The sequence below is a fragment of the Snodgrassella alvi genome (genome assembly GCF_002777745.1).
Classification (GTDB): Bacteria; Pseudomonadota; Gammaproteobacteria; order Burkholderiales; family Neisseriaceae; genus Snodgrassella; species Snodgrassella alvi_D.
In genome coordinates this window covers 57,672-171,661 of record NZ_MEIO01000027.1, presented here as the reverse complement: position 1 = coordinate 171,661, position 113,990 = coordinate 57,672, and the positions used below count along the sequence as shown (strand labels likewise).

The following is a 113,990-nucleotide window of genomic DNA, read 5'->3' as shown; positions in this document are numbered from 1 at the left end:
CAATCATTTTTTACGATTAATGCACAGTAGTGGGGGTAAGTAGAATTTAATGGCGAAAAAGCATAGTTTGATAAAAATAAATGGCAAGATTTTCTGCCAGTGATGACTGCCAGTTTTTATTAAAAGCGGTAGTTTAGACACCTGCTTCCCAACAGACATAATCAGCAGGAATTTTTACACCTTCCCTGCCTGCTTCTTAATTAATGCGCCTTTATCCGTAACCACCCAGCTATCCAGTATGCCGGCTATATTTTTTTGGGTTTGCTGCCAGAGTTTCAAATACTGGCGGTTATAAGTTATGCGTATCAATAAGGGTAAATTATCAAGATAAAATCGATGCTTGCATTGCTGAACTTCGCCAACAAAATCACATTGAATATAGGTTTTAATCTCACCTTGCGCATTTTTGGACATCAAAATATCCGGCCCGGCAATATTATCCTGCCACGGCTGATTGGTGCTGGGATCAATCCCATTATTGGCTTTGAAATAAGTTAAGCCATATATTTTTTGTGGTTGTTCAAAATAGTCAAAGTGCCAGACTTTCTTGGTGGCTTGTAATTCGTCAGCCAGTGCTTTATTAAAATTAAGTGGCTGGTGTGGATCAACAATATTGTAAACAATGGTGTAGCCCCATGGAAACGGCTTCCCCTCTGGAATCAAAGTTCTGTTATCACGCAGATAATCCTCTTCTGTTTGCTCTCTATAGCTCATTACCGCGCCATCTGTCAGCCGGTACTGAAAATCAAAACCTTCAATAGGCAATTGGTAAGTAATCGGCGGGCGCTGATACTTTTGCGCTTGTTTGCTGGAGTCAAAATCGCCCGGGTCGCCGATATAGCGTACCCAGGTAAATACCACCCCGCCGGGGATACTTACCGGCTTACCGCCCAGATTACCAATAGAGTCATAGCGGCCAAATCTGTCCTGATGGGGCACTACAGGTGCCGGTTGCTGCTGCACCGCTTTATCACCAGCCTGCTTATCATCACAACCGGCCAGCAGTAGCAGGCAGCTTAAACAGATAAGCTTGAAATACGGTTTAAATATGCTCTTCATACTGATGTATCCTCTGTAGCAACGAGTATAGAAATTAGCACAGTTTTAATCTAAAATAAATAAGCAGTTATACAAAAATTAATCTATGTAATGAAATGGTAAGCTGAAAGCAACAATCATTTTTTACGATTAATGCACAGTAGTGGGGGTAAGTAGAATTTAATGGCGAAAAAGCATAGTTTGATAAAAATAAATGGCAAGATTTTCTGCCAGTGATGACTGCCAGTTTTTATTAAAAGCGGTAGTTTAGACACCTGCTTCCCAACAGACATAATCAGCAGGAATTTTTACACCTTCCCTGCCTGCTTCTTAATTAATGCGCCTTTATCCGTAACCACCCAGCTATCCAGTATGCCGGCTATATTTTTTTGGGTTTGCTGCCAGAGTTTCAAATACTGGCGGTTATAAGTTATGCTTATCAATATAGGTAAATTATCAAGATAAAATCGATGGTTGCATTGCAGAACTTCGCCAACAAAATCACACAGAATATAGGTTTTAATCTCACCTTGCGCATTTTTGGACATCAAAATATCCGGCCCGGCGATATTATCCTGCCATGGCTGATTGGTGCTGGGATCAATCCCATTATTGGCTTTGAAATAAGTTAAGCCATATACTTTTTGTGGTTGTTCAAAATAGTCAAAGTGCCAGACTTTCTTGGTGGCTTGTAATTCGTCAGCTAGTGCTTTATTAAAATTAAGTGGCTGGTGTGGATCAACAATATTGTAAACAATGGTATAGCCCCATGGAAACGGCTTCCCCTCTGGAATCAAAGTTCTGTTATCACGCAGATAATCCTCTTCCGTTTGCTCTCTTCTGGTTTTAACTGCACCATCTGTCAGCCGGTACTGAAAATCAATATCTTCAATAGGCAATTGGTAAGTAATCGGCGGGCGCTGATACTTTTGCGCTTGTTTGCTGGAATCAAAATCGCCCGGGTCGCCGATATAGCGTACCCAGGTAAACACTACCCCGCCGGGGATACTTACCGGCTTGCCGCCCAGATTACCAATAGAATCATAGCGGCCAAATCTGTCCTGATGACGTGCCAGCACCGGCTGCTGCTGCGCCGCTTTATCACCAGCCTGCTTATCATCACAACCGGCCAGCAGTAGCAGGCAGCTTAAACAGATAAGCTTGAAATACGGTTTAAATATGCTCTTCATACTGATGTATCCTCTGTAGCGACGAGTATAGAAATTAGCACAGTTTTAATCTAAAATAAATAAGCAGTTATACAAAAATTAATCTATGTAATGAAATGGTAAGCTGAAAGCAATAATTATTTTTTACTATAAGTGCACGGTGGGGGAATAAGTAGAATTTAATGGTGAAAAAGCATAGTTTGATAAAAATAAATGGCAACATCTATTGCTATTTTTTGCTGTTTGTTTTTGGATGTGAAGCTGACTTTTTTATTTTGCTGATATATGTCTGGTGTCAGATAAACGAATTTATAGATAAAAATATTATTAACGGGCATGCGCAATAAATTGATGTGGTTTTGAATAGGTTTAAAATTTTTGATTATCTGATATTGATTGTTTCTATACTGACATATTTTTTATTGGTTTATCAAGGTATTAAGTATCTATGTTTATATCCGGGTCGGAATCACTGATAATTATCTTAATTTCTGCCTGTTTTGATGTTGATGCGATTTTGCTATTGGGCTGGTTGTTTTTAGTTTGATACTCAATAATTTATGCAATATTTATAATCCTTTTTCAGCGTGTGGCTATTATTGTTCTAATAAAGTCTGTGTAAGTAAAGTATGCCATTCATGTTGCTGGTATATTGATGAAATTCTGAATTGTATGAGAAAAATTATGGTTTATATTTTATCTGCTATATTTGTGCTAATGTTTTTGTTTTTAGTATGGGTATATATTTTTTATAAGTATATGTTTAGTATCAATGTATTTATTTTTTTTGTTGAGTAATTTAATAAAAAGCAAATTTATCAATAAATTCTATAAATAATTATAATTTCTTTTATATTTTTTTATGTTATATATACAAGTATAAATATATAAAGATGAGGTGCGAGGTAATGGAGTTACAAAAATTCTTAAATAGTTATGTGGATAAAGCTTTTGAAGATAGTGGTTTATCTTCTTACGCTACTTTGCTGCGTCCTGCATCAAAACCTGAATTTGGCCACTATCAGATTAACGGCGCTATGGCGGCTGCAAAATCTTTAAAATTAAATCCTAGAGAGCTGGCTGAAAAAATTGTAAGTAATTTAGCCAGTTTAAAAGCAGAGGGGATTGCGGAGACTATTGAGGTATTAGGTTCTGGCTTTATTAACATTTTTTTATCAGGCAGCTTTCTTAGTCAGAGGGCATTAGAAAGTCTGGTTGATGATAGATTAGGTGTAAAAAAACAACCGAAACAGATTATACCTATCGATTATCCTTCTGCTAATTTAGCTAAGGAGATGCATGTTGGTCATTTGCGTGCCAGTATTATTGGTGATGCTTTAAACAGGGTATTGAGGTTTTTAGGGCATGATGCTTTCAGTCAAGACCATGTTGGCGATTGGGGAACGCAATTTGGTATGCTCATTACTTATATGGTTGAAACAGAAAATGTTGGGGAAGGTGATGTGGCGCTGGTGGATCTGGAAGCATTTTATCGGAATGCCAAAAAGAGATTTGAAGAGTCAGAAGAATTTGCAGAAACAGCCAGAAGCTATGTAGTGTTATTACAAAGCGGAGATGAAAAAGTTCTCGCTTTATGGCGTCGTTTTGTCCAAGTGTCCCAAAAACATTGCTTAGAAGTCTATAAGAAACTCGGATTATTGGTTAATGAAAGTAATTTCAAAGGTGAATCTACATATAATAATGATTTGCAACCAACTGTTGATGAGCTTGTTGCAAAAGGCATAGCGGTAGATAGTGAGGGCGCAAAGGTTGTATTTCTGGATGAGATTAAAGATAAGGATGGCAATCCTACGCCTTTTATTATTCAGAAGCGCGATGGTGGTTTTCTATATTCGACCACTGATTTAGCATGTATTCGATATCGTGTCAGACATTTAAAGGCAGATCGAATTCTGTACGTTGTTGATGTTCGCCAGAGTTTACATTTTAAAGAGCTTTTTGCAACTGTACATAAAGCGGGATTCGCTACTGAAAATGTTAAGCTGGAGCATATCGCTTTTGGTACTATGATGGGAAAAGATGGGAAACCATTTAAAACCCGGGATGGTAATACTGTTAAATTAATTGATCTTTTGAATGAAGCTGTTGAAAGGGCTTCAGATTTGGTACGCCAGAAAAATCCGGCGTTATCTGATGATGAAATTACTAAGATTTCAACTGCTGTTGGTATTTCTTCGATAAAGTATGCAGATTTATCTAAAAACAGAACGAGTGATTATATTTTTAACTGGGAAGGTATGTTGTCTTTCGAGGGGAATACTGCGCCTTATTTACAGTATGCTTATACACGTATTCAAAGTTTGCTGAATAAAAGTGGGCAATCAATTGAACCCATTGCAGATCATGTTATTACTGTATCTGAGCAGGATGAAAAAAACCTGTTATGTCTATTAATCCAGTTTGAGGATGTTGTTGTTTCTGTGGCTAAAGAATGTATGCCTCATTATCTTGCTAACTATTTATTTCAGCTTGCTTCTTCATTCTCTAAATTTTATGAGAAATATCCGATTCTGAAGGAAAAAGACGAAATCAGGAATAGTCGTTTACAGATCGCCAGATTAACGGGAAGAATCTTGAAACAAGGGATGGATCTTTTGGGATTAGATGTATTAGATAAAATGTGAGAAATAAAAAAGCCTGTAAATTCAGGCTTTTTTGTTTAGATATCTATTTCTGTTGTCCATTTGACAACTTGTAATGGTATCTCTGTTCTGATATTACAGACACCGGGTAATAATGATAAGGTATTTACTTGAAAGCTTCTGTACTCTTCTAAGTCTTTACACAATACTCGCAGTAAGAAGTCATTTTCTCCGGCCATCACGTAGCACTCTTGAATTTGTGACAATGATTTCACTTCATATATAAATCTTTCTATGGCGGCGGAGTTTGTGTTTGCGATATCTATCTTTATTCTGACATACACTATTAATTGCTTATTAATGGTTTTTTTATCCAGCAAGGCAACATATTGTTTGATAAATCCAGAATCTTCTAATATTTTAATACGACGCAGACATGGAGATGGGGATAATCCTACTTTTTTGGCAAGTTCGTTATTTTGAATATTGCCTTCTCGTTGAAGTATTCTAAGTATTCTTTTGTCTATATTATCCAATTTCATTATAAATACCTTATTGTTAGTACAGCAGTTACATAGAAGTTTATGTATTTATTTAAATTATTTATATTCTATCGGTATCATATGGCTTAATTCCTTATGAGGATGCTCTGAGCTATATATATCGTTAACCACTCTTTGTTACGCTTCTTGTATGCTGGAAGTTAGCAAGCAGATATGAATCGAATATTTGTGATCAATGTATTTGGTTTGATCGCTAAGTATTGTTGATTGAGTTTTGAATACACTTACTCCTGTGCTTTTAATCTCAGGATATGGGTTATCTGGTCATTTATACAAAATATGATCACTTCTTTTTTATTTGCAGCAAAATTCTTTGTCATGTATTCCAGCCTCAGCTTTTCGATATCGTTGCAATTTGAAGATCAACAATTTTTCACAATTCTCTTTTGTTCAATGATAGAGAATTTTAAACATTTTTGCAGAACTTTTTAAGGCAATAATGACAATTAAAATCGGATTCTATCAATCATGGATTATTTGAAATAAAATTTCAAAATATATCGCAATTTCATAATTTAAAAAATTTAATTTCAATACAAAAAAGCCATAATAGTTATGGATTCAGTATCTTCATGTTAAATAATGTATTGAGGAGCTTTTATAATGTCTGAAAATTTAGGTGTTAATTCAGAATGCGGTAAATTGCGAAGTGTAATGGTGTGTCGTCCTAATTTAGCCCATAATCGATTGACGCCATCCAATTGTCGTGAGCTTTTGTTTGATGATGTTATTTGGGTTGAAAAGGCTCAGCGTGATCATGATAACTTTGTGAATATAATGAAAGATCGCGGTGTTCATGTTATTGATGCAAATATCGCTTTAAGTGAAGTATTACAAAATAAAGAACATAGAAACTGGATTCTTGATCGTCTTTTTGTTCCTCAAAATATCGGGGTTCATATGCTAAGTGATGTGCGTACCTGGTTAAATGAACTTCCTGCTGAAGATCTGTCTGCATTTTTATTCGGCGGTATTACAAAATCAGATTTACCTTTTAAAACCAGTAGTGATCTGATGTTTAATTACATGGCTCAAGATGATTTTTTAATTGCTCCAACTCCAAATGCTCTTTTCCAACGTGATCCCAGTTGTTGGATTTATGGGGGTGTCAGTTTAAATCCGATGTATTGGCCTGCACGTCGTCCAGAAACTCTGATAATGCGAACAATATATAAGTTTAATCCTTATTTTGCTGGTAAAGCTAAGATCTGGTGGGGTGATACGGATGAGGATTTAGGAACATTGTCTATTGAGGGCGGGGATGTAATGCCGGTAGGTAACGGGGTTGTGTTGGTTGGTATGGGTGAACGTACTAATCCTCAAATGGTATCTCAATTGGCAAAAAGTATTTGTGGAAAAGTGGATGGTGCAACAAGGGTAATTGCATGTCAAATGCCAAAATCACGTGCTGCAATGCATCTGGATACTGTGTTTTCAATGCTGGATTATGATTTATTTTCAGTTTTCCCAGAAGTTGTCGATCAGATTAAATGTTATAGCTTATTTAGTAGCAGTACTGAAGAAAAAATTACTATTGAAGAGCATAAAGGTCAACATTTTGTTGATGTTGTTGCAGAGGCTATGGGTAAAGTAACTGGTGCGCAGGTTACCCGTATTCAAACTGGCGGGGACAATTTCCAGGCTCAGAGAGAGCAATGGGATGATGCCAATAATGTAATTATGTTAGATAGACGGGTTTGCATTGCTTATGACCGTGATACTTATACAAATAAGATTATGCGTGATCACGGGGTAGAGGTATTAGAGGTGGATGCGGGGGAATTAGGGCGTGGGCGTGGTGGTGGTCATTGTATGACTTGCCCGATTATTCGTGATTCAATCATTTAAATAAAAATAAAGGATATTTATTATGGCTTTCAATCTAAAAAATCGTAATTTGCTTAGTTTGGTTCATCATACTGAACGTGAAATTAATTATTTAATTGATCTGGCTCGTGATCTTAAAAGGGCTAAATATGCTGGAACTGAGCAGCAGTTATTAAAAGGCAAAAATATTGCTTTAATTTTTGAAAAAACATCAACTAGAACTCGCTGTGCTTTTGAGGTTGCGGCCCATGATCAGGGTGCAAATGTGACTTATATTGGTTCGAGTGGTTCTCAGATCGGGCATAAAGAAAGTATGAAAGATACGGCCCGTGTTTTAGGGCGTATGTATGATGGTATTGAATATCGCGGTTATAAGCAATCTGTTGTGCAAGAGCTTGCTGATTATGCAGGTGTTCCTGTGTGGAATGGTTTGACAGATGAATTTCATCCTACGCAGATGCTGGCTGATGTGTTAACAATGCTGGAGTATTCTAATGGCAAACCGCTAAATGAAATCAAGTACGCGTATGTAGGTGATGCACGCAATAATATGGGAAATTCATTATTGTTAATCGGTGCGAAACTAGGTATGGATGTGCGCATTTCTGGCCCTAAATCATTGTTACCTGAACCTGAGCTGGTGGCAATGTGTGAAAGATTTGCACAAGAAAGTGGCGCACGCATTACTGTGACTGATGATGTGCATAAGGCGGTGAAAGACGTTGATTTTATTCATACTGATGTTTGGGTTTCGATGGGTGAACCTATCGAATCATGGGGTGAGCGTGTTGATGCGTTAACTCCGTATCAGGTAAATAAGGAATTAATTGCGGCAACTGGCAATCCACGGGTTAAATTTATGCATTGTTTACCTGCATTTCATAATTCTGAAACTACGGTGGGCAGAGAGGTTGCGGAACAATATCCTCAATTTAAAAATGGTATTGAAGTTACTGAGGATGTATTTGAATCGCCTGTTAATATTGCATTCGAACAGGCAGAAAATAGAATGCATACCATTAAAGCAGTTATTGTATCCAGTTTAATTTAAAATAAAAACGATCGGAATTAGAATGAGAATTGTTATTGCTTTAGGTGGTAATGCGCTCTTGCGAAGAGGTGAACCTTTAACGGCTGAGAATCAACGTCAAAATACTAAGATTGCATGCCAACAAATCGCTAAGGTTTATCCGGGAAATGAATTGGTGATTGCGCATGGTAATGGTCCGCAAGTGGGGCTGATTGCGTTACAGTCTTTGTCATATACTGATGTTCCTTCATACCCTTTGGATGTGTTAGGGGCGGAGTCTATTGGGATGATTGGTTATATGATTATGCAGGAATTAGGTAATCTTCTTCCTTTAGAAACGCCATTGGCAACATTGTTATCTCAGGTGGAGGTTGATAAGAACGATCCTGCATTTAAGAATCCGACTAAGCCTATTGGTCCTGTTTATTCGAAGGAAGAGGCAGAGGAGCTGGCGAAAGAAAGAAATTGGAGTATTGCTCCTGATAATGACAAATACAGGCGTGTTGTTCCTAGCCCAATTCCCAAACGTATTTTTGAAATTCGGCCAGTTAAATGGTTATTAGAAAAGGGTACGGTGGTTATTTGTGCTGGCGGTGGTGGTATTCCAACATTTTACGATGATGATGGTACGTTAAAGGGAGTAGAAGCGGTAATTGATAAGGATCTTTGTTCTGCTGTTTTGGCAAAGCAGGTTGCGGCTGATATTTTTATAATTGCAACAGATGTATCTGCAGCTTTTGTTAATTGGGGGAAACCAAATCAGCAAGCCATTAAAGAAGCCCATCCGGATATGCTGGAGAAAATGGGATTTGCGGCTGGTTCTATGGGTCCGAAAGTGCAGGCAGCCATAAATTTTGCTCGGGATAATCCGGGAAAATCAGCGGTAATCGGTTCTTTGGCTGATATTGATGATATTGTTAAAGGTATTGCTGGTACGAAAATTAATACTTCTTTTTCTGCCGAGTTGACATACTACTAACTAAACCAAACAAGGTATCGTATTTAATAAATGCGATACTTTTTTTTTAGGATTCTTTATTATGCAAGCTGAAAAAAATACTCAACCAAAAGAAAAGAAATCCTTATCAGCATTTAGTATTTTATTTATTATTTTGACTTTGCTATGGATTATTTCTAAATTGCTATCGGGTCATTCATTTACTCCGGTAATGCTTCCTGAAAGTTCAGAAGTGGTCTCTACGGTTATTTCTCCATCGCTTAGTGATCTTGTGATGGCACCATTTAAATCTTTTCAGAATTCTATCAATATAGCTGTATTTATTCTTGTTTTAGGTGGATTTATAAATGTGGCGATGAAAACAAATTCTTTAGAGGCGGGTATTTCTGCGTTGGTTCAAAAGTTAAAGGGTAAAGAACTGGTGCTGATTCCTCTGTTAATGTTTTTGTTTTCTATAGGTGGAACTGTATATGGAATGGCTGAAGAAACTATTGCATTTTATGTTCTTATTACTGCCACGTTAGTTGCTGCCGGTTTTGATACCATAATAGCTGTAGCGGTTATTCTTTTGGGAGCAGGGGCCGGGGTTTTGGGTTCTACTGTTAACCCTTTCGCTACTGGTGTGGCTGGTGATGCTCTTAAGGGTGTTGGCTATAATACGAATCAGGGAACAATAATCACTGTAGGAACAGTCCTTTGGTTATCAACGCTCGCTTTTTTTATATGGTATGTTATGCGCTATGCCAAGAAGGTTAAAAAAGATAAAAGTATGACGTTGTTGTCAGAGCGTGAACAAACTGAAATGAATGTGAATTTTAATGCAGAAAATACAGAACATCTTAATTTTGGTCGTCGTGAAAAAAATATTCTGATTTTATTTGCATTTACTTTCGTTGTGATGATTATTTCATTAATACCCTGGGGCGAGTTTAAGGTAACTGTTTTTAATGGTTGGACGTCATTTCTGACTGGAAATAATTTCGGAGACTGGACTTTTGGTGATTTGGCAATGTGGTTTTTGTTGATGTCTGTAGTCATTGGTATTGCAGCGAAGATGTCGGAAAAAGAAATTATTAATAATTTTATAGCGGGAACTTGTGATATTTTATCAGTGGTTCTGATCATTGTTGTTGCACGTTCTATTTCTGTATTGATGGGTGAAACGCATTTAGATTTATTTATTTTGGATAAAGCCCAGAATCTGTTAACGGGATTATCGCCAGTTATTTTTGTTCCTGTAGCCTATTTTATTTATTTAGGTTTGTCTTTTTTAATTCCTTCAACATCTGCTCTGGCTTTTGTTTCTATACCTATTTTGGGGCCGCTAACTGCGAAATTGGGTATGGATCCTAATATTATGATTATGATTTTTGTAGCTGGTAGTGGTTTAGTCAATCTGATTACGCCAACTTCTGGTGTTGTGATGGGTGGCTTGCAGTTATCTAAAGTAAATTATAGTACTTGGCTGAAATTTATGGGACGGCCGATTGTTATTCTGTTGATTATGAATATAATTATTTTGACTGCATCTATGATGATATTGACAAAATAATTATTAAATTTGTGTTGTTTGGCTCCTCTCTCAATCTGCTGTAGATTTTAGGGAGGAGTGCTGAATTAAGAAGCAATGAGGCAAATTCCGGAGGCATCTTTTTATGCTTTGAATATATTGGATACGGGAATTTGGCTGTATCTGTTTATTTAAACCTGAATAAATCATGCACCTGTAGCTCAGTTGGATAGAGTATCTGGCTACGAACCAGAGGGTCGGGCGTTCGAATCGCTCCGGGTGCACCATTTTGATAAGTTATAATTGTTGGTGATATAACAATTTTGGAATGACAATGCTTATTTGAACTGCAAAATTAAGGGATATTTATTGGTTTTCCGTAGCAGACAATGAGTTTAACGGGGAATGTAATTTTTTTGTGCTGGTAGTAATAAGCGTGGGCAACTTGGTTGTTATAAGTTTTTTATTTTTTAATAAATTTGGTTTTAGTCATTTTAAATGCTGCTACTGCATTGTCTATGGATGTCATTCTTTACTCGGCAAGTGAATGTTTAGTGTGTTGAATATTGATCTGACAATTGAATATGAGGCTCTTTTCTTCTATGCCGATGTGATGAATTTAATTAAGGCTGTGATTGCTTAATGCAGACATTACTAAATCTATTTTATGCAGGCTAACAGCCATAGCTGGCAATTGGCTGATTAGATGGTCAAGTTATACAGGTTAATCATTTTTGCAATGATTAATACGATTATAGGTTAGTCTGTCGCTATAATTTGCTGTTAGTACTCGTATTCAATTGTCGTTGTAACTGTTTATTTGTTGCTACGCTATTGTTTGCTGTTTGGTATATCTGATAATGTTTAGTCGTATACTTTGAGGGTAATGCTAAAGCCTGCTTGCTGCAAACTAGAATAAATTTGCTGTGTTCTAAATGGTTGGTAGCTGTGGTTTCGTCAATATTTTATTGTGGTAATGCGTATTTTTGATGTTTTTTGCATGTGTTATGAGTGCAATATATTGATAGCGCTAGATAGTGATGTAGTACCGCTAAACCATAAAGATGTTAGTTTGCTGGATGTAGTCACTTTATCTCAGTGAGCTTTAATGCTACTTTTAATGAGGTAGGAAATGATTAAGGCCAATAATAGAGGAATACCAAAGATAACCCATAATCCGGCCGGATTGAATTCGCCGTCAGCTAATGCAATTCCTGTTGTATTAAGTAAATCGTCAATGAAAAATGATAATTTTTCGATGAGCAGCCAAACAGGATGGACGAAGAATACTATCGCTTGGCAAATTGTATAAATGATAATAAATAATGCAATAATATGTATGCGGCTATTTGACTTTGCAGTTTGCATAGTTTGTGTTCTCTTAATGATAACTTGTTCATGTGCTTCAATGCTATGAACAAAAAGAGGATTACTCATTGTTGAATTGCTATGTAGTCTAAACTATTCACTATGGTTTGTACCATTCATATAATCATTTATGAAAGTTTGTACACGGTTAGTAAACCTGCCTTATCTTTAGAGGCTCATTCTGTAATATTTGTTGCTGGGTTCACACCTGAGAAGACATTGAATGTCAGAATGTCCGAAGTATATTAATATACTATTATTAATTGTAATTTCAAAATTATAGATAGTTTCATTGTTTCTTTTTTATATATTATTTGTGTAGTTGTTGGGTATTGATATTCCTGTGTATGGATTTTTGTTTGTGCAGTTTTTACATTTTGTATGCTGATTTGATTAAGGGGAAATTTTCGGTTCTGGTCTGATGGTAATCTGACTTGATTTTTTTGGCAGGTGCGGCCATATTGGCTGATTATTTTGTCGGGATGGTAATGATGTCAGAAAATAAGATGGCTAAGGCAGATCAGTTAACGCGCTTTATGTTTGATGACTGTCCGGTACGTGGTCTGCATGTGAATTTGCAGCAGGTATGGCGGCATGTGGCGGAAAATAAGGTTTATCCGAAGGCGATTCATCAGGCTTTAGGCGAATTAACGGTAGCTGCGGTATTGCTGGCCAGTAATCTGAAGTTTGACGGTAATCTGATTGTGCAGGTGCAAGGTAAGGGGGTGTTGAAAATGCTGGTGGCAGAAGCTACCTCAGCAGCTACTTGCCGGGCAACTGCGCGCTGGGATGAGACTGCGGTAATTGATGAGAATATGAAGCTGGTGGATTTGCTGGGTGAGGGCGGCATGTTTGTGCTGACGTTGCAACCGGCGCAGGGTGAATCATGGCAGGGGGTAGTGGAGCTGGCTGGTGATAGTATTGCGCAGATGCTGATGAATTATATGGCGCGCTCGGAACAACTGGCGACTCATATTACGCTGGCGGCAGACGATAATCATGCTTGTGGGTTATTGCTGCAAAGGTTACCGGAGCAGGATGTTGATGAAGATAGCTGGACGGAATTGTCTGCTCTGGCTGGTACGGTTACTGCAAATGAGTTGTTGCAATTAGATGCTCAGACTTTGCTGTACCGATTGTTTCATGAGCATGAGGTAAGGCTGTTTACGCCACAGGATGTGGAATTTGCCTGTACCTGTTCCCGTACGAAGGTGGGGGATATGCTGCTGTTGCTGGGCGGACAGGAAGTAGGTGAGGCGGTAGCGGAGCAAGGCAGTATTGAGGTGAACTGTGATTTCTGTTATGCACGTTATGTGTTTGATGAGGCTGATGTGAATGCTTTGTTTGGCAGTGATGTTGTGACAACAGCACAGCAGGAGCTGGCAGCACGGCAGTTGAATCATTAGAAAAGATTTGAGACAGAAAGCAGCCAGCGGAATTCGTTGACTGCTTTTTTGTATGCTGATTTGGTAATTCTGTGGTTTTAATGCTGCATTAATGCTTCTATTTCTGTGATGGTTTTGGGTACGGAAGCGGTAAGGACTTCGTTGCCTGTTTCGGTAACGAGGACGTTGTCTTCTATGCGGATGCCGATGTTATGGAATGCGGATGGTATATCATCGGCAGCGCTGATGTACAAGCCGGGTTCGACTGTGGTTACCATACCAGGCTGTAACAGGATGGGCTGTTCTTTTTCATCAAAGCGGCCTCCAACATCATGAACATCCAAACCAAGCCAGTGGCCGAGGCCATGCATGTAAAAACGCCGGTAGGCTTGTGTTTCGATGTTCTGTTCCAGGCTGCCATGCAGGATACGCAAATCTATTAGCCCCTGAGTCAGCATGCTGATGGCTGTGGCGCTGATGGTTTGCCAGTTGGCCTGTTTGACGGTAGCGGCAATGCTGGCCTGATTAGCGGCCAGTACGATGTCGTAAATATCTTTTTGCGCGCTATTGAAGCGGCCGCTGATGGGGAAGGTACGGCTGATGTCACCTGCATACATCTGGTATTCGGCACCGGCATCTATCATGAGTAGTTCGTTGTGCTGAAGCTGGCAGTTATTGCTGACGTAATGCAGGCAGCAGGCATTTCTGCCACTGGCGACGATGCTGTTATATGAGGGATAGCGTGCTCCGCGCTGCATGAATTCGTGCAGGATTTCGGCTTCTATCTGATATTCATATTGTCCCGGGCGGGTGGTCTGCATGGCGCGGATATGTGCTTGTGCGCTGATTTCGGCTGCCGTGCGCATTAATGCCTGTTCATGCTGATCTTTGATGAGCCGCATTGGGTCGAGTATGGTGGCAAGATTGACCATGCTGTCTGGTGCGAGGGTGCTGCCATTGGCGCTGCGATAGTTGGCGATGCGGGCAACTTCGTACCATAATTCGATTAGTTTCGGGTCGTTTTCAGGATACAAACCCCATAGGGCAAAAAGGCGGCGATGGCCGGGCAGGGCATTTCTGAGATAAGTCGGCCATTGGCTGATGTCGTCGGTGGCATCGAAAGCAAATATTTCCCGTGCTGCTGTGTGGCCATAGCGAAAGCCATTCCAGATTTCTTGTTTGGGGTCTTTATTGCGGCACAGCAGGGTAGCGCTGTGTTCACGGCCATTCAGTATCAGTGCGGCACCGGTTTCGGGAAAGCCGGTCAGGTAATGAAAATAGCTGTCTTGCCGGAAAGGATATTCTGTATCGTTGCTGCGGCGCTGTTCCGGTGCAGCGAAAAGAATGGCAATGCCATCTTCGCCGATTTTTTCCAGCACTTTCTGACGACGTTGCTGGTAAATGGTGATGTCGATATCCATGGTTAGTATTTCTCCTTGCTGCTGTTGTGGCGAGCTGTTTGTATTTGTTGAGCCAGCCAGAGTGCCAGTGCTGCGCCGGTTAGGTTGGCGATTGCATCCATTATATCGCCTTCGCGGGTGGTGAATAGTGCCTGAATGGTTTCGCTGGCTGCTGCCCAGATGATTGCTGTGATGATGAACAGGCGCTGTGGTATGGTAATGCTGGCACTGAAGCAGGCTTTGGCCAGTAGCCAGAACTGTCCGAAAAATAAACCTAGGTGGCAGATTTTGTCGAATTGTGGAATGGGTACTGGATTGCCGCTGGATTTGAAAAACAGAAAGTAGATGCTGGCTATAAACCAGCAGATGGCTAGTAATAGCCATTTGTTTATATATGCTGCTTTCATGTTAAATCTGTTTCGTTTAGCCATTGCTGGCATAGGGAAGCCAGTCGGATAAATTTGTTGCCACGCTGCTGGAAGAGCTGCTGCCATTGCTGCACGGTATGTGCATCTGGTGCTTGATCAAGGCTGCATTCGTTTAACCAAAAATCGAGAACTTCGGCACATTCTCCGGCTGAAGCTGTTTGGAAAAGTTGGGTTGTGGCTTGCATGAATCTGAAGATGATGAGGGTTGTTAAGCTGTAAGTAATAAAAAACGGACTGGATTGCAGTCCGTTTGGTTTTATTCTGTTTCCAGTACGGCGGTGGTATACACGTTCTGGACATCATCCAGATCTTCAAGTGCATCCAGAAGCCGCTGCATTTTTTCTGCTTCGGTTCCTGCCAGTACGGTTTCGTTGACTGGGCGCATGGTTACTTCGCCATCTGCGGCATGAAAGCCGGCTGCTTCCAGTGCTTCTTTGACGCTGCTGTACTGATAAGGTTCGGTAATAACTTCTTTGGAACCGTCCTCTTGAATGATAACGTCTTCGGCGCCTGCTTCCAGTGCGGCTTCCATTAAGCTGTCTTCGTCTACATCCGGGCTGAAGAGCAGATAGCCCTGATGGGTAAACTGGAATGCTACGGAACCATCGGTGCCGAGATTGCCACCGTGTTTGGTAAATGCATGGCGTACGTCGGCAACGGTACGGGTTTTGTTGTCGGTGAGGCAGTCTACCATGACCGCTGCGCCGCCGATGCCATAGCCTTCGTAACGCAGTTCTACATATTCAACACCTTCGAGATTGCCTGTTCCTTTGTCTATTGCGCGCTGTATGTTGTCTTTGGGCATGTTGGCATCGGTGGCTTTATCCATCGCCAGACGCAGGCGTGGATTGGCGTTTGGATCTCCGCCACCGAGTCTGGCGGCAATGGTAATTTCTTTAATTAGACGGGTGAATATTTTGCCGCGTTTGGCGTCCTGACGTCCTTTACGATGCTGGATATTGGCCCACTTGCTGTGTCCTGCCATTTTTAAATCCTTTTTGTGATGATTTTATTGCGTTAAAACAAAGCCAAAGCTTGCGGCTTTGGCAGGTGTGAACGCCATCAAATAATTGAAATATGGTATTAATTTTACCATATTGCTTTTTTATTGAGTAGGCTGCTATCTGGTTTGTATAAATGGTGGGGTAATCTTAAGCTATTTTGTGCTGTTGCTTTGCCAGTGCTTTAGCCATGCGATGCAGCCGGCATGGATGATGGTGTAGGTTTCGTTAAAGTTGCCGCTGAAATAGGGGTCAGGTACGTAATCGTATTCGCTGTCTGGAAGTAAATCGGTAATTTTATAGACTTTGTCACGGCTACTGCTGCCAAAAATACGTGATAAATCCTGTAGATTTTTGTCATCCATGGCTATGATGTGATCGTAAATGGCGATATCTTCCGGTCTTACTTCGCTGCTTTGGAAACCATGAGTGTTGATGTTGTGCGCATGCAGGATGTTTTTGCTGCCTTGATGCATGTCTTCGCCGTTATGCCAGCCAGACGTACCGGCGCTGGCAATTTCAATCTGTTTACTAAGGCCTTTTTGGGTTACCAGATCACGCAGAACATATTCAGCCATGGGAGAGCGGCAGATGTTACCTAAACAGACAAATAATACTTTGGTTGCAGGCATATCAATGATTCCGTGGAAAAAGGGGATTGTGTCCTGCCATGTTGATGGACTGGGCATAATTGGGCAGTTCATTCTCTGTGCTGATGGGCTCGTGCAACAGGCGAATGTTTTCAACATGGCACTCGGCCAGTAAGTCGATGAAGTTTTGGATTATGCTGTCGATGTTATCAGCCTGAGTAAGTGGCCAGCAGAAAATTTGTGGCTGTAGTTCAAATGCGCTGTCGGTAGCGTTGAAGCCAAACAGGATGTTTCCGCCTTCCTGTGCTGCGATAACTACACCTACGCGCGGACTTTGCAGGCGTATTGCGCGGATGGCGTTGGTGGTAAATACGTCGCAGGCCATGCGTAAGCGCATGGCATTGCCTGAACGTAAGGCATTCAGGGGAGATTGCGGAGAAAGTGGGTTGGTGAACAGAGTAGCACCGGCGGTAGTAAGATGGGTCTGCCAGACTTGCATCAGGGGCAGGGCTGTATCTGCCAGATTGCTGTTTAAGGCAGGCTGGATGTCTGTGCTGGCAAAACCTAAGGCGTAAAAGGTCTGCACTGATTGCCCGCTTTCTACCAGCAGCGGTGAATATGGTAACTGGCTGAGGAAGTCGGCGGCAATTTGTGGGTTTTGTTTGGCTGCAAACCACTGGCTGGCTTTGATATGGCTCAGGGTTGTGTCATTGATGAGATGGGCAGCCCAGTGAATTTTATTCCAGACTTCAGATTGGGGCTGGTTTTTAAAGGTTTCGGCAATGGCTGCGGCGGGTATGGTTTCGGGCAGGCGGATATTTTCTTTGGCACCACCTACTACTATTACGGGTAGAGCCAGCCATTGTACTTCGGTCTGGTTTTGCGCCTGTAATACTGTTTCCATGGTGTTCCATAGGATATTGTAAATATCGCTGTTGGCAGCCATAGCCAGTGCTACTGAGAGGTTGGTGTAGTGATTTTGTGCCAGCATTCGAGTGATTTCTGTCTGCAGGCTTTCGCGGGCGAGGGTGGTTTGGGCTTTTGATGTAGATGTTACCAGACTGGCTGCATGAAGTAACAGTTCGTTTTTAACGTGGTCATCTGGAAATGCACGTGTATCTGGTAGGCAGTGATGTGTGTTCATGATGTTGGATCAATTTTAGTAGACTTGTGTAAAGGCGCTATTGTAGCAAATAAGCTTCAGCTGAAAAGAATATGCTGATCCGGCTGTATGTGTTTGTTTGCCGGTGTAAGTTGATTTGGGCGACAGGCTGGCTTGAAACTGGATTGTGCTGCCCTTATTTTGAATTTACAACAATCATTTTTGGGTACTTTGAGAAAGATTATGAAACAGACACACAGTTTCCAGACTGAAGTAAAACAGTTATTACAGTTGATGATTCATTCTTTATACAGTAATAAAGAAATTTTTTTGCGTGAGCTGATTTCTAATGCAGCGGATGCCTGCGACAAGTTGCGCTTTGAATCATTAAATGACGCTTCTTTGTTAGGGGATGATGCTGAATTCAGGATTACTGTTACTGCGGATGCAGAAGCTAAAACGGTTACGGTATCTGATAATGGTATTGGTATGAATGAAGCGGATGTGATTGAACATCTGGGTACGATTGCCAAATCCGGTACTAAAGCATTTCTGGAAAAGCTGACTGGTGATGATAAGAAAGATGCTAATCTGATTGGTCAGTTTGGGGTGGGCTTTTATTCTGCATTTATTGTAGCAGACAAGGTAACGGTTGAAAGTCGTAAGGCTGGTGTGGCTGAGAATGAGGCAGTGCGCTGGGTTAGCGCTGGTGACGGTGAGTTTACTGTTGAACCCATCAGTAAGGCTAAGCGTGGTACTGATATCATTCTGCATCTGAAGGAAGATGAGAAGGATTTGTTGTCTGACTGGACTTTACGCCGGATTGTGACTACATACAGTGACCATATTTCTGTGCCGATTTATATGAAGAAAGCGCCGGAATATGATGATGAAGGTAATGTAAAACATTCGGATGAGCTAGAGGTTGTAAATCAGGCTCAGGCTTTGTGGCAACGGCAGAAAAATGAAATTACTGATGAGCAGTATCAGACTTTTTATCGTCATGTATCGCATGATTATGATGATGCTCTGGCGTGGACGCATTTTCGTGTAGAGGGCAGGCATGAATATACTGGGTTGTTGTATGTGCCTAAACATGCGCCGTTTGATTTGTATGAGCGCGAGCCTAAGCATGGGGTGCAGTTGTATGTTAAACGTGTGTTTATTATGGATGATGCGAAAAAGCTGATGCCATCTTATCTGCGTTTTATCCGCGGGGTGATTGACAGCAGTGATTTGCCGCTGAATGTATCGCGTGAAATTTTGCAGGAAAGCCGTGATCTGGACGCTATTCGTTCAGGTAGTGTGAAAAAGGTATTGTCTTTACTGGAAGACCTGAAGAAAAACCAGCCGGAGAAATATGCTGAATTCTGGCAGGTATTCGGTAATACGCTAAAAGAAGGTATTGCTGAAGATTATAATAATAAAGATAAAATTGCTGGTTTGTGTCGTTTTGCCTCTACGCATAATGACAGCAATGAGCAGAATGTCACGCTGGCCGATTATATTAGCCGCATGAAGGAGGGGCAGGAAAAGATCTATTATATTACTGCCGATAGTTATGCTGCTGCCAAGAATAGCCCGCATCTGGAAATCTTCTTGAAAAAAGGTGTTGAGGTATTGCTGCTCACTGACCGTGTCGATGAATGGGTGGTAAACAGTCTGCCAGAATTTGATGGTAAGGCGTTGGTGAGTGTGGCCAAGGGTTCACTTGATTTGGGTAATCTGGCCGATGAGGAAGAAAAAGCGGCACAGGCTAAAACTGAAGAAGACAATAAGGACTTGGTTGAGCAGATTAAGGCTGCTTTGGGTGATAAAGTAGATGCTGTGCGAGCAACAGCACGTCTGACTGAAAGCCCTGCCTGTCTGGTGGTTGGTGAGCATGATATGAGCCAGCATCTGGCTCGTATGCTGGAAGCTTCTGGCGCAGCAGGACAGCTTCCGCACACCAAGCCTACGCTGGAAATTAATCCGGAACATCCGCTGATTAAGAAGATTGCAGCAGAACAGGACGAAACGCATCGTAATGAGCTGGCGGAGCTGGTGTATGATCAGGCGCTGCTGGCCGAAGGCGGCAAACTGGAAAATCCGGCTGCCTTTGTGAAACGCATGAATCATTTGTTGCTGACGTTAAACCAGTAAAGCTGTTTGTATGGTTTATAAAGGCTGTCTCATCTGAGGCAGCCTTTTTTATTGCTGTTTGAATAGTTGTTTTATTGACGGGGCTTATGGCAGGGTGGTATGGCATAAGGTAGATAAATTCAATTATTTATTTTGCTGTGATTATAATGTTTTTCTGAGAAGCGTAGCTTGATAATAAAGCTTTAATAAGTTCAAAAGTATGATTAGTGGTTATAAGATTGCATACTATTTTTATTGCTCAGATATGTTAGTTCAACACAGGTTTATAGTTTCAGAAGCTGTTTTATAAAATAAAATGTAAAGAAATTTTTGATTAAATTATTTTAATATATTTATATTAATAAAACAGGTTAAAATAATAAATTGCGTTAAAAATTTGTATTTTATTTCTAAAATTATTATTTTTTGTTAAATATAATATTAGGATTTTTTTTGAGTTGTATATTAAAAGGTCATTTATGGATAACGGTACTGAAAAGAATTTTGATTTCGCCAATTGGGGGCTTAGTAAGGCATGGCAGTTCAGATTCGAATTTTTTGAGGAGAATGGTTTACCAAAATTAAAATCAACTGCTCAATACAAAGAAAATTTTAAAGCTTTATCAGTTGGGCGGAGGATTACATTAAACTGTAATTTTTGGGCAGCTTTTTTCGGACCTTTTTATTTTTTATTTTTAGGTATGTGGCGTAAAGCAATAACGCTAGTGTTGTTCTTGTTTACTATTAAGCTGGTTTTAGTTATCAGTGGAGTAAATAACAATATTACCAGCTGTGCTTATGCTGCTTTGTCAATGACAATTGCTAATCCGGCCTATTATTTACATAGAGTAAAAAAATCCAAATCCTTTAATATATTTGAGGGATTGTTTTAATAGCTTGAGCAAGATGTTACTGATAACGGCTATCTGTCGTGTTCTTGGGAATGCCTTATTTAGCCGTTTTATTTATTGTCTATTTTGAAAAATATAAGTTTTGCTGATGATATTCATGGAGAACTCAGAGGGCTTGTACTGGAGAATGTGCAGCATAGGTGTAATTAATTAGATTACGTAAGTTGTATGCTGTAAATTTTAGTATATCTTTCAAGTTGTTGATTGAATTTCTGCTCTAATTTCAGACAATATTTGCCACTGCTAAATAAGCTGTTATTTATATTTGTTACGGTTAAATCCTGATATGGAAGTATGAAATAGCAGCTTCATGGTTGTTACTATTGAAGCTGCTATTATATACGATTAAGCATGGGCTTATTTATTTGCCTGTGCTTTTTTATGATATGCCTGAATAATATACACCAGAATTAGAAAAGCCAGAAAAGGGATACCAAATAATAATGTGGCATGGAATATCGGTGTAAACCAGGTAGTAATCATGATACTGATGATGGCAATCAAACCCGCCAGTGTAATGAATGGAAATCCTGGTACCCGGAATTTAGGTGTTTGCTGTTGCCGTTGCATACGCAGGCGAAAACACAGATGCGTCAGAAATACTGCACCCCAGCTGAACAGCGCCCCAAACATGGACAGGGCGATCATAATGGGGAAGGCGGTTTCTGGGTTAAATACATAAACCAGCGCAGCCACGGCAATGCCGGCAGAAGATAAAGCCAGTGCATTAAGCGGTACACCATTGTTTTTTACTTTACCGAATATTTGTGGTGCTTCGTTGGCACGAGACAGGCTGAACATCATGCGGGTGGCTATGTAAAGCATGCTGTTCATGGCTGAAAGTGCGGCCACAATGACAATAAAGTTAAGTATGCTGTCGGCAAAGGGTATGCCTACGTTTTGCATTACGGTTACAAACGGACTGGTGCTGCTTTCTTGAATCAGTTCGCGCCAAGGTACCAGCATGACAATCAGGCTGAGTGCCAGCAGGTAAAATATCAGCAGTCGTGCCAGTGTGCCTTTGAATGCAGTTTTTACGGCTTGTTCGGGATTGGTGGCTTCGCCTGCGGCTATGGCAATCATTTCGATACCCAGATAGCTGAATATGGAAATAATAACGCCAGTCCATATGCCGGAAAATCCATTTGGAGCAAAGCCGCCGCTAAAAAGATTTTGTTCAATCCTGCTGATATTGCCTTGTGACAGTAATACGCTTATCGCCAGCACGATAAATACCATGATGGCAAAAATCTTGATGGTAGAAAACCAGTACTCTACTGAACCGAATGCTTTAACACTATAGGCATTGACGCCAATCAGGCTACAGGAAAACAGTGCAATCCATATCCATGAATTCACTTGTGGAAACCAGAATTTCATGTATTCGGCAATAGCGGTTACTTCCGTGCCCACTGCCAGTACGATACATGCCCAGTAACTGTAACGTACCAGAAAGCCGGCCAGTGGGTGCAGATAAAATTCGGCATAGGCGCCAAAAGAGCCGGAAGTAGGGTGCTGGACAGTCATTTCAGCCAGACAACCCATCATCGCCAGTGCAATCAGCCCGCCTATGGCATAGCTGATAATTACGGCCGGCCCGGCAAAGCCTATGGCAAATTTGCTGCCCAGAAACAGCCCTGTACCTATCGCGCCACCAATGGCAATCATACTCATCTGGCTGGCCGACAGTTTTTTGTGTAACCCCGTTTCACGCGATTGGATACGCTCGAAATTACCCATCGTTTTTCCTTATGATGAGAAGCACAAGCCGAGCAGAATATTCACGCTCGGCCTGTAACTATCTGAGTTGAAAATGAAAATCAGGTTACTTGCCCGCGCGTATGAAACTGAGGCTGTGCCCATTCCTGATTGTGTAGTACTTGTTTCAAGTGTTGCACAGCTTGCCAGATATCGACATGGCTCAGGTACAGGGGAGTTACGCCAAGGCGAATGACCTCAGGTTCGCGATAATCACCAATCACTCCGCGGGCGATCAGTGCCTGAACTACGGCATAACCATGCGGATGACGCAGGCTGACATGGCTGCCACGGTGTGTATGTTCCCGTGGGGTAATTAGGGTCAGGTCAAAGCCTGCGCATTCCTGTTCGGTTAGTGCAATCAGTAAATCAGTTAGTTGCAGGGATTTGCGCCGCAGGGCGTGCATATCAGTCTGTAAAAAGATATCTACGCCACTTTCTATCAGACTCATGGAGACAATCGGCTGTGTACCGCATAAGTAGCGGCGTATGTTGTCAGCAGGCGTATAGTTGACGGCCATATCGAAAGGTTTTGCGTGTCCCCACCAGCCGGAAAGAGGCTGGCTGAATGCAGTCTGGTAACGCTGATGTACCCACAACATGGCTGGTGCACCGGGGCCGCCATTCAGGTATTTATAGGTGCAGCCAATGGCAAAATCGCTGTTGCTGCCATTTAAGTCAATGGGGACGGCGCCAATTGAGTGGCACAGATCCCAGATGAGTAATGCGCCATGGGCGTGTACCAGTTCATTGGTTGCAGCCATATCATGCAGGTAGCCGGTGCGGTAATTAACATGTGATAGCACGACAACGGCGGTATGCTGATTAATGCTGGTAGCCAGATCAGCAGGGGTGTCGATTAAATGAAGTTGATAACCCTGATTAATCAGAGCTATAAAACCTTCAATCATGTAAATATCGGTGGGAAAGGAGTCACGTTCGGCAATAATAATTTTACGGGTATTGTCATTATTCTGCTGAATGTGTACCGCAGCAGCCAGAACTTTGAACAGGTTCAGGCTGGTGGTATCGGTAACTACAGTTTCATTTTCCTGTGCACCAATCAGGCGGCTGATTTTGTTACCTAGCCGTACTGGTAAATCCCACCAGCCAGCCTTGTTCCAGCTATTAATTAAATCTGTACCCCATTGCTGATTAATCACAGCCTGAGCCCGTTCTGCTGCCTGTTTGGGTTTGGCACCGAGAGAATTACCATCCAGATAAATAACTCCTTGTGGTAATTCGAACTGATTTTTTAGTGACGCCAGAGTGTCGGCGGCATCCCATTGCTGACATTGTTCTAGTGTAATCATTTTGTGCAGGTAGAATTTGGAAAATGAATAGTGTACAGAATTGTTGCCAATCATGGAGAATAAATTTTAAATTAATTTATCAAAATGATTGTATTTATAAATCTGCGTAAATACAGTTATATAAAATGCTAATGGCGTTCTGATTAATACCATATGCCGGTTTTATTCTGCTGAAGTTCTGTTATTACCGAATTTTAATGCCTGTGCCAGTATGCCCATAACCAGAATGATGGCTGCTAGTATGCTGGTGTAAATTACTTCATGCTTATAGGTTCCCTCGATAATCATGGTGATGATGGAGGCGATAATTAGTCCGATAACCAGATAGGTCAGCCAAGGGAAGCACCACATTTTGAATGTGAGTGTCTGTCCCTCTTTTTCTAGTTTTTTACGTAAAAATAATTGTGAGAAGCTGATGGCCAGATAAACATACAGGGCAATGGTGCCGGTGGCAGTCAGTAGTACATCATAAACGTTCATTTTGGCAGTAGCAGTCAGGTAAACGGCAAACAGGGTAAAGATACAGGAAATGAGCACGCCGATTTGAGGGCTACCATTTTTCGAGATATAGGTCATTATCCGGTGTGCGTCGCCACGTTTGGCCAGTGAGTACAACATACGTGAGCAGGTATACAGAGCTGAGTTAAAGCAGCTCAGTACTGAGGTAAGTACAACAAAATTCACAATATGGCGAGCTTGCGGAATACCTAAAGAGGTTAATACTACACTGTATGTGCCCCATGTAGGGTCGCTCAGGTGTGGGTCATTGTAGGGAATCAGGCATACAGTAATGAAAATCGAACCAACGTAAAACAGGATAATACGCCAGACCACGGATTTAGTGGCTTTGCGAATTTCTGTAGCCGGATGGCTGGATTCTGCTGCGGCAACGGTAACTATTTCAGCTCCTATATAGGCGAACATTACCCCTAGTAGTGCGGTAATAACCGCAGATATGCCGTGAGGCATAAACCCTTGATTGCTTAAATGCGACCAACCTTTAGCATCGGCCTGTCCCCACGGCCATAGGTGCATAATGGCCAGACTGCCCACAATCAGAAACAGAACGATGGCTACTACTTTGATTAAGGCAAACCAGAATTCAAATTCACCGTAATTTTTGACATCCATCAGGTTAATGATAACTAATGCTATTGTTACTGCCAGCATGTAGCCCCAGATGGGTACCATCGGAAACCAGTTATTAAGAATTTTACCGGCTACATAAGCTTCCCAGCCCATGAGCAGTGCCCAGAAGTACCAGTATAACCAGCCAATGCTGAAACCTGCCCAGCGACCGATAGCGATATCGGCATAGGTAGAGAAAGAGCCGCTGTCTGGATGGGCAACAGCCATTTCACCGAGCATGCGCATAATCAGCATAACCAGTATGCCACCGGCGCCATAGGCAAGAATGGCGGCTGGTCCGGTATGGTAGATTACAGGTCCGGAGCCAATAAATAATGCGCCACCGATGACACCGGCGATGGATATCATGGTCAGATGGCGTGTTTTAAGTCCGTTTTTGAGTGTGGATGATGTACTCAAAGTGTTCTCCTCTGTGGTAGTAAAGGCCGGACTGGCAATCTGGAATGAGCAGATTGCAGTCGGCAGTCGGCACTCCTGATTTATGCAGGGCATTCAGGATTTTTTTTGCCGGTGCAGCATGGAATCTGAGCAGCACCGTATGTAGATGCTGCCACAGATTCTAGGTTTACTGGTCTATGCCAGCAAGAAGTACATATTTGATTTCAACGTAATCTTCAATGCCGTATTTGGAACCTTCACGTCCAAGACCAGATTGCTTAACTCCGCCAAACGGAGCTGCTTCATTTGAAAGCAGGCCGGTATTGATGGCCACCATGCCATAGTCCAGATTTTCGCTGACACGCACAATCCGGCCGATGTCACGGCTATAGAAATAGCTGGCCAATCCGAATTCGGTATCATTTGCCCAGTTAATTACTTCTTCTTCGGTTTCAAAGCGGAATACCGGTGCCAGCGGGCCGAAAGTTTCTTCGCGGGCAACTTTCATCTGTTGAGTAACGTTTTTCAGTAAGGTAGGCTGAAAGAACAGTTCACCATGATGATCTGCTGTCCCGCCGGTAACGATTTCTGCACCTTTGCCAACGGCATCAGTAATGTGTTCCTGAACTTTGTTGACTGCACTTGCGTCAATCAGTGGGCCAACAGTTACACCTTGTTCCAGCCCATTGCCGATTTTCAGTTTGGCAATAGCCTGTGCCAGTTTGGTAATAAACTGGTCGTATACTGCGCTTTGTACATATATGCGGTTGGCGCAGACACAGGTTTGACCGGCATTACGGAATTTGGAAATCATGGCACCTTCAACTGCTGCATCGATATCAGCATCATTAAAGACAATGAAAGGTGCATTACCGCCCAGCTCCATGGAGATTTTTTTTACGGTGCTGGCGCATTGGGCAATCAGTTTGCGACCTACTTCGGTGGAACCGGTGAAGCTGAATTTTTTAACCCGGTCGTCTTCGGTTAATACCTTGCCAATTTCACTTGAGCTGCCGGTAATCACATTTATCACACCTGCAGGAATACCGGCGCGCTGTGCCAGCTCGGCGATGGCCAGTGCTGATAGTGGTGTTTGTGAAGCAGGGCGAATAACAAAAGTACAGCCCGCTGCCAGAGCTGGTGCAATTTTGCGTGTTATCATTGCGTTTGGAAAGTTCCACGGGGTAATCGCTGCACATACGCCGATGGGCTGCTTTAATACCATGATCCGTTTGTCGTTTGCCGGAGCAGGAATGGTGTCACCATAAATGCGTTTGGCTTCTTCTGCATACCATTCCAGATAGGAAGCACCATAAGCAATTTCGCCTTTGGCTTCAGCCAGTGGCTTCCCCTGTTCTGAAGTCAGTATGATGCCCAGATCTTCCTGATGTTGCATCATCAGTTCAAACCAGCGGCGCAGCAGATTGCTGCGTTCTTTGGCTGATTTAGCCTGCCATGGTTTCAGTGCCTGATGAGCTGCTGCTACGGCACGTTCTGTTTCTGCTGCGCCCATTCGGGGCACATCTGCCAGATTGTCTCCATTAGCCGGATTAATCACAGAAATAACTGCGCCGTTATCGGCGTCCAGCCATTGACCATTTATATAGCACTGTGTTTTTAATAGTGCAGAATCATGCAATTGCATAGGTTTTTCCCAAAGTAACTGAAACAGACACAACAGGCTGCCAGTAAACCAGTTTGTATTGGCAGCCTCCAGACACTGGATATTATTGAGCTTGATACAGGGCGGCTTCAAGAATATTCAGTGCTTCATCAAACACGTTGTCTTCGATGGTTAACGGATACAGGCAGCGAATCACGTTGTAGTACTGGCCGCAGGTCAGAATCATCAGGCCGTTTTCTAGTGCCAGTTGCTGTACTTTTTTGGTCATTTCAGGGTTTGGTTCGGTACTACCCGGTTTGATTAGTTCCATGGCAACCATTGAACCGGGACCGCGTACTTCGGCAATAGCCGGAATGGATTGTTTCAGGCGGTTGAAGCGTTCCTTTAGCCGGTTACCCAGAATATTGGCGCGTTCACATAATTGTTCTTCTTCTATAACATCGATAACGGCATCGGCAGCAGCCAGTCCCAGTGGACTGCCGGCATAAGTACCTCCGAGACCACCAACTACAGGGGCGTTCATGATGGCCTCCTTGCCCACTACTCCAGACAAGGGAAAACCACCGGCCAGAGATTTGGCAATAGTCATCAAATCTGGCTGTACGCCGGTCAGTTCGGTGGCAAACAGTTTGCCGCAGCGGGCAAAGCCAGACTGGATTTCATCAAAAATGAGTACAATTCCATGTTCATCAGCCAACTGGCGTAAGGCGTGCAGGAATTCGTTTGGTGTGACATTAAAGCCGCCTTCACCCTGTACCACTTCGATAATGATTGCAGCAACATCACTGGCAGCCAGATGGCATTTGAAGATATTGTGCAGACCATGTAGCGCATCTTCTACACTAACGCCATGTAAGGCGTTGGGATAGGGAGCATGCACGATGTCGGCCGGAAATGGTCCGAAATCCACTTTATAAGGGGCAATTTTACCGGTTAAGGCCATAGTCAGATTGGTTCGCCCGTGAAAAGCACCATTAAATGCAATTACACCACGTCTTTTGGTATAGGCGCGTGCAATTTTAATGGCATTTTCAACTGCTTCAGCTCCGGAGGTCACAAACATGGTGCGTTTATCACCGGCAATGGGAGCGCGGGCATTGATTTTTTCTGCTACTTTGGCATACAGCTCATACGGCACGGTATTAAAGCAGGTATGTGAAAATTTCTGTAGCTGGGCAGCCACTGCCTGTTGCACTTTAGGATGTAGATGGCCGGTGTTCAGAACGCCAATTCCGCCGGCAAAATCGATATAACGCTTGCCTTCAGGAGTCCAGAACTCGGCATTTTTGGCATGGTCAATGTAAAAATCACACATAAAGCCGACACCACGAGGGGCGGCAGCAAGTTGACGTTGGCGGACGTTGTTTGTTTGATTCATAATTTCTCTCCAGAAAAATGTAGACCGGCATAAGCAGGTATAGTGTGCATACAATCGGTATGATGTGCGTTGTAACAATATAATCAGCTGGCTGAAATCAGTCAGTCAAGCAGGGGCAACAGCCTTATTCTGGCAAGTTACGGGATTAAATTTATGCTGTCAATCCGGCCAGAGAGAGTACTGTAGCATAGATTATAGGCAAAAATGTCATATCAATAAGATTAAATGATTTTGATGCCATGAGTATTGGCAACTTGTATTAATGATTGCTTATTTTATGCAGATATTCTTATAGATAGAGGATTATTTGTACCGATATTCTATCGGGCAACTGGCTTTGTCAGGAATATGGCTAAACCATGCCGGTTTAGCCTGAAAAGATATCAAACCGATATGCTGTTACGCTAAAAATTCAGATGAGGATAGAATTTCTTTGGTTAGCTGTTCTGTACCTTTACGCGGACAGGCTTGTCGATAATCAGACAAAACACAAAGGAAACAGATACCATTACCAGTGCAATCACATAAATCACATGATGGCCAAAATTGGCAGAAATTACTCCCTGTAGCATACCGGCAAGAATAATACTGCAAGACATACAGTTATTAAACAGCGTAGAGGCAACACCAGGGCGCCCGGGCAGTAAATCCTGAAAATAAATCAGACCGATACTGGCCACGATGCCAATAAAAAGACCATTGAACAATTGTAGTGCTATCAGCATTAATTCGTTCTGGGTAAAAATCATGCCGATATAAAATATGATGCCGCAAATAACAGCAAAGCAAATCAGATTTTTATTACCAAAACGCGGCACCTGCATACTGGCCACCAGCATGGCAGGAATTTCAATCGCTGCGGCAATACCCATTAGATGTCCGGGTAAAGAGGGTGAATCGGGCAGGATGCTGTCGATATACAAAGGCATGTCAATTATATATATCATATTGGCCGTACCCATGCTGATTGAGGCGATAAAAAGCAGAAGTACATTGCGATTACTGAAAATCTTTTCTTTCTGCTCTTGCTGTTTGCTCACAGGCGCAGGACGCCTGATGGCAGGAAAAAACAGAAAAACAATTAGCAAGGCTACAAAGAACATTGCTGCGGCACTCAGATACATGGTGGTAAAACCATAATTTACCGCCAGCGCAAATGACAAGGGAGGTCCGATTACCCACGCCAATGATAACTGTGCCCGTAAAATGCCATTGAATACCACAACATTGCGGCCAGTTTGATCGGTATATTCGCGTGCTGAGGCAAAAATCTGTGGCATGGCTGCCGAAGTGAGTGCGGAAAAAAAGATACCGACAGTGACCAATATCAGGTATTGGCGCGAGAATGCAAATGTAATACAGTTGCCAATGCCCATCAGGCAGCAGAATAAAATAATATTGCGTCGTATACCTTTATTATCCGAGTATTGTGCCAGCAAAAAGCTCACTACTATTCCGGCAATAGCATTGATTGAATAAAACAGCCCTACCTGATAGGGATTTACCTTAACATCCTCGGTCAGATAGCGGCTGAGAGTAGGCGCCTGTAAGGCACCGGCAATACCAATGATAAATGCCGCTACCAGAAAAGAACCCAAAATAATATAAGTCTTTTGTTTTATAGCAGTTTTCTCTTCCACGTTTAACTTTTCTATTCAGAAAATAAAGAGTTATATCACACCTGATGCTGATGGATAGCTAAAATTCTACCTGAATAAGCTGATGCTTAAAGCATGAATAAGATAAATTATTGTTAATCTGTTAATTAGGTTGATATCTGGCGTTAAATTTTTATTATTTATCTGATATGCGTATGCTTGAAGCCAGCATTTGAATGACGGTAAAAGTAAGCGACGATCGGAGAGATAATAGGTCGATTATTATAAATGCTTTTAAATAGGGATTATTTATTCAGACAAATCTTTTAAATCTTGATGGTATGTTATTTATGATTTTGGCTTAATTATTAATCTGGATTAAAGAGTGCAGGATTAAACATTGTTAAATTAAACGAATAATCCTGCGCTGACAAAATGGTTCAGAGCAGATGCTGTTGATGCAGTAAGTTTTCAATCTGTTCCTTGTTCCAGTGATTGCTTGCGGCCAGAGTCAGGATGGCCAGTGCAGTTTCCAGATTACATCTCCCGCCGTTAATAATGCCGGCTGTACGTAGTTCATGCCCTTGCGCATAAACCGCTGAGGTACAACCTTGCAAAACCTGACTGATATTCAGAACAGGTATTGATTGCTGGTCAAGGTGCCTGATTGCAGCCAGAAAACCGGCATCTGCTGGCGTATTACCATTGCCATAGCTTTGCAAAACCACGCCATCGGGCGGGTTATGGGTGAGGCTGGCAGTAATCATGTCGAGATTGGCACCCGGAGTAAGGGTAAAACAGTGAATTCTGGCAGATGAGCTAATGCTATAGCGCACAGGCGCAGCAGGTGGTGTGCCGACAGGCAAATTGGTATTAAACCAGCCATCTGTTGCCGACCACTGTGCCAGTGTGCCAAATTGTGGGTTGGCAAATGCCTCTGCTCGCTCCGTACTGATTTTACTGCTGCCAATAGCTGGCCAGAGCTGGCCGTTAAAGGCAATCGCTGTCTGGGTAAAACCAGACAGGCTGAAAGCAGCCAGCGCAGTGTGCAGATTCAGTGGCGCATCACTATTATCCGCAGCCAGTGGCAGCATGGCGCCGGTAAGAATGACAGGAATACTAAGTTGTGGCCGTGCCAGTGCAATGATATTGGCACTGTAAGCCATGGTATCGGTACCATGCAGGATCAGCAGACCATCATAATCGGCAGCCTTACTATCTATCCAATTGAGCCACGTCTGCCAGTTGTCCAGAGTAATGGCCGAAGAGTCGATTAATGGTTCGCAGATAAACCAGTCACACTGAAGCTGATGACTGTATTCCTGAAAGATGGGTGCAGCCAGACTGGCAAGATTGGCTGCTGGTGCCAGTCCGGCAGGGGTTTGCTGCATACCTATGGTGCCGCCGGTGTAGTAAACAGCGACATGTTTCGGCGTTGTCATGTATATCCGCCTTTCAGACAGTAGAAAGTATCAGTTGCAAGCATAGCACGAACGGGTTTTGTTTAGCGCTGCTTGCGCGTACAATAGCGGTTTTTCTGTGTCTGAATGGTTATCATGATACGTACTCGTTTTGCTCCTAGTCCTACCGGTTTTCTGCATATTGGCGGTGTGCGCACAGCTTTATTTTCATGGGCGTTTGCGCGTAAACATCAGGGTAAATTTGTGTTACGCATTGAGGACACAGATCTGGAACGTTCTACGGCCGAATCGGTGCAGGCAATTCTGGATGGTATGCACTGGGTAGGTTTAAACTATGATGAAGGTCCGTTTTACCAGACACAGCGCTTTGAACGCTATGCGGAGGTTCTGCGTGAATTGCTGGCATCCGGCCATGCCTATTATGATTATACCAGCCGTGAAGAACTGGAAGCGATGCGGCAGGAAGCTGAAGCACGTGGCGAGCATTTCTGGTACGATCGCCGCTGGCGTCCAGATGAGGGTAAAACCTTACCGCCTATACCTGATGGTGTGCAGCCGGTGGTGCGTTTTAAAATGCCGCTAACTGGTGAAACAGCGTGGGATGACTTGGTTAAAGGACATATCGCTATTGCTAATCAGGATTTGGATGATCTGATTATTGCACGTGCTGATGGTACGCCTACTTATAATTTCTGTGTTGTCGTAGATGATTATGATATGGGTATCACACAGGTAATCCGTGGTGATGATCATGTCAATAATACTCCCAAACAGATAAATATTCTGCGTGCCATGGGAGCCACACTGCCGCAATATGCTCATTTACCGATGATACTGAATGAAAAAGGCGCGAAAATGAGTAAGCGCCGAGATGCAGTGAGTGTGGTTGATTATGATAAACAAGGTATTTTACCGGAAGCCTTGCTGAATTATCTGGCTCGGCTGGGCTGGGGACATGGTGATGATGAATTCTTCACGATGGCACAATTTGTTGAATGGTTTGATTTAAAGGATGTCAGCCCGTCAGCCAGCCGGTTTGACCATGAGAAACTGTTGTGGCTGAATGCGCAGCATATTAAGGCTAGCGATGATGTCCGTCTGGCAGAACTGGTGCGCCCACGTTTGGCACTGTTGGGTATTGAGGCTACCGAACAACCGGCTTTAGCCGATGTATTGGCACTGGTTAAGGAGCGTGCTCAGGATTTAAATCAATTGGCTGAAGAATGCAGATATTTTTATGCGAAAGCCACTCCGGGTGAGAAAGAAGTAGCCAAACACTGGGATGCAGATGCTCCTGAGCGTATGCAGCGCTTTGCTACTGAACTTGAGCAGTTAACGCAATGGGATGCGGAAAGTATTCATGCGCTGTTTGCGCCATTTTGTGAAGCAGAAAACATTAAAATGGGTAAATTGGGTATGCCTTTGCGTTTGGCTGTATGTGGCACAGGTAAAACTCCTTCGATTGATCAGGTACTGGCGTTACTGGGACGTGATGAAGTATTGCGCCGTCTGCGCCAGAATTGAGTCTGATTTGCATTTGTACAGGCTGCCGGTGTTGTTATTGTTTGCCCATATGGGCAGATAATGCAATGCCAGCAGCCTGTGTTGTTTATTCTAGCGGTGTTTGCTAAATGTTTTAATATGTAAGCAATATACTTGTTATTGCTTAGTATTGTTCATTTATGCTAACAGAAAGTTAGTTTGATGCAGGATTGGTTATGCCGGTAGGTTGTGGCTATGTTCCGGCTATGGCACAATCTGCGCCGGTTTTGGATGGATTTAAATGAATACAAAAGCAAATTTATCGCAACGTATTGTTGTTGGTATGTCCGGTGGTGTGGATTCATCGGTTACTGCTTGGCTGCTCAGACAGGGCGGTTATGATGTGCGCGGTGTTTTCATGCAAAACTGGGAAGACGATAACGATGACGAGTATTGCTCCATCAAGCAGGATTCACTTGATGCGGTAGCAGTGGCCGATCTGATTGGTATGGATATCGATATTGTTAATTTTGCCGGACAGTATAAAGACAATGTTTTTGCATATTTTTTGCAGGAATATAAGGCTGGGCGTACACCTAATCCAGACGTGCTGTGTAATGCTGAAATTAAATTCAAGTGCTTTCTTGAACATGCTCTTGCCGGTGGCGCTGATTTAATTGCTACCGGACATTATGCGCGTAAGGATGTGCGTGATGGTGTGCACTACCTGCTTAAAGGGCTGGATCAGAATAAAGACCAGAGCTATTTTTTGTATCGTCTACAGCCCTATCAGTTACAACGTGCTCTGTTTCCGCTGGGTGACCTGGAAAAATCTCAGGTACGCCTGCTGGCTGAACAGGCACAATTGCCGACAGCAAAGAAAAAAGACAGCACAGGCATATGCTTCATTGGTGAGCGGCCGTTCAGACAGTTTTTACAACGTTATCTGCCTACCAATCCGGGTGCGATGAAGACACCGGAAGGCAGGGTGGTGGGCGAACATGAAGGTCTGATGTATTACACACTGGGACAGCGTAAAGGCCTGGGTATCGGCGGTGATGGTGAACCTTGGTTTGTAGCTGGTAAAAACCTGCCGCGTAATGAGCTTCTGGTTGTGCAGGGGCACGATCACCCGCTGTTATTTAGCCACAGTCTGATTATGCATGATTTGAGTTTTACTACTCCAGAGCGTCCGGCCGAAGGTCGTTACGGGGTAAAAACCCGCTACCGGATGCCGGATGCACAAGCTACTTTGCGTTATCTGGATGATGATTGCGTCGAGCTGGTGTTTGATGCACCGCAATGGGCAGTGACTCCCGGGCAGTCTGCGGTACTATATGCTGGCGATATTTGTCTGGGTGGTGGTATCATCAAGGATACCGATAGCCACAGTATTTATAATAATTAGTTTGATTTCAACAGACTGTCTGGATACAGGCAGTCATCTTGCTAGCAATGATGCCAAAGTTCTGGTTTGATGTTTTCTTCGCAGTTGGTTTCATCTGAAATTTCTTTACTTCGCTTTAAATCAGCCGCATCGTTGCAAAGGATAAAAGATAATGGAAAAAATCTGGTTACAAAGTTATCAGGAAGGGGTGCGGGCAGAGGTGGATGTGCGTGCTTATTCATCGATTATTGATGTGCTGCACACCAGCGTGAAGAAGTTTAGCTCGCAGCCAAGCTTTTCCAATATGGGCACAACGCTTACTTATACGCAAACTGCTACTTATGTGAATCAGTTTACTTCTTATTTGCAGAATGTACTGAAGCTGCAAAAAGGTGAGCGGGTGGCAATTATGATGCCTAATGTATTGCAATATCCGATTGCTGTGTTTGGTGTATTGCAGGCTGGTGGCGTGGTGGTAAATGTCAATCCTCTGTATACACCACGCGAGCTGGAACATCAACTGATTGATTCGGGCGCTACTACCATTATTGTGCTGGAAAATTTTGCGCATACAGTGGCTGATGTTTTGGCGAAAACAGCAATCAAACAGGTTATTGTCGCCAGTATGGGTGATATGCTTGGCTGGCTGAAAGGCACCATAGTCAATTTCGTGCTGCGCAAAGTTAAAAAAATGGTGAAGCCATTTCATATTCCTCAGTCAATTACTTTTCTGCAAGCATTGGCATTGGGGAAAAAACAGCGCTTTACTCCGGTACCACTGGCACTGGAGGATTTGGCTTTATTGCAGTATACCGGTGGCACGACAGGTATTTCTAAAGGGGCAATGCTGACGCATGGCAATATTGTGGCTAATATGCAACAGGCATCAGAATGGATTAAAGCCAACCTGACGCCGGGGCAGGAAGTGGTGGTAACTCCATTACCTCTGTATCATATTTTTTCACTTACAGTGAATATCATGATTTTTGCTAATGCTGGCTCCAAAAATATTTTGATTACCAATCCGCGTGATATCAATGCTTTGGTTAAAGTATTGAAAAATAATCGGGTAACGGTGATGAGTGGGGTCAATACTCTGTTTAATGCCTTGATCCACAATGAAGAATTCAAAAATATTGATTTTTCATCGTGGAAGCTGGTTCTGGGTGGCGGGATGGCAACTCAGAAAGCGGTAGCGCAGGAATGGAAAGCCATTACCGGTGTACCGATTATCGATGCTTATGGTCTAACTGAAGCCAGTCCGGGCGTATGTGCCAATCCATTGAACAATCCAGAATACACGGGTACGGCAGGTTTGCCGGTATCAAATACGGATATAGAAATCCGTGATGATAATGGTAAGGTGCTGGGTATTGGTGAAGTAGGTGAATTATGGGTGCAGGGGCCGCAAGTTATGAAGGGCTACTGGAACCGGCCGGAAGAAACTGCCAAAGTACTGGATAGTCGTGGTTTTGTGGCTACTGGCGATATGGCTGAAATTGATGCCAAAGGCTTTGTGCGACTGGTTGATCGGAAGAAAGATATGATTCTGGTATCAGGATTTAATGTCTATCCGAATGAAGTGGAAGAAATAGTAGCCGCTATGCCCGAAGTATTGGAAGTAGCCTGTATTGGTGTACCCAATGAGAAAAGCGGTGAGGCGATTAAATTATTTGTGGTAAAACGCGACCCGAATCTGACACGTGAACAGATTATTGCCTATTGTCGCCAGAATCTGACTGGCTACAAAGTACCAAAAGATATTGAGTTCTGCACTGAGTTACCCAAATCTGCGGTAGGGAAGATTTTGCGTAAGGACTTACGTACCGAAAAATAACTCTTTATGATGCATTGAAAACGGTTACTGCGATTATGTGGTAACCGTTTTTATTCTATGCGGGTGTATTATCTACAGATAGGATAATAGTTGGTTCTGTTACAATGAAATGCTAATAGCTATAGCATAAAATGTGAATAAAAATGATTATGCTGATAAGTTTTGTAATCAGCTATTAGTCAGCTTAATTTGTGATATTTAGCTATGATTAAACTTTACTCAAATCTAATTTATATTTTTAGGTAATGAAATTAGTTTATATATTAACTAATTTGTCTATGAGTATTTTAATTAACCATTGTTCATGTTTATAATGGTTTTTAGAATTTTAAAGAAAATAATTTCTTTTAAGTATTTGAAAAATAGATTCTGTACTAATCGATGTGGCTTCGCAAGTAGCAATAATGTTTATTTCTATGTAACAAAGTTATTGGTGAAAATGGAAAATTAAATATTATGTATATAGCTAAGCGTTTAAAGACAAGCAATAAATTCACATATCAATATGGCTGATCTGTTTGTTATTTGATAAGAAATTGCTGTTGTATATGTCATTATTCTTTTAAATTTATTATGCATAGGCTGTTTTAGTCAGGTTATTTAATTTTAAAACCATTGGTGAATTTGCAATTAATAAGGATTAGTGGCAGTAAACGATAGATGGTTAAACTTAGGCTAGATTTTTTGTAGGCGCTTGGTTCCACATATGGCATAAAAGACCAGAAATTTATATTGAATCTAAAATTTGAAAATTTATTTCATTCAATGAGAAAACCATTAAGTTTAATAATATATTCGACAGATTTTAGGTTTTTAATTTTATTGTCATCGTCATATTTTTATATTAACTTTTAGATTAACTGATCAATAAAAGTTAATTGTTTATCTGAACTTATTCCAAGGCTGATTGCAATATAAACCAACTGTTCATCCTGATTCCAAACAATACCTTGCGTAAAATGGAGTATTTGTACACCGTTTTTATTAAATGATGGCTGACTGTTGTATGTATTATTACGATTCCATTATTTTAATAGATGGTTATTTATTGTTTACATGGAACATTCTTTAAATATTCAATAATAGCTATCTTCTACTAAACTGTATTAACTAAATCTTAATAATATGTTTTATCGCTTGTATCTTATCTGATGAGCTTTGATTTAGAAGGCGGATATTCTCTTTGGCTAATTAATATATTTATACTTCTGTGTTTTATTAAATATATTCATTTTGTGCTGTTGTTTTGCAATAGTTTGGCAACATAGCCGCAGATAGGTACCGGTGTGATACCTAATCTGAATGAGGAGGGTGTATGTGTTATGGTAACAGTAATATTAAGAGTGTTATCTGAATAAAAGGCTTGTAGTAGCAATCTTGAATTCTGTTCAGAATGGTCTGTTATTCAGAAGATAACTACAGAAGTTATGGCAATCAGGCTGGCTGGCTAGGTAGATTCATATCCAGTACGCTTTGTTTCTGATTTTCGCGAAAATCGGCCAGTTTTTGCGCTAGCTGGGGATTGTCATTGGCCAGCAGGGAAGTGGCAAACAGAGCAGCGTTGGCTGCACCAGCCTCACCAATAGCGAATGTGGCTACGGGCACTCCTTTAGGCATTTGCACAATAGACAGTAATGAATCTTCACCACGCAGATATTTACTCGGAACAGGTACACCCAGAACTGGAACAGTGGTTTTGGCGGCTACCATGCCGGGTAGGTGAGCTGCGCCTCCGGCACCGGCAATAATCGCTTTTAAACCACGCGCACGCGCACTTTCAGCATATTCAAACATTAAATCCGGGGTACGATGGGCGGAAACGATACGTATCTCATATGGAATATTGAACTGTTGCAAAAACTGTTCTGCCTGCTGCATCACGGGATAATCACTGTTACTGCCCATGATGATGCCGATTAATGGAGTATTCATGCTGTACCTTATTTGCTGATAGAGGGTTATTTTTTTAAATGACGTCTGGCTTTGATGGCTGCACTGCTGTTGGGATAAGTGTTGATAATATGCTGATAGGTGGTAAGGGCAATATCCTGTTGCTGTAAATGTATTTGACATTGCGCCACCAGAGACAGGGCATTGGGACTTTGGCTGTTCTGCGGAAACAGACTGGCAAAGCGTGTGCCAATATTGATAACCGATTCGCAATTATTTAATCGGGCATGACTTTGCAGGAGTAACCACATGCGTTCTTGTGCCAGAGTATCACCATCACCACCACTGTCAGCATGTTTAAGCAGTCGAATACTTTGTGCATAAAGCCCTGCATTGTATAAATGGCGTGCGTCGCTGGTATTATCGTTAGCAGCGGGATCTCTGGTTGTGCTGACTCCACTGACCGGAATATGTATATTCATATAGCGCGACAGGGTTGTCTGTTGCTGGCGAATATCGTTCACCTGATTTTGCAGATCATTCATCTGGATTTGCAGGTTAGCCAATTGTGCCTGAACTTGGCTGAACTGGTCAGCAGTCTGCGTGGAGTCAGAAGGTGGTTCACTTGCCGCAACGGTAACTGTTGTGTCCGAGAAAGGAGGTAGGGTATTACATGCGCTGATGGTGAGAATAGCCAGCAGCGCCAAGCTGAAATACCGATAGTTTAAAAGTGGCATGAAGTGCTTTTCTCCTCTAAGTAGTTGTTATTATTTTTTCTGAATAAGTGTTAGGCCATCGCCGAGCGGTATAGTGAGCGGATGTATACGCTGATCGTGTATCAGGCCGGCGTTAAACTGGCGCATGATGCGGACACTTTCAGATTCACTGCCATGAATTGCCTGAGCAACACGGCCATGCAATAGTACATTATCGATGGCAATTATGCCGCCGGGGCGAACCAGTTGCAGGCAGCGTTCAAAATAATGTGGGGTAGGTGTTTTGTCGGCGTCTATCAGGGCGATGTCGTAATGGTTGATCTGATTTCTGGAAATCAGTTGATCCAAGGTGATTAATGCCGGTTGCAGGTGTAGCTGTATTTTGTGGCTAACATTAGCCTGCTGCCAGTAACGGCGGGCAATATCCGTATAGGTAACATTGATGTCGCAGGCTGTAATTTGCCCATCTTCGGGCAGTGCCAGTGCCATTGCCGTGCTACTGTAACCGGTAAAAACCCCTATTTCTAGATAGTTGCGCGCCTGAATCAGTTGTGCCAGCCATACCATTAATTTTGCCTGTTCCTGTGCAATACTCATGGCACCCTTGCGATGCCGTGCAGTTTCAGCACGCAACTGTGCCAGCAATGGTTCTTCTGCAGGATTAATTCCAGCCAGATATTGTTCCAGTGCGGGAGTATTCAGGCAAGCGTGTTGGCTCATGAAAAGTAGGCCGGTAATTACTCAGTCAGATAGGGATAGCCTTTTTTCGGCAGTTTGGCTGCAGCGAAGTTGGCTTCATCTTCCGGATTGAGCTGAACATCCCATAGCATGCTGCGATGTTTTAGCTGAACCTGCGCTTCTTCCGGATGTTTAGCCAGAAATTCATTCAGAAATTGGGTAGTGTCAGACTGATAATTGTACATAGTTGGTTTCTTCTTGCATGTTTTATTCAGAAACGAAGGTATTATTATATACAAATTAGACTGTATTGGTGTAGATGCTGGCCTGATTGTACTGGTTTTAGCAGCAGGATAATGATGAGAGGCGAACAGATAGGTTATACTATGCCGATTTTGTCGGTCGTGTTTGCTGCGGCACACGAGTATTTTTTCATAAATTTTTGTATTATTTATGCTAACAAAGTGGTTACACAGGGTTTTGCCGCGAAAGACTGCCCGTGGCGGCAGAAAACGGGAAATACCATTGGCACAACATCATATTCAGGCAGATGAACTTAGTTTTGCTGCGGAGAAAGTAATTTCCCGCTTGCAGAAAGAAGGATATCAGGCCTATGTGGTGGGCGGGGCTGTGCGTGATTTATTGCTTGGTGTGACACCTAAAGATTTTGATGTGGCGACTGATGCAACGCCGGAGCAGGTACGTAAACTGTTCCGGCGCAGCCGCATTATTGGCCGCCGTTTTCCGATTGTGCATGTTATGGTTGGCCCGGAAACGATTGAAGTTACGACTTTCCGGGGTGGAGTTGTCGATAGCCACAATGAGCTGGGCAGGATTATGAAAGATGTCAGTTTCGGCACCCTTGAACAGGATGCAATGCGCCGGGACTTTACCGCCAATGCATTGTACTATGATCCGAAACGTCAGGTTATTCTGGATTTCCATCATGGTGTTGAAGATATCCGTAACCGGCGTCTGGTAATGATTGGCAATCCACTGGAGCGCTATCAGGAAGACCCTGTACGGATGTTGCGTGCGGCCAGACTGTCAGGCAAACTTGATTTTACTGTAGATAAGCATACATCTAAGCCGATTGCTGAATGTGCGCAACTGCTTCAGCGCGAGCCGCCGGCACGGTTATTTGACGAAGTACTGAAAATTTTATTCAGTGGTTATGCTCAGGCATGCTTGCGCCAGATGGATGCTCTTGGCTTGAAAAATATTCATCCATTGCTGGATGCGCTGATGTTAGGCGGCGCAAGCAATGATAATATTGCTGCACTGGCTTTGCATAATACGGATGAGCGCCTGCGGGCAGATAAATCAGTTTCGATGGGCTTTGTGCTTGCAGCAGTGTTATGGCCGCACATTAGGGATGCATGGCAGCGTGAACAGGCCGCTGGCATGCGTAGTAATGCAGCTATGAATGCAGCAATTGCATCGGAACGCCATTATGTGGACAAGAGCTGGGGTGTACCACAGCGGTATAGTGTTACCATGCGCGAAATCTGGTCTTTGCAACCCCAGTTTGAAATTATGCGCGGAGCGCGGCCTTATCGTTTACTTGGTCAGCCGCGGTTTCGCGCTGCTTTTGATTTTATGTGTCTGCGTGCAAATCTGGGCGAGTTATCTCAGGAAACCGTGCAATGGTGGCAAGCCTTTCAGCAAGGCTCGGATATGGAGCGTGAGCAATTGATTTGTGCTGCCATGCAAACGGACAAAACATCAACAAAACAAAAAAGATATCGAAACAGACGAACCAGAAAAAACAAGCAGGAGGAAGTATGAATACAGTAACAGCGGTTATTGCTTTGGGGTCTAATCTGGAAAATCCGCGCCAGCAGGTTGAAACAGCCATGGCTGCTTTAAATCAAATTAAAGGAGTACGAGTCAAAGCCATTTCACCACTTTATACAACTAAACCGGTAGGGCTGACAGACCAGCCTGATTTTGTTAATGCGGTGGTATTGGTTCATACCTCGCTAAGTGCACCGGAGCTGTTAGGCGCTTTGCAGGAGCTGGAAAACCAGCGGGGTCGGATACGCGATGTCCCTAATGGTCCGCGTATTATTGATTTGGATCTGATTGACTATCATCATCAGACTATTAATGAGGCTGATCTGGTACTGCCTCATCCGCGCGCGCATGAGCGTGCTTTTGTAATGGTGCCGCTGGCGGCAATTGCCCCATATTATGTGATTGGCACATATGGCAGCGCTTCAGCTTTAGCAGCAAAATTATTGAAGGCAGAGCCAGACGCGGTAACGATTATTGCTGATGTTCAGGACTAAAGCAGGAGAAAAGTATGGATTATCGCTACATTGTCGTAGAAGGGTCTATTGGCAGTGGGAAATCAGCTTTAAGCCGCCGTCTGGCGAAGCATTTTGATGCTTTGCTGCTGTCGGAGATACCGGAAAGCAATCCGTTTCTGGAAAAATTCTATCTGAATGCTACTAATCACGGGCTAGCTACTGAAATGCATTTTCTGATGCGTCGTTGCGAGGCAATCAATGTGATTTATGCTGAAGATGAGCGTCGTTCTCGGACTATTGCGGATTTTCTGCTGGAAAAGGATCAGATATATGTGCCGGTAATTTTGCGTGAGGATGAACAGACACTGTACTGGCAAATCAAGCAGAAAGTGATGCCGAAGTTTCCGGTACCCGATCTGGTGATTTATCTGGAAGCAGATGACGAATTATTGGACAAGCGCCTGCGTCAGCGGGATGATAAGATGATAAATTTATTTCCTGCGGGTTATTTACAGCAGATTCATGCGGAATATCGCCGTTTTTTCCATTTATACCAACATGCTCCTCTGTTAATTGCCAATACCAATGAACTGGATTTTCTTGGTAATGACGATCATTTTGCGCTATTACTTAATACCATTGCCAATATGCAGGGTAGTCGCAACTATCTGAATCTGAGTGAGTAACAGGCTGGGATGGCTTATAAAAAAGCTGTTGAAGCCTGTTGGTGGTAGTGGTTTTTATTGCATGGGTCTGTCGTAAATCTGCTAATTGTGCTGATTTCGCTGTTTAATCAATGTAAATAAATATAAATTAAATTATGCTATTTATCTGATTATTATCAGATATGTTTGCAAATAATCACAGTTATAAACTGTACTTTTCTATGGAAAGGTACAGTTTTTGTATATAAGTTTACAGAAACAGTACTCTGGCGGCAGCAAAGTTCAGATGCAGATAAAACTAAAGTCTGGCGATATGACTATGCTGCTGGCTTTAGTCGTAAAGACTGAATATTTTGCCTGAACTGAATTAACTGATAGTCATTATCTATTGGGTTGATGGAAATACGACTGATAGCAAAATGTTTGTTAATCTGCTCTGGTATGGCAGGTGTCTGTGGTATTTTGCCGGTCATTAATACAGGCTGGATACTATTTGCGCTAACTTTTGCAGTTTTAGTTTATCAATGTGAGCTGATTCTACGCAAATTTGCGGTAGTTGCTGGCAGGATGTTCTCAATAAACATAATTAACGGATTTATCTGTTTATGCATACAATTCATACTTTAAGAAAAATGAAAGCGGCTGGCGAAAAAATCGTTATGCTTACTTGTTATGATGCCAGTTTTGCTCGTCTGATGAGTGATGCAGGCGTTGATGTACTGCTGATTGGTGATTCTCTCGGCATGACAGTACAGGGGCAAACTTCTACCATACCGGTTAGTGTTGAGGATATTTGCTACCACACGGCTGCTGTAGCACGTGGCAATAAGCAGGCATTAATTCTGGCCGATTTGCCATTTGGTGCCTATCAGCAAAGTAAGGAGCAGGCTTTTGCCGCTGCGGTGCGCCTGATGGTGGCGGGTGCGCATATGGTTAAACTGGAAGGTGGTGCTTGGATAGCAGAAACCACGCAGTTCCTACAGCAGCGCGGTATTCCGGTTTGTGCGCATATTGGTCTTACTCCGCAATCCGTTCATACATTGGGAGGCTATAAAGTACAGGGTCGTGGTGAGGCAGCAGCTCAATTGCTGGCCGATGCTCAGGCACATGCTCAGGCAGGGGCTGATATGGTTTTGATGGAGTGTGTACCCAGACAACTGGCTGCACAGGTTACCGCTTCAGTAAGCTGTCCTACTATCGGCATCGGTGCAGGTGTGGATTGTGACGGACAGGTATTGGTGATGCACGATATGCTGGGTATTTACCCGGGTAAAACAGCAAAATTTGTTAAAAATTTTATGCAAGGAAATGAAAGTATTCAGGCCGCAGTGAGTACTTATGTAAATCAGGTGAAAACAGGAATTTTTCCGGGTGAGGAGCACAGTTTTACTGATTAATGGATTAAATTAAAGTTCTGTTTATATTTGAAAATGTTCTATCTCTGCCCGCTATTGTCTTTACAAACGGGCAGATCGGCTATCTTGCAGATATCTGTGTGGGCTTGTTTTTTTTACAGGAAGTATATATAAGTTAATTTGTTGACTAATAAAAATATTTAGGGAGATGCTTATGGCGCTGGCCAAGCCTTACCCTCGTGCTATGACTATTGCCGGTTCTGATTCCAGTGGCGGTGCTGGCATTCAGGCGGATTTAAAAACTTTTGCTGCGCTTGGCGCATATGGTGCCAGTGTCATTACAGCCATTACTGCACAAAACACTTTTGGTGTACAGCAGGTTATGGTTGTACCTCCAAATATGATTGAGGCACAGTGTGCTGCTGTGATGTCGGATATTCGGATTGATGCAGTTAAAATCGGTATGCTTGCCGATATTGACAGTATTCGTACAGTATCGGAAGTACTACAGCAGTATCATCTGCCTTTTACTGTGCTGGATCCGGTGATGGTGGCTACCTCTGGTTCGGCATTGTCGATAGAAAATACTGTACAGACAATGAAGCAACTGCTGATGCCACTGGCTGATATCCTTACACCTAACCTGTTTGAGCTGTCTGTACTAACACAGAAACCGATTGCCACTACAGATCAGGAAATGCTGGAACAGGGACAGATATTGCTGGATGAAGGGTGTCAGGCTGTACTGATTAAGGGGGGGCACCGCAATGATGATAAAGAAGCTACTGACTGGCTAATGGAGCTGGATTGTGAGCCGGTATGTTTCAGAGGTATACGGATTAATACTTCTCATACTCATGGTACAGGCTGCACACTTTCGGCTGCAATTGCTGCATTGCGTTCGCAGCATGAAAGTCTGGCCAATACAGTTGCAGCTGCTAAAAGCTATGTACATGGTGCGATTGATGCTGGCCGGCATTGGCATCTTGGTCATGGCTATGGCCCCTTAGCCCATTTCTGGCGCATAAAGCGTGATTAATAGTTTTATCTGTATGTTAAAATTGGCGACTTAACAGCTAATCAGGGTAAGGCAGGAATTACTCTTATTCAGACAGGGGAAATGCTAATGCAGACATGGCATCAGGCAATCGGTGCAGAGAAACAGCAACCATATTTTCAGCGTATTCTTGAAGTGGTACGTGCGGAAAGACTAGCGGGCAAGGTCATCTTTCCGCCTGCTCAGGATGTGTTCAATGCGTTCAAGGCAACTGAGTTTGCTCAGGTTAAGGTGGTGATTCTTGGTCAGGATCCTTATCATGGCCCGCAGCAGGCACATGGCTTATCTTTTTCTGTACGGCAGGGTATTGCCATTCCACCATCATTAGTTAATATTTATAAAGAGCTGGCGGATGATATTCCCGGTTTTCGCATTCCGCAGCATGGTTATTTGCAGCATTGGGCGGAACAGGGTGTGCTGTTGCTCAACACTGTTTTAACTGTACGCGCCGGACAGGCACATTCTCATGCGGAGTTGGGCTGGGAAACTTTTACCGATAAGGTAATTGCAGTATTGAATGCCGAACGTGAGCATATAGTATTTATGCTTTGGGGCAGCCATGCGCAGAAAAAAGGTGCCATGATTGATCGGCATAAACATTTGGTGCTGACTGCGCCACATCCTTCGCCATTATCTGCTTATCGCGGCTTTTTTGGCTGCAAGCACTTTTCCAGGGCCAATGCATATTTGCAAGAGCATGGAATGACGCCGATTGACTGGCAGTTATAAAGCATGCTGCCTGTTATCAGGTAAACTGGTGCTGTGGTTATCAGTTCATCAGGCAGATAAATTTTTTTGCCTTGCCAGAAAGCATCATTAAAACCATGTTAAATTTGAATCCGCAACAACATGAAGCTATTCATTATCTTGATGGGCCGCTGTTGGTACTGGCTGGTGCAGGCAGTGGCAAAACACGTGTTATTACGGAGAAAATTGCCTATCTGATTACTCAGGCAAATTATCCGGCACAGCAGATTGCCGCCATTACTTTTACCAATAAAGCAGCACGGGAAATGCAGGAACGGGTAGGACATTTATTGCGCAAACCACAAACACGCGGTTTGACTATATGTACCTTTCATTCACTGGGTATGCGGTTTCTGCGCGAAGAAGCGGCTGCCGCCGGATATAAAAAACAGTTTTCCATTCTGGACAGTGCCGATGCTGGTAAAATTATCGGTGAATTGCTTGGCAGTAGCGGGCGGGAAATGGTATTCAAGGCACAACACCAGATTTCGCTGTGGAAAAATAGCCTGCTTTCACCTGAGGCAATTATTCAGCAGGCAGAAGATCCGTGGACTCATCAGATCGGGCAGTTATACGCTTCTTATCAGGATACTCTGACCAGCTATCAGGCTGTGGATTTTGATGATTTAATCCGCATACCGGTTGAGCTGTTACAAGCTGAAGCAGAGATTCGCTGTAAATGGCAAGCACGTCTGCGTTATTTGCTGGTAGATGAATGTCAGGATACCAATACCTGCCAGTATGCTTTGATGCGCCTGCTTACTGGCGCGGAGGGAAAATTTACGGCAGTAGGCGACGATGACCAGAGTATATATGCGTGGCGTGGCGCCAATATGGAAAATCTGCGACTGTTACAGCAGGATTATGCGGATTTGAAAATTATCAAGCTGGAACAAAACTATCGCTCTACGGCACGTATATTACGTGTTGCCAATCAAGTTATTGCACATAATCCTAAGCTGTTTGCCAAAACCTTGTGGAGTGAATATGGTCTCGGCGATATGATTGATGTGATTGCCTGTAAAAATGAAACTCATGAAGCCGATCTGGTCGTCAGCCGGATTGCTCATCAGAAACTGATTGGTGGTGATGCGGTACATTACCGGGATTTTGCTATTTTGTATCGGGGTAATCATCAGGCGAGAGTATTTGAAGAAGCGTTGCGCAGCCGGCGTATTCCTTACCGGCTTTCCGGCGGACAGAGTTTTTTTGATAAGGCAGAGATTAAGGATGTGCTCGCTTATGTGCGTTTGCTGGCCAATCCCGATGATGATCCGGCATTTTTACGCGCGGTGACAACGCCAAGGCGAGGGGTGGGCGAGACCACGCTGGCCAGACTAAATAATTATGCTAAGGTGGCACAATGCAGCCTGTTTGAGGCTGCGCGCAGTATGGATGCACTGGTGGAGCTGTCGCCCAAAAGCCGCGAACCCTTAATGCAATTTATGGCCATGCTTGCTGATTATCAGGCACGTGCCACTACTGAAGCTGCTGGTAGCCTGCTGCATAATCTACTGGCCGATATTGCTTATGAGGCACATTTGCTCAATACCGAAGAAGGGCGTACCGGAGAAATTAAATGGTGCAATGTTAAGGATTTACTTAGCTGGATAGGCAGGAAAGGCGAAGAAGATGGCAAAAATATTCTTGAAATAGCTCAGACTATTGCTCTGATGACTTTGTTAGACGGCAGAGAAGATGAAGATGCGGATATGGTAAGTATGTCAACACTGCATGCTTCCAAAGGGCTTGAGTATCCGCATGTGTTTCTGGTGGGCTGCGAAGAAGGCGTTTTTCCCCATGCTGATAGTGTGGAAGAAGGTAACATTGATGAAGAACGACGGCTGATGTATGTAGGTATTACCCGGGCACGGCAAACTTTAACCCTGACTCATTGTCATAAACGCAAACGTGCCGGATCATGGGAATTTCATGAACCCAGCCGTTTTATTGATGAGATGCCGGCAGAAGACATTCGTTTACTCGGACGCAAAGGCAGTGAGCCCATCGTCAGCCAGTCGGAGGGTAAAAGTATTCTTGCCAGCATGATGGCGCGGTTGGATAGCTTGCAGTCCTGAAGATACACTTTACGGCTGTGACATGTGGCTTTGTCTGTTCCATGTTAAACTAGATACTGTTTGCTGCTTGTGCAGTTTATCAATTATGGAAAATGTTATGAAAATCGCCAAAAACTCTGTTGTGACGCTGGATTATGAAATGTTTGATGCTGATAACCAGCTGATAGACAAAACCGAAGAACCGATTAGCTATTTGCATGGTGGTTATGACGGTATTTTCCCACTAGTAGAAGAACAGTTACACGACAAAGCAGTAGGCGATGTAGTGGATGTAACGATGGCACCGGATGATGCATTTGGTGAACAAGAAGAAGATTTGATTCGCATTGAACCGCTGGATGTGTTTCCTGTTGAAGTAGAAGTGGGCATGATGTTTGAAGCTGACGACCCAGAAACTGGTGAGGTGATGGTATACCGCATTACTGATGTGGCCGATGGTAAAGCAGTGGTAGATGGTAATCATCCGCTGGCCGGCCAGCGCATTCGTTTTAAAGCAACTGTGAAAGACATTCGTCCGGCTACTGCTGAAGAGCTGGAACATGGTCATGTACATGGTGCGCACGACCATCACCATCACTAATCACTGATACAGCCACTTTGTTTTGTGGTTATACCTGAGAATGCAATTAAAGGGAATATTCGCTCCGGGCTGAATATTCCCTTTATCTTGGCTGCAAACTGGCGATGATCAGTGTTTTTCTGATAGGCTGAAAACAATTGTATTGTGGTTGCCGGTTCACAGCTCCAAAGGCAGACGGTATGATGTAACTATGTGTTAAATTTCTTATTGATGGCACCATGACTCCAGCACAAATTCTCGCCACTGCCCGCCAATATTCATTGTTTCTCGGTCGATTATTGGATAATCGTCTGCTTGACACAGATAAGCTTTATCTTTGGCTGGAACGGCGCCTAAGGCCTGAGGATTTTCACAGTTTTACCGATTGGGCGCAATTACAGGCCAGTGAAAACGAAACCGAACTGGCACGGCAATTGCGCTTGTTGCGCCGCTATGTGATGGCACATATCATGGCGCGTGATCTGGCGCGCGTAAGTGATTTGGATGAAGTTACGACTACGATTACTCATCTGGCTGACTTTGCCATCAATATCGCCGAACAATATGCACATGCCTATTATGCAGGCCTGTACGGAGAGCCGATTGGTTGTTACAGTGCCACCCCTCAGCGCCTTAGCGTAGTAGGTATGGGCAAAATGGGTGGTTATGAGCTGAATGTTTCTTCTGATATCGATTTGATTTTTGTTTTTCCCGAAGCCGGCGACACGAATGGCAAACGACAAAAAAGTAATCAGGAATTTTTTACTAAAGTCGGTCAGAAAATCATCGCCCTGTTAAATAATATTACTGGTGACGGGCAGGTATTTCGTGTTGATATGCGTCTGCGTCCTGATGGAGATGCTGGAGCACTGGTGATTAACGAAACGGCACTGGAACAGTATCTGATTCAGCAGGGGCGGGAATGGGAGCGCTATGCATGGACAAAGGCGCGTCTGGTTACTAATTATCCGAATAATATTGCTGCACTGGTACGGCCTTTTGTGTACCGTAAATATCTGGATTTTAATGCCTATGATGCCATGCGTAGCTTGCATCAGCAGATTCAGCGCGAAGTTTCCCGTAAAGGCATGGCCGATAATATTAAGCTTGGCGCCGGCGGTATCCGCGAAGTGGAATTTGTTGCTCAGATTTTCCAGTTGATACGCGGTGGACAGGTACGCAGCCTGCAACTGAAAGGTACACAGGAGACTCTGCAAGTATTGCTGCAACAAGACATGTTGCCACAGGATAGCGTGGATAAATTGCTGCAAGCCTACCATTTTCTGCGTGATACCGAACACAGGCTGCAATACTGGGATGATCAGCAAACGCAGATGTTGCCCGCAGGTGCAGAACAACAGCAAAGGCTGGCACAGAGTATGGGTTATAGCAATTATGCCGATTATCTGACCGCATTAAATGTGCACAGGCAGGCTGTGAATGAGATTTTCAATGCTATATTCACTGATCCGGACGATAAAGCCAAGCCACAAGACCCGGATATGGTACGCATATGGCAAGATGAAAGTGACAGCGAAGAAAGTACAGCACTGCTGGCGATGCATGGTTTTGATGCTAAAAACGTGTTGCAGCGTCTGCAACAGCTACATCATGGCAGCCAGTACCGGCAACTATCGCCCAATGCACAACAGCGTTTTGATGAAATCATCCCATCCGTACTCAGTGTTGCCGCCAAATATCCCCGGCCAGATACGACATTAACCCGCTTACTGGATTTTCTCGAAGCCATAGGCCGGCGCAGCTCCTATCTGGCTTTTATGCATGAGCACCCAGAAGCACTGGAAAAACTGGCCGGACTGATGAGCCAGAGTAGCTGGGTGGCTACCTATTTACAACAGCATCCGGTACTACTGGACGAACTGCTCAGCAATGAATTAATGCGCCCAGATACCAACTGGGCGGCTCATGCACAAGAACTGGCACACCTGCTGGATGGTTGTCATGGTGATGTTGAAACACAAATGGATGTTTTGCGCCGGTTTCAGCATGCGTGGACTTTTCGTCTGGCTGTGCAGGATTTGGCGGGTTTGTGGACGGTGGAGGCATTATCTGACCAGCTTTCTGCTCTGGCTGATTTAATCATTGAAACCGCATTGGCAAGAGTGTGGGCACAATTGCCGCACCGGCACACCGATACTCCTCATTTTGCCGTGATTGGCTATGGCAAACTGGGTGGTAAAGAGCTAGGCTATACCTCGGATCTGGATCTGGTTTATGTATTTGCCGATGATCATCCGGATGCTATCGACATCTACACCCGTCTGGCACGCCGTCTGACCAGCTGGCTTACCGTACCTACTGGTGCCGGTATGCTCTATGATATTGATTTACGTCTGCGTCCGAACGGCGATTCAGGTTTTACTGTTACCCATATACAGGCATTTGAACGTTATGAACGCGAAAGTGCGTGGATATGGGAGCATCAGGCCTTAACCCGGGCGCGCTTTATTGGCGGAGACAGTACAGTGGGTGCCCGTTTTGATGCGGTGCGGGACGAAATCTTGTGCCGCCGGCGTGATACAGATGAGTTGCGCGCTGAAATCATTGCTATGCGCGAAAAAATGTTTCCAACTCATCCGCCTGTTGACAGTAATGTTAAATATGCCCGTGGTGGTGTCGTGGATGTGGAATTTATCGTGCAGTATCTGATACTGGCCTACGCACATCAGTACCCGCAATTATTACAGAATTACGGCAATATTGCCCTGCTCAGCATCGCAGCCGAACTAGGGCTGGCAGACAGCAGTCTGGCCGAAGGCAGCCGCGCTGCTTACCGCTATTATCGTCAGCAACAGCATAATACCCGCCTGCGTGATGCCGTCACTACCCCCATAGACACCACTTTACTGGCGCATTATGAGGTGGTGAAGCAGCTATGGACACAAGTATTTGCCGCCGTGCCGACTGAGTGAATATTTCCATGTACCTGCTCAAACAGTACTGGCAGACATAAAATCCTTATTCCTCAGCAGAATTACTCCATTGTGCTGCTTGAAATAAACAAAGCAGACAGCGTACAATCAAAGGCCGCACTACCTTTTCAAACTGGTCTACCGTAGTGAACCAACTGATATTTGACTTTGATGATCGCAGCTATCCCGGATTTGATAAATTTCTTGGCCATACCAATGCAGAACTGATTTACGTATTACAACAGCAGGCCGACCCATTTATTTTTGTCTGGGGGGAGGCAGGCAGCGGTAAAAGCCATTTGCTCAAAGCATGGGTGGCACAGGCACAGTCGCGCGGGCTGAAAGCTGAATATGTTGATGCCGCCAGAGAAGGTCTTGGCTACTGGCTGTTTGACCTCGACTATGTTGCCGTAGACCAGATTGAATTACTCAGTGCTACTGAGCAGCAACAACTGTTTTCTCTCTTCAACCATTTTCGTAACAGCCGTCATGGCAACTTACTCTTGAGCTCTGCCATTCCGCCTCAACAGCTCATGATTCGTGAAGATTTGCGTACACGCATGGCCTTTTGTCTGGTGTATGAAATCAAACCATTAAGTGATGAAGAGAAATTCAATGCACTGGTAGGCATGGCGCATGCGCGGCAGATACCGGTGGATGCTGAAGTTATCCGTTACTTGCTTGCTCACTGGCGGCGCGATCTGGACAGCCTGCTTCTGATGCTTAACACCCTGAATGATTATTCACTGGCGCAGGGGCGGCGCATCACCTTAACATTATTGCGCCAGCTACTCAAACAACAGGAACATGCATGAATCTGGCTATTTTTGACCTTGACCACACTCTGATTAACTGTGATTCGGATAATGAATGGCCGAAATATCTGATGCAAAAAGGACTGGTAGACCAATCATTTGTCGATATGAAAAACGATAAATTCTATCAGGATTACCTCAACGGCTGTCTGGATATTGATGAATTCCTGCAATTTCAGCTTGCACCTCTGGCACGTTTCAGCCGTGCCGAACTGGCTGAAATGCATGTCGAATACATGCGCGATTTTATCGTGCCACATATTTCTACTATGGCAAAAATGCTAGTACAGGGACATCGTGATGCCGGTGATGAAATGTTGCTACTATCTGCCACTAATGAATTTATTATCGCTCCGATTGCAAAAACATTTGGTATTCAGAATATTATCGGCGTACAGTTAGAAACAGATGTGGCGGGTAATTACACCGGACGCTATATCGGTACACCCAGTTTTAAGGAAGGTAAAGTTACCCGTCTGCATCAATGGCTGGCACAACGTGGCCAGCTACTGAGCGATTTTACAAAAGTGTATTTCTACAGTGATTCTCATAACGACTTGCCACTTCTGCAAGAAGTAACCGATCCGGTGGCCGTTAATCCTGACGAAAAACTGGCGAAGTATGCCCATCGCCATGGCTGGCCAATACTTAATTTCATGTAAAGGATGCAGCATGACCGCAACAGAAAAAATGCAGATTGTCGATTATAACGACCGCTATCACTCTGCCTTTCGGGATTTAAATGCAGCATGGATAGCCAAATACTTTGAAATGGAAGATAGCGATTATCAGCTACTGGATAATCCCAGACAGGCCATTATCGAAAGAGGTGGTCACATACTGGTGGCACTGGATAATGGTAAACCTGTAGGCGTATGTGCGCTGGTGAAATCGGACGGTGATCCCTACGATTTTGAGCTGGCCAAACTGGCTGTAGCTCCAGAAGCACAGGGCAAGCATATAGGTAAACATCTCATAGAGTCTGCGATAGCCAAAGCTCGGGAGCAGGGCGCGAAAAAACTGTATATAGAAAGCCATACCAGCCTTAAACCGGCCATTCATCTGTACCAGAAAGCTGGCTTTAAAGAAATCACTGATCATCCCAGCGCATATAACAGAGTGAATATCCAGATGGAGCTAACCCTGTAAAACCCCGAATATATCAGCATACATAGTTATCAATCGTGTCTGTATGCTGCACAAAAGCCAGTATGTCTGTCAAACAGGTATACTGGCTTTTTTCAGATTGAAAGCATTAATACTTTATGGTGCTTGCATGATATAAGTTGATGGCATGTGCCTGTAGCCTGATTTCTGCCACACAGCACCATAATCCCCCTATCAGCGTATTCAGTTTGCCAGAAAAACTCAGTATTTCTGCCATACTTACTGTAGCCACGCCACCTAGATTTTCTCGTTCAATTAACAATTTGCCCAATGTTTGCAGCAATTCCTGCAAAATATAATCTTCTGATTCACAGCAGTGCAGCAACAGTGCAAGGTCTTCTGGACTAATCAGTCTGGCTTTTTCTGCTACCGATAAATCTGGATTGCGAATAATACCTACGGCCTGGGCATTGAGCAGAAGAGTGGCGGCACCGTCTGCCAGTTCTGGTGATAATTTGGTCATAGCATATTTCCTGTTTCAGTATTGTTATTAAAAATAGCTACACTATTAATAATGATTTATGCATTCGTAAAAGAAACTGTATTTGAGATAGGTATAAAAGGCTGAATTTATCATTTTAAAAAAATAAATATGGTCTCTGTAGTTAAATTTATCAATGGAGCTTATTGAACAGTGAACCATTTTAAATACTCAGATTTTATATTATCAGGTTGAAAATAAACTTAAGTTAATAAATAAAATTCCATATCGATATGAATGTACCGGCTGCGATTTAGATATAATAGTAAACTGGCTATTATTGATACAGTAATAATCGGATTAACCATATCCTAATATATATAAATAATTATTTGCTATTAGTAAATTTTTGATAATAATGTTTCATGTAAATGGTTAGTTGGTTTATTTTGAAATCGAATTATACCAGCCATAAAGGATTGAATTGATGAAAAGAATTTATTTTGAAGGTTGGGATGGAAATTGAAATTACAAAGCAGGCCAATTTAATACTTGGTGAATCGTACATCTTCTGGGTTCCAACAGGAGCTGTAATTTTATCTGCGATTGCCGCTGTTTATGTTATTTATTTAAATGGGAAAAGAGAGCGCAGACGCACTACTATTGATTTAGTCATTGCTACGGAACAAGACAAAGTTTATAAGGAAAAATATGCAAGTATCAGCAAACTAATTATTAATGATGTTTGTTTGGTTGATTATGCTAGATTTATTGATATTGAACATGAGAAATTAAATAATATACGATACGTATTGAATCGACTCGAATTTATTGCTTCAGGTATCCGTAACAAAGCTTTTGATGAGAAAATTTATAAAGAATATAATTGTACAAATTTGCTAAAAATCTGGAAAGCTATTGCGCCCTTAGTAGCAGAGATTCGCAGAAGAAAAGGAGTTTTCACCTATTATCAAGAAATAGAATGGCTATCGAATAAATGGGAAAATAAAAAGGTAAAAAGAATCAATTCAATTAAATCATATCTTTTAATTTAATATTAGATTTATAATTCATCTGGTATATACTGAAATAAATTATATAGTGCAGGATGTAGATGATATTGAAAATCTAACCGCAAATTTCAGGTCAGATATATGGAATATAAAGTTTAAATTTACGGTGTAATAAATTTGTTTATAGTACCAACAGACAATATAAATTTCTATTAAGTTATCGATAATATTTTCAGAAAATCATTTCTGGAACTTTATAAATATCATTTATAATTAAATAATTATAATCAACTAAATCACCTTTATGCATACCTGCAACAATTAATGCAGGAAGATTTATAACGGAAGATATCAATCTTGCCTTACTTGCTCCGGTAAAGATTTTAAGTCTGGCATATTATGGCTTGCTGACAATAATAGTAGGCAAATTATCACAACTAAAAGTAATCATTTGAGCACATGTTGCTAAAAGAAATAATATGAGCAAGAACGTTATTTTTTCATAATTGTTATGGTCTCCTCGTAAATACCGAATTATTTGTTATAGCACCAGTATGGCACGAAAATCGTTGATATTAGTGCGGGTAGGGGTGGTCAGCAGTAGCTGTTCTGTTGTGGCAAAGAAGTCATAAGCACGGTGCTGCTGGAGCAGAGTAGTGGCGCATAAACCGGCCTCATGTGCTTTGAACAGGCTGTCCGGTGTAAGCCATGCGCCGGCATTGTCTTCGCTGCCATCAATTCCATCAGTGTCTGCGGCCAGTGCATAGATGTTATCGGCACCATTCAGGGCAATGGCCAGTGCCAGTAGAAATTCGCTGTTACGTCCGCCACGTCCCTGTTGCTGGTTCAGAGTAACGGTGGTTTCTCCGCCACTGAGAATTAATAATGGTTTGGTGTTTTGGCGCAGATTACGCTGAAACAAGGCAATGCCGGCCATAACCTGAGCAACTTCCCGTGCTTCGCCACCGATACGGTCACCCAGATAAAGTACATCAATATCTTGATCTTGTGCCCAGTGTTGCGCGGCGCTCAGAGCCTGATGAGGGGTAATGATGATATGTGCGCTACTGTTAGGAAGATTTTTGGGTGTTTCTGCTTCGGCGGTATGTAAATAAGCAGCCACACTGGAGGGCAGGTCGATCTGATACTGGTTTACAATACGTTCAATATCGGCCAGTGTAGTTGGGTCGGCTACTGCGGCGCCAGAGCCTATGGTACTGATATCATCGCCGACTACATCGGATATGGCCAGTGTGGTGATGTGTGCCGGCGCTGCTGCGGCAGCCAGCCGGCCTCCCTTGATACGGGACAGATGTTTGCGCAGGGTGTTCATCGCGTCTATGGGGACGCCATGACTGAGTAGCTGGCGGTTAATATTTTGCTTGTCTGTTAGCGTAATATCAGCTACCGGCAGAGTGGTCAGAGCTGAGGCACCTCCTGATACCAGATAATAAACCTGATCATCTGCATTTAATCCGCTCACGGCATTGAGTAATGCCTGAGCGGCTGCCTGTCCGGCTGAATCAGGCAGGGGATGGCTGGCTTCCAGTACTTTGATATGCTTAGTTGGTACGCTGTGTCCGTAACGGGTAACAACCACGCCGGATAGTGGGGGATAGTTCTGTGGCCAGATTCTTTCCCATTCGGCAGCCATGGCTGCTGCTGCTTTACCTGCGCCTACGACAATTACCTGTCCGCGTGGTTTTTGCGCTGGCAGCCATGAGCTCATTTTGTTAATCGGGCTGGCTTCTTTTATGGTGTACAGAAACAGTTGCTGTAAAAAGCTGATGGCGTTAGTGTGGTTGAGCATGCAGTTTTCCGCTTTAGTTATCAGGTTGAGTTTTAGTGGTTTTTATCTGTTTCAAATTTCATAGCCAGAAAGTCGATAAAGCTGCGGACTTTGGCACTGAGAAATTCGCGATTCATATAAGCGGCATACAGAGTAGGGCTTTCCGGACAGACAATGTGTTCGATAATCTGTAAGTGCTGGTGTTCGATATCTTCTTTTACCATCCACTCAGGCAGGTAGGCCAGCCCCATATGATTGAGTGCCATCTGGTGTAACAGCAGGGCACTATTGCTGGTGCAGGCAGGAATGAGAGGGAAATCAAGATGGATATACTGTGGTAACAGACCATAGTGCTGTTTCATATCGTCTATGCTATGCGGTGTGCCATATTGGCGCAGGTATTGCGGGCTGGCTACCCAAAAAAAATCAATTTTGGTAATGGGTTTGACAATCAGGTTTTGTTCAGGATGATTGGTGACGCGCAGTGCCAGATCGATTCCTTCGGCCACCAGATCCGTACGCCGGCTATCGAGATTGATGGATAAGCTCACATTTGGATATTGCTGCCGGTATTCGGCCAGCAGTTCGCCGAAATGGCGTGAAGCACACCAGTTGGGAGCGGTAATTTTGAGTAAACCCTGTGGTTTGACTGTACCGGCCTGGGCAATGTGTTTGGCTTCGGTGAGGGTATTAAGTGCTTCTACGCAGCGGTGATAGTATTCCTGTCCGGCTTCAGTAAGGCTGATGCGGCGGCTAGTGCGGTTGAGCAGTTTAGCCTGTACGCTTTTTTCCAGATGATGCAGGTGCTTGCTGGCCATTGCAGTGGAAATATCCATGAATTCAGCCGCTTTGGTAAAGCTGCCTAGTTCTACTACATAGCGGAAAACCCACATGCTTTGTAATGTGTCCATTAGTGTTTCTTTACAGGAAATAATTATTCTATAAAAATGATATCGTTTCTCAATGGTAAATTCAATACACTGCCGTTTTCTTTTTTTATGAATGAAGAGAAGGAATTACCATGATTAATACACATAAAATTTATGCTGAGGGTAATGATTATACTTTGGGTTTGTTGCGTCTGGTCACGGCTTTTTTATATATCCAGCATGGTACAGCGAAATTCTGGCAATGGCCGGTATCTATGACAGATGGTCATGGCGCAGTGCCGTTATTTTCGATGATGGGAATTGCAGGGGTGCTGGAGCTGGTTGGTGGGATTCTGTTGTTGATTGGTTTGTTTGTGCGGCCTACGGCTTTTATTTTATGCGGGCAGATGGCCGTGGCTTATTTATTTGTTCATACTCCGTCTGCTGGTATGCATACTTTGCTGATGCCACAATTAAATAAGGGAGAGATGGCGATATTATACTGCTTTATTTTCCTGTATCTGTCTGTTGCAGGTGGTGGCCGTATGGCACTGGACAACCGGCGTAAAGCATTCTTGGGTTAAAGTTGGTACTTGATTTTCTGGTGTATGGTTCAGCAGGTATGTTTTGACATATCTGCTGAAGTTGTATGTGTGGACAGGAACATCAGCTAAGTATGCGCGATACTCATGTAATGATGCTGGTTTTGATAAAGCTGTCAGTTATGAGTGATGGTTTTTATATCAATAATGGGTAATTATTTTGATGGTGGCAAAATTAAAATAAGCGCTAAATTTATGCTAAGGGTATTTTGTGTTATGTATTAAAATACTCTGGCTGGAAATAATGATTTAGGCATATGTTGGTGCGTTTTTTGGTTTTGACCTTGTCGATGGATAAATTTTATTATTTTTATAAGTAAATTCGGCTGTTTATAAAATTGCTAATATCAATATTTATCTAACTCAATTGTTATTAGTGGGCTGTTATTTCTGCGCTAGACGTGAAAAATTTATAATTAAAAGTCTGTCTGATGCAGGGTAAAAATAATAAAGCCATGTGTATTTATGCAAAAAATCAGAAGTTTTGAAATTTTCTAAATTGTTATATAGAGTTAACTGGATAATAACTGGTGAAAATCATTATTATCTTCACTTGATTAATCAGCTCCGAACAGGTTAAAGATTAAGCTACATATAAAGTTTTCAGGGTGCTTAAGGCTATATTAGGAAAGTATTTTGATCTTACATTCTGGAGATTCTGGTTTGTGATGTAATTTAATCAAAACGGTGGGTATAGCGGATTTCTCCACCTGCTGAATCTGTACCTACATGTATGATGCTTTGCAGGGCGCGGCTGATCTGGTAGGTAATGCTGACTGTTTGTGTAGCGCTTTCAATACCGTACAAATAGCTGACATACAGGTTGTTGGATAGATGTTTGCCAATGGTGATGGCCTGTTCTGCCGGATTCATTTCACCTGTCTGGCTGTTGCGGGTTTGCTGGCTGGTGAGGCCGATTTCATCAAGCAGGCCGAGTTTGTCGTTCAGTCCACCAGCAAGCCAGGCGCTGGCTGCCGCGGCAATGGCTGCTTCGTCGCCGGCACTGCCACTACTGGGGCGGTTCAGTATCAGCCATGACAGCTTGTCTTTTTCGCTCATGGGTTCGTTGGCTATGAGGTTAATGCGCGGGCTGTCAAGGCGACCTAAGGCTTCTACGCCGGCTCCTACCTGTGAATAACGACGTTTGGCACGGATTTTCAGGTTGGGGTTATCCATCGGGCCGACAAAGGAAATGGTGCTGCCATGCTGAATAACTAAATACTGTCCGTAAGCTTTATACTGGCCGCGAACTACGTTTACGGTACCAACAATCTGAATGGCGCTGCCGGGGTTGGCGGTGGCGGTAAGCTGCCCGCCTAGCAGAACGTCTATGCCTTCGCCACTGAAGCGGAAGGCGTTATTCATATCTAAATCGAGGTTGAGACGTATTGGGGTAGTACGCTGTTGCTCGGCCGTTTTTTCACGACCAAGTACAACAACGTCGTCGTCCAGTTGCGGCATACCGGATTTCTGCATGCCAAAGATACCTTTGTCTACTTTGAGTTTACCACTTAAGACAATGCCATGGGTAATGGTATAGAGTAGCTGAGCGTCACCGCTGAGGGTGAGACGGCGGTTTATCTGGTCGAAGATGGTGTAGCGATCAAAGTGGGCGTTAACGTTGATATCAGGAGTGAGTCTGGTCATGTCAACAACGCCGCTGAGCTTGATGGAGCCATCGCGGCGGGCAAAGCTGAGGCTGTCAATCAGCCAGCGCCGTCCCTGAAAATGGCTTCTGAGGCTGCCGTTTTCAAGGATGGTGCCGTTGGCCTGATCGCGGTAATAGAGGTTGTTGCCGATAAGATTACCATTGAGCAAAGGTTCATTCAGGTAGCCGCTGATGGTGGCTTCAGCATGCATATTGCCATTAAGCTGCATACCGATGGGCAGTAAATTGCGGATGGTGCTGAGATCGGAGCTGTCGATTTTGATGTGTCCGCTGATGGGTGCGGTGCTGATTTTGCCATTGTTGTTAGGGGTAATAATCAGTAAAGCATCGGTAGTGCCGTAACGGGTAAGGCCGTTCAGGTGGTTATTGATATGGCCGTTCTGAAACTGAGTATCCAGTCGTACATTCTGTAAACCAAGTTTTTGCTGGTGCTGAGGCAGGGTGATGTCGCCGCCCTGTTGATAGAGTTTCAGATAACCTTGCATGTTGCGGCTATAGCTGAAGTTCCAGTCACCACCTATTACTAGATTCTGTTCTACGGGTAATTCAATGACGTTGTGCAGTTCTTGTAAAGCCAGATTGCTGGCAGAACCACGGGTAATCAGACCTTTGTTTTTGTCCCAGCTGAGGTTGTTCAGGTTAAGGCTGCCACCCAGTGCAGCCCAGTGTGCATTCTGCATATTCACACGTTCGGCTCCGGCTTCGAGCTGGATGGGGCTGAGCAGTTTCAGGTTGAGGGCACCACTGATATCCAGAGCATTGACTCGTCCACGCCACTGATATTTTTTATCCAAACCGCCATGAGCATTGATGTTCAGATGATAGGGTTTACCATCCAGAGACAGGTTGCTGCTGCCCTGTATCTGGTGCTGGCTGCCACGGCCATTGATTTTGATGTCGGTATTGTTGATTACGGTGGGTTTGCTGCCATCACTGCCCGCGATGCTGATGTGGTCGGCAAGCATGTTTATCAGCAGGGGCTGATTGATATCTGGAGAACCAGCGATTTTGAAATCCAGTTGATTGATGTTGAGTAGTTGGCCGATTTGCAGGTTGCGCGCTGCACCGTTTAAGCTGGCTGTGATTTTTTTCGGTTCGCCGGCAATAAAGCCTTTGGTGTTGAGCAGGCCTTTCAGGCCAAATCCGAATAGCCCCAGATTTTGTGCGTTGATATCGAGATTAAGCCTGTCGCCGGCTTTGCCGAAGCTGCCATTGGTGACAATCTGGTTCTGGCCGGCATTAAGGTTGATGTTGGCTTGTTCAAGATGCTGATTGCGATAACGGATGATGGCTTTGCCTGAAAGCGCAGCACCGGAAAGTATGCTGTTATGCAACAGCATGTCTGCTTGAATGCTTGGTTGTTGTGCCAGCTGACCACTGACGCTGATGTGGCCGTTAATGTTACCAGCGGGAAAGCCGGAATTAATTTTAGCAGGATTGAAGCTGTTGCTGTTGATGGTAAGTTGCAGAGCTTTATTCTGATACAGTGCCAGACTGCCTTTGGCATTGAAGTTACCGCCACCATTGGGTTTAAGGTTGAGTTTGTCGAGTATCAGGGTTTGCTGATGTTTTTTTTCATCGGTAATAATCTGGATGGAGCCATCGCTATTGCCTTTTTCACTGGCCAGCAGCCATTGAGTGGTTAAGTCATTAAAGCTGCCGGAAACGCGGATATGGCCATTGAGTGAACCGGACAGTTGTGTGGTAAGGGCGTCGTTGGCATAAATGCGTAACAGTTCGCTGTTAATGTCAAGCTGTCTGGCGGTGCTGTCTACACTGCCACGGGTAATGATTTGCCCCTGTTGCAGCAGGCGTGTAGTCAAGGCAGGTAATATGATTTTGCCATTGTCATCTATGTTGATATCACCGTCGATGCTGCGAATAGGTAGTCCGGCAGTTTTGGAACCATTATAGGCGCGTGGTTGTTCATTGCCGAATTTGATGTGGCCGGTAAGCTGATTTTTGTTGTTATTGGCAGACGCCAGATCCAGATTGAGATTGAGATCGGCAAAGGGCAGGCTATTGCTGAAGGCAGCCGGATTAATGTGGCGGCTTTGCAGGTTGAATTTAACGATTTTATGGTTTAGTTGCAGGGCATAAGGTTTAAGGATGGCATGGGTACGGAAATGGATATCACCGCCATCCAAACGGGCAAAGAGGTCAGGTTGTTGCAGGCTGCCTTTGATGAGGGCAGCACTTTCAACTGCGGTTTTGTCGAGGGTGCCGTTACCGTTAAATTGTCCGCTCAGGGCAAATGGTGTCTGGGTAGCGATGGCTACTGTGCCCTGAATGTTTTGCCACGGGGTATTCAGCTCGTTGAAGACAAGCTGGTGTTTGTGATGATCATAAATATAGCTGGCTTGACTGGTAAGTATAATCGGGGTGTGATTTTTGCCGAGGCTAAAACCGCCAAGCTGTAATTTATCAATTTTAATCTGTAGCGGCAGGCTGATGCTGTTGGGCAGAGTGGGAACGGGCTTGGATTTGGATTTGGGTACGCTGTGATTGATGTAATTGATTTTACCTACATCCAGCAGTCGGATATGGAAGCGGCGTTGCCATAATTCGCGGTTGTTCCAGCTGAGCTGGACTTTATCAATGGATAAATCAAAATCGCGATGGCTGACGCGAATATTTGTGCTGGCAAAACCACGCCATATAGTACCTGTTAGCTTTTCTGTGCCGATGTGCACGCCAAAGCATTTGGGTATGGTATGGATACTAAAACGCAAGCCTGATTCGGTACCGACCAGCCAATACAATATGGCTATGATAATGATGAGTAAACCAAGCAGAGTATACAGGCTGGTTTTCAGCCAGTTTTTCCGGCGTGGCTTATGTGGCGGTACGGGTGCTGTAGTAGTGGCTGAAGATTCGCCTGTATTGATTGAGGTTTCAGCCATTAGAATTTGGTTCCTAAACTGATTGACCAGCGCCATTTTTTATCATGATGGCCATAGGCAATGTCAAATGCAAATGGTGCGACAGGGCTGAACCAGCGTACGCCGAAGCCACTACCATGATGCCATTGCATGTCACTGAAGCTTTTTGACACTGAACCGGCATCGTGAAACAGTGCCAGTGCAAAATCTTTATACACCGGAATCTGGTATTCAACGCTGGCTACAGCCAGTGTACGGTTGGGTAAAACCGAGTTTTGTGAGCTGTTGATACCGATGCTGTCCATTTCATAACCACGTACGCTGTTGGCGCCACCCGCACGAAACATCAGGATGGAGGGGACATTGATGGTATCGCCTGTATGTACATAGCCAATCTGGCTGCGCATTACCCAAGTGCCGTATTTTTTGTTTTCTGGCGTGAAATAGTAGCCACCGCTGGCTGTTACCCGCTGCATAGATGCTGAAGCGAGCAGTTTGCCTATAGTAGTACCAACTTTTCCTTCCAGATAATAGCCATTGGCTGGGCGCAGCTGGGTTTCGATATTCTGTCGTTTCCACGAGGCGGTCAGCATGGTGGCATAGCTGTGTCCGAGGTCGGGACCGTCTTCAATTTTGCTGCTTTCGGTGACGTATTCAATACCAACACGAGAGTCAATTCCGTCACGATCGCGTACTTTCCAGATGCCGCTGGATAAGGCGCGGCTTTGAAGATGTTGTACGGTAGAATAGGTATAGTTGAGATTGCTGGTCCAGTAATGACCACGATTGTTACGTGGCTGGCTCAGGCCGAGGCCGAAAGTGGTTTCATAGCGATCGGTATCGAGCAGAGTCGAACCAACAAAGCCCTTATCAAAAACATTATAATGGTCATAGCCACCACGGAAACCCGGACCGTTTTTGGTATCGTAGCGTAAACCAAAGGTGAGTTTCTGGCGTTGCATTTCGCTTACTTTTACTATTACCGGAACATGGTCGTTTTCCATATGGTCGAAATCTGCGCTGACTACCGCATTGCCATAATGGCTATCCTGTTCCAACGCCTGCTGATAGTCGAGTAATTTGTCCAGATCATAGGGTGAGCCCGGGCTGAAGCTGGCCATGCCGGTAACGATGGAAACAGGATAACGCTCATTACCGCTAACCTTAATATCACCAAAATAAACGGGTTGTTTGCTGTCTACGGTAAGCGACAGGTCAGCCTGATTTCTTTGCGGGTCGATGGTGGCACGGCTGGCGCTGATGGTGGCCAGCGGGTATTTTTTGCGCACTATGGCGGTAAGCACGGATGATTTACTTGCCGACCAGTTACTCTGGGTAAATGGATCGCCTACAGGCAATACCCAGTTGTCAATGGCACTTTTGTAGTAGTTGGTCAGATTGTCATCAGCAGTAACGTTACCAGTAAGGGAAACATCTACATTGTCGATGTGAGTGCGGGGACCAGTGTCGATATGGATAATGTAACCATTGGGCTGTTTCTCCAGATTTACTCTGGCATTGAAATAGCCTTCGGTTTCAAGCATGGTTTGTGTCTGTTCGGGTGCTTCTTCAGCCAGAAAACTGATCTGTTCGTCATCTAAGTCTTCAATTAACTGCTGCGTAATCAGCGGCAGATGGTCATTAATCAGTTTTTTCAGGGTTGAATTATCTATATCAATGGTAATAGGAACCCGCGGATTTTTTGGTGGCTGGGATTTGCTTTCTTCACTATGTTCCCGACCATGCAGCAATCTGTGCAACAATCCTGTTTTGGGTGGTGGGATATCGTCATCTGCATCATCACTATCCGCTGGCAGGCTGGCTGCCCATACCAGTGAGGTAAGGGAAGACAGTAACGTACTCAATAGCAGCCAGTGCAGGCGTTTCTGCGTGAAGTATGCCAAGATTAATCCTGTGTGGTTATAAGTGTATTGCTTTTATTTTAAAAGAATAAAACGTATGTCAGGTGGGTTTAACAAAGGTATTTTGCTATTGTAGCGCGAAAATAGTTGTTAAACCTATACCTGAGCGGTGCTATTTCCAGAGTAGGGTAAAATATATCTACTGATTAGTATTGAAAGGTTTGATATGGTTAGTAGTTATCAGAGTCATACCGGTTTGGACGCTGGGTTAACTATTTTGTAAAATGTTGGTTTTGTGGTGGTCTGGGCACTGATGTCCATGAGCCGGAACCTTACTGAGGATTGATTGTGACCAAGATTATTCGTGTAGGCAATATTGAAGTAGCCAATCATTTGCCGCTGGTGCTGTTTGGTGGTCTGAATGTACTGGAAAATCTGGATTTGACTTTGCGTACCTGTGCGCATTATGTAGAAGTAACACGGAAACTGAATGTTCCGCTGGTGTTTAAGGCATCATTTGATAAGGCTAATCGTTCTTCAATTCACTCATACCGTGGTGTGGGGCTGGAAGAAGGAATGAAGATTTTTGCGGCCGTGAAGCAGGAATTTGGCGTACCCGTAATTACTGATGTACATGAACCTTTTCAGGCTGCACCTGTGGCAGAGGTAGTTGATGTGTTGCAGTTACCTGCATTTTTAGCTCGTCAGACTGATTTGGTTGTGGCGCTGGCACAAACCGGCAAAGTGGTTAATATTAAAAAGCCACAATTTTTGAGTCCGCACCAGATGAAAAATATTGTTGAAAAATTTTATGAAGCCGGCAATAAACAACTTATTCTGTGTGAACGTGGCAGCAACTTTGGTTATGATAACCTGGTGGTGGATATGCTGGGCTTTGGCGTCATGAAAAAAGTTTGTGCAGATTTGCCGATTATTTTCGATGTCACCCATGCATTGCAGCAACGTCAGGCAGATGCAGCCGCTTCAGGCGGGCGTCGTAGCCAAGTACTGGATCTGGCTTTGGCCGGTATGGCAACCCGATTGGCCGGTTTGTTTCTTGAAGCACATCCAGACCCTGACAAAGCCCGCTGTGATGGCCCCAGTGCCTTGCCATTAGCGATGCTCGAACCATTTCTGGCACAGGTAAAAGCAGTGGATGATTTAGTGAAAACCATGCCGGTATTGAATATTAACTGAATACATTATCACTAAAAAAGCAGAGTTTGATAACTCTGCTTTTTTTATCTGTCTGGCCGGAGATCGGCTAGATAGTAGCTATTACTCAACCGAACCGGAATTCTGATACAGAGTAAAGAGGGGGACACCCTCATCACGGATTTTTTTGCCACCGGGTAAGTCGGTAAATTCAATAATTGCTGCGGCTTCAACCACTTCTGCACCTAGCTTGCGAATCAGTTTTACGCCAGCGGTCATAGTACCGCCAGTTGCTACCAGATCATCTACCAGTAGTACACGGGTGCCGGGTTTTACTGCATCAGTGTGCATTTCAATGGTGGCATGTCCATACTCCAGCTGGTAACTTTCTGCAATGGTAGTAAAAGGCAGCTTGCCTTTTTTACGGATAGGCACGAAACCGACATTCAGCTGATATGCCAGAGCAGCTCCGATAATAAAACCGCGGGCATCCAGTCCAGCAACAACATCGATTTTCTGATCCATATAACGGTAGACCATTAAATCTACCAGCAAGCGAAAGTACTGCGGACTTTGCAATACCGGCGTAATGTCGTGAAATAAAATTCCTTCCTGTGGCCAGTTGGGAATTTTGCGAATTTTTGCAGCCATCGCGTCAATACCTATGACTTCTGGGTGAGTCTGCATAATAAATCCTTTAAAAATAAAGACTATATGCGAAAGTTATAAACGCAGGACGAGCGAAGTTATTTGCATATAGTGTATGCGAAAGGTGCGCATAATAGCACTATTCCCATTTTTCTACAGCCCATTATGAAGCAGAAAATGATGGCTTTTGGTACAATTGCCATCATAATTTACACAAATCAACAGGTTGATAACATGGTTAGCATGCCTGATCAAGTTCTTGCCACCAATTCCTGCTCACCGAGTGACTGGCTGGAAGAGTATATAGCCAGTTTGCCACCGGCGATGGCGACAATGCTACGACAAGCACAGATTTTGATGGACAGCAGTTATCCGCAGGATGCGGTTACTTTTTGTGGCGAAAACCTGTATACCAACCTGATGATTGCAGCCAAAACAGTAGTGGATATGGATTTAATGGCTGATGCTGTAGCTGCTACCATGCTGTCCTGTCTGCCCAATTATGTAACTGATTGGAAAAATATTATAGAGGAACAATGCGGTAATAGTGTTATGCAGCTGGTGGCTGGTTTGTATCAGGTACAGAAACTTACATACTTTGTCAGCTTCAGCCCAATGGCTACTCAGGAGGAACGTCAGCAGCAGGCTGAAGCAATGCGCCAGATGCTGTTGGCAATGGTGTCAGATATCCGGGTTGTGTTGATTAAGCTGGCCATGCGTACCCAAACCATGAATTATCTGAGTAAGGTTACCGATGAAGCATTGAAAAAAGCAGTGGCCAAAGAAACCATGACTGTTTTTGCGCCACTGGCTAATCGTCTGGGGGTGTGGCAGTTGAAATGGCAGCTTGAGGATTTGAGCTTTCGCTACCAGAATCCAGATGAATACAAAAAAATTGCCCGCCTGCTCGATGAAAAACGCACAGAGCGGCTGGATTATATTGAGCATTTTGTTGAGACCCTTAAGCAGCAGTTAAGCAGGCTGAATATGCACTTTGAAGTAGCGGGGCGGCCAAAGCATATTTATTCTATTTACCGCAAAATGGTAAAAAAGAAGCTGAATTTTAGTGGTCTATACGATATCCGTGCCGTGCGTATTCTGGTGGATACTGTTTCTGACTGCTATGCCACGCTGGGTATCGTGCACAGCCTGTGGCAGCCTATTCCGGGCGAGTTTGATGACTATATTGCCCATCCCAAACCCAATGATTACCAAAGCCTGCATACCGTTGTAGTGGGGCCGGAAGACAAGGGGGTGGAAATCCAGATTCGCACCTTTGATATGCATCGTTATGCAGAATTTGGAGTGGCAGCGCACTGGCGCTATAAAGAAGGCGGTAAAGGCAATGAAGCCTACGAGCACAAAATTGCCTGGCTACGTCAATTACTTGATTGGCGAGAAAATATTGCCGAAAGCGGTACTGATAGCGAGGACTTGTCGCGTGCTTTTCAGACAGAACTTTTTAACGACACCATTTATGTTTTATCGCCGCATGGCAAAGTATTTTCTTTACCAGCCGGTGCTACACCGATTGATTTTGCCTACGCCTTACATACAGATATTGGTAATCGCTGCCGCGGTGCTAAGGTGGACGGACAGATTGTGCCATTATCCACGCCACTGGAAAATGGTCAGCGCATAGAAATTATTACCGCACGGGAAGGCAAACCTTCAGTTAACTGGCTACATGATGGCTGGGTGAAAAGCAATAAAGCCATCAGCAAAATTCGCGCTTATATTCGCCAGCAGAATGGAGAATCAGTACGCGAGTCTGGCCGTACCGCGCTGGAAAAACAGCTGGTAAAAATGCAGGTACAGCCGAATACTCACAAACTGGCTGAAGCACTCGGATTCAATAATGTAGACGATTTATATTTGGCCATGGGGCATGGAGAAGTTTCCGGGCGCATGATTCAAAGAGCAGTGGATACCTTGCTGGAAAAACCAGAGGTTCCAGTAACAGAAAACCATTTAGTCAAACGCAGCAAAATTAAAAACAATTTTGGCGGTGTACTGGTAGATGGTGAATCTGGTCTGCTTACTACACTGGCTAAATGCTGTAAACCAGCGTTTGGAGACGATATTATCGGCTTTGTAACGCGTGAACGTGGTATCTCCATCCACCGCAGCAACTGTACCTCTTTTCAGTATCTGGCGCATATCTCACCAGACAAAGTATTACCCGCCTCTTGGGCTGAAGAATCAGCCAATCAGGTTTTTGCTATTGATATCGAAATCCGTGCTCAGGATCGCAGTGGCTTGTTACGCGATATTTCTGAAACACTGGCACGCAACCGCCTTAACGTCACCGCCGTGCAGACTCTTTCGCGTGACCTCGAAGCACAGCTGCGTTTTACAGTAGAAGTACATCAGGTAAATGATTTACCGCGCGTGATCAGCCAACTGAGCGATGTAAAAGGTGTATTGGCTGTGACACGATTATAGAATAGGGTTTTATATGACAGGGAACGTATCCATTTGTCTGGTAGAAAAGTCACCGACTAACAACAATATATCCGGTGCATAATGCCTGAATGTACAAATGTCTTTAAATGCTGGCTCTAAAACAGTGGTAGTCGAGCATATTGTTGACATGTATCTGCCCAAATTTAAAAAGCTATCAAAGACACAAACCATAGAAAATGGAGAGGTGAAAAAAATACACTCTATAATTTAAGGATAATACAGGGTCGCAGCACCTTGGTGAATTTCCCGAGGATTATCGAAAAGTACAAATACATTCACCTAATTGGACATAAACCCATATATCGAAGTGGCGGCAGCCATGGTTTTACACCTCAAACCATTGTCAATATTATGGGAGAGAAAAAAAGTTCAGAGATCTGATATCGACAATCGATTATATTTTTACCCTAAATATCCATTCGCTATAGCAAACATATAAAAACCATCGCTTATACCTAGAATATTCTACAAGATACCCTTGAATAACATGCAGGTGGAAAGAGTAAAGATCAACTGTTGGTGATTAAGCATGAAATCACCAACAGTATTAAAATTTGAAGTAGTCCTATTAAAAATTAACAAACACTATTATTTAAGAACAAGCAGAAAGTGAATGCATTATTAAATAATGTGCTAATACCCTTCTTATTCAGGTTTACGTAGCCGGAAAATATTTATCTACCAAAGCATATAAGATCGCCGCAGTTTCACAGTCTAATTTACCGTCATAGTTTTTCGGACGAAAATGGAGCTGAAAAGCACGGATTAATTTTCTGAATTGTTCTGTATCAGTAGCTGCACCCGTAATATCATAACCATAGCGATTTAATTGCCTCAAAATAGCTGTATTATTTGGTATGCCCAGTTTTTTAAACTGAGCAGTGTAATAAAGCTTAGTTTTTACATCGTACCAAGCACCAATGCCGGAATCATATAATTCTTTCCAGGGAAAAACTGCGCCCGGATCACTTTTGCGTTGGGGAGCAATATCCGAGTGACCCAGTACATGGGTTGGAGTAATATCTGGATAGCGTTGCAGAATGTTCAAAATCAACTGTTTAATTGCTTCAATCTGACTTGGCCGATAGGATGGAAAAGTAAAATTGCCATTATTATCAGTAGCCAGGTTAACAACCTCTATACCAATTGACGTATCATTCAGATTATTACGCCCCTGCCAGCTACTGGCACCTGCATGCCACGCACGATCTGTCTCTGCCACCAGATTAAAAATACGCATTTCTTTAAAGCCTGCTGCCTGATAACTGGCCTCGGTTTCGTCTGGAATCAAATAATGAATACTGGTACCAGAACCACATAGTGATTTGATAGCATCGGCAAAATTTTCTGCTGTGTAATGCAAAATCAGAAAGCGTACACGCTGATTGAAACCGCTAACAGACCGGAAACTATTATAATCGAATATATACATCTTATTTTCTCCTTTGTAACTTGTTTTTTTAACTTTCTCGTTTATGAAATTAAATTAAAAATTTAATTTATATATTAAAGAGATATTACATTATATAAATTATTTTTTATTAAGCAATATTTTATTTGTGAAAAAAATAATCTGCCTATATATTCTTAATGAAAATTTTTTATAATTATAAAGGTATAGTTATTAATCAGTATAATGTATTGATACAATATACTATCGGTGAAAAGAATATGATTTTATATACCCACTACTGATAGCCTTCAGTTTGATCTTACAACCAGCAAATTCTGTAGCCAAGTCAATAAATATTTTTATCCTTAGCTAATCGCAGAATAAGGTATTTAACAGTTTTGTTGAGAAGAAGAATAAAAAAGACAATACTGCGACAAATTAAAAAGAAATGTATTGTTAAATAAAAAGCAACAACAGTTGAAATAACCATAAACACAGTATCTTCACTTGGATGCCAATCCAAATGTAGATTATTTAATAATGTATCCGCAAAGAAAAATAATAAGAGTATAGATGCTGATGATGCTATACCAATAAGTAAAGATTTAAATGAAGGCGCTTGGCTATTGCCGAAACAACAAAAAATATCTATGATAGTTTTAAAAAAGAAGATAATATTTAACAAAATGAAAAAAGAAATTCCTCCACTCCAGAAAATAAAAACAGGAGTTATCTCCTTAAAATTTTCAACGTAAAGTCTACCAAATATAAATATTGTCAGTATAAACAGAACAATTAGAAATATTACTGATTTTTTAATTAATTGTTTGGTATATATGTAATTTTTAATTTTATTTAACATATTAGCTGCCCATAAATAAAATAGCGTGCATCATAAAGTTTACCTTAAATTATACATACTGGCCGTAGGTATAAAGAACACACCACCCAAAGCAGCTAGCAGTACCTGCTGTTGTTCACTGCCATTACTGGGAATAATGTTTAGAGACATAATTGCATTTGTATTTACATATTTGGGTGGTAATTAGTAGTTTTAAAGCGCTGTGATTTTATAACCCACACCTTGCAGTGGCGTGGGATGGAAAAGTAGTGAAATCTGGTCGGATATTACATTGTTGATATGGAATTATCAGTTCTGCCAGTAAGAAAAAATATTTTCCGTTGTTTATGTATTATCCTGCTTCAATTCGCTACAAATAAGTCTGCAATCCCTATACTCTTTTCAACTAGTAATACTATTATTGGCTAGGCGCAGAAAAAGGCATTTTATGGTTTTGGCGATAAAAAGAATAAATAAACTTATACAGCAACAAAGCAAAAAGAGGAGTATCCATATATAAATAGCTGTAAGCAGTGATTCTGGATTCAAACCAATACCGAATAAAATTAATAAATAGCCACAGCCGTAAAAATATAAGAAAAATACGAGTATCGATAATGTTAATTGAATAGACAATGCTTTAAAAGAAGGTGAATCGTTATTGTCAGAAGGCGCAAAAATGGATTTAATAGTTTTATAGTTGACAATAATTAAATATACAAAAAAGGTAATTAACCCGCATATTCCCAAAAATGCACACGAACCACCCTGTTCACAATTATCAAAGTAATACCAGCCAACAGTACCTAAGATGAGTACAAAATAACTCGTCAGTAAGATTACTAATTCTTTATATAGCTTTTTTGTGCGTAATTTATTAAAAATTTTTTCAAACATTTATTATTCTCTGTAAAATTAAGTATAAACTATTATATTTATGTATGTATCTTAATGTAAAGCTGCATAGATTTTTTCTGCTAATGCCAGACTGATGCCTTCGGTCTGGCTCAGATCATGGACACTGGCGGCAACCACACCCCGTAAGCCGCCAAAACGGGTCAGTAATGCCTGCCGACGTTTACTGCCAATACCCGGAATATCATTTAGTGATGAAGTCACTCTGGCTTTAGCTCGTTTCTGGCGATGGCCGGTAATCGCAAAACGGTGAGATTCATCACGCACAGTTTGCAGTAAATGTAGCGCTGGATTATGGGGTTCTATCCGGATATTACGCTGTTGGTGGGGAATGATTAGCTCTTCCAGACCCGCCTTGCGTTCCGGACCTTTGGCAATGCCAACTATTGGAATATGAATGCCCAGCTCCTGCCATACGTCCAGCGCCATATGCACCTGTCCTTTACCGCCATCAATCAGCACCAGATCCGGCCATGTACCAATGCTTTCATCATTATCAGCCAGACGGCCATAACGACGGGTTAATACCTCACGCATGGCAGCATAATCATCTCCGGCTTTGGCAGTAGTAATATTGTAGCGGCGGTATTTAGCTGGCTGCATAGCTTCGTCTTCATATACCACGCAAGAAGCAATGGTGGCTTCACCCTGAGTGTGGCTGATATCAAAACACTCAATACGGTTCAGACTTTCAGCATCCATATCCAGCAATTGTGCCAGAGCTTCAATACGGTGTTGCTGACTGTGCTGTTGCAAACGATATTGTTCAAGAGCCATCTTTGCATTGCGTTCTGCCATCTGTAACCACACTCTCCGTTCCCCGACAGTATTATGCACAAACTGTATCTGCCGGCTATTTTCAGCATTCAGAGCATCACGCAGAGTTTTGGGTAACTGAAAATTGCTGATAATAATGTCTGGTTTGCTTTTACCCAGATAATGTTGGGCAACAAACGCTTCTCCATAATGATTGAGTTTTTCAGTAACACGATAACGCGTATCTGGAAAAAAATTTTTATCACCAACATGGCGGCCGCCACGAATGCTTACCCAGTGAATACACACAATATCGTTTTCTTCAGTTAAGGCCAGAATATCAATATCACTGTGGCGTGCATGTTTACTGTCTATAAACTGCTGCGATTGCATCAGCCCTAAAGCCTGAATCTGGTCGCGAATCTGCGCAGCGGTTTCAAAATCCAGTTGTTCTGCTGCCTGCTGCATTTTTGCATGTAAGGAGGCAGTTAATTCACTGGTTTTACCTTGTATAAAGCTTACAGCGGCTTTGACATTGCTCTGATAATCTTCAATACTGATATGACCAACACAAGGGCCGGAGCAGCGCTTAATCTGGTACAGTAGACAGGCGCGATCGCGATGTTCAAATACACTGTCTTCACAAGTACGCAGTCTGAATACTTTCTGTAGCGTTTGAATACTGTTGCGTACCGCATAGCCATTGGGATAAGGACCAAAATACTGATTGGGTTTTTTCAAGGTGCCACGGTAATAGGCCATTTGCGGAAAACGGTGGCCACTAAGCATCAGATAAGGATAACTTTTATCATCCCGAAACAGAATATTGTATTTTGGTGATAGCGCCTTAATAAAATTGTTTTCCAGTATTAGCGCTTCAGTTTCCGAATGAGTTGCCGTAATTTCAATGCGCGCCACCTGTTTAACCATCAGTTGAATTCTGGGCGACAAATCGGTTTTTTGAAAATAGCTGCTAACCCGGCGTTTTAAATTCACCGCCTTGCCTACATATAATACCTTGTCATTGGCATCCAGCATGCGATATACACCCGGCACTAGAGGCAGATTCTTGAGAAACAGAGCTAAATCAAATTTGTTATTGTCTGTGGGGCTGGATGAAGGAATGGCAGTATCGTTCATGGTGGTGATTTATCAGGTTAACAACTGTACAGCCACAAAAAAATCCATAAGCTGCATACACAACTTATGGATAATGAGCGAAATAGTCAAGAGGAAAAATTAGTTACAATTAATGCGTACATCTTCATCATAACGTTGAATCAGTGCATCACGATTATTAGTACGCAGACTATCAGCCATATTGCGGTTTAGTTTTGCTGTTTTACAAGCAGCTTCGCGGTTTTTCTTGTTTTGTTCTGCAATTTTCTTATTCTCTTCTTCTCTCAATTTATTCTGCTCTTCAATCTTGCGATTAAGCTGAGCCTGTTGTTCGCTCAGTGAGTCAGAACTGGCCTGAGCATCGGGCTGGGGAGTAGCCAGCGGAGTAGAAGCCTGAGTGCGTATGTTGAATCGATTGGCTTTAGCCGGAGTAAGTTGAACAGGGGCATCTGAGTATTCATTTATGCCTTTCTTGTCACGCCATGTGTAGACTTCCGCAGCACCTGCTATTATTGTGCTGCTCATCAATACCATTGCCAGTGACATTTTCAGTATTTTGTGACGCATATTTACTTTTCCTTCGCGTTTGAAAATATATGTTTTGACTATTATACGATAAAAAAAACTTCTGTTTGCCAATTGACAGGATTGTGTAAAAGTATATTTTGCCAGTGTGTCGTAAATTTGTTAAAATTGCTCGCCAATTCCTCCACCTAATTTCTCCTCGTTCTCGAAAAAGAAGCTCTAAAATGCGTATAGTCGAAAAAGCTTACACTTTTGACGACGTGCTACTTGTACCTGCTCACTCTGAAGTACTGCCGCGCGACGTTATACTGAAAACCCCGCTTACCCGTCATATTTATTTGAATTTACCGCTGGTTTCTGCCGCGATGGATACCGTTACCGAAGCCAGACTGGCTATTTCCATGGCACAGGAAGGGGGTATTGGTATTATTCATAAAAACATGAGTATTGAGCGGCAGGCACGTGCTGTTGCCAATGTCAAACGCTATGAAAGTGGCGTAGTCAAAGATCCGGTAACCATTACACCAGATACCCTGATTGGTGATCTGATTGGCCCTGGGCGCAAATATAAAGTGTCCAGTTTGCCGGTGCTCGAAAATGACAGAGTAGTTGGATTGGTTACCAACCGTGATTTACGTTTTGAGCGCAATCTGCAACAAAAAGTAGCCAGTATCATGACGCCACGTGAGCGTCTTGTAACAGTAAGTGAAACCACCAGCATTGATGATGCACGAGAATTAATGCATACACATAAAATTGAACGGGTACTGGTGGTTAATGCCGAATGGGAACTGAAAGGTTTGATTACCGTCAAGGATATTCTGAAAAATACCGCATTTCCCAATGCCAATAAAGACAGCGAAGGCCGGTTGCGCGTTGGTGCTGCCGTAGGTGTGGGACAGGACACAGATGAGCGCGTAGCTGCTCTGGTACAGGCAGGTGTAGATGTACTGGTAGTGGATACAGCGCATGGACACAGTCAAGGTGTGATCGAGCGTGTTCGCTGGGTAAAACAGCATTACCCGGATGTAGACGTGATTGGCGGTAATATTGCTACAGCCGCTGCTGCACGTGATCTGGTGGCTGCGGGGGCTGATGCAGTTAAAGTAGGTATTGGTCCGGGTTCCATCTGCACAACGCGTATTGTCGCTGGGGTAGGAGTGCCGCAATTAACAGCAATTCATAATGTTGCTACTGCATTGGCAGGCAGCGGCGTGCCACTGATTGCTGATGGCGGTATCCGCTTTTCTGGTGATCTGGCCAAAGCACTGGCCGCTGGTGCTTCAGCAGTGATGCTTGGTGGCATGTTTGCCGGAACAGAAGAAGCACCGGGTGAAATCGAGCTGTATCAGGGACGTTCCTATAAATCCTATCGCGGCATGGGTTCAATGGGTGCCATGAGTCAGGGCTCATCAGACCGTTATTTTCAGGACAATGTGGCCAGCGCTGATAAATATGTACCAGAAGGCATTGAAGGACGCGTACCCTACAAGGGGCCGATTAACCAGATTATTCACCAGCTGGTGGGCGGGTTGCGCTCCAGCATGGGTTATCTTGGCTGCAAAACCATTCAGGATATGCACAGCAAGGCTGAATTCGTGGAAATTACCGCTGCCGGCATGAGCGAATCTCATGTACACGATGTGCAGATTACCAAAGAAGCGCCGAATTACCATGTTCGCTAAAATATTAGCGTAAAATCAGGTATTAATATAAAAGGGTAGCCGGCAGGCTACCCAGTGGAATAATGAAAAATTTCTTTTTTATTATTCAGACCTGCATTGCCAAAACAGAAAGGATTAGCTAAAATACATTGCTTTCATGGCAGCGTCAGATAATACATATACCTGCCATCATCAAGCACGTAGCTCACGCCATTTTGCGTGAGGTGGCGTGTTTTTTTTTGCCTGTAACTGGTAACAGAAAGCACAATTATTTATCCATAACTAAACAGACTGGTGTCACGGCAATAGTCTACTAAAATCTACAGGAATCAATCATGACTACAAACGCAATTCTGGTGTTGGCTGACGGTTCCGTATTTCATGGTGTCAGCATTGGTGCGGCCGGGCAGGCAGTTGGTGAAGTAGTCTTCAACACCAGCATGACTGGCTATCAGGAAATTCTTACCGACCCATCTTATACCCAGCAGATGGTTACCCTCACTTATCCGCATATCGGCAATACCGGCATAAACAGAGAAGATACCGAAAGTAAGCAGATTTATGCTGCTGGCTTGATTATCCGGGATTTGCCTTTATTGCACAGCAATTTCCGCGCAGAAGAAAGTCTGGCTCAATACTTGCAGCGTCATCATACCGTAGCAATTGCCGACATAGATACACGCCGTCTTACCCGCTTACTGCGAGATAAAGGAGCACAAGCCGGTTGTATTCTAACCGGTGCAGATGCCAGCGAGAAGCAGGCACTGACACTGGCAAAAGCTTTTGGCAGCATGGCAGGTAAGGATCTGGCACAGAAAGTAAGTTGTACAGAAAAATATGAATTTACACAGGGTGAATGGCAACTGGGGCAGGGCTATGTTGAACCTCCGGCAGCACAATATCATGTAGTAGCCTATGATTTCGGAGTAAAAACCAATATCCTGCGCATGCTCAGCGAGCGTGGCTGCCGTTTGACTGTTGTTCCCGCTACCACGCCTGCTACAGAAGTATTGGCAATGAATCCGGATGGCGTATTCCTGTCCAACGGCCCTGGCGACCCAGAGCCTTGTGATTATGCCATCGCTGCCGTACAGGAAATTCTGGCACATAAACTGCCACTGTTTGGTATCTGTCTGGGTCACCAATTGCTTGGTCTGGCGTTAGGTGCACAAACCCGTAAAATGCCTTTTGGTCATCATGGTGCCAACCATCCGGTACAGGACATCGATACTGGCAGAGTAGTGATTACCAGTCAGAATCATGGCTTTGAAGTAGATGCAGATACCTTACCGCAAAATGTGCGTATTACCCATAAATCACTGTTTGACGGTTCATTACAAGGCATCAGCCTGACCACACAACCGGCCTTTTCATTTCAGGGACACCCTGAAGCCAGCCCGGGCCCGCATGATGTATCCTATCTGTTTGACCGGTTTATCGAACATATGCAGGCAGCACGCAAAGACTAAATGGACACCTTTCACCAACCAAGCCATTGAGAAGAGCAAAAATGTAAAGGAAACACCATGTTTGGTATTACAGATCTGGGAACCTATATCATTGGTGCCATCGCCATCGTTTTATTGCCCGGACCCAATTCCATGTACTGTCTGACAATGGCGGGAAAATATGGTGCCAGAGCAGCTTATTGTGCCGTAGCCGGCATATTTTTAGGTGACAGCATATTGATGTTACTCTCATCTACTGGAGTAACATCAATTATTAAAACCATTCCTGTATTATTTTTAATGCTGAAACTGGCTGGAGGAGCATATTTATGTTATCTGGGCTGGCAGTTATTCCGTTCAGCAGTCAGACAATGGAACAGGCATCAACAGGCAGCCGAAGCTTTCAGACATTCACTGTCTGCAACTGATACAGCTAATAAACCACCTCCAGCACACTACTTGTTTAAACGAGCCCTGCTATTAAGCCTGTTAAATCCCAAAGCCATACTGTTTTTTCTGGCTTTCTTTGTCCAGTTTGTTGACCCGCATTACATATATCCAGCATTCAGCTTTCTGTTGCTGGCTATTATTTTGCAAATTTGCAGTCTAACTTATCTCAGTGTACTAATATTCAGTGGTATATCGCTGGTAAAGTGGTTTCGTCATTATCAGCGGCTGGCTGCCAGTGCGGTGGCCACAGTCGGACTGATGTTTATAGCGTTTGCGCTGAAATTATGGACAGCAACTATCAACTGAGTATCTAAATAGCAGTAAAGAACCACGGCCAAGCCGCTAAACTAAACAGACAATCATTAAAAAGGTATCAATATGCCTAAGCGCACAGACTTAAAATCCATTCTTATTCTTGGTGCAGGCCCTATCGTGATTGGTCAGGCATGTGAATTTGACTATTCCGGTGCTCAGGCATGCAAAGCATTGCGTGAAGAGGGCTACAAAGTCATTCTGGTTAACTCCAATCCGGCCACCATCATGACCGACCCGGATATGGCTGATGTGACCTATATTGAGCCGATTATGTGGCAAACGGTAGCGAAAATTATAGAAAAAGAACGTCCGGATGCAATTTTACCAACCATGGGTGGGCAAACAGCACTCAACTGCGCTCTGGATTTGGCTCATAACGGAATCCTCAAAAAATATCAGGTTGAGCTCATAGGAGCATCGGAAGATGCCATAGATAAAGCAGAAGACCGTGGCCGCTTTAAAGAAGCCATGAACAAAATCGGCTTGCTTACACCCAAATCCTTTATCTGTCACAGCATGGATCAGGCACTGGAGGCACAGACACAGGTAGGCTTTCCGGCACTGATTCGCCCCTCTTTTACCATGGGCGGCAGTGGTGGTGGCATTGCCTACAATAAAGATGAATTCATCACCATCTGTGAACGCGGTTTCGATGCTTCGCCTACCCATGAACTACTGGTAGAACAGTCAGTACTGGGCTGGAAAGAATATGAAATGGAAGTAGTGCGTGACCGCGCCGACAACTGCATCATCATCTGCTCAATTGAAAACTTCGATCCGTGCGGCGTACATACAGGTGACTCCATTACCGTAGCACCGGCACAGACACTCACCGATAAAGAATACCAGCTAATGCGCGATGCATCGCTGGCTGTATTACGCGAAATCGGCGTCGATACCGGTGGATCCAATGTACAGTTTGCAATCAATCCGCAAAACGGTGAAATGATCGTCATTGAAATGAATCCGCGTGTCAGCCGCTCTTCTGCACTGGCTTCCAAGGCCACCGGATTTCCGATTGCCAAAATTGCCGCCAAACTGGCGGTAGGCTATACCCTTAACGAATTGCAGAACGACATTACCGGTGGCCGTACACCGGCTTCCTTCGAACCATCAATAGATTATGTCGTCACCAAAGTACCGCGGTTTGCCTTCGAGAAATTTCCCTCCGCGGATGACCGCCTTACTACACAAATGAAGTCAGTTGGTGAAGTTATGGCCATCGGACGCACATTTCAGGAATCTATCCATAAAGCACTGCGCGGGCTGGAAATAGGATTAAGTGGCTTTGATAGCCGCAGCAGCAATCGTGCAGCTATTCAGCGCGAACTGGCCAACCCCGGGCCAGAGCGCATCCTGTATGTGGCCGATGCCTTTCGTGCCGGATTCACACTCACCGAAATCCAGCAAATCTGTGCCATTGACCCATGGTTTCTGGCACAGATTGCCGATCTGGTGGCAGAAGAACAGCAGCTCATCAGTCGCAAACTGAATGAAATAGACTATACCTACATGCGCAGACTGAAACGTAAAGGCTTTGCCGATAAACGGCTGGCACAGCTACTGCGCAGTGATGAAACCAGCGTGCGCCAGCATCGCCATACCCTCAGGCTGCATCCGGTATACAAACGAGTCGATACCTGTGCGGCCGAATTTGCCACCAACACTGCCTATCTTTACTCCACTTATGAAGAAGAGTGTGAGGCAGAACCCAGCCAGCGCAAAAAAATCATGATTCTTGGCAGTGGACCCAATCGTATCGGGCAGGGAATCGAATTTGATTATTGCTGTGTACATGCCGCTTTAGCCTTACGCGAATCCGGTTTCGAAACCATCATGGTTAACTGCAATCCAGAAACCGTATCCACAGACTACGATACTTCCGACCGCCTCTATTTCGAACCACTCACACTAGAAGATGTACTTGAAATCTGCCATACCGAAAAACCAGACGGACTGATTGTGCATTATGGTGGCCAGACACCATTAAAACTGGCAAATGAACTGGTAGCCAATGGAATAAAAATCATCGGTACATCAGCCGATGCTATCGATGCAGCAGAAGACCGCGAACGTTTCCAGCAGATTCTGCATAAATTAGGCCTGCGCCAGCCAGAAAACCGCACAGCACGTACCGAGACCGAAGCCCTGCAACTGGCTGAAGAAGTAGGCTATCCACTCGTAGTACGTCCATCTTACGTACTGGGTGGCCGTGCCATGCAGGTAGTGCATTCCGCTGCCGAATTACAAACCTATATGCGCGAAGCCGTACAAGTATCCAACGACAGCCCCGTATTACTGGATTATTTCCTCAGCCACGCCATCGAAGTAGATGTAGATTGTGTATGTGACGGTCAGCAGGTGGTCATTGGCGGTATCATGCAGCACGTAGAACAGGCTGGCGTACATAGCGGCGATTCCGCCTGCTCAATACCACCTTATTCACTCACAACAGCTATTCAAAACGAAATTCGCCGCCAAACAGCGGCTATGGCCAGAGAATTACAAGTCGTTGGTCTGATGAACGTACAGTTTGCCGTACAGGACGACATAGTCTATGTACTCGAAGTCAATCCACGCGCTTCACGTACCGTTCCATTTGTTTCCAAGGCTACCAGCGTACCACTGGCCAAAATCGGCGCACGAGTAATGGCAGGTATATCACTGCAACAGCAGAACTACACTCAGGAAGTCATTCCCGAATTTTTTGCCGTAAAAGAGGCCGTTTTCCCATTTATCAAATTTCCCGGTGTCGATACCATACTTGGGCCAGAAATGCGTTCAACCGGAGAAGTAATGGGCGTAGGGGAAACCTTTGCCGAAGCCTATCTCAAAGCCCAGCTTGGTGCCGGAGAGCGAATGCCGGCGATTGGCAAAGTCTTTCTGGCTGTACGCGATGAAGACAAACCACAAGTAATACAGGTTGCCACCAACTTCCAGTCACTTGGTTATGGCTTATGTGCCACACGCGGTACAGCCGCATTTCTGGCACAGCACGGCATCAACGTACAAATAGTCAATAAAGTAACCGAAGGCCGTCCCCATATCGTTGATATAATCAAGAATGGCGAAATTGCACTAGTAGTTAACACAGTAAGTAGTGATGTGCAGTCAATTAAAGACAGCCATTCCATCCGTCGCAGTGCCCTGAATATGCGCGTACCACTGTATACCACCATCGCTGGGGCTTTGGCCATGAGCGAAGGCGTAAGCCAGTTGTCTCATACCGATGTATACAGCATTCAGAGCTTGCATCAGCGTATAGAGTCAGTAACAGCTTAAGATTAAATTATTTAGATAGCGTAGGCTACTAACAGCATACATCGCAGTTAGTAGCCTCTTACCAATCAAAACAGCTAAATATACCATCAACCATATTCAAAATTATTTCTAAAATATAAATAATTAAACAAGACAAAGGTAAATCACAAAAAATGATACTGGCAATTGATGTTTACTATATAGAAAATCAGGCAAAAACAGTAGGGATTTTATTTCAACATTGGACTGATACAAAATCAGATATCAATACCATAATTACCGATTATCGAAATAATATTGCACCTTATCAGTCTGGCCAGTTTTATCAGCGAGAATTACCTTGCATAATGTCACTATTAGATAAAATCGACCTATCCACCATCTCAACCATCCTCATAGATGGATATGTACATTTAGCTGAAAATAAAATCGGCTTAGGTGGACATCTTTATCATGCTTTAAATAAAACCATCCCCATCATAGGTATAGCCAAAAAACCATTTGCCGGAAATAGCCAGTATTTAATCGAAATTATTCGTGGTCAAAGTAAACAGCCACTGTATATTACCGCAATCGGCATACCATTAGAAAATGCAGCTGCAAACATCAAACTAATGGCTGGAAAATATCGCATGCCAGATTTACTGAGCTTCTTAGATCAGCAGACAAAACTATTTAAATCCGAAAAGACGAATAAAGAATAAAATCATATACACAATTAAAATTATAAAGCTTCAAATTAAAAAATAGATATTTACCTAAAGCAGGATAAAAATTCAAATACACCCATGCATACAAAAAAGCCTGCAAAAATCATTTGCAGGCTTCGGGTAACTCCGGTAATTAATTACCCCAGTATGCCGTTATCACATTTTGCTGCTGAGACAATCCCACTTGTTCAGGAACCGGCAAAATGTCAGCATTATTAGATCCCATATTAGCCATTGCTGTAATCAAATGTTGCACCTGCTTCGCAGCCAGCACATCATCAGCATTTCCTGAATTGTGCAAGCCTGCACCCCTGTCATCAAATAAATAATCCATCCCATTTAAATGCAGCAGATTACCAGCGTCTACCGAATGATTATCAGCATAACGCGCAAAATTCATACTAAATAAATCACCTGCATCGAGACTATCAGCATGAATCGTATCTGTAAGATTCATAACAGAAAATTTATCAGTTTTTGCAGAGGATTTAAGCTTATCCAGCTCAAGCTCATTTAATGTCAACGTTTTATCCGCAAATTCAAAAACCTGAATCTGATGCACAGCGCCACAAAAGAAATTTTTAACGACTACCGAATCTGTACCATTGTAGCCAGACATCACCAGATCATAACCAGCTTTGCGATAAACAATCTCATCAGATAGAACATCCGTAAATCTGATTGTATTTACATCCTTGTTATTAGAATTGTGTTCCAGAATAGTATCTTGGCCATGTCCTTTGCTGAAAACATAAATGTCATTACCAGTACCACCTTCCAGATAATCATTACCTTTCCCACCTACAAGGATATCATCACCGCTACCACCGTATAAAAGGTCATCACCACCACCGCCTTCCAGATAGTCATTACCCTTACCACCAACTAACTTATCATTACCATCAGCCCCAAACAGCTTATCATTACCCTTACCACCATTCAGATAAGTATCCTCAGAGCCATAAGCATATAACTCATCATCGTCATTAGTTCCGGCTTGAGTAAGCGTACGGATATCCGCAACATCTAATTGGCTTCCATCAGAAAACTTAATAAAATCAATCTGATTAATACCTGATTCACGGAAGAAATTAATCACTTTCAGCGAATCATCAGAACGCTTCGCCACAATATAAAGATCCAGCCCTTTGCGCGAAAAAGTAAAATCCTTTTTTACCCAATTATTAAAGAGCACAGTATTAACATCTTTACCAGTGGGATTGAATTCAAGCAACTGATCGTGGCCAAAATCTTTATCAAACACAAACAAATCCGAACCTTCTCCACCTTCCAGATAATCATCGCCTGTGCCGCCGATAATAGTATCATCATCGTCACCGCCATAGATATAATCATTGCCGGCACCGCCAATTAGCACATCATTGCCCGCGCCGCCATCCAGATTATCATCGCCGTCACCGCCATCGAGAATATCATTACCGCCATGACCTTTCAGCACATCATTACCGCCAAGACCAATTAAAGTATCATCCGATTCATAGCCAATAATAAAATCATTACCTTCTGTCGGCTTTAACAACAACGCCTTGATTTCCTCAACATCTAGCTGTGAACCATCAGCAAATTCCACCACATCAATCTGGTCGCCGCCGTGGCCATCGCCATTAAAGAAATTGACTACCGTAATCTGATCAAAAGTATCCTTGATTTTCAATAACAGATGATTGCCATCGCGGGCAAAAAGCACCTCATCCTGCACAATACCATCCGTAAAACGAATTTTATCAACCTTATTTACCCCGGTATCATGATTGCGGATAATATCCCGCCCAAAGCCACGCGCAAACTCATAAATATCCGAGCCTGCACCACCATCCAGCTCATCATTGCCGATACCTCCAATCAGCAAATCATCTCCGGCACCACCATTCAAAATATCCCGTCCGCCACCAAGCAGATTAGTACCAATCAGAATATCATTACCATCGCCGCCAGACTGCACACTCAGCTTATCTTGTACCGTTTTACCCAGCAGACTGCACCAGTGATCAAATACATCATGTGCTTTTGCATAATCAGCATATTCATTGAAAAGAGTAATCCCATCCGGCCAGAAACCAGTATAGTGATAAGCCAGAAATTCCCCCAGATCCACAAACGCCTTTTCCGGATTGTGCTGGAAAACCTGATTAAAAGTAGCAGCAATCTCCGAAAAATCCAGCGAAACTTCATCATTTTCCAGCTTAAAGGTAAGCTTTTCCATATATGGCTTCAGCCGCGTCTGGAATAATAAACTCTCATACAGACTATTGCGAATCCCGTTATAAGTCTTATCAATCGTATCCAGAAGCTGCTGCCGTTGCTTTGGCGTACCTGCATAAAATAATCTTGAAGTTTCACCAGTAAACGCATTCAGCACATTCAGCTTATCGCTGTAAGTCTTAAACTTCTTCTCCCATTCCGGATCAACAACAGTAAGCTTACTTTCTTCTGATGGCCTGATAGCAGAACCGCCAGAGCTGGCAGAACCAGTATTAACCCATTCTATGCCTAAGGTATAGTCAGCATTTCCATCAAACTGCGGATCAGTTTTAGCCCATTCCATCAGCAGCTTGTCCAGTAACGCCAGCTGCTCCGCGCGCGTTTCAGCCTGCGCATAAGATTGCAACACCGCAGCCAGATTTTTAGACAGCGCCGCTGCATCACGTAAATCGTGTACCCGCCCCGTACCTTTCAAATTGGGCGCCTGCTTCTGCTCCTCAGTTAGTTTTACTTCCTCAGCATACTCACTGAAAACCGGCTTATGCTCGAAATTCACATCACCCATAACCCGGGTTTGCCCGTCAGTGGTTTCATAGCTGCCGATCTGAGCCAGCGTATTGCCATTTTTCAAATTGGTATTGCTGTTTTTATTTTCCAGATTCAACGCTTTTACGCCTACCTGTTCCAGCGTAAACAGCTCATTGCTCTGACAGATACCATCCTGATTCAAATCACGCCACACGCGCAACTGATCAAAGTGCGCATCCTGTGCATCCACCCGGCCATCGCCATTACTGTCAAACTCGCGTAATGCCGCATAGCCATTAGCAGCCTTGCTGCCATCTGCCAGCAACGTACTGTCACCAAACAGCTCCGTACCATCATTAATAATCCCATCGCCATTACGGTCTACTGCCAGCAGCCCGTCGTCAGCTTTTACCCAGCCAGTAGCCGTGCGGATACCATCACCATCATGGTCAAATAGCGCGCCACTTAATTTTCTCGAACCTACGGTTTCAATACCATCACCATCCAGATCCAGTACTATCGGGTCATAAACATAATATTTACCATCGCGGTTTAAATCAGCCCAATCTCTCAGATGCTCACAAATCCAGTTGCCAAAATTAAATGGATCACGAACCAGTCTTTCAGCTCCGATAGCCAGATTACCGAAAGCCCTTGCAAGGTCAAGCGGATTGAGCGAATCTATATTATATAAATTATGCCAGTCAAGTGCCGAACCCGGCCAGTCTTTGGGAGACAGGCAGTCTGGGTCAAAACGGGTAAAACCCTGTGCATCCGATTTTAAAATACCATCTAAAGAAACTGTGCCAGACTGAGCGATATTATTCAGTAAGGCTTGAGCCATATCATTAGAAAAGCGATTATATTTATTGTTATCATATCTCCCCATCCGAGAGCGCAAGATCACATCTGTGGTTGCGCGCAGTGCTTTATCCATCACATTGCCCCAGAAACCGCCGGCCTGTCCGCGACTATTGGTGCCCACTGCTACATTCAACCACAGATTTAACCCATTGGCATCCGGATTGCCGGCTGGAATGGTGCCTTTTAAATAATCATAGGCTTTGGAAAAATCAGCATCTTCGCCATGAGCAAGTCTATTCTCAATATCATCTATGATCGATTGCAATTCGGCTCTTTGATCATCAGTTAAATCATAGGAAGCCTTTTCAGCCATATATGATTCTAAATTAAGATATCCTTGGAAACCTTCGCCTTTAATAAAGCAATTCATACTTACTCCTTTCTAGTCAATGACCTTGCTGTGTTGATGAATATAATCCAGAATACGATTATTATTTTCGATAAAGCCTTGGACAATTTCTGGATGATCTAGTAAGCTTTCATTATGTTTATAGATATCAATCAAGGCATCAGCAAAATACCACTGATTCGGCAATGGCTTATGCTTGCCATGCAGATATCTTGAGGAATACACGGTATACCCTAGACCAAACTCCTTATCCAATACAGAATGAATATCAATCTGGTGAGGGTAGGAGTCACTTGCATCTTTTGCATCAAATGGCCAGAAATCAATGCTGATATCTTGCTGATTTGTATCGGACTGATTAGCAAACGTGGTTAACTTTCCAGCAATACCAACACGATATAGTGTCTGATTGTTTCGTTGTTCTTTTAAAGCATATTGATAGCTTTGTTGTTTAAACCAGTAATTGCCATATTCCAGTTCAGTTTTGTTTGGCTTAGGAAACAACGGCCGTATACCTATACCGGAAATTGGCTTGGAAAAATCAGGACATTGATGCAACGCTGCTTCATCATTAGGAAAGTTGGAAAAAGTAGGTAGCTGATACATAATGCTAACTGCTTTCTCTTCAACTATTCCATCAACAACTTTATTTTTCAAGTTAGGCCCAAAAAAGCAGCGTGGCAGAGTAATCGCCAGTTTTTTGCTTGAAACCTTGGAAGGAATCAAAACCGTAATTTCAGTGGTATCTGTCATAGCTAATTTATCCTGTAATTGCTTGTTTTTTTCTTCTTCACTGCGCCCATCAATACAGCCAGCTAAGCACAGAATCAAAATACACAGCCAACGTTTCATATTTCAACCTTTATTAAGTTGATTTTAAAAGCATCAGAACTTAGTTACTCTTTATTTTATAACTTTAACTAACTAAAGTTAACTATAATATACCAATAAATCCTAATAATATCAAGTTTATTATTGATTTGTTTGTATAAATAAATCAATAAATTATAGAGATAAAAACTTATTGTTAGCTATTTCGATATGATGGTTATTTTCTAGATAAACGTGCCCAAAATTTATAATATTATTTTAATTATGTATGCCTTTTGGCAGTAGTATCTTAGGATAATTGAGAATAGTTTAGTATTTAATTGTAGATTCAAGTATCTGTTGAAAATTTTTACGATTCTTATCCATTATGATTAATAAGAGTCTAAAGCTTAATATATCTGTGTTTGGACTTATTACAAAACCTTGATTAACAACTCTATCTAGGTATTTTACTGGGTAGCTTTCTCTCTATTATCTGGCCTTGAAACTTATACTTGTTGATAAACTCTTAAGTAATATGAAAAAGCATAAGTGCTGATTGGGTTTAAGATCCTACCAGTATTTTATTTTACTACCATTACCCAGTATATAAGGGTAATGGTAGTAAATGATTCATAAGGATCCTATCCATGATCTTAATGATTCAGTATTTTCTACTTCATATGGTAATTTAATGTTGCGACGTCGAATTTCTTGTTCTAAGAGTATGCTACGTTCTAATTCATTATTCGTGCTTGTAAGACGTAATGTAAATGATTCTAATTGTTGCGTATTTAAATTAAATTCAAGTTCTGCAAGTTTTTTTAAATAAATATCCAACTCTGTATTTACAGCTTTAAAATAATCTAATTCTTTTGAATATTTATCTTTAAATGTGTCTAAAAATGACCAGATTTTTTGAGCTTTATCACTGTGCTCAAGGTAATAACTAAATGCTAATGTTAGAATACCAGTAACTAGGGCACTACAAAATGCAGATAATTCAGTTCCAAATGGAAATGCAAATAATTGTGTGCACGTGGTATATATCATAGTGCCGCAAATAACAGAGATTCCAGAACTAATAATTATGCTGGCTTCTTTAATTAATTGACCCGTAGGTAATGAATTTGGATTAAAAAAGATAAGTTTAATTACTTGAACAATATGCCCCCACATTTCACGAATCATTTTTCCAACTATTTTCCCTGTAGTGAAAAAAATATTGGTGATTGTCGTTGTGACACTAGATAATGCGCCACTAATTGCTCCATCTTTGAAAGAATAAATAAAATCTTTAAATTTGATTTTTATACGCTCCCATATGGCTTTAAAGACATTGCTAATATCATTCAGGAAATTATTGATGGAAAAGTTAATTTTATTATTATGATAAATAGCAGGAAACTGATCTCGTAGTTCAAACCATGCTTCGGCAAGAATAAGTCCTAACATTTGCCTTGTTCCCATTTTGGCACCAGAAATTAATGATTGCTTAGCAACTTTTTTGGCAAATTTGCTACTAGTATAATAAGCTGTATTAATTGTTCTTTCATATCTTGCTCGTGCTTTTTTGTCTATTTCAAGCATTTTATCATGGTCTGCTTTTTCTTTATTTTTTAAGTTTTTTAAGTTTTTTAGTTTTTTTCTTCTTGGTGGGTTAACGATGGTTTATTTTCTAATATTGCTATTTCTTGTTTGATTTGAGACATTTCATTTTTCAGTTGGTTCACATAGTCAGACATATCCTTAGCTTGTTTAGATTTATTTAGTGTTTGATTGGTAGCATATAAATTACTACTGTGATTGGCTAGATCTGGGCCTGATAGCTCTGCTAAAACACGACCTTGATCGTTATGTATTTTTTTGCTGAAATTGCATGATCTAAATTTATTTTATCATTAGGTGCAAAGACCTGACCTGTATACGCGTCTATTAATTTATTTGATTGATGATCGATTTTTGCTTGTTTATTTGTCTGAATATAATTATTGTGTTTATGATATTCATGTGAATTATATTGTGCTTGTTGCTCAAATTTTTTTCTTTCTTCTTCTGTTGCATAAATGCCTTGGCGCACGTTATGAATAGTATCAACGTCCCCACCTTTTTTATCTTCAAATAATAAAAAATCTAATCCGAATGTAGTTACCAATGATTGAATAATTGTATTGTGTAACTCTTTACTCCAGTCCATTTCCTGTTTAATCATTGTTTAAAATTCCTCGTTAGTAAATTATCTTAAAGATAAAAGCCGAGTAAACTCGGCGATCGGTTATCATTTTTTTAAAGTAAAGTCGTAATATTCTTCTTCTCCAGTACTTAATATATTATCTAATTCTTTTGTATTGAGAACGTTGAATCCATCACTATCTGTTTCGATTTCTACAACGCCGTCTGTGGATACATCCTTTGGTTGGAAAAGAGGAGTGGTAATAATGTTGGTCATGATTGCTGCCAATAAATAGCCATTATTAATAATTCTCAGACTTTGTTGTGATATGTCGTCGGCTGCTCTTCCTCCACCAAGAACCACTATTTTTTCGTGCATCCGTTTTAATGCATATAAATATGTAGTAAAAGTGTTATTAATTTTTTCTAGTAAATAATAAATCTTATCTACATAGTTATTTATATTAGCTAAGTGTTCTTCACCTAAATCCATTTTTTTTATTGCATCGTCAATTTCATTTCTCACTTTTGTTGCATTTTCCAATGCTTTTTCTGCATAGTTTGCATATGACCAACCTGCAATAACCAAAACAGGAGCAATTGCGGCAGCACCTAAGAACATTGCACCACCAGTCATTCCCCAGCCTCCGGCAGCAAGTGAACCACCACCAATGGCAGCCATTGTTGCATTGTAAGCCGCCGCACCAGATAAAGCGGCAATTGGTGTTCCTGTTGATGTGGCTGCAAAAGCCATGACACCACTGTATACAGCAAAACTAGCAGCTGCTCCTGATACTCCTGAAGCGATGACTGTACTTAAGAATTCTATTGTTGAGACAGTGTATTCTTCAACTTTATTTATATTATGTTTGGGAATTGACAATTCAAGATTTCTATTGCCATCTCGTTTCAATTGTTTTAGTAATTCGTTAGAAAGTTTTTTAAATTTTAGAAATAATTTGCCAATATCAAGTTCTAGTTGACCTAATCGTTCTAATTTTTTTCTGAAATTTTACTTAAGGCATCTATTTCTTTTTTTCGTGCATCAAATTTGTTTTTAGCTTTTTCTAATATTTCGTCAGCTTCTGATTTAGTCTGATACCCATCATATGCTTTTTTTCCACCAACAGCAGCTGCGGCTGCCACTGCACCTGCAATAATTAAAGGTATTGCCATTCTCATTCCTTCATTAAGGTTGCGTTAATTAAAAATGATCATCGCCAGAATATTAGTCAGTCTTCACCTCTGTAAATTGATTAATTGGTTAATTGATTAATCCAGTTATTTATGTTTTCTGTGTTGATGTAATTGTCGTAAACCTTTGGTTAATAGTAGTAAAGTAATTATAAACAGTTTCTGAATATTTAAAACAATATTTTTTATCTTCTAGTTTTTTTAATGATAAAAATCATGAATAGTTTGTTATAGTAGGATGTATAAAGATTATATCTATTTGATTGTTTTAAATTATTATTTGTTGGATTCTTTTTGATCTTTTATCAATGTAATAATCAGTAAGTGTTTTAAGTGTTTTATTTATGCTAACTATCTGAAAATATATCATCAATACACTAATTAAATTTTATTTAGAGGATATATAAGGTGTTCCTGTGTAGTTTTTCAATGTAAGGAACAGTCTACATTGTACATAATCAACTACATAAAAAACTTGAATATAAAATGAACCGGTTTGAATCAGGCTGATGCTATTATCGGCAAAATATAGATGATATGTTTAATGTAATTAAGTATGGTTAAGGATAATTTATGGTTATGAGAAAAGAAATTCTGGATTGGTGCGCGCAGCAGCTTGCTGTAGCTCAGTTTCGTGATTTTAGTCCGAATGGGTTGCAAGTGGAGGGCAGGGATGAGGTTAATAGTATTGTCTGCGCGGTAACGGCAAGTCAGGCTGCTATTGATTTTGCTGTAGCGCAGCAAGCTGATATGTTGCTGGTACATCATGGTATGTTCTGGAAAAATGAAGCAGCAGCGATTACAGGCTGGAAAAAACGCCGTATCCAGACATTATTGGCTAATGATGTTAATCTTGTCGGCTATCATCTGCCACTGGATGCGCATCAGCAATGGGGCAATAATGTGCAGTTGGCATTACGCTTAGGCTGGCAGGTAGACGGTTGTGGTGGTGAGCAGAATCTGGTGCAGTATGGTTCATTGGCACAGCCGCTTACTGCGGCTGAGTTAGCATGGCAACTGGAGCTCAGTCTTGGCCGGGTGCCGGTGCTTTTATGTGCAGACCAGCAGCAGCCTGTGCGTCGGATAGCTTGGTGTACCGGCGGTGGTCAGGGCTTTTTTCAGTATGCTATTGAGGCGGATGTAGATGCGTTTATCACGGGAGAAGTTTCTGAACCTCAATATCATCTGGCTCGGGAATGCGGGGTAGTATTTATTGCTGCGGGGCATCATGCTACGGAGCGGTATGGTATACAGGCACTGGCTTGTGCTTTGGTCGGGGAGTTTGGCATAAGGCAACAGTTTTTTGATGAATCTAATCCGGCTTAAGCCGTAACTGTGGGGATAAGTATAATAATTATTAGAGAAAAATCATTAATAAACATGATTTTAAGCTATTTTTCTGGTAAAATTAGAGTCATTTGTCTATAATTAGATAATCTTTAGACATCACACTGTATTGATATTATACGGTAATCTTGGGAAATTAATTATGATGACATTATATGCGGGCATGACTTGTCCGTTTAGTCAGCGTTGCAGCTTTGTCCTGTATGAAAAAGGTATGGACTTTGAAATCAAGGATGTTGACGTTTACAATAAGCCGGAAGATTTGGCCGTAATGAACCCATATAATCAGGTGCCTGTACTGGTTGAACGTGACCTGATTCTGTATGAATCCAATATTATTAATGAATATATTGATGAGCGTTTTCCTCATCCACAATTGATGCCTGCTGATCCGATTATGCGTGGTCGTGGTCGTTTGGTACTGTATCGGCTGGAAAAAGAGTTGTTCAGTCATGTACTGGTGCTGGAAAATCCTGAATCCAGTAATAAAGATATGAATAAAGCCCGTGAAGCGATTACTCAGGGCTTAACAATGCTGGCACCGGCATTCAGCAAAAATAAATATATTATCGGTGATGATTTTTCTATGATTGATGTGGCTCTGGCTCCGCTCTTATGGCGTCTGGATCACTATGATATTAAGCTGCCGAAATCAGCTGCACCGTTACTGAAATATGCTGAACGTATTTTCCAGCGTGAGGCGTTTATTAACGCTTTGACGCCGGCTGAAAAGGCAATGCGCCGCTAAATTATCTTGATGAGGGGTGAAGACAATGAGCAAGCTAAGTACCAAACCGTATATTCTGCGTGCATTATATGAATGGGCGCTGGACAGTGGTTATACACCGCACATTGTTGCGTGGGTAAATGATAAAACCTGCGTACCCCGGCAGTATGTACGCGATAATGAGATTGTGCTCAATATTGGTGCCGTAGCCGCGCACAATCTGAATATTGATAATGAGTGGGTGAGTTTTGCGGCTCGTTTTAATGGTGTATCTCATGATATCTGGATTCCGGTTGGTCATGTAATCAGTCTTTTTGCCCGTGAAACTGGCGAGGGCATGGGCTTTGAGGTAGAACCGCTTAGCGATGATGATAACGCGGCTATTGCTGAGGTCGATGAGACAGTAGAACCTGAAATCGCAGCAGAGAGCAAAGCGGCAAAGGATAGTGCTCAGTCTGGTGGTAAAAAAGGATTGAAAATTGTTAAATAGCTGATTGTTCTCTGCTTAAACTTTATTTTTGAGGTATTTAGATTGTATTATTGTAAAAAGGGCTGAAATTCGCTGATTTTAGCCCTTTTTTATATCTGATGTTTACAGCTTATTAGGGCTGTTTTTCCATAAAGTGGGTTTGCATTTATACAGATATATATTTTATGCTGGTGTTGGTACATATTAGGCAAGTATTGTGCTACTAAGTTGTTTATTCGGTAATTTTATAATCAAATTTTTATTAAATTTGTACTTCACGCTGAATGATAAGTTGGATTAAAATACTGTTGTTTAATAATTTAATATTACATAAATATTTATTATCTTTGCATTTTCTGGGGTTTGAATATATGAACCAAACTACTGTATCCGCAACAGCCAGTAATGAATTAAGCGTGCAGCTAACGCAAAAAGAACAAAAATTTAAAAGGGTAAAATTATGGTTTAATGTTATTTTTGCTCTGTGTTTTTTGGTATTTGCTCTAGGTCTGGTATGGATGAATGTGATGGCAATTGCCAGTTCATTTATCACAGCTATGATGTTTGGTATGGCCTATCTGGGGGTGATTATGATATTTGAAGAAGATATCAATGAAATAAAAACCAAACTGGAAAAAACAGTATCTGTCTCAATCTGATTTTCCTGTGCCTGAGCATATAGGAAAATTTTTTGTAATTAGTGTATTGAATCTGTTGTAGCTGGCAGATGATAAGCAGATTTGCTATTTGTTCTTGCGTTAGCTTTTTGCTGTGGCCGGCTGTTGTAGGTGTTGTTTGCTGCAATACAAATAAATTAGCATGATGCTACAGCCAATCAGGCACCATAGCATGTCTTCTTGTGTGTCCCATACATCGCCTTGTGTCCCAAGAAAAGTTATTGCCTGTTGATTACTGATTTCAGCCACCAGCCATTCAAACAGTTCATAAATGGCACTAATGGCCATACAGAGACAGCCGCTTAAAAAAACAACCCAACCGCGGCCGCGCACTATCTGTAAGCCCCAGAGTAGTTCACTGGTGATAATGGCAGGCGAGAAACCTTGAAAAAAATGTCCGAGTTTGTCGTAATTATTGCGTGACCAGTCAAATACGCCACGCAAATAATTAAAAACCGGTTCTTCTGCATAAGTGTAGTGCCCGCCAACAAGCAGTATGATTGCATGAGTTAGGACTACCCAGTACATCAATTTACTGAAGTGAAAACGCGAATATGTACATGCAAGTATCACTACGCCCACTACTGCTGGTAAAACTTCCAGAAACCAGGTTGGGTAGTCATGTGGCCGGTAAGCAGACCAAATGAATACCATTATAAAAATCATCAATTGCACAATATGGGTTTTCATGGGATACATTGCCTATAAATGTTCAGTAGATGCGGATAAATAGGAAAGGCTCTGTTGGTTGTGATAGTCTGTATCGATAATAAAGATGATATTCCATTAGTTTTAGTTTAATATCAGCATGTTAATCTGAATAAGTGGTTATGGCAAACAAGATGATATTGCTGGAAAAAGGCTTGTTTGGTTTTTTGCTGTAACAAGATATGTGTGTCTATTTGTGTTGTGGGGATGTATATGCTTATGTAATGTTGGAGTTATGAATAATAATCTGTTTCTTAGAATTTTTTTACGGGATATAAGCTTTTTTCTTAAATCAATATTTTAGGTGTTTGATTATTATTGAAAATAAAAACTATGGGTTGTATAAAATCATTTGATTATATTTATGACCTGAATTTGTGTACTATACTTTCATTACTTAATTCAACCTGTTTCATTTAAGGAGATACTTTATGGTTGCCAATGTTAATACTGAAATCAAGCCATTCAATACCACTGCTTTTCACAATGGTAAATTTGTAGATATCAGCGATGCTGATGTTAAAGGTAAATGGTCTGTATTCTTTTTCTATCCAGCTGACTTCACTTTTGTTTGCCCTACTGAATTAGGTGATCTGGCTGACCATTATGAAGAATTGCAGAAACTGGGTGTAGAGGTGTACTCTGTATCTACAGATACACATTTCACTCATAAAGCATGGCATGATGCTTCAGAAACCATTGCTAAAATTAAATATTTTATGCTGGGCGACCGCAACGCTACTTTGGCTACTAATTTTGGTGTGCTGCGTGAAGGTCAGGGTTCTGCTGATCGCGCTACTTTCCTGGTTGACCCGCAAGGTATTATCCAGAGTGTAGAAGTAACTGCTGAAGGTATTGGCCGTGAAGCTGCTGATCTGGTACGTAAAGTTAAAGCTGCACAATATGTGGCCTCTCACCCGGGTGAAGTTTGTCCAGCTAAATGGAAAGAAGGCGACAAAACTCTGGCTCCTTCTCTTGAGCTGGTTGGCAAAATCTAATAACACTTAAACACACACATCAATCATTCTGCTGTTAAATAGCAGCTATTCAGCCCGAATACCGGCTGCGGTATCCGGGCTTTTTAGTAAAACAAAAATATAGGCTATCAAAAATACAATATCGATTGTTAATTTTAATGTAATGGAGCTGTAAAATGTTAAACGACACCCTGAAAAGCCAATTAAAAGCTTATTTGGAATATGTAACCAAGCCGGTTGAAATCATTGCCACACTAAACGATAGTGCAGGTGCTCGTGACATGCAGGCACTATTACAGGAAGTTGAAGCGCTAAGTGATAAGGTCAACCTGCGTACTGATGGTCAATCTGAGCGTAAACCTTCTTTTGAAATTACCAATCCCGGTACGCATACTGGGCTGGTTTTTGCTGGTAATCCGATGGGACATGAGTTCAGCTCATTGGTACTGGCTTTACTACAGGTGGGCGGTCATCCTTCTAAAGAAGCAGAATCTTTACAGCAACAGATAAAGAATCTGCAAGGTAGCTATCATTTTGAAACCTATTATTCGATTACTTGTCATAATTGTCCTGATGTAATTCAGGCGCTAAATCTGATGAGTATTCTTAATCCCAATATCAGCCATACTGCTATCGATGGGGCATTGTTTCAGGAAGAAATTGAAGCAAAGGAGATTATGGGTGTACCGGCAGTTTTCCTGAATGGTAAACCTTTTGGTCAGGGGCGGATGGAGCTGGCCGAAATTGTGGCCAGGCTGGATAGCAATGCAGCTGATGTGGCTGTTGAGGCACTGAATGCAAAAGAACCTTTTGATGTGCTGGTTGTAGGTGGTGGTCCGGCTGGTGCAGCAGCAGCTGTATATGCGGCGCGTAAAGGGATTCGTACCGGAATTATAGCTGAACGTTTTGGCGGTCAGGTACTGGATACGATGGATATTGAAAATTACGTTTCAGTTTTGCGTACAGATGGCCCGCGTTTTGCTCGCGATCTGGAAAGCCATGTGCGCAGTTATGATGTAGATATTATGAATCTGCAAAAGGTAAGCGCGCTGATTCCAGCTACCAGCACAGGTGGGCTGATTGAGGTACATACTGAAAGTGGCGCTGTGCTTAAATCACGCACTGTGATTCTATCTACCGGCGCGCGCTGGCGTTCCATGAATGTGCCCGGTGAACAGGAATATCGTACTAAAGGGGTTACTTATTGCCCGCATTGTGATGGCCCTTTATTCAAAGGTAAAGATGTGGCTGTGATTGGCGGGGGAAATTCTGGGGTAGAAGCTGCCATTGATCTGGCTGGTGTGGTTAAAAGTGTTACCTTGCTTGAATTTTCCGATAAATTGCGTGCGGATGAGGTATTGCAGCACAAGCTGAACAGCTTGCCTAATGTAAAGGTTATTCGCAATGCTCAAACTACTGAAGTTACTGGTGCTAATGGCAAGGTTAGCGGTCTGAACTATCTGGATAGGTTAACTGATGCCCAGCAGCATCTGGCGCTGGAAGGTATATTTGTGCAGATTGGCCTGTTACCTAATACCGGCTTTTTGGATGGAACAGTTGAGTTAACCGAACCAATGCATGAAATTGTGATTGATGCGTATGGTAAAACCAATGTGCCGGGTGTATTTGCCGCTGGTGACTGTACCAATGTGCCATACAAGCAGATTATTATTGCCGCTGGTGAAGGTGCTAAAGCAGCATTAAGTGCTTTTGATTATCTGATTCGTACCAACGCACCTCAATAATCTTGTTTCAGTAGCGAGCTCCGCAAAGCTTTTGGCTTTGTGGGGCTTTTCACTTCAAGGATTTGTGGCTGCATTGCTTTAACGTTATTGTTGTCTGTATATATCTATTTATCTGCATAGAAGCTAAAGCCAGCTTTCCAGAAAGTAATTTTAGTTAATCATATAAGTAAAAACAGGGCAAAACTGTTTACAGTTTTGCCCTGTCAGGGAGACATAGCAGTGGCTGTATCACACAGCCACTGCTATGAGTATGGTTATAACCAAGTGTATTTATAGCCCAGTGTTCCTTTGAAACCTTTGCGTTTAGCACTGCCAAAGTTTTTCTCATAACGCACATCACTATAGAAATGACTTTGACGGGTTATCGGTAGCTGGATACCAACACCAACTTCACCCCAGGTTTTGGCATATTCTTCTTTCAGTGTATCGCGGCCGATATCAACAGATTTCGGATTGACAAAGTCATGCCAGATGTTGGTAATGCCATAGAAAGATGAAGGCGGCAAATTATCAGTTGTAGTACCATTGTAGCCAAAACGCATACCCACACGGCCGCGCAGGGCAGATGGATTATGCTGATCAATCTGGCGAATCCCGTCATTGAAATTGTCCAGAGACAGATATTGGTAAGCCAACTGAACCTGTGGTTCGACAAACCAGTTATTTCCATATACGGTGAAAGCTTTACCAGTTTCGGCTGATAATGCGGCACCCCAGCCATTCTGATGTACAGATTCATTGGAACGGGCATTGTATTTGTTGCGCAGATAGCTTACCTGACCAACCAAGTCAATATAGCCGCCATTATTGCCATAGAATGTGCCATAACTACCAACACTTACTGCATCAGTACGGCCTTTACCGGTGTAATGGTCGTCAACAACATAGCCATTCTCGGCACGATACTGATCGCGGAAATCGTTTTCATTATGCCCATAGGATACATAGGCACCTATATGCCGGCGGGTTCCGGTTTTATTGTTTTCATCCAGAATAAAATCGTGACCAATCTGGAGTACGGATTGATTACCAACTGTATCCAGACGTCGTTTGCCATTCTTATCCAGATGTTTCATCAGAACTCTACCCCATGTCTGCTGCTGGTTATTGGCAAGGGCAGTATTGTTGGTGCCAGTAATGTTGTAGGTCTGATTTTCAGCGCGTCGCTCATATAGTGTACCAATAGTGGTAAAGCCCAGCTCCATATTTACTGTAGGCATTTGTACATAACCAGATACCGGCTCCGCATAAATTGGCACTTCTTTAGGTGGAGTAGGTTTAGCCGGATTTGTAGGTATTTGAGCTTTTAATGTCCATGCATAATCAGTGCCAGTTCCGTATACGCTCTGATCTATTTTCTTGAGCTGAGCTTCACCAGCATTCTTAGTTGCAGATGTACCTTCAAAACCTTGTCCAGTGATTTGTCCATCTACATGAATAACAGTTTCTGGATGAGTAATCGGTATCTCTTTTTGTGTTATGTCTCCGTAGATACCTTCTCTGGTCGTTACTGTTGTGACGCCACCGGTTACATCACCTTTAATATTAACGCGGTCAGTATAACCGGCGCCATTTTTACTGATGCTATCATCATTCCAGAGCGTGTTGACATATATCGTGCCGCCACCGGTATAGTCACCTTCTACTGTGATGGTATGGTATTTATTTTCATCATTGATATCAGCTAAAGGTATTTTTGAAAATTCAATAATACCCGTGTTCGTCAGCTGTGATAAGGTGGAATCTCCGGTATTTATCCATGTGCCCTGATTATTCAGATTTATTTTTCCTTCTGCACCGGAACTGTTGGTAGTACCAGTAGTACCGATGAAGGTTCCTGTATTCATGGCGTCAATACGACCTAAGTCAGTATTATTGATAAGCTTGCCTTCGAATTGATTACTGTTGGTAAATGAAATATTTCCAGTTCCGTGTACTTCATTGATAATATTTGTGTTGAGTAAGGTTTTATTATTGTGTACCGTAATTTCACCGTCACCAGAATTGATAATTTCAGTGTTATCAACGGTGCCCGAATTTATTAAGGTAATTTTACCAGCTCTCATATTAGCAATTTTACTTTTAAGGGATGCTTCATTGTTTATGTCTATAGAAGAATCATCACCGATGTTGGTAATATTGCCGGTAGTTGTACCTTTATTAGTTAGTTCAATCTTACCAGCTTTTGTATTGCTTATCGTACTAGCGAGCGTTGTATCAGCATTATTGGTTACTATTATTTTAGAATCGGCAGAATTACTGTTATTAATAATACCCTTGTTTATTACCCCGCTATTTTCTAAAGTAATTGTACCAGCACCTATATTGGTAATGTCACCATTAAGTGTAGCCCCATTATTATTGGTTACTCTTATAAGAGAATCTAGCAGGCCTGAATTGGTAATATCGCCGGTAGTTGTACCTTTATTAGTGATTTCAATCTTACCAGCTCTAGTATTACTTATCGCACTGCCAAGTGTTGTATTAGCATTATTGGTTACTATTATTTTAGAATCGACAGAATCACTGTTATTAATAATACTGTTGTTTATTACCCCGCTATTTTCTAAAGTAATTGTACCAGCACCCGTATTGCTAATGTCACCATTAAGTGTAGCCCCATTATTATTGGTTACTCTTATAAAAGAATCTAGCAGGCCTGAATTGGTAATATCGCCAGTAGTTGTACCTTTATTAGTTAGTTCAATCTTACCAGCTCTAGTATTACTTATCGCACTGCCAAGTGTTGTATTAGCATTATTGGTTACTATTATTTTAGAATCGACAGAATCACTGCTATTAATAATACTGTTGTTTATTACCCCGCTATTTTCTAAAGTAATTGTACCAGCACCCGTATTGTTAATGTTACCATTAAGTGTTGCCCCATTATTATTAGTTACATTTATAAGAGAATCTAGCTGGCCTGAATTGATAATGTTGCCGGTAGTTGTACCGCTGTTATTCAAAGTGATTGTACCAGTACCTAAGTTGACAACATTCTTGGTAATTGTACCGTTATTAATCAATTCAATCGTACCAGCTTTCGCATTGAATATCGTACTGGCGAGCGTTGTATCAACATCATTGGTTACTTCTATTTTAGAAGATGCTGAATCACTTTCATTAACAATATTGCCGGTGCTTTTACCGCTATTATTTAAAGAAATTGTACCAGCACCCGTATTCTTAATATCGCTTCCAAGTAGTGCATCAGCTCCATTGATTATTTCTATAGAAGCATTTTGAGTGCCTGAGTTGGTGATACTCTTGGTAATTGTACCATGATTAGTCAATGTAATCTTACCAGCTTTTTTATTGCTTATCGTACTGTCAAACGTTGTACCAGTATTATTAGTTACATTTATTTGAGACTCTTTAGAATCACTGTCATTAATAATATCGCCGGTGCTTTTACCGCTATTATCTAAAGTAATTTTACCAATACCTGTATTTTTAATAGTTCCTTCTAGAAGTGTTTTATTATCAATTGTGAAAGTACCGGCTCCATTATTAGTAATATTGTTGGTTATGCCTCTCTTACTATGCGCGGCATCCTTGGGTACGTTAGCACCATTAGGAATATTTTTAATAGTGATGTTACCAGTACTATCCTCTGTACTCGTGATATTGCCATTTATTTGGAATGAGTTATTAATTGTAATATCACCCGCTCCTTCATTAGTAATACCACCATTTATTTCTCCATGCTTGTTTTCAATAGTCAGATCACCTGGTTTCCTACTGCTGAGAGGCGTATTTCTACTCACAATGTTGCCTGATAACATATGGTGACCATCAATATTGATGTCCAATGTAGCAGAGTCATTCTGAATTATATCAGCTTCTGACGTATGCTTGGTGTCAAAATTAATTTCAACGGTGGTATTCATATCTCTCTCATTATGATAATAGGGCTGATCCTTTCCCCATACCCTCGCACCAACCCTATGTATCGTATCAGCAGCAACAACACTAGTGCTAGCTAATGCCAGAGCCACGGCTGCTACTATTTTCAGACCATTACTTTTGCATTTTCCTCGCGCTAGTTCTGAGCAGGCTACCCATGTCTGAGTAGATTCATTCCATTTGGATTTGTAGATGTTATTCATCAGCTTTCCTAAATTGTGTAAAATATCTAAGATAAAATTTAAAAATTTAATTAAGATTTACTATATATATAATAAATATGATATTTGTTGATAAATAAAAAAATTACCAATAATTTGATTATATAAGATAAGTTATATCATATCAAAATTAAGGTATATTAATGCTATTTGTATATTGATGATATGGTAGAGCTAGTCTGAGTGGATAGGATGAAAAAAGGATAATATTTTCATAATAATACTCATTTTTTATGCTATATATGGTAAGGGGTAAAAAGTTTTAGTTGCACTTAATAAAACAATACTTTTCAGGTTAAAACAGTCAACGACGTTATTAATATGATTATAAATGTTAATAGAAGTTTTTGTAATTTATTGATAATGATATTTTATGTTGTTGGTATGTGGTTGGATACAGAGGCTGTATTGGCGGTATTGTAAGCTATAAATAAAGATAACAAAAAATATAAATAGGTGTGTTAATTTTGCAACTATGAAGATAAGGAAGGTATGCTGTTTGAACATTTGTATGTTTATTCTCAATATTTAGCATGTTTTGGTGTTTGGTGGAATAATCTGGGCTGGTTCGAAAGGTATTCTGATAGTTTTTGGGTATAAATATAGGATATGGAATATTTAAAATATATATGCTATTTGTATTTTATATAATCTAAACTATTGTGATGCGGATTCTGCAATAGCTCGGCTGAAGCTATTTTGTTGGCTTGGTTCTTTTTTGTATCTATGGTGTTAGATTATGTTTTTTCCAAAATGGGTTTAAATATGAGCAATCTTTTTTTAAGTGATTAAATGTATTGATGTTGGCTTAATGTGATAAATATTGAATGAAATGCGGTTAACGGCCAGATTGTATTTGGGCTGGTACTAATTGAATATAAAAATAACTGCTTAATTATTAAGAAGATTAATTTTTCTTCTATATTTCAATCAATTGTGAAAAAGAATTTTTTGTTTTGGGCAATAATATTAGTTGCAGATAGGGGTAATCAGTAACTTTCAACGGCATTAAAGTTTGGCAAGATAGCATTCAATTCCTTGTATATTTTTCTAATACACATCTGCTAATGTGAATATTAAATCATATTGCTCAGCCACTTGCCAGATACGATGGTTGGATTCATGGCATGATGTTGCCGCTATTGAGTGCGAACTACAAGACCGTGCAGGGATATAGTGATAAATTGAAGGTCTTTAATGTGTGTAGCCAGTTCAAAGTTATTTTGAAGCTGCTCTAATTCTTTTACACCAAATAGACACCGATTTCCTCTAAAACTCAGAGTTGCTGGTCTGGTTGCTCGAAAATTGTTTAGTTGAATTTTTGCTGATTGATGACTGTTAGGATAAGTTTGCTATTACGGTGAATATTTCTTGCGTTAATTGGGTAAGCAAGCATATCTTGCAGCAGTGTTTGGAACTCTTCAATTATTTTTATTAGTAGTTGCTTTTTGCTGTATTTTTATAAACTTATTGTGAAGTTTTTAATTTTATTTGGTTTTGTTTAGATAAATTTTGGCTATTTTTCAATTTCAAGGTTGTGCTGGTAATGTAGTCTTTCGATTAATTTGGTACCTGTACGTGGAAGAAGTATGAGATATACGCTTTTTGATTTTGGGTATTTGTTTTTGGAAGAGCGTATTTTGAGCTGATTAGTGTTGGCGTTGCGGCTTTGGCTATTATGTGTAATTTAGTAATTTCCTGTTATGGCAATACTTAGAATAATTATTCTGCTTTCAGGTGTTTGGTGCATTCTATTCCTGTGGTGTTAACAGTGGGCAAGATGGTTTTGGTGTCTTCTAAATCAGTAACACTTTTTTTGTATAACCAAATGATAAATAATATTTTTTTGTTTAGATTCATTGTTTGTCTTTTAATTGGTTCACTATTTGACTATTTACAATAGAATATAAGGCTTTAAAGTTATTATTACTTATTTTGAGCTATTAATTGAGAAATCGTCGAAAGGAAGCTGTTGGAGGTAGTTGTGGAATATTTGTTAATTGGAAAGGGAAGGTTGTTATCAGGATTTTTTATCTGAGCTGTTTATATGGCTGTTTATTTTGAGGATTTTTAGTAGTACTGAAAAGAAGAATGTTAGCAGTTAGGTTGGATAATTAATTTTTTGCCTGATTGCTGATGTTGGGACTGTGTTGGAATAAAAAAGCCGCTTGATAGCGGTTTTTGATGATAATTTGCCTGATGCAAAATTTGGTGAGGTTTTTTGGTGGGTCCAGTGGGGTTCGAACCCACGACCAAGGGATTATGAGTCCCCTGCTCTAACCCCTGAGCTACAGACCCGTTAAGCGCGTATTGTAGCCAATGTGGGTAGGTATTGCAAGGTTTTACATAAAAAATCATCCGCTGGAAGCGGATGATTTTGGTTTTAAACGATAAAAAGTTTACTGTTTATTTTCATCGCTATCAAGAAAGCTTTTCAGCCGGTCGGAGCGGGTAGGGTGGCGCAGTTTACGCAGGGCTTTGGCCTCTATTTGGCGAATACGTTCACGGGTAACGTCGAACTGTTTGCCTACTTCTTCGAGGGTATGGTCGGTGTTCATGTCGATGCCAAAACGCATGCGCAGTACTTTAGCTTCACGCGGGGTAAGGCTTTCAAGTACATCTTTGGTTACTTCACGCAAACTGGAATACATTGCGGCATCTGCTGGTGCTACGTTGTTTGCGTCTTCGATAAAGTCGCCCAGATGTGAATCATCATCATCGCCGATCGGTGTTTCCATGGAGATGGGTTCTTTGGCAATTTTCATGATTTTGCGGATTTTATCTTCCGGCATTTCCATCAACTCTGCCAGTTTGGCGGAGTCTGCTTCTTCGCCGTTTTCCTGTAGGTACTGGCGGGAAATACGGTTCATTTTGTTGATGGTTTCAATCATGTGTACCGGTATGCGGATGGTACGTGCCTGATCGGCGATTGAGCGGGTAATGGCCTGACGAATCCACCATGTGGCATAGGTGGAAAATTTGTAACCCCGGCGGTATTCAAATTTGTCTACGGCTTTCATGAGGCCGATATTGCCTTCCTGTATCAGGTCGAGAAACTGTAGGCCGCGATTGGTGTATTTTTTGGCAATGGAGATAACCAGACGCAGGTTTGCCTGTATCATTTCCTGTTTGGCAGCGGCTGTTTCCTGTTCGCTTTTGACCATGTTTTTGTTAATCTGTTTGAGTTCGTCCAGTGATATTTGGGCGGTCTGTTCCAGATTGGCCAGTTCGGTTTGCTTTTCGATGATGGCATACTGGAAGCGGCGCAGGGCTTCGTTCCAGACGCGGTTCAGGGTGAGTTCTTCGTCTACCCAGCCCAAGTCTGTGGTACGGTTGGCAAAACTTTTGATAAAGTAGTCGCGTTCCATGTGTACCCGGTGCAGGGCGATATCGCGGATGTCGCGTTCGAGCTGTCGTACCTGATTGACGCGCATGCGCAGGTTGTCGCACAGGCTTTCTATCTGACGGGTGGCAAAGCGAACTTGCAATAGCTGTTCGGCAATTTCCTGTTGCAGTTTGAGGTAGTCGGCATGTTGGCTGCCTTTTTCCTGTAAGGCGGCAACCATGGCTTCATAGAGGCTCTGTATGCCGTCGAAATGTTCGAGGGTTTTCTGGCGCAATTCTTCCAGATTGGCTGATGCTGCCAGTGCTGCGTTTTCTTCGTCGCTTTCTTCAGTGTCTTCGTCAACGTCAACGCTTTCATCGCTGTCGTCAACAACTTCGGTGTCGTCGCCTTTACTATCCAAACCAATACCGAGTTCGTCCAGTAGTTCTTCATGTGGATCGACGATGGCTTCGACTACTTCATCAACTTTAATTTCATCTTTGCGTACGGCGTCGATGAGGGTAAGTATTTCTGCCACTGAACCGGGACAGGCGGAAATGGCCTGAATCATGTTGCGCAGGGCATTTTCGATTTTTTTGGCGATGATGATTTCATCTTCGCGGGTGAGCAGGTCTACTTGTCCCATTTCGCGCATGTACATGCGTACGGGGTCGGTAGTACGGCCGAATTCGTTGTCTGCGTTGGATAGTGCTGCTTCTGCCTCTGCCACTGCGTCATCGTCGGTCATGTTGGCGGTGTTGTCGCCCATCAACAGACTTTCGGCATCAGGTGCTTCTTCGGTGACTTGAATGCCGAGGCCGGAAATCATGGAAACGATGTTGTCAATCTGATCTGCATCTGACATTTCGTCAGGCAGGGCATCGTTGATTTCGGCGTAGGTGATGTAACCACGTTCTTTGCCTTGAATAATGAGCTGGCGCAAGCGGGCGCGCTGTTCTTCTGCGGTTAGTGGGCGTGCATCGTCCTGCTCTTGGCTGGTATCGATGGTAGTTTTTTTCGGTGTTGAGTTTGCCATGGTTTGCTCGATGTATTTGCAGCGGCTTTGTCGCTGCAAGCGGTTGTAATGGTCGTCATTCTATGCTGACGGTATTTTGGGTGGGCTTAAGAGCAGCAGTAGTAACTGTTTTTCGTCGGCACTTAGTTTTCCATGCTGGAGTTTGCGCTTCAACGCATCAATCTGCTGTGTCTTAAGGTTGTCCAGTAATTTTTGCATGCCCTGTTTGAATGTGGTGCAGTCATCTTCATTTCCTGGCTGCATGACATCCGGTGAATCCAGATAGTCGTGGATTATCTGCCGGATGACGGGTTCAAATTCTGTGTTACGCATTAGTTCCAGCACGGCACCGCTGTTCAGTGGTGTAACGGAGGCTTGTATGCGTTCAGCCAGCGCGGCGAGGCATGCATATTCGCCGTGCAGGTCCAGATATTCTGGTAGTTCTATATATACGGCCCATTGCGGATTTATCAATAGTGCGCGTATCTGCTTTTGTGCCAGTGACATGACTGGAGGCTGCCGGAATGTATTCTGGGGTAGTCGGTAGCTTTTCTGTTTTATGGCTGGTTGTCTGGGCTGCTCTTGCCCCAGTAGCTGTGCCAGATTATGTTCGTCTATGCCTACTTTTTGGCTAAGTTCTTGACGTAATAGAAAAGATAGTGCTGGCGCTCTGATTTGTGCCAGTAAGGGGCTGGCTGTTTTAATCAGCTCGGCTTTGCCTTCCTGTGTGTCGAGATCGATATTTTGGGTTAATACTTGCCAAAAATAGGCTGATAATGGCTGGCTTTGATTAAGTAGGGCATCTTCAAAGGTTTTTAAGCCATAGCTGCGTACATAGCTGTCTGGGTCGTGTTCTGCGGGTAAAAACAGAAAGTGTAAAATTTTGTCATCTTTTAATTGAGGTAAGGCATTTTCTAATGCTCGCCAAGCTGCTTTTTGACCGGCTGTATCGCCGTCAAAGCAGAAATAGATATGATCACTTTGTCTCATCAAGAGACGCACGTGTTCTGCCGTGGTGGCCGTGCCCAGAGCTGCCACGGCATAACCCAGACCAAACTGTGCTAGTGCTACTACGTCCATATAGCCTTCTACTACCAGTACCCGTTGCGCTTCTTTGATTGCTGCGCGTGCTTCATACAGGCCATACAGGTTCCGGCCTTTGTCAAATAAGGGGGTTTCTGGTGAGTTGAGGTATTTAGGTTCGCCGGTTTCTATGATGCGGGCACCGAATCCGATTATTTGACCACGTGTGTTGCGGATGGGAAACATGATACGGTCGCGAAAGCGGTCGTAATGGCGGTCATCTTTGGTGATAACCATGCCGCTGTTTACTAATGCGTTGCTTGGATAGGGCTGGAAGACTTTGGCCAGTGCCTGCCAGTCATCCGGGGCATAGCCGAGTCCGTAATGTATGATGATTTCGTCACTGAGGCCGCGTTGCTGTAAATAATTTTGGGCACGCAATGAGGTTTTTAGCTGTTGTTGATAGTATGTGGCGGCTGCGGCGGTGGTTTGCTCAAGGGTTTGTTGTTGCTGTTTGTGTGCTTTTTGTGCCTGTGGATTACTGTTGCCGGTCTGTTTGGGGACGGTTGTGCCAATACGGTCGGCCAGAAACTGTACGGCTTCCTGAAAACTCAGTCCCTGATATTCCATAATAAAGCCTATGGCGGAACCATGCACGCCACAGCCAAAGCAGTGATAAAACTGTTTCGTGGGGCTTACTGAAAAGGAGGGGGATTTTTCTTTGTGAAACGGACAGCAGGCCATGTAGTTGGCTCCGCTTTTTTTAAGCGGTAAGAACTCTTCGATTACATCGACGATATCGATTTTATTCAATAGTTCGTCAATAAATTCACTTGGAATCATGCCAACTACGCCTGTTAATGATAATGGTTAATGTTTTGAGATCTGTGTATTAGGTTTGTTTGTGCTGCGGCTTTGATAATTAGGACAAAAGCTGTTTAATTTTTTTACTGACTTCACTCATGTCGGCTTTGCCAGCCAGTGTCTTTTTCAAAACCCCCATTACTTTACCCATATCGCTTGGTTGTGTGGCGCCTAGGCTGGCAATGGCCTCTTTGATTGCGGTTTCAATCTCGGCGGCGTCCAGCATTTTAGGCAGGTATTGTTGCAGCAAGTTGATTTCTGCCTGCTCCTTTTGGGCTAAATCGTCTCTGCCACCTTCGGTAAACATGCGTACGGATTCTTTGCGTTGTTTGACCATTTTGCTGATGATTGCTGTGAAGCGGCCATCATCTACTTCGATTCGTTCATCTACTTCAATCTGTTTTATTGCAGCTAGTGCCATGCGAATAGTCGTAAGGGTGGCTGTATCATGGTTGCGCAAGGCTGTTTTCATGTCTTCCTGCAGTTGTTGTTTCAGGCTCATAATGGATGCTCGCAATGAATAGTTGTTAAGTTAAATGATGATGAGTAGTTTACTGCTATAATTTGGTTTTCTACAGCTTTTTCTGGCTAAAATGCAAATACCGCAAGCAATAGCCTGCGGTATTGTTTTGTGGTGTTTACTCGGCTACAGGATTTTATGAGCCGGCGATACCAGATTAATAGTATTTTGGTGGCAATTGCTGGCTGCGCAAACGTTTTTGTAAACGTTTTACGGCAGCCGCTTTTTTGCGTTTACGCTCAGTAGTTGGTTTTTCATAAGCTTCGCGGGCACGTAGTTCGGTCATCAGACCGGTTTTTTCTACAGAGCGTTTGAAACGTCGCATTGCAACTTCAAAGGGTTCATTTTCTTTTACACGTACAGAAGGCATGTCTTTTTCCTGAGTAAATTAATTTCGTTACTGAGTTATTAATCAGTATGGTAAATGCTGAATTACTGCCATATAAGGCAAAGGCGGTGTTTACGGTACCGCACAACCGTTTACAACATCACCTCCCAAGGTGTAAATGATAGCTATATTTGCAAGTATAAAAGTTTAAACAAATATAGGAGTATTTTGGACAAATAAGGGGTAATTATGGCTGATTAAACCTAGCTCGTCAAGATGATATTGATGGACTAATGCCGATATTTTCTATGAATTTTTGTGTTTAAATACGATTTACTCGGCGAATCTGCGGTATGGAGTGCAGCTCGCGGGTAATCTGGTTGAGTTGGTCTAGGTTTTTTACTTGTAATACAAAGCGAAACTCGATAAATCCTTCTACGCCTTCAAGTTTTTTTGAGGTGGTTTCTACTGATTTGATGTCGCAACCATTAGAAGAGATGGCTTCTGCTATGGTGGCTAGTAGTCCATGGCTATCAATAGCGTTCAGGTGCAGGGTGACCTGATAGTTGTTTGCTTGTAGGATATCCCAGTTGGCATCTAGTTGAAGTTCGGGATCTGTTTTCAGAATGGTGTTGCAGGTATCTCGATGAATGATGATACCTTGATCTTTAATCAATAAGGCTTTGATGGGATCTCCGGGAATAGGGCCACAGCATTTAGCCAGATGAATATGGGCTGATTCATTGCCGGTAAGGTTAATTGGTGCCAGTTTGATGGTGTTGTTAAAGTGTTCTCCGGCCAGCTCGGCGATATGCATCGCCACTGAAACAGGTTGCAGTAATCCCATGCCAACTTCGCACAGGATGTTTTCAAATGAGGTATTTTTCAGGTGTAAATCAGCCAGATATTTATCTTTTAGGCTGTCAGACAATAAAACATTTTCTGGTAGCAGGCTGGATAGTGCTTTTTGCAATAGTTTTTCGCCCAGGCGGATGGCATCGCAGCGATTCATTTTTTTTATCTGGCTGCGAATGGCACTGCGTGCGTGACTGGATACGGTAAAGCCCAACCATGCTGGTGTAGGATGACCATTACTTGAGGTGATGATTTCTACTATATCACCTGTGTGTAGGCGGGTGCGCAATGGCATCAGATTATGGTTGATGCGTGCTGAAACAGTGCGGTTGCCAATATCTGTATGGACTGCATAGGCAAAATCCACGGGTGTGGCGCCTTCTGGTAAGGTAATGATTTTACCTTTTGGAGTGAAAACGTATACTTCATTGGGAAACAGATCAGTTTTTACATGTTCCAGAAATTCGATGGCGTTAGCGCTGTGAGCCTGAATGTCGAGAATGCTTTGCAGCCATTGGTTGGTACGCATTTGTGCCTGATCAAAGCTGTTCTGTTCACCATCTTTGTGCATCCAGTAGCTGGCAATGCCACGTTCGGCTATGGTATCCATTTCATGAGTGCGTATCTGAACTTCAATCGGTAAGCCATATGGTCCGACCAGAATGGTATGCAGGCTTTGGTAGCCATTGTTTTTGGGAATGGCTATATAATCTTTGATTCGTCCCGGTTTGGGTTTATACAGGTTATGTAAAACGCCTAAAGCGGTATAGCAGGCAGGAATGTTGTTGACAATAACTCTGAAAGCATAGATATCCATTACGTCAGCAAAGTGCAGATTTTTCCGGCGCATTTTTTCATAAATGCTGTAAAGGTTTTTTTCTCTGCCTCTTACTTGAGCTTCGATATTGGCGCTGACGAGACGTTGGCTGAAGGCACGCAATACTTTACCTACTACGTCACGCCGGTTGCGCCGGGATGACTGAATGGCTTTTGCTAATACTTCATAGCGATGGGGATATAAATGCTTGAAGGCTAAATCTTGTAATTCACGATAAACGTGGTTTAATCCGATTCGATTCGCCAACTGGGCATAGATTTCCATGGTTTCTTGGGCAATACGTCTTCGGCTGGCTGGTTTTTTTGCCGACAGTGTACGCATATTGTGTAACCGGTCTGATAATTTCACAATAATCACGCGTACATCTTGGGTCATTGCCATAATCAGTTTGCGGAAGCTTTCGGCCTGTGCTTCCTGCTGGCTATTATATTCGAGCTTTTCCAGCTTCGATAATCCATCAACCATATTGGCGATGGTTTCGCCAAATTCTGCAATGATTTCTTGCTTAGTGGTGCCGGTGTCTTCCAGTACATCATGCAGTACGCCGGCACATAAAGCCTGAATGTCTACATGCCACTCTGCCAGTTGGGTGGCAACTGCCAGAGGATGGGTGATATAGGGTAGGCCGCTATTGCGAAACTGTCCCTGATGCGCTATGGCACCGAATTCACATGCTTTGTCGAGGAGATGAAGTTCTTCTGTGCTAAGGTAAGAAGCGGTATGTAGAAGTTTCTTTTGTGCGTCAGTGATGATGGCTTGATAGCTGGTTTCTATTTGCTGCTGACAGCATTCTAGCTGGGTAGCTATGTTGGTATATGATAAAGTGTTAATATCATTAAAAATTTTCATTCCTACAGGTCCCATGGTTGTGCAGGGCATATGGTTGTCTGTAGTGGTAATAGATAAGTCTTCAAAAGCTATTTTGATTAAGACTGCTGCAAGTGCTTGTACACGTTGCTGGTTTTGCGCCAGTAAAGTGGTAATGGCAAAACTGCGTTCGAGTAATGCAGTTTTGCCTGTTTTGCTAGCCAGAGAATAAATATAGGCACAAGCCTCTTCCAGTAATTTCCAGCGTTCCTGTTTGTTCAGGTATTTGGTCTGTGCAAACAGTTTATCCCGCCATTGATTTAATGGGGAGGGGTAAGATAGGCTGGGTGGAAGCATGGCTATTTGTCTGTTTATTTTTGCTGGTTAAGTAATTCTGCTCCGATTTGTCCGCTGGCAATTTCACGCAGGGCAATTACAGTGGGTTTGTCATGGTCTTCTTCGACCAGTGCAGTAGCACCATTGGCTAGCTGGCGTGCACGCAATGCGGCAATCATGGTTAGGTCAAAGTGATTGGGAATGCGTCCGATACAATCTTCTACAGTGATACGAGCCATAATCTGAATTCCATTCCTGATATCTGGTAAGTAAGAAATAGTTTAAGTAAATTACTCTCCGGTTAGAATCCGGGTAATTGTTTGACTTTGTGCTTGTGCACGTAATCCAACAGAGCGGATAATTGCCAGTAAATCCTGTTCTGCCTGAGTAAGCTCCTGATTGACGATTACGTAATCAAACAACAGGCTTTGCTCAATTTCTTCGCGTGATTTTTTCAGACGGTAGGCAATTACATCTTCACTATCTGTGCCGCGGTTTTTGAGACGTTCGGTCAGCTCAGTCATTGAAGGTGGCAGTATAAAAATACTGGTTGCTTCTGGCAGCAAACGACGCATTTGTTCTGCTCCCTGAACATCAATCTCTAAAATAACGTTAAAGCCTTGCTGTGTTAATGATTCTACTGCTTTTAAACTGGTGCCGTAATAATTGCCGTATACATTGGCATGCTCAATGAACATATTGCCTGCGATCATTTCCTCAAACTCGGTACGACTGACAAAATGGTAGTGCACTCCATTTTGCTCTCCTTCGCGCGGTGCTCTGGTGGTATGGGAAATAGAAATACGAATATCCGGCTGATGGGCACTCAGGCGTGATACTAAAGTGGTTTTGCCTGTTCCGGAAGCAGCAGAAACAATGAAAATATGTCCAGATTGCAACATAATATAAATTTATGGATTACGGTGACTAATTATGCCACAGCCGTGATTATTACGCCAATCGGGATGACGGGATTATTGCATATTATTGCATAGTCTGAGGCAGGTAATAGCTTTCTTTTAGTGTTATTTTCGGCTAAAATGCTAAATTCAATTTCCTGCTGATTGTCATGACCAAGTTTATTTTTGTGACTGGCGGTGTGGTCTCTTCATTGGGTAAAGGCATTGCCGCTGCGTCTACTGCTGCTATTTTGGAATCTCGTGGTCTGAAAGTGACCATGCTTAAACTGGATCCTTATATCAATGTTGATCCGGGTACAATGAGCCCCTTTCAGCATGGTGAGGTATTCGTCACTGATGATGGTGCTGAAACTGATCTGGATTTGGGACATTATGAGCGCTTCATTGATGCCACTATGCAAAAGCGCAATAATTTTACATCCGGCCAAGTTTATGAAAGTGTAATTCATAAAGAGCGGCGTGGTGATTATCTGGGTGGCACAGTTCAGGTTATTCCGCACATCACTGATGAAATCAAACGCAAAATTCATGAAGGCGCTTCTGGCTATGACGTTGCTATTGTGGAAATCGGTGGTACAGTAGGTGATATTGAATCACTTCCTTTTCTGGAAGCAATCAGGCAAATGCGTAGCCAGCAGGGAAGAGCTAATACTCTTTTTGTACATCTTTCTTATGTGCCTTATATCGCTGCTGCCGGTGAGATCAAAACCAAGCCGACACAGCATTCTGTTAAGGAATTACGTGAAATCGGTATTCAGCCGGATGTGCTGATCTGCCGTATGGATCGGCCGATGCCGGAAGAGGAAAAACGCAAGATTGCTTTGTTCTGTAATGTTGAAGAACGGGCTGTTATCAGTTGTTATGATGTGGACAGTATCTATGAAGTGCCAAAAATGCTGCATGATCAAGGTATTGACAGTATCATCTGTGAACAGTTACAGCTGAATGTGCAGCAGGCTGATCTGACTGCATGGAATAAAATTGTATACTCAGTACAACATCCGAAGCATAAAGTAAAAATTGCTATGGTCGGTAAGTATGTTGATTTGACTGAGTCATATAAATCTTTATCCGAAGCACTAAAACATGCCGGTATTCAAACGGAGACAGAAGTAGATATTCATTATATTGATAGTGAGATTCTGGAGACAGAAGGAACAGCCTGTTTACAGGATATGGATGCCATTCTGGTTCCTGGTGGTTTTGGTACTCGTGGGGTGGAGGGTAAGATTGCTGCCGTACGCTATGCACGCGAACAGAAAATACCTTATTTGGGTATCTGTTTGGGTATGCAAATTGCCCTGATTGAATATGCGCGGGATGTGGCTAATCTGGAAGGTGCTAATTCTACTGAATTTAACTTGAAAACTCAGCATCCTGTTGTTGCCCTGATTAGTGAGTGGCAGGATCGTGATGGTCAGATTGAAAAGCGCGATGTTAATACTAACCTTGGTGGCACAATGCGTTTGGGTGCACAGGAAGTCAGGCTGGCTGCTGATTCTCTGGCCAGGAATATTTATGGTAATGAGTTAATTCGTGAACGTCATCGGCATCGTTACGAGGTTAATAATTATTATCTGCCACAGTTACAGCAGGCAGGACTGGTAATTGGAGGAGTCTCTACAGGACATGAACAATTGGTGGAAACCATTGAATTGCCGGATCATCCTTGGTTCTTTGCCTGTCAGTTTCATCCCGAATTCACCTCAACTCCTAAAAATGGCCATCCTTTATTTACTGCTTTTATTAAGGCTGCCTTGGCTTATAAGAAATAAATCAGTATTTTTGTTTGCTCAACAGGCTACCCGTTTTTCTGGGTAGCCTGTTTTTTTGCTCAGAACTAATAATATTTTTGCTATAGCTGATTACATTTTGTATGATGGTTTAAATGTTTACGAAAAGTGTATACAAGATTTTCGCTATGAAAAATATTATTTTACTGATCATTGTGGCTCTGGGATTCTGGTGGTGGCAGCATGGCACAGTAGATGAACAACAAAAAAGTCAGCTTCAAGAGCAGATAGTAGATTCTTTTAAATCAATTCGGAATAATTTTACTGGAGGAGCATCAGCACCCAGCGATCAGATTCGGGTCGCTATTCCTGTTAAGCAGGCTCAGGATAAAAATCTGGATAAGGTTCAGGTATATGGAGAAGGCAATGTTATTAAAACTTTGCCCGATGATAATAAAGGTATACGTCATCAGCGATTTATACTAAAGACTG

General features: G+C 42.5%; 88 protein-coding genes and 2 tRNA genes (1 of these 90 only partly in view). 41 read left to right on the top strand and 49 right to left on the bottom strand.

Annotated features, from left to right (window positions below; all coding sequences use genetic code 11):
- Positions 1 to 174 precede the first annotated feature (174 nt).
- Complete coding sequence (locus tag BHC51_RS03630; protein WP_100153112.1) at positions 175 to 1,059, bottom strand: hypothetical protein; 885 nt, start codon at positions 1,057 to 1,059, stop codon at positions 175 to 177.
- A gap of 287 nt (positions 1,060 to 1,346) precedes the next feature.
- On the bottom strand, positions 1,347 to 2,228 hold the full coding sequence (locus BHC51_RS03625) for a hypothetical protein (RefSeq protein ID WP_100153338.1): 882 nt from the start codon (positions 2,226 to 2,228) through the stop codon (positions 1,347 to 1,349).
- Between the two features lie 887 nt (positions 2,229 to 3,115).
- Here BHC51_RS03625 and argS point away from each other — a divergent pair.
- Entirely contained in the window at positions 3,116 to 4,852 is a 1,737-nt protein-coding gene (gene argS, locus BHC51_RS03620; protein ID WP_100123270.1) for an arginine--tRNA ligase, read from the top strand.
- A 35-nt stretch (positions 4,853 to 4,887) separates the two neighbouring features.
- Here the strand turns inward: argS and BHC51_RS03615 are convergent, their stop codons facing one another.
- A complete protein-coding gene (locus BHC51_RS03615; RefSeq protein ID WP_100100245.1) occupies positions 4,888 to 5,352 on the bottom strand; it encodes an Lrp/AsnC family transcriptional regulator in 465 nt (154 codons plus the stop codon).
- 624 nt (positions 5,353 to 5,976) lie between these two features.
- On the opposite strand from BHC51_RS03615, the gene BHC51_RS03610 reads away from it, so the two are divergent.
- The 5 genes from BHC51_RS03610 to BHC51_RS03590 all read left to right on the top strand — a co-directional run bounded on the left by BHC51_RS03610 (position 5,977) and on the right by BHC51_RS03590 (position 10,985).
- Positions 5,977 to 7,221 carry an arginine deiminase gene (locus BHC51_RS03610; RefSeq protein WP_100153337.1) on the top strand — a complete coding sequence of 415 codons (1,245 nt, stop codon included), beginning with the start codon at positions 5,977 to 5,979 and terminating at the stop codon, positions 7,219 to 7,221.
- A gap of 22 nt (positions 7,222 to 7,243) precedes the next feature.
- On the top strand, positions 7,244 to 8,251 hold the full coding sequence (locus BHC51_RS03605) for an ornithine carbamoyltransferase (protein ID WP_100153336.1): 1,008 nt from the start codon (positions 7,244 to 7,246) through the stop codon (positions 8,249 to 8,251).
- A 22-nt stretch (positions 8,252 to 8,273) separates the two neighbouring features.
- On the top strand, positions 8,274 to 9,209 hold the full coding sequence (gene arcC, locus BHC51_RS03600; protein WP_100100248.1) for a carbamate kinase: 936 nt from the start codon (positions 8,274 to 8,276) through the stop codon (positions 9,207 to 9,209).
- 61 nt (positions 9,210 to 9,270) lie between these two features.
- Entirely contained in the window at positions 9,271 to 10,740 is a 1,470-nt protein-coding gene (locus BHC51_RS03595) for a YfcC family protein (protein ID WP_100153335.1), read from the top strand.
- A gap of 168 nt (positions 10,741 to 10,908) precedes the next feature.
- Positions 10,909 to 10,985: transfer RNA gene (locus BHC51_RS03590), tRNA-Arg, on the top strand.
- An 808-nt stretch (positions 10,986 to 11,793) separates the two neighbouring features.
- Here the strand turns inward: BHC51_RS03590 and BHC51_RS03585 are convergent.
- Positions 11,794 to 12,135, bottom strand: a complete 342-nt coding sequence (locus BHC51_RS03585; RefSeq protein ID WP_100153334.1) for a hypothetical protein — start codon at positions 12,133 to 12,135, stop codon at positions 11,794 to 11,796.
- A gap of 422 nt (positions 12,136 to 12,557) precedes the next feature.
- On the opposite strand from BHC51_RS03585, the gene hslO reads away from it, so the two are divergent.
- Entirely contained in the window at positions 12,558 to 13,472 is a 915-nt protein-coding gene (gene hslO / locus BHC51_RS03580) for an Hsp33 family molecular chaperone HslO (RefSeq protein ID WP_100100302.1), read from the top strand.
- A 77-nt stretch (positions 13,473 to 13,549) separates the two neighbouring features.
- Here hslO and BHC51_RS03575 read toward each other — a convergent pair whose 3' ends face one another.
- The 6 genes from BHC51_RS03575 to BHC51_RS03550 all read right to left on the bottom strand — a co-directional run bounded on the left by BHC51_RS03575 (position 13,550) and on the right by BHC51_RS03550 (position 18,014).
- Positions 13,550 to 14,872 carry an aminopeptidase P N-terminal domain-containing protein gene (locus BHC51_RS03575; protein ID WP_100153333.1) on the bottom strand — a complete coding sequence of 441 codons (1,323 nt, stop codon included), beginning with the start codon at positions 14,870 to 14,872 and terminating at the stop codon, positions 13,550 to 13,552.
- 2 nt (positions 14,873 to 14,874) lie between these two features.
- Positions 14,875 to 15,258: a hypothetical protein gene (locus BHC51_RS03570; protein WP_100153332.1), complete on the bottom strand. Its 384-nt coding sequence runs from the start codon at positions 15,256 to 15,258 to the stop codon at positions 14,875 to 14,877.
- Positions 15,255 to 15,464: a dioxygenase gene (locus tag BHC51_RS03565; RefSeq protein ID WP_100100255.1), complete on the bottom strand. Its 210-nt coding sequence runs from the start codon at positions 15,462 to 15,464 to the stop codon at positions 15,255 to 15,257. The genes BHC51_RS03570 and BHC51_RS03565 overlap by 4 nt, the downstream gene beginning before the upstream one ends.
- 71 nt (positions 15,465 to 15,535) lie before the next feature.
- Complete coding sequence (locus BHC51_RS03560; RefSeq protein WP_100100256.1) at positions 15,536 to 16,264, bottom strand: YebC/PmpR family DNA-binding transcriptional regulator; 729 nt, start codon at positions 16,262 to 16,264, stop codon at positions 15,536 to 15,538.
- A 171-nt stretch (positions 16,265 to 16,435) separates the two neighbouring features.
- Positions 16,436 to 16,912: a low molecular weight protein-tyrosine-phosphatase gene (locus BHC51_RS03555; protein WP_100153331.1), complete on the bottom strand. Its 477-nt coding sequence runs from the start codon at positions 16,910 to 16,912 to the stop codon at positions 16,436 to 16,438.
- Position 16,913: 1 nt separating this feature from the next.
- On the bottom strand, positions 16,914 to 18,014 hold the full coding sequence (locus BHC51_RS03550) for a conjugal transfer protein (protein ID WP_100153330.1): 1,101 nt from the start codon (positions 18,012 to 18,014) through the stop codon (positions 16,914 to 16,916).
- Between the two features lie 201 nt (positions 18,015 to 18,215).
- On the opposite strand from BHC51_RS03550, the gene htpG reads away from it, so the two are divergent.
- Complete coding sequence (gene htpG, locus BHC51_RS03545) at positions 18,216 to 20,114, top strand: molecular chaperone HtpG (RefSeq protein WP_100153344.1); 1,899 nt, start codon at positions 18,216 to 18,218, stop codon at positions 20,112 to 20,114.
- Between the two features lie 458 nt (positions 20,115 to 20,572).
- Positions 20,573 to 20,986 (top strand): DUF2628 domain-containing protein, encoded by a 414-nt coding sequence (locus BHC51_RS03540; protein WP_100153329.1) that lies wholly within the window; start codon positions 20,573 to 20,575, stop codon positions 20,984 to 20,986.
- A gap of 375 nt (positions 20,987 to 21,361) precedes the next feature.
- Here BHC51_RS03540 and BHC51_RS03535 read toward each other — a convergent pair whose 3' ends face one another.
- The 7 genes from BHC51_RS03535 to BHC51_RS03505 all read right to left on the bottom strand — a co-directional run bounded on the left by BHC51_RS03535 (position 21,362) and on the right by BHC51_RS03505 (position 31,644).
- Positions 21,362 to 22,744, bottom strand: coding sequence for an amino acid permease (locus tag BHC51_RS03535; RefSeq protein WP_100153328.1), 1,383 nt, complete (start codon positions 22,742 to 22,744; stop codon positions 21,362 to 21,364).
- A gap of 80 nt (positions 22,745 to 22,824) precedes the next feature.
- Positions 22,825 to 24,075, bottom strand: coding sequence for a kynureninase (kynU, locus tag BHC51_RS03530; RefSeq protein WP_100123310.1), 1,251 nt, complete (start codon positions 24,073 to 24,075; stop codon positions 22,825 to 22,827).
- Between the two features lie 162 nt (positions 24,076 to 24,237).
- Positions 24,238 to 25,716 carry an amino acid permease gene (locus BHC51_RS03525; protein WP_100123262.1) on the bottom strand — a complete coding sequence of 493 codons (1,479 nt, stop codon included), beginning with the start codon at positions 25,714 to 25,716 and terminating at the stop codon, positions 24,238 to 24,240.
- Between the two features lie 73 nt (positions 25,717 to 25,789).
- Positions 25,790 to 27,247: an NADP-dependent succinate-semialdehyde dehydrogenase gene (gene gabD / locus BHC51_RS03520; protein ID WP_100100304.1), complete on the bottom strand. Its 1,458-nt coding sequence runs from the start codon at positions 27,245 to 27,247 to the stop codon at positions 25,790 to 25,792.
- An 82-nt stretch (positions 27,248 to 27,329) separates the two neighbouring features.
- A complete protein-coding gene (gene gabT, locus BHC51_RS03515) occupies positions 27,330 to 28,604 on the bottom strand; it encodes a 4-aminobutyrate--2-oxoglutarate transaminase (RefSeq protein WP_100100265.1) in 1,275 nt (424 codons plus the stop codon).
- Positions 28,605 to 29,041: 437 nt separating this feature from the next.
- Entirely contained in the window at positions 29,042 to 30,244 is a 1,203-nt protein-coding gene (locus tag BHC51_RS03510) for a sugar efflux transporter (RefSeq protein ID WP_100153327.1), read from the bottom strand.
- Positions 30,245 to 30,642: 398 nt separating this feature from the next.
- Positions 30,643 to 31,644, bottom strand: a complete 1,002-nt coding sequence (locus tag BHC51_RS03505; RefSeq protein ID WP_100123259.1) for an asparaginase — start codon at positions 31,642 to 31,644, stop codon at positions 30,643 to 30,645.
- 111 nt (positions 31,645 to 31,755) lie between these two features.
- On the opposite strand from BHC51_RS03505, the gene gltX reads away from it, so the two are divergent.
- The 3 genes from gltX (at position 31,756) to BHC51_RS03490 (ending at position 36,329) form a co-directional block, all read left to right on the top strand.
- On the top strand, positions 31,756 to 33,147 hold the full coding sequence (gltX, locus tag BHC51_RS03500; RefSeq protein ID WP_180296422.1) for a glutamate--tRNA ligase: 1,392 nt from the start codon (positions 31,756 to 31,758) through the stop codon (positions 33,145 to 33,147).
- A gap of 259 nt (positions 33,148 to 33,406) precedes the next feature.
- Positions 33,407 to 34,513 carry a tRNA 2-thiouridine(34) synthase MnmA gene (mnmA, locus tag BHC51_RS03495; RefSeq protein WP_100153325.1) on the top strand — a complete coding sequence of 369 codons (1,107 nt, stop codon included), beginning with the start codon at positions 33,407 to 33,409 and terminating at the stop codon, positions 34,511 to 34,513.
- A 151-nt stretch (positions 34,514 to 34,664) separates the two neighbouring features.
- Positions 34,665 to 36,329 (top strand): AMP-binding protein, encoded by a 1,665-nt coding sequence (locus BHC51_RS03490; RefSeq protein WP_100135614.1) that lies wholly within the window; start codon positions 34,665 to 34,667, stop codon positions 36,327 to 36,329.
- A 1,434-nt stretch (positions 36,330 to 37,763) separates the two neighbouring features.
- Here BHC51_RS03490 and purE read toward each other — a convergent pair.
- From purE to BHC51_RS03470, 4 genes are read right to left on the bottom strand one after another with little or no spacing between them, the layout of a single operon-like run.
- Positions 37,764 to 38,261, bottom strand: a complete 498-nt coding sequence (gene purE, locus BHC51_RS03485; RefSeq protein WP_100153324.1) for a 5-(carboxyamino)imidazole ribonucleotide mutase — start codon at positions 38,259 to 38,261, stop codon at positions 37,764 to 37,766.
- A gap of 26 nt (positions 38,262 to 38,287) precedes the next feature.
- A complete protein-coding gene (locus tag BHC51_RS03480; RefSeq protein WP_100123257.1) occupies positions 38,288 to 38,956 on the bottom strand; it encodes a tetratricopeptide repeat protein in 669 nt (222 codons plus the stop codon).
- Positions 38,957 to 38,986: 30 nt separating this feature from the next.
- Entirely contained in the window at positions 38,987 to 39,655 is a 669-nt protein-coding gene (locus BHC51_RS03475; protein ID WP_100153323.1) for a class I SAM-dependent methyltransferase, read from the bottom strand.
- A 17-nt stretch (positions 39,656 to 39,672) separates the two neighbouring features.
- Complete coding sequence (locus BHC51_RS03470) at positions 39,673 to 39,858, bottom strand: DUF3460 family protein (protein WP_100100274.1); 186 nt, start codon at positions 39,856 to 39,858, stop codon at positions 39,673 to 39,675.
- Positions 39,859 to 40,066: 208 nt separating this feature from the next.
- Between BHC51_RS03470 and pcnB the strand changes: the two genes are divergently transcribed.
- Genes pcnB through BHC51_RS03455 form a run of 3 tightly spaced genes read left to right on the top strand, consistent with a single transcriptional unit; the run spans position 40,067 to position 42,551 of the window.
- Complete coding sequence (gene pcnB, locus BHC51_RS03465; RefSeq protein WP_100135612.1) at positions 40,067 to 41,401, top strand: polynucleotide adenylyltransferase PcnB; 1,335 nt, start codon at positions 40,067 to 40,069, stop codon at positions 41,399 to 41,401.
- Entirely contained in the window at positions 41,398 to 41,904 is a 507-nt protein-coding gene (folK, locus tag BHC51_RS03460) for a 2-amino-4-hydroxy-6-hydroxymethyldihydropteridine diphosphokinase (RefSeq protein WP_100123254.1), read from the top strand. The genes pcnB and folK overlap by 4 nt, the downstream gene beginning before the upstream one ends.
- Before the next feature lie 14 nt (positions 41,905 to 41,918).
- Entirely contained in the window at positions 41,919 to 42,551 is a 633-nt protein-coding gene (locus tag BHC51_RS03455) for a deoxynucleoside kinase (protein WP_100100277.1), read from the top strand.
- Positions 42,552 to 42,847: 296 nt separating this feature from the next.
- Here the strand turns inward: BHC51_RS03455 and BHC51_RS12635 are convergent, their stop codons facing one another.
- Positions 42,848 to 43,003 (bottom strand): hypothetical protein, encoded by a 156-nt coding sequence (locus BHC51_RS12635; protein ID WP_180296419.1) that lies wholly within the window; start codon positions 43,001 to 43,003, stop codon positions 42,848 to 42,850.
- Positions 43,004 to 43,135: 132 nt separating this feature from the next.
- Here BHC51_RS12635 and panB point away from each other — a divergent pair, with 132 nt between their 5' ends.
- From panB to BHC51_RS03410, 9 genes are all read left to right on the top strand, one after another.
- Positions 43,136 to 43,927: a 3-methyl-2-oxobutanoate hydroxymethyltransferase gene (panB, locus tag BHC51_RS03450; protein ID WP_100153322.1), complete on the top strand. Its 792-nt coding sequence runs from the start codon at positions 43,136 to 43,138 to the stop codon at positions 43,925 to 43,927.
- Between the two features lie 172 nt (positions 43,928 to 44,099).
- On the top strand, positions 44,100 to 44,924 hold the full coding sequence (gene thiD, locus BHC51_RS03445) for a bifunctional hydroxymethylpyrimidine kinase/phosphomethylpyrimidine kinase (protein WP_100100279.1): 825 nt from the start codon (positions 44,100 to 44,102) through the stop codon (positions 44,922 to 44,924).
- A gap of 87 nt (positions 44,925 to 45,011) precedes the next feature.
- Positions 45,012 to 45,671, top strand: a complete 660-nt coding sequence (gene ung, locus BHC51_RS03440; RefSeq protein ID WP_100135611.1) for a uracil-DNA glycosylase — start codon at positions 45,012 to 45,014, stop codon at positions 45,669 to 45,671.
- Positions 45,672 to 45,766: 95 nt separating this feature from the next.
- Positions 45,767 to 47,767, top strand: a complete 2,001-nt coding sequence (locus tag BHC51_RS03435; protein WP_100153321.1) for a UvrD-helicase domain-containing protein — start codon at positions 45,767 to 45,769, stop codon at positions 47,765 to 47,767.
- A gap of 97 nt (positions 47,768 to 47,864) precedes the next feature.
- Positions 47,865 to 48,347, top strand: coding sequence for an FKBP-type peptidyl-prolyl cis-trans isomerase (locus BHC51_RS03430; RefSeq protein ID WP_100100282.1), 483 nt, complete (start codon positions 47,865 to 47,867; stop codon positions 48,345 to 48,347).
- A 218-nt stretch (positions 48,348 to 48,565) separates the two neighbouring features.
- Positions 48,566 to 51,259 (top strand): bifunctional [glutamate--ammonia ligase]-adenylyl-L-tyrosine phosphorylase/[glutamate--ammonia-ligase] adenylyltransferase, encoded by a 2,694-nt coding sequence (gene glnE / locus BHC51_RS03425; RefSeq protein WP_100153320.1) that lies wholly within the window; start codon positions 48,566 to 48,568, stop codon positions 51,257 to 51,259.
- Between the two features lie 146 nt (positions 51,260 to 51,405).
- Positions 51,406 to 52,074 carry a DnaA regulatory inactivator Hda gene (hda, locus tag BHC51_RS03420; RefSeq protein ID WP_100100284.1) on the top strand — a complete coding sequence of 223 codons (669 nt, stop codon included), beginning with the start codon at positions 51,406 to 51,408 and terminating at the stop codon, positions 52,072 to 52,074.
- Positions 52,071 to 52,736: an HAD family hydrolase gene (locus BHC51_RS03415; RefSeq protein ID WP_100100285.1), complete on the top strand. Its 666-nt coding sequence runs from the start codon at positions 52,071 to 52,073 to the stop codon at positions 52,734 to 52,736. Before hda ends, BHC51_RS03415 begins: the two co-directional genes overlap by 4 nt.
- 10 nt (positions 52,737 to 52,746) lie before the next feature.
- Complete coding sequence (locus tag BHC51_RS03410) at positions 52,747 to 53,223, top strand: GNAT family N-acetyltransferase (protein WP_180296418.1); 477 nt, start codon at positions 52,747 to 52,749, stop codon at positions 53,221 to 53,223.
- Positions 53,224 to 53,329: 106 nt separating this feature from the next.
- Here BHC51_RS03410 and BHC51_RS03405 read toward each other — a convergent pair whose 3' ends face one another.
- A complete protein-coding gene (locus tag BHC51_RS03405) occupies positions 53,330 to 53,704 on the bottom strand; it encodes a hypothetical protein (RefSeq protein ID WP_100100287.1) in 375 nt (124 codons plus the stop codon).
- Positions 53,705 to 54,177: 473 nt separating this feature from the next.
- Here BHC51_RS03405 and BHC51_RS03400 point away from each other — a divergent pair, with 473 nt between their 5' ends.
- Entirely contained in the window at positions 54,178 to 54,717 is a 540-nt protein-coding gene (locus tag BHC51_RS03400; protein WP_100099725.1) for a DUF4760 domain-containing protein, read from the top strand.
- Between the two features lie 499 nt (positions 54,718 to 55,216).
- Here the strand turns inward: BHC51_RS03400 and BHC51_RS03395 are convergent, their stop codons facing one another.
- Together BHC51_RS03395 and BHC51_RS03390 are read right to left on the bottom strand one after the other, a co-directional pair.
- On the bottom strand, positions 55,217 to 56,485 hold the full coding sequence (locus BHC51_RS03395) for a glycerate kinase type-2 family protein (RefSeq protein WP_100153318.1): 1,269 nt from the start codon (positions 56,483 to 56,485) through the stop codon (positions 55,217 to 55,219).
- A 32-nt stretch (positions 56,486 to 56,517) separates the two neighbouring features.
- A complete protein-coding gene (locus BHC51_RS03390; RefSeq protein ID WP_100099723.1) occupies positions 56,518 to 57,375 on the bottom strand; it encodes a LysR family transcriptional regulator in 858 nt (285 codons plus the stop codon).
- Positions 57,376 to 57,485: 110 nt separating this feature from the next.
- On the opposite strand from BHC51_RS03390, the gene BHC51_RS03385 reads away from it, so the two are divergent.
- The gene (locus tag BHC51_RS03385) at positions 57,486 to 57,917 is read left to right on the top strand and encodes a DoxX family protein (RefSeq protein ID WP_100123245.1); all 432 of its coding nucleotides are present in this window, start codon (positions 57,486 to 57,488) and stop codon (positions 57,915 to 57,917) included.
- A gap of 693 nt (positions 57,918 to 58,610) precedes the next feature.
- On the opposite strand, the gene BHC51_RS03380 is transcribed toward BHC51_RS03385, so the two are convergent.
- Both BHC51_RS03380 and BHC51_RS03375 read right to left on the bottom strand, forming a co-directional pair.
- Positions 58,611 to 62,507, bottom strand: coding sequence for a translocation/assembly module TamB domain-containing protein (locus BHC51_RS03380; protein WP_100153317.1), 3,897 nt, complete (start codon positions 62,505 to 62,507; stop codon positions 58,611 to 58,613).
- Positions 62,507 to 64,390 carry an autotransporter assembly complex protein TamA gene (locus tag BHC51_RS03375; protein ID WP_257384762.1) on the bottom strand — a complete coding sequence of 628 codons (1,884 nt, stop codon included), beginning with the start codon at positions 64,388 to 64,390 and terminating at the stop codon, positions 62,507 to 62,509. Before BHC51_RS03375 ends, BHC51_RS03380 begins: the two co-directional genes overlap by 1 nt.
- Before the next feature lie 315 nt (positions 64,391 to 64,705).
- On the opposite strand from BHC51_RS03375, the gene kdsA reads away from it, so the two are divergent.
- Positions 64,706 to 65,545: a 3-deoxy-8-phosphooctulonate synthase gene (gene kdsA, locus BHC51_RS03370; RefSeq protein ID WP_257381551.1), complete on the top strand. Its 840-nt coding sequence runs from the start codon at positions 64,706 to 64,708 to the stop codon at positions 65,543 to 65,545.
- An 81-nt stretch (positions 65,546 to 65,626) separates the two neighbouring features.
- On the opposite strand, the gene BHC51_RS03365 is transcribed toward kdsA, so the two are convergent.
- Positions 65,627 to 66,190, bottom strand: coding sequence for an adenine phosphoribosyltransferase (locus BHC51_RS03365; RefSeq protein WP_100123243.1), 564 nt, complete (start codon positions 66,188 to 66,190; stop codon positions 65,627 to 65,629).
- A 195-nt stretch (positions 66,191 to 66,385) separates the two neighbouring features.
- Here BHC51_RS03365 and BHC51_RS03360 point away from each other — a divergent pair, with 195 nt between their 5' ends.
- On the top strand, positions 66,386 to 68,596 hold the full coding sequence (locus BHC51_RS03360) for a RelA/SpoT family protein (protein ID WP_100099728.1): 2,211 nt from the start codon (positions 66,386 to 66,388) through the stop codon (positions 68,594 to 68,596).
- A gap of 676 nt (positions 68,597 to 69,272) precedes the next feature.
- Here BHC51_RS03360 and BHC51_RS03355 read toward each other — a convergent pair.
- The 5 genes from BHC51_RS03355 to BHC51_RS03335 all read right to left on the bottom strand — a co-directional run bounded on the left by BHC51_RS03355 (position 69,273) and on the right by BHC51_RS03335 (position 74,208).
- Entirely contained in the window at positions 69,273 to 70,049 is a 777-nt protein-coding gene (locus BHC51_RS03355) for an N-acetylmuramoyl-L-alanine amidase (RefSeq protein WP_100153316.1), read from the bottom strand.
- Positions 70,050 to 70,356: 307 nt separating this feature from the next.
- Positions 70,357 to 70,872: a hypothetical protein gene (locus BHC51_RS03350; protein ID WP_100153315.1), complete on the bottom strand. Its 516-nt coding sequence runs from the start codon at positions 70,870 to 70,872 to the stop codon at positions 70,357 to 70,359.
- A gap of 381 nt (positions 70,873 to 71,253) precedes the next feature.
- The gene (locus tag BHC51_RS03345; RefSeq protein WP_100153314.1) at positions 71,254 to 71,748 is read right to left on the bottom strand and encodes a hypothetical protein; all 495 of its coding nucleotides are present in this window, start codon (positions 71,746 to 71,748) and stop codon (positions 71,254 to 71,256) included.
- A 51-nt stretch (positions 71,749 to 71,799) separates the two neighbouring features.
- Entirely contained in the window at positions 71,800 to 73,662 is a 1,863-nt protein-coding gene (uvrC, locus tag BHC51_RS03340) for an excinuclease ABC subunit UvrC (protein ID WP_100123129.1), read from the bottom strand.
- A gap of 99 nt (positions 73,663 to 73,761) precedes the next feature.
- Complete coding sequence (locus BHC51_RS03335) at positions 73,762 to 74,208, bottom strand: DUF4124 domain-containing protein (RefSeq protein ID WP_100099715.1); 447 nt, start codon at positions 74,206 to 74,208, stop codon at positions 73,762 to 73,764.
- 182 nt (positions 74,209 to 74,390) lie between these two features.
- Here BHC51_RS03335 and guaB point away from each other — a divergent pair, with 182 nt between their 5' ends.
- From guaB to BHC51_RS03310, 5 genes are all read left to right on the top strand, one after another.
- Positions 74,391 to 75,851 (top strand): IMP dehydrogenase, encoded by a 1,461-nt coding sequence (gene guaB, locus BHC51_RS03330; RefSeq protein ID WP_100123130.1) that lies wholly within the window; start codon positions 74,391 to 74,393, stop codon positions 75,849 to 75,851.
- Positions 75,852 to 76,165: 314 nt separating this feature from the next.
- A complete protein-coding gene (gene carA, locus BHC51_RS03325) occupies positions 76,166 to 77,299 on the top strand; it encodes a glutamine-hydrolyzing carbamoyl-phosphate synthase small subunit (RefSeq protein ID WP_100099713.1) in 1,134 nt (377 codons plus the stop codon).
- Between the two features lie 57 nt (positions 77,300 to 77,356).
- Entirely contained in the window at positions 77,357 to 78,034 is a 678-nt protein-coding gene (gene leuE / locus BHC51_RS03320) for a leucine efflux protein LeuE (RefSeq protein ID WP_100153313.1), read from the top strand.
- A gap of 72 nt (positions 78,035 to 78,106) precedes the next feature.
- A complete protein-coding gene (gene carB, locus BHC51_RS03315) occupies positions 78,107 to 81,325 on the top strand; it encodes a carbamoyl-phosphate synthase large subunit (protein ID WP_100153312.1) in 3,219 nt (1,072 codons plus the stop codon).
- A gap of 119 nt (positions 81,326 to 81,444) precedes the next feature.
- The gene (locus tag BHC51_RS03310) at positions 81,445 to 82,008 is read left to right on the top strand and encodes an endonuclease V (RefSeq protein WP_306807522.1); all 564 of its coding nucleotides are present in this window, start codon (positions 81,445 to 81,447) and stop codon (positions 82,006 to 82,008) included.
- A gap of 139 nt (positions 82,009 to 82,147) precedes the next feature.
- Here the strand turns inward: BHC51_RS03310 and BHC51_RS03305 are convergent, their stop codons facing one another.
- From BHC51_RS03305 to BHC51_RS12910, 6 genes are all read right to left on the bottom strand, one after another.
- A complete protein-coding gene (locus BHC51_RS03305) occupies positions 82,148 to 85,999 on the bottom strand; it encodes a calcium-binding protein (RefSeq protein ID WP_100153310.1) in 3,852 nt (1,283 codons plus the stop codon).
- Positions 86,000 to 86,011: 12 nt separating this feature from the next.
- A complete protein-coding gene (locus BHC51_RS03300; protein ID WP_100153309.1) occupies positions 86,012 to 86,830 on the bottom strand; it encodes a hypothetical protein in 819 nt (272 codons plus the stop codon).
- A 591-nt stretch (positions 86,831 to 87,421) separates the two neighbouring features.
- Positions 87,422 to 88,378 (bottom strand): hypothetical protein, encoded by a 957-nt coding sequence (locus BHC51_RS12920; RefSeq protein ID WP_218966370.1) that lies wholly within the window; start codon positions 88,376 to 88,378, stop codon positions 87,422 to 87,424.
- Between the two features lie 244 nt (positions 88,379 to 88,622).
- Entirely contained in the window at positions 88,623 to 89,000 is a 378-nt protein-coding gene (locus BHC51_RS12915) for a hypothetical protein (RefSeq protein ID WP_218966369.1), read from the bottom strand.
- 66 nt (positions 89,001 to 89,066) lie between these two features.
- Positions 89,067 to 89,873, bottom strand: a complete 807-nt coding sequence (locus BHC51_RS03290) for a hypothetical protein (RefSeq protein ID WP_218966368.1) — start codon at positions 89,871 to 89,873, stop codon at positions 89,067 to 89,069.
- Between the two features lie 80 nt (positions 89,874 to 89,953).
- The gene (locus BHC51_RS12910) at positions 89,954 to 90,136 is read right to left on the bottom strand and encodes a hypothetical protein (RefSeq protein ID WP_218964622.1); all 183 of its coding nucleotides are present in this window, start codon (positions 90,134 to 90,136) and stop codon (positions 89,954 to 89,956) included.
- A gap of 591 nt (positions 90,137 to 90,727) precedes the next feature.
- On the opposite strand from BHC51_RS12910, the gene BHC51_RS03285 reads away from it, so the two are divergent.
- The 4 genes from BHC51_RS03285 to BHC51_RS03270 all read left to right on the top strand — a co-directional run bounded on the left by BHC51_RS03285 (position 90,728) and on the right by BHC51_RS03270 (position 93,356).
- Positions 90,728 to 91,480: a Nif3-like dinuclear metal center hexameric protein gene (locus BHC51_RS03285; RefSeq protein WP_100153308.1), complete on the top strand. Its 753-nt coding sequence runs from the start codon at positions 90,728 to 90,730 to the stop codon at positions 91,478 to 91,480.
- A gap of 163 nt (positions 91,481 to 91,643) precedes the next feature.
- Entirely contained in the window at positions 91,644 to 92,249 is a 606-nt protein-coding gene (locus BHC51_RS03280) for a glutathione S-transferase N-terminal domain-containing protein (protein ID WP_100099919.1), read from the top strand.
- Positions 92,250 to 92,274: 25 nt separating this feature from the next.
- Positions 92,275 to 92,718 (top strand): ClpXP protease specificity-enhancing factor, encoded by a 444-nt coding sequence (locus BHC51_RS03275; RefSeq protein ID WP_100153307.1) that lies wholly within the window; start codon positions 92,275 to 92,277, stop codon positions 92,716 to 92,718.
- A gap of 350 nt (positions 92,719 to 93,068) precedes the next feature.
- Positions 93,069 to 93,356, top strand: a complete 288-nt coding sequence (locus tag BHC51_RS03270; RefSeq protein WP_100135592.1) for a hypothetical protein — start codon at positions 93,069 to 93,071, stop codon at positions 93,354 to 93,356.
- Positions 93,357 to 93,455: 99 nt separating this feature from the next.
- On the opposite strand, the gene BHC51_RS03265 is transcribed toward BHC51_RS03270, so the two are convergent.
- Complete coding sequence (locus BHC51_RS03265; RefSeq protein ID WP_100153306.1) at positions 93,456 to 94,064, bottom strand: DUF2238 domain-containing protein; 609 nt, start codon at positions 94,062 to 94,064, stop codon at positions 93,456 to 93,458.
- A gap of 449 nt (positions 94,065 to 94,513) precedes the next feature.
- On the opposite strand from BHC51_RS03265, the gene ahpC reads away from it, so the two are divergent.
- A complete protein-coding gene (gene ahpC / locus BHC51_RS03260; protein ID WP_100091022.1) occupies positions 94,514 to 95,080 on the top strand; it encodes an alkyl hydroperoxide reductase subunit C in 567 nt (188 codons plus the stop codon).
- 155 nt (positions 95,081 to 95,235) lie between these two features.
- The gene (ahpF, locus tag BHC51_RS03255) at positions 95,236 to 96,804 is read left to right on the top strand and encodes an alkyl hydroperoxide reductase subunit F (RefSeq protein WP_100153305.1); all 1,569 of its coding nucleotides are present in this window, start codon (positions 95,236 to 95,238) and stop codon (positions 96,802 to 96,804) included.
- A gap of 254 nt (positions 96,805 to 97,058) precedes the next feature.
- Here the strand turns inward: ahpF and BHC51_RS03250 are convergent, their stop codons facing one another.
- From BHC51_RS03250 to gmk, 9 genes are all read right to left on the bottom strand, one after another.
- The gene (locus BHC51_RS03250; protein ID WP_100153342.1) at positions 97,059 to 100,916 is read right to left on the bottom strand and encodes an autotransporter outer membrane beta-barrel domain-containing protein; all 3,858 of its coding nucleotides are present in this window, start codon (positions 100,914 to 100,916) and stop codon (positions 97,059 to 97,061) included.
- A gap of 2,240 nt (positions 100,917 to 103,156) precedes the next feature.
- A tRNA-Ile gene (locus tag BHC51_RS03245) sits at positions 103,157 to 103,232 on the bottom strand.
- A gap of 101 nt (positions 103,233 to 103,333) precedes the next feature.
- Positions 103,334 to 105,295, bottom strand: coding sequence for an RNA polymerase sigma factor RpoD (gene rpoD / locus BHC51_RS03240; RefSeq protein ID WP_100124172.1), 1,962 nt, complete (start codon positions 105,293 to 105,295; stop codon positions 103,334 to 103,336).
- A gap of 60 nt (positions 105,296 to 105,355) precedes the next feature.
- Positions 105,356 to 107,140 carry a DNA primase gene (dnaG, locus tag BHC51_RS03235; protein WP_100153304.1) on the bottom strand — a complete coding sequence of 595 codons (1,785 nt, stop codon included), beginning with the start codon at positions 107,138 to 107,140 and terminating at the stop codon, positions 105,356 to 105,358.
- A 79-nt stretch (positions 107,141 to 107,219) separates the two neighbouring features.
- Positions 107,220 to 107,663, bottom strand: coding sequence for a GatB/YqeY domain-containing protein (locus tag BHC51_RS03230; protein WP_100100348.1), 444 nt, complete (start codon positions 107,661 to 107,663; stop codon positions 107,220 to 107,222).
- Positions 107,664 to 107,838: 175 nt separating this feature from the next.
- Positions 107,839 to 108,051 (bottom strand): 30S ribosomal protein S21, encoded by a 213-nt coding sequence (gene rpsU, locus BHC51_RS03225; RefSeq protein WP_100100349.1) that lies wholly within the window; start codon positions 108,049 to 108,051, stop codon positions 107,839 to 107,841.
- A 280-nt stretch (positions 108,052 to 108,331) separates the two neighbouring features.
- Positions 108,332 to 110,866, bottom strand: coding sequence for a RelA/SpoT family protein (locus BHC51_RS03220; protein WP_100153303.1), 2,535 nt, complete (start codon positions 110,864 to 110,866; stop codon positions 108,332 to 108,334).
- 14 nt (positions 110,867 to 110,880) lie between these two features.
- The gene (gene rpoZ, locus BHC51_RS03215) at positions 110,881 to 111,084 is read right to left on the bottom strand and encodes a DNA-directed RNA polymerase subunit omega (protein WP_100100351.1); all 204 of its coding nucleotides are present in this window, start codon (positions 111,082 to 111,084) and stop codon (positions 110,881 to 110,883) included.
- A 51-nt stretch (positions 111,085 to 111,135) separates the two neighbouring features.
- A complete protein-coding gene (gmk, locus tag BHC51_RS03210; RefSeq protein ID WP_180296417.1) occupies positions 111,136 to 111,747 on the bottom strand; it encodes a guanylate kinase in 612 nt (203 codons plus the stop codon).
- Positions 111,748 to 111,914: 167 nt separating this feature from the next.
- Here gmk and BHC51_RS03205 point away from each other — a divergent pair, with 167 nt between their 5' ends.
- Positions 111,915 to 113,540: a CTP synthase gene (locus BHC51_RS03205; protein WP_100100352.1), complete on the top strand. Its 1,626-nt coding sequence runs from the start codon at positions 111,915 to 111,917 to the stop codon at positions 113,538 to 113,540.
- A 146-nt stretch (positions 113,541 to 113,686) separates the two neighbouring features.
- A protein-coding gene (locus BHC51_RS03200; RefSeq protein ID WP_100124169.1) for a DUF3465 domain-containing protein crosses the window boundary here: on the top strand, positions 113,687 to 113,990 show its 5' portion. Its footprint extends 197 nt past the window's final position; the window shows 304 of its 501 coding nt (coding positions 1–304); it begins with the start codon at positions 113,687 to 113,689; the stop codon falls past the right edge of the window.

What these genes read in the sequence shown, in the direction of transcription:
- BHC51_RS03630 (WP_100153112.1), bottom strand. Translation starts at nt 1,059, where the DNA reads ATGAAGAGCATATTTAAACCGTATTTCAAGCTTATCTGTTTAAGCTGC.
- BHC51_RS03625 (WP_100153338.1), bottom strand. Translation starts at nt 2,228, where the DNA reads ATGAAGAGCATATTTAAACCGTATTTCAAGCTTATCTGTTTAAGCTGC.
- argS (WP_100123270.1), top strand. Translation starts at nt 3,116, where the DNA reads ATGGAGTTACAAAAATTCTTAAATAGTTATGTGGATAAAGCTTTTGAA.
- BHC51_RS03615 (WP_100100245.1), bottom strand. Translation starts at nt 5,352, where the DNA reads ATGAAATTGGATAATATAGACAAAAGAATACTTAGAATACTTCAACGA.
- BHC51_RS03610 (WP_100153337.1), top strand. Translation starts at nt 5,977, where the DNA reads ATGTCTGAAAATTTAGGTGTTAATTCAGAATGCGGTAAATTGCGAAGT.
- BHC51_RS03605 (WP_100153336.1), top strand. Translation starts at nt 7,244, where the DNA reads ATGGCTTTCAATCTAAAAAATCGTAATTTGCTTAGTTTGGTTCATCAT.
- arcC (WP_100100248.1), top strand. Translation starts at nt 8,274, where the DNA reads ATGAGAATTGTTATTGCTTTAGGTGGTAATGCGCTCTTGCGAAGAGGT.
- BHC51_RS03595 (WP_100153335.1), top strand. Translation starts at nt 9,271, where the DNA reads ATGCAAGCTGAAAAAAATACTCAACCAAAAGAAAAGAAATCCTTATCA.
- BHC51_RS03585 (WP_100153334.1), bottom strand. Translation starts at nt 12,135, where the DNA reads ATGAGTAATCCTCTTTTTGTTCATAGCATTGAAGCACATGAACAAGTT.
- hslO (WP_100100302.1), top strand. Translation starts at nt 12,558, where the DNA reads ATGTCAGAAAATAAGATGGCTAAGGCAGATCAGTTAACGCGCTTTATG.
- BHC51_RS03575 (WP_100153333.1), bottom strand. Translation starts at nt 14,872, where the DNA reads ATGGATATCGACATCACCATTTACCAGCAACGTCGTCAGAAAGTGCTG.
- BHC51_RS03570 (WP_100153332.1), bottom strand. Translation starts at nt 15,258, where the DNA reads ATGAAAGCAGCATATATAAACAAATGGCTATTACTAGCCATCTGCTGG.
- BHC51_RS03565 (WP_100100255.1), bottom strand. Translation starts at nt 15,464, where the DNA reads ATGCAAGCCACAACCCAACTTTTCCAAACAGCTTCAGCCGGAGAATGT.
- BHC51_RS03560 (WP_100100256.1), bottom strand. Translation starts at nt 16,264, where the DNA reads ATGGCAGGACACAGCAAGTGGGCCAATATCCAGCATCGTAAAGGACGT.
- BHC51_RS03555 (WP_100153331.1), bottom strand. Translation starts at nt 16,912, where the DNA reads ATGCCTGCAACCAAAGTATTATTTGTCTGTTTAGGTAACATCTGCCGC.
- BHC51_RS03550 (WP_100153330.1), bottom strand. Translation starts at nt 18,014, where the DNA reads ATGAACACACATCACTGCCTACCAGATACACGTGCATTTCCAGATGAC.
- htpG (WP_100153344.1), top strand. Translation starts at nt 18,216, where the DNA reads ATGAAACAGACACACAGTTTCCAGACTGAAGTAAAACAGTTATTACAG.
- BHC51_RS03540 (WP_100153329.1), top strand. Translation starts at nt 20,573, where the DNA reads ATGGATAACGGTACTGAAAAGAATTTTGATTTCGCCAATTGGGGGCTT.
- BHC51_RS03535 (WP_100153328.1), bottom strand. Translation starts at nt 22,744, where the DNA reads ATGGGTAATTTCGAGCGTATCCAATCGCGTGAAACGGGGTTACACAAA.
- kynU (WP_100123310.1), bottom strand. Translation starts at nt 24,075, where the DNA reads ATGATTACACTAGAACAATGTCAGCAATGGGATGCCGCCGACACTCTG.
- BHC51_RS03525 (WP_100123262.1), bottom strand. Translation starts at nt 25,716, where the DNA reads ATGCCCTGCATAAATCAGGAGTGCCGACTGCCGACTGCAATCTGCTCA.
- gabD (WP_100100304.1), bottom strand. Translation starts at nt 27,247, where the DNA reads ATGCAATTGCATGATTCTGCACTATTAAAAACACAGTGCTATATAAAT.
- gabT (WP_100100265.1), bottom strand. Translation starts at nt 28,604, where the DNA reads ATGAATCAAACAAACAACGTCCGCCAACGTCAACTTGCTGCCGCCCCT.
- BHC51_RS03505 (WP_100123259.1), bottom strand. Translation starts at nt 31,644, where the DNA reads ATGACAACGCCGAAACATGTCGCTGTTTACTACACCGGCGGCACCATA.
- mnmA (WP_100153325.1), top strand. Translation starts at nt 33,407, where the DNA reads ATGAATACAAAAGCAAATTTATCGCAACGTATTGTTGTTGGTATGTCC.
- BHC51_RS03490 (WP_100135614.1), top strand. Translation starts at nt 34,665, where the DNA reads ATGGAAAAAATCTGGTTACAAAGTTATCAGGAAGGGGTGCGGGCAGAG.
- purE (WP_100153324.1), bottom strand. Translation starts at nt 38,261, where the DNA reads ATGAATACTCCATTAATCGGCATCATCATGGGCAGTAACAGTGATTAT.
- BHC51_RS03480 (WP_100123257.1), bottom strand. Translation starts at nt 38,956, where the DNA reads ATGCCACTTTTAAACTATCGGTATTTCAGCTTGGCGCTGCTGGCTATT.
- BHC51_RS03475 (WP_100153323.1), bottom strand. Translation starts at nt 39,655, where the DNA reads ATGAGCCAACACGCTTGCCTGAATACTCCCGCACTGGAACAATATCTG.
- BHC51_RS03470 (WP_100100274.1), bottom strand. Translation starts at nt 39,858, where the DNA reads ATGTACAATTATCAGTCTGACACTACCCAATTTCTGAATGAATTTCTG.
- pcnB (WP_100135612.1), top strand. Translation starts at nt 40,067, where the DNA reads ATGCTAACAAAGTGGTTACACAGGGTTTTGCCGCGAAAGACTGCCCGT.
- folK (WP_100123254.1), top strand. Translation starts at nt 41,398, where the DNA reads ATGAATACAGTAACAGCGGTTATTGCTTTGGGGTCTAATCTGGAAAAT.
- BHC51_RS03455 (WP_100100277.1), top strand. Translation starts at nt 41,919, where the DNA reads ATGGATTATCGCTACATTGTCGTAGAAGGGTCTATTGGCAGTGGGAAA.
- BHC51_RS12635 (WP_180296419.1), bottom strand. Translation starts at nt 43,003, where the DNA reads ATGACCGGCAAAATACCACAGACACCTGCCATACCAGAGCAGATTAAC.
- panB (WP_100153322.1), top strand. Translation starts at nt 43,136, where the DNA reads ATGCATACAATTCATACTTTAAGAAAAATGAAAGCGGCTGGCGAAAAA.
- thiD (WP_100100279.1), top strand. Translation starts at nt 44,100, where the DNA reads ATGGCGCTGGCCAAGCCTTACCCTCGTGCTATGACTATTGCCGGTTCT.
- ung (WP_100135611.1), top strand. Translation starts at nt 45,012, where the DNA reads ATGCAGACATGGCATCAGGCAATCGGTGCAGAGAAACAGCAACCATAT.
- BHC51_RS03435 (WP_100153321.1), top strand. Translation starts at nt 45,767, where the DNA reads ATGTTAAATTTGAATCCGCAACAACATGAAGCTATTCATTATCTTGAT.
- BHC51_RS03430 (WP_100100282.1), top strand. Translation starts at nt 47,865, where the DNA reads ATGAAAATCGCCAAAAACTCTGTTGTGACGCTGGATTATGAAATGTTT.
- glnE (WP_100153320.1), top strand. Translation starts at nt 48,566, where the DNA reads ATGACTCCAGCACAAATTCTCGCCACTGCCCGCCAATATTCATTGTTT.
- BHC51_RS03415 (WP_100100285.1), top strand. Translation starts at nt 52,071, where the DNA reads ATGAATCTGGCTATTTTTGACCTTGACCACACTCTGATTAACTGTGAT.
- BHC51_RS03410 (WP_180296418.1), top strand. Translation starts at nt 52,747, where the DNA reads ATGACCGCAACAGAAAAAATGCAGATTGTCGATTATAACGACCGCTAT.
- BHC51_RS03405 (WP_100100287.1), bottom strand. Translation starts at nt 53,704, where the DNA reads ATGACCAAATTATCACCAGAACTGGCAGACGGTGCCGCCACTCTTCTG.
- BHC51_RS03400 (WP_100099725.1), top strand. Translation starts at nt 54,178, where the DNA reads ATGGAAATTGAAATTACAAAGCAGGCCAATTTAATACTTGGTGAATCG.
- BHC51_RS03395 (WP_100153318.1), bottom strand. Translation starts at nt 56,485, where the DNA reads ATGCTCAACCACACTAACGCCATCAGCTTTTTACAGCAACTGTTTCTG.
- BHC51_RS03390 (WP_100099723.1), bottom strand. Translation starts at nt 57,375, where the DNA reads ATGGACACATTACAAAGCATGTGGGTTTTCCGCTATGTAGTAGAACTA.
- BHC51_RS03385 (WP_100123245.1), top strand. Translation starts at nt 57,486, where the DNA reads ATGATTAATACACATAAAATTTATGCTGAGGGTAATGATTATACTTTG.
- BHC51_RS03380 (WP_100153317.1), bottom strand. Translation starts at nt 62,507, where the DNA reads ATGGCTGAAACCTCAATCAATACAGGCGAATCTTCAGCCACTACTACA.
- BHC51_RS03365 (WP_100123243.1), bottom strand. Translation starts at nt 66,190, where the DNA reads ATGCAGACTCACCCAGAAGTCATAGGTATTGACGCGATGGCTGCAAAA.
- BHC51_RS03360 (WP_100099728.1), top strand. Translation starts at nt 66,386, where the DNA reads ATGGTTAGCATGCCTGATCAAGTTCTTGCCACCAATTCCTGCTCACCG.
- BHC51_RS03355 (WP_100153316.1), bottom strand. Translation starts at nt 70,049, where the DNA reads ATGTATATATTCGATTATAATAGTTTCCGGTCTGTTAGCGGTTTCAAT.
- BHC51_RS03350 (WP_100153315.1), bottom strand. Translation starts at nt 70,872, where the DNA reads ATGTTAAATAAAATTAAAAATTACATATATACCAAACAATTAATTAAA.
- BHC51_RS03345 (WP_100153314.1), bottom strand. Translation starts at nt 71,748, where the DNA reads ATGTTTGAAAAAATTTTTAATAAATTACGCACAAAAAAGCTATATAAA.
- uvrC (WP_100123129.1), bottom strand. Translation starts at nt 73,662, where the DNA reads ATGAACGATACTGCCATTCCTTCATCCAGCCCCACAGACAATAACAAA.
- BHC51_RS03335 (WP_100099715.1), bottom strand. Translation starts at nt 74,208, where the DNA reads ATGCGTCACAAAATACTGAAAATGTCACTGGCAATGGTATTGATGAGC.
- guaB (WP_100123130.1), top strand. Translation starts at nt 74,391, where the DNA reads ATGCGTATAGTCGAAAAAGCTTACACTTTTGACGACGTGCTACTTGTA.
- carA (WP_100099713.1), top strand. Translation starts at nt 76,166, where the DNA reads ATGACTACAAACGCAATTCTGGTGTTGGCTGACGGTTCCGTATTTCAT.
- leuE (WP_100153313.1), top strand. Translation starts at nt 77,357, where the DNA reads ATGTTTGGTATTACAGATCTGGGAACCTATATCATTGGTGCCATCGCC.
- carB (WP_100153312.1), top strand. Translation starts at nt 78,107, where the DNA reads ATGCCTAAGCGCACAGACTTAAAATCCATTCTTATTCTTGGTGCAGGC.
- BHC51_RS03305 (WP_100153310.1), bottom strand. Translation starts at nt 85,999, where the DNA reads ATGAATTGCTTTATTAAAGGCGAAGGTTTCCAAGGATATCTTAATTTA.
- BHC51_RS03300 (WP_100153309.1), bottom strand. Translation starts at nt 86,830, where the DNA reads ATGAAACGTTGGCTGTGTATTTTGATTCTGTGCTTAGCTGGCTGTATT.
- BHC51_RS12920 (WP_218966370.1), bottom strand. Translation starts at nt 88,378, where the DNA reads ATGCTTGAAATAGACAAAAAAGCACGAGCAAGATATGAAAGAACAATT.
- BHC51_RS12915 (WP_218966369.1), bottom strand. Translation starts at nt 89,000, where the DNA reads ATGATTAAACAGGAAATGGACTGGAGTAAAGAGTTACACAATACAATT.
- BHC51_RS12910 (WP_218964622.1), bottom strand. Translation starts at nt 90,136, where the DNA reads ATGGCAATACCTTTAATTATTGCAGGTGCAGTGGCAGCCGCAGCTGCT.
- BHC51_RS03285 (WP_100153308.1), top strand. Translation starts at nt 90,728, where the DNA reads ATGGTTATGAGAAAAGAAATTCTGGATTGGTGCGCGCAGCAGCTTGCT.
- BHC51_RS03280 (WP_100099919.1), top strand. Translation starts at nt 91,644, where the DNA reads ATGATGACATTATATGCGGGCATGACTTGTCCGTTTAGTCAGCGTTGC.
- BHC51_RS03275 (WP_100153307.1), top strand. Translation starts at nt 92,275, where the DNA reads ATGAGCAAGCTAAGTACCAAACCGTATATTCTGCGTGCATTATATGAA.
- BHC51_RS03270 (WP_100135592.1), top strand. Translation starts at nt 93,069, where the DNA reads ATGAACCAAACTACTGTATCCGCAACAGCCAGTAATGAATTAAGCGTG.
- BHC51_RS03265 (WP_100153306.1), bottom strand. Translation starts at nt 94,064, where the DNA reads ATGAAAACCCATATTGTGCAATTGATGATTTTTATAATGGTATTCATT.
- ahpC (WP_100091022.1), top strand. Translation starts at nt 94,514, where the DNA reads ATGGTTGCCAATGTTAATACTGAAATCAAGCCATTCAATACCACTGCT.
- ahpF (WP_100153305.1), top strand. Translation starts at nt 95,236, where the DNA reads ATGTTAAACGACACCCTGAAAAGCCAATTAAAAGCTTATTTGGAATAT.
- BHC51_RS03250 (WP_100153342.1), bottom strand. Translation starts at nt 100,916, where the DNA reads ATGAATAACATCTACAAATCCAAATGGAATGAATCTACTCAGACATGG.
- rpoD (WP_100124172.1), bottom strand. Translation starts at nt 105,295, where the DNA reads ATGGCAAACTCAACACCGAAAAAAACTACCATCGATACCAGCCAAGAG.
- dnaG (WP_100153304.1), bottom strand. Translation starts at nt 107,140, where the DNA reads ATGATTCCAAGTGAATTTATTGACGAACTATTGAATAAAATCGATATC.
- BHC51_RS03230 (WP_100100348.1), bottom strand. Translation starts at nt 107,663, where the DNA reads ATGAGCCTGAAACAACAACTGCAGGAAGACATGAAAACAGCCTTGCGC.
- rpsU (WP_100100349.1), bottom strand. Translation starts at nt 108,051, where the DNA reads ATGCCTTCTGTACGTGTAAAAGAAAATGAACCCTTTGAAGTTGCAATG.
- BHC51_RS03220 (WP_100153303.1), bottom strand. Translation starts at nt 110,866, where the DNA reads ATGCTTCCACCCAGCCTATCTTACCCCTCCCCATTAAATCAATGGCGG.
- rpoZ (WP_100100351.1), bottom strand. Translation starts at nt 111,084, where the DNA reads ATGGCTCGTATCACTGTAGAAGATTGTATCGGACGCATTCCCAATCAC.
- gmk (WP_180296417.1), bottom strand. Translation starts at nt 111,747, where the DNA reads ATGTTGCAATCTGGACATATTTTCATTGTTTCTGCTGCTTCCGGAACA.
- BHC51_RS03205 (WP_100100352.1), top strand. Translation starts at nt 111,915, where the DNA reads ATGACCAAGTTTATTTTTGTGACTGGCGGTGTGGTCTCTTCATTGGGT.